Raw genomic sequence first — 112,655 nt, 5'->3', positions numbered from 1 at the left:
CTGCCGACCACCCGGAACACCCCGCCGGTCAGGAACAGCAGGGCCGCGAACATGGTGAGCGCCTCGGCCGCCGCGTCCGGGCGGCGGATCACCACCACTCCGGCCGCGATGTTCAGGGCCGCGACCACCACCCCGAGCCAGAAGAAGTTGGTGCCGCGGGCCTGGACGGCGTGCAGCAGTCCGACCGCGCCGCCGATGAGCAGCAGCCAGCCGAACAGGATCATCGAGGTCAGGGTCGCCACGCCGGTGTAGACGAGCCCGACGAGCCCCGCGATCACCAGGATCACGCCGAACGCGGCGGTCCAGCTGAAGCCGCGGGTCAGTTTCGTGGTCGCGTCGCTCGGCGCCCTGTCCTTGGTCCCGGCCATCAGCGCCTCCTCGCGCCCGGCCCCTTCTTGATCGTACGTTCGAGGGTTGCGGATAGCATCCGGCGTATGGAGCCGCAGCTGCTGCACAGCGTGGGCGACGGGGTCGCCACCGTCGTCATTCACCACCCGGCCAAGCGCAACGCCATGACGGCCGGCATGTGGAGGGCGCTGCCGCCCCTGCTCGACGGGCTCGCCGCCGACCCGGACGTCCGCGTCCTCGTGCTCACCGGCGAGGGCGGCACCTTCTGCGCGGGGGCCGACATCTCGACGCTTCGGGGCTCCTCGGACGAGGCACAGGGGCTCGCCGTGAACGCCGAGGAGGCGCTCGCCGCGTTCCCCAAACCGACGCTCGCGGCGATCCGCGGGTACTGCGTCGGCGGCGGCTCCCAGCTCGCGGCAGCCTGCGATCTGCGGTTCGCGGAGGAGGGCGCGCGATTCGGAGTGACGCCGGCCAAGCTGGGGATCGTCTACGCGGCCTCGGCCACCCGGCGGCTGGTGTCGCTGGTGGGTCCGGCGACCGCCAAGTACCTGCTGTTCTCGGGCGAGCTGATCGACACCGAACGGGCGCTGCGCACGGGTCTGGTGGACGAGGTGCTGCCCGAGGACGAACTCGACAAGCGGGTCGGGGAGTTCACCCGCGTCCTGGCCGCGCGGTCATTGCTGACGCAGGCGTCCGCGAAGGAATTCGCCCATGGGCGGACCGACCGGGACGCGTACTGGGCCGAGCAGGCGCGCGGGAGCGACGACACCGCGGAGGGCGTCGCCGCGTTCCTGGAGCGCCGGCCGCCGCGCTTCACCTGGACCACGCCGGCGTCCACCGCGACCGCTCCGCCGTCCAGCGCGACTACTCCATGATGAAGCGGCTCTTCGCCCGGAACTCCGCCACGAGATGTGCGGGAGCCTTCTGGGGCGACCCGGCGTCGTAGGGCGGCTGCGGGTCGTACTCCGTCAGCAGCTGTACGGCCTGTGCGTGTTCGTCGCCCGCGATCCGTCCGAGCAGGGCGAGCCCCATGTCGATGCCGGACGACACGCCGGCCGCGGTGACGTACTTCCCGTCGAACACCACCCGCTCTCCGGTCGGCTCGGCACCGAACCGTTTGAGGTGGTCGAGGGCCAGCCAGTGCGAGGTGGCTCGGCGGCCCTCGAGCAGCCCCGCGGCGGCCAGCAGCAGGGAGCCGGTGCACACGGAGGTCGTCCAGATGCTCGTGGCGTCGGCGGCACGCAGCCAGTCCAGCAGGACCCGGTTGTCCATCTGCGGGGTCTGGCCCGGTCCACCGGGGACCACGACGATGTCCGGGCACGGCACCTCGGCCAGGGTCCTGTCGGCGGTCAGAGCCAGGTTGCCGCTCTCGTTGCGAACGGGGCCGGTGTGCTCGGCGACGAAGACGGTCTCCGCGTCGGGCAGGCGGCCGAGGGTCTCGTAGGGTCCCACGGCGTCCAGGGCGGTGAAGCGGTCGAAGAGGACGATGGCGATCTGCATCGGGTTCCTTTCCACGGCTGGGTGGGGCAGCGACGTCAGGTACGGGCTGGTCGACGGGTGGGGCTCGTCACCGGGTGGGGGCGGGGCGGAAGCGGCGCCGGTACTCCGCCGGTGCCGTGCCGAGCGTCTTCACGAAGGCACGGCGCATCGCCTCGGGGGTGCCGTAGCCGCAGGCGCGGGAGATCCCCTCGACTCCGTCGGCGGTGTCCTCCAGGAGCCGCCGGGCGTGTTCGAGGCGGACGCGGTCGACGTACCGGCCCGGGGTCATGCCCGTCTCGGTCTGGAAGGCGCGGGCGAAGTGCCGGGGCGAGAGCCGGGCGCGGACGGCGAGCGACTCGACGGACAGGTCGTCGCCGGGGTGCTCGATGATCCACTGCTGGACCTCGCGGAGCGGTTCGCGCCGCGCCGTCTGTGCGGCCAGCTGGGCGCTGAACTGGGCCTGGTTGCCCGGGCGCCGCAGGAAGACGACGAGGTGGCGGGCGACCGTCAGGGCCGCCTCCCGGCCGAGGTCCTCCTCCACGAGCGCGAGGGCGAGGTCGATGCCGGAGGTGACGCCGGCCGAGGTGGACACCTGTCCGTCCCGCACGTAGATGGGGTCGGGGTCGACCTCGACGGCCGGGTGGTCACGGGCGAGCTTGTCGCAGTACGCCCAGTGGGTCGTCGCGCGGCGGCCGTCCAGGAGGCCCGCCTCGGCGAGCGGGATGGCGCCGGTGCAGACGGAGACCAGGCGCTCGGCGCGCGGCCCGTGCGCGCGCAGCCAGTCGGTCAGCCGGGGGTCGGGGCGCCGGGTGCCCCGGCCGCCCGGGACCAGCAGGGTGTGCGGGGCGGGCGCGTCGGCGAGGGTGTGGTCCGGGACGAGGGTGAGGCCGCTGGTCGTGCGTACGGGTGCGCCGTCCAGGGAGGCCGTGTGGATGCGGTACGAGCCGCCGCGGAAGGCCTCGGCGCCCGCGAAGACCTCCACGGGGCCCGTGACGTCGAGGCTCTGCACATCGTCGAAGAGGACGACCAGGACGGTTCGCATGGTCTCGATTCTTGGCGGGCGGGGTGATGGCCGCAATGACGAGTACCCCACCTTTCCTGCCATCACCCCTCCCGCCTTCCCCGCGTACCGACCAGTCGGTAACCTTCGGGCATGACCACACCTCTGCCGGAGCGCGCCGGGCGGCGCTGCCACAACGTCCTCAACCCGCTGCACTCGACGCACTACTTCTCGCCGGATCTGGGACGGGAGCTGGCCGACGTCGGGATCGAGGACAGCAACGGCGCGTACTTCGCCGTGCGGGCCGCGGCCATGGGGCCGGTGGGTCCCGGCACGGTGACGGCGACGTTCTACAACTTCCGCCACGAGCTGGTGGCCCGGCATGTGCCCGAGGTGTGGAAGAAGGCCTCCCCGGAGACCGTCCTCGCGGCACGCGCGCGTGCCGTCGACGCGACCTGGCGCCGGCTCCTCGGCGAGGACGTCCTCGCCTCCAAGGAGGTCGCCGAGGCGGCGGAGCTCGCCCTGCGGGCCGCGGAGGCCTGCACCAGGACCGCGCGTCCGCTGTACGCGGCGCACGCCGACCTGCCCGTGCCCGACGCGCCGCACCTCGCCCTCTGGCACGGCGCCACGCTGCTGCGCGAGCACCGGGGCGACGGTCACCTCGCGGCGCTGCTCGACGCGGAACTCGACCCGGTCGAGGCTCTGGTGAGCCACACCGCGACCGGCAAGGGCATGGCCCCGAAGTGGGCACTGGGCACGCGCGGCTGGTCGCGGGCGCACTGGGACACGGCGGTCGAACGGCTGCGCGAGCGCGGACTGCTCGACTCGGAGGGCGAGTTGACCGAGGCGGGGGTGGCCCTGCGCAAGGAGATCGAGGACCGCACGGACCGGCTGGACCGTGCCCCGTACGAGCATCTGGGCGCCGCGGGCGTGGAGCGCCTGACCGAGCTGGCGCGGGGCATCCTGATGCGGGCGCTGGCGGCCGGCGCGTTCCCCGAGGGCATGACCGGCAAGGGCTGACAGCGCCGATCGGCGCCCTGATCCCCCGTTGTCGGTGTCACCTGCCACAATTGCCGCGCAACCTCAGTGGAGAAGGCGGTACGGGATCGTGACGACACCCCTCGTAGGGTCCATCGAAGGCAGGATCGCCGAGGAGCTCGGCGTACGGGAGCGGCAGGTCAAGGCCGCCGTCGACTTGCTCGACGGCGGGTCGACGGTGCCCTTCATCGCCCGCTACCGCAAGGAAGCGACCGAGATGCTCGACGATGCGCAGCTGCGCACCCTCGAGGAGCGGCTGCGCTATCTGCGGGAGCTGGAGGAGCGGCGCACGGCGATCCTCGAATCGGTGCGCGAGCAGGGCAAGCTCACCGAGGAGGTCGAGGCGCAGATCCGGGGCGCCGAGACGAAGGCGCGGCTCGAGGACATCTATCTGCCGTTCAAGCCGAAGCGGCGCACGAAGGCGCAGATCGCGCGCGAGGCGGGCCTGGAGCCGCTGGCCGAGGGCCTGCTCGGCGACCCGTCGGTCGACCCGCTCGCCGCGGCGACGGCGTTCGTCGACGCGGACAAGGGCGTCGCCGACCCGCAGGCCGCGCTGGACGGCGCCCGGTCGATCCTCACGGAGCGGTTCTCGGAGGACGCCGACCTGATCGGCGAGCTGCGCGAGCGCATGTGGGTGCGCGGGCGTCTGGCCGCCAAGGTGCGGGACGGCAAGGAGGAGGCGGGCGCCAAGTTCGCCGACTACTTCGACTTCGCCGAGCCCTTCAAGGAGCTGCCCTCGCACCGCGTCCTCGCCATGCTGCGCGGTGAGAAGGAGGAGGTCCTCGATCTCGTCCTGGAGCCCGAGGAGCCCTCCGAGCAGCCCGGTCCCTCCTCGTACGAGGGAATCGTCGCCCACCGCTTCCAGATCGCCGACCGCGGCCGTCCCGGCGACAAGTGGCTCACGGACACCGTCCGCTGGGCCTGGCGCACCCGCATCCTCGTGCACCTCGGCATCGACCTGCGCCTTCGGCTGCGCACGGCCGCCGAGGACGAGGCGGTGAACGTCTTCGCGGCGAACCTGCGGGACCTGCTGCTCGCCGCCCCGGCGGGCACCCGCGCGACGCTGGGCCTCGACCCCGGTTTCCGTACGGGTGTCAAGGTCGCCGTGGTGGACGCGACCGGCAAGGTCGTGGCGACGGACGTCATCTACCCGCACGTCCCGGCCAACAAGTGGGACGAGGCCATCGCCAAGCTCGCCCGCCTCGCCAAGGAGCACGTGGTCGAGCTGATCGCGATCGGAAACGGCACAGCGTCCCGCGAGACCGACAAGCTCGCCGGTGAACTCATCACCAAGCACCCGGAGTTGAACCTCACCAAGGTGATGGTGTCCGAGGCGGGGGCGTCGGTGTACTCGGCGTCCGCGTTCGCCTCGCAGGAGCTGCCCGACATGGACGTGTCGCTGCGCGGCGCCGTCTCCATCGCGCGCCGCCTCCAGGACCCGCTGGCCGAGCTGGTGAAGATCGACCCGAAGTCCATCGGCGTCGGGCAGTACCAGCACGACCTGTCCGAGGTGAAGCTCTCCCGGTCCCTGGACGCGGTGGTCGAGGACTGTGTGAACGGCGTGGGCGTGGACGTGAACACGGCCTCCGCCCCGCTGCTCGCCCGCGTCTCCGGGATCACCTCCGGGCTCGCGGAGAACATCGTGGCGCACCGCGACGCCAACGGCCCCTTCACCTCCCGTACCACCCTCAAGAACGTGGCCCGGCTCGGCCCGAAGGCGTACGAGCAGTGCGCGGGCTTCCTGCGCATCCGGGGCGGGGACGACCCGCTGGACGCGTCCAGCGTGCACCCGGAGGCGTACCCCGTGGTGCGGCGGATGGTGAAGACGGCGGGCAGCGAGGTCGCCTCCCTGATCGGCAACACCGGTGTGCTGCGTTCGCTCAGGCCGACCGACTTCGTGGACGAGACGTTCGGTCTGCCGACCGTCACGGACATCCTGAAGGAGCTGGAGAAGCCCGGGCGCGACCCGCGGCCCGCCTTCAAGACGGCCACCTTCAAGGAGGGCGTCGAGAAGATCTCCGACCTGGCCTCCGGGATGGTGCTCGAAGGGGTCGTCACGAACGTGGCCGCGTTCGGGGCCTTCGTGGACATCGGCGTCCACCAGGACGGTCTGGTGCATGTCTCGGCGATGTCGAAGACGTTCGTGAAGGACCCGCGCGATGTGGTGAAGCCGGGTGACATCGTCAAGGTGAAGGTGCTCGAGATCGACATCCCGCGCAAGCGGATCTCTCTCACGCTGCGGCTCGACGACGAGGCGACTCCGTCGGATCAGCAGGGTGGGGGTGGGCGTCCGCAGCGGGGTGGGCGGCCTCCGCAGCAGCGCCAGCAGCAGCGTCAGCCGCGGGGCGGGGCGGGCGGAGGCGGCGGTTCGCGGCAGGCCGCTCCGCCGCCGGCCAACAGTGCGATGGCCGACGCGCTGCGACGCGCCGGGTTGGTGGACCCGAAGAAAGGCCGTCGTTGAACTGCGCGTAGGTCGTGGCTGGTCGCGCAGTTCCCCGCGCCCCCAAGGGGGCGCGGCACTGGGCCCACGCTCCTAGAGTGACCGCATGGCCAGCTCGCGCGTTCTCACCTGGGAAGTCACGGAGAGCAAGGGGTTCGAGACCTCTTGGATCATGTCCGGCGCCCGCTCTCTGCGGGCGCGCGGGCGTGCCGTCGGGACGGTTCCCGAGCCGTACTGGATCTCTTACGAGCTCGACACCGTCGACGGGTTCGTGACCCGGCGGCTGTGTGTGAGCGCCGAGACGGCCTCGGGCACCCGCTCGCTGGACCTGCGGCACGACGGTGAGGGGCACTGGACGGCGGACGGGGACTGGCTGCCCGACCTCGGTGGCGCCCTCGACTGCGACCTGGGCCTGTGCCCGCTCACCAACACGATGCCGGTGCTGCGCCACGGGCTGCATCTCGGGCCGGGTGAGCGGGAGTTCCTGATGGCTTGGGTATCGGTGCCGGACCTGGCCGTGCGGGCGTCGCAGCAGACGTACACGCATCTCGGGCGCATCGGGGACGGCGGGCGCGTGCGTTTCTCGTCCGGTGAGTACCGCAGCGATCTGGAGCTCGACGCGGAGGGGTACGTCGTGGACTACCCCACGATGGCGCGGCGGCTGGCCACGACGTAGGTCAGCGTTCCGTCACCTTGCCCGCCGCCACTTCCAGCCGGCGTGTGGTGTGGACCGCGTCGAGCATGCGGCGGTCGTGGGTCACGAGCAGCAGGGTGCCCTCGTACGTGTCGAGCGCCGCCTCCAGCTGTTCGATCGCGGGGAGGTCGAGGTGGTTGGTCGGCTCGTCGAGGACGAGGAGGTTGACGCCACGGCCCTGGAGGAGGGCGAGGGCCGAGCGGGTGCGCTCGCCGGGCGAGAGGGTGGCCGCCGGGCGCAGGACGTGTTCCGCCTTGAGGCCGAACTTGGCCAGCAGGGTGCGGACCTCGGCCGGTTCGGTATCGGGGACGGCGGCGCTGAACGCGTCGAGCAGGGACTCGGAGCCGTGGAAGAGTTTGCGGGCCTGGTCGACCTCGCCAACGACGACGCCGGAGCCGAGGGTCGCGTGACCGGCGTCCAGCGGGACCCGGCCGAGCAGGGCGCCGAGCAGGGTCGACTTGCCCGCGCCGTTGGCGCCCGTGACGGCGACCCGGTCCGCCCAGTCGATCTGGAGGGTCGCGGGGCCGAAGGAGAAGTCGCCGCGCCGCACCTCGGCGTCACGCAGGGTGGCGACGACGGCGCCGGAGCGCGGTGCGGCCGCGATCTCCATCCGCAGCTCCCACTCCTTGCGCGGCTCGTCGACGACGTCCAGGCGCTCGATCATGCGCTGGGTCTGCCGGGCCTTGGACGCCTGCTTCTCGCTGGCCTCGCTGCGGAACTTGCGGCCGATCTTGTCGTTGTCGTTGTTCGCCTTGCGCCGGGCGTTCTTCACGCCCTTGTCCATCCAGGAGCGCTGCATCTGGGCGCGGCCTTCGAGGGCGGAGCGCTTGTCGGCGTACTCCTCGTAGTCGTCGCGGGCGTGCCGGCGGGCGGTGTCGCGCTCCTCCAGGTAGGCCTGGTAGCCGCCGCCGTAGAGGGTGATCTGCTGCTGGGCGAGGTCGAGTTCGAGCACCTTGGTGACCGTGCGGGTAAGGAACTCGCGGTCGTGGCTGACGACGACGGTGCCCGCGCGCAGCCCGGAGACGAAGCGTTCGAGCCGCTCCAGGCCCTCCAGGTCCAGGTCGTTGGTGGGCTCGTCGAGCAGGAAGACGTCGTAGCGGGACAGGAGCAGGGAGGCGAGTCCGGCGCGGGCCGCCTGGCCGCCGGACAGGGACGTCATCGGCTGGTCGAGGTCGACGCCGAGCCCGAGGGTGTCGGCGACCTCCTCGGCGCGCTCGTCGAGGTCGGCGCCGCCCAGGTCGAGCCAGCGCTCCAGGCTCTCCGCGTACGCGTCGTCCGCGCCCGGCGCGCCGTCGACGAGTGCCTGCGTCGCCTCGTCCATCACGCGCTGGGCCTCGGCCACCCCGGTGCGCCGGGCCAGGAACTCCCGGACGCTCTCGCCCTCCCGCCGCTCCGGCTCCTGCGGCAGATGGCCGACGCTCGCCGACGGCGGGGACAGCCGCAGCTCGCCCTCCTCGGGCGTGAGCAGTCCGGCGAGCATCCGCAGCAGGGTGGACTTGCCCGCGCCGTTGGCACCGACGAGTCCGATCACATCGCCGGGCGCGACCACGAGGTCGAGCCCGGAGAAGAGCGAGCGGTCGCCGTGTCCGGCGGCGAGGTTCTTGGCGACGAGAGTGGCAGTCATCAGGAGGCCGATCCTAACGGCCCGGCCGCCCCGGCTGCGCCTCCGTTTCCGTGCGGGGCCACGTCCCGGTTTCCGTGCGGGGCCGCACCCCGTGTCCGTGCGGCCCGCTCAGTGGGCCATCGCCTCCACCAGCACACTCCCCGAGGTCCGCGCCACGAGGAAGGACTCCCCCTTCACGGCCTTGGCGTCCAGGGCGATCCGGTGTCCGCCCGCCTCCAGAATCCCGTCGAAGACCTCCTGCGTGTGCGTGCGGTACAGCCGGTCGAGGCGGTACGCGGTGATCTGGACCCGGCAGGTGGAGGTGACCTCGATGCCCGCCTCGCCGTCGGCGGCGACCAGGCGGGTGAGACGGCGCAGCTCGAGGGGACTGCGGTCCAGGGCGTGCTCGATCTGCGCGACGAGGAGCGGGACGACGGGGGCCAGGCCGTCGACGTAGGCGACCTCGACCTCGGCCCGCTCGAAGGACCCTCGTACGGCCGCGCGCTCCTGTTCGCCGATGGCGCGCCCGAAGGCCACCGCGCCGTACCCGCGGAGTTCCTCGGCCGGGACGTCGGTGGCGTCGCGGGTGATGTCGGCGCCGATGCCGATGGTGCGCAGGGCGGCGGCGAGCTTGGCGAGTACGGCGACCCGGGCGCCGATGAGCAGGACCCTGCGGCGCGCCCCGGGGTCGCCGAGGAGCAGCGAGTTCAGGGCGCTGCGGTACTCGGCGCCCTGGAAGCGGAACGGCCCTATCCCGTGGTAGCCGTTGAGCTCCAGATCGGCGTGTTCGCCGGTCTGCCAGGCGAAGTCGCGCCACACGTAGTCGTCGCGGGAGTCGTCCTTCTCGATGACGGCGGTCACGGCACCGCATTCGATGCCCTCGCACTCGGGACAGCCGTAGATCACGTAGCGGCCGTCGCCGAGCGGGGCCTCGGCCTCCAGGAGGAGGCTTCGGACCTGGGCGGTGAAGATGGCGGGTGGTACGTCGGAGGCGAGCGGGGACACCGCGTCGAGGTCGGAGAGCTGGTACAGCAGCGGGCGGCCGTCGACGATGAAGTCGACGAAGTCCCGGTGCACTTGGTAGTCACCGTTGGCGAGGACTCCACCGGCACGCATCGCCGGTGCCAGGCCGAAGGTCGCGTACTCGGCAGACATGCTGTGAGTATCCCCAGACTGGGCGTGATGTGAGCACGGCATGACATATTCCGCTAACGTCCCGGCATGGACAACGCGCCCAGCGGTGACGTGATCGTGGTCGGAAGCGGTGTCGTCGGGTTGACGACGGCGATCGTCCTGGCCGAGCGCGGCCGGCGGGTACGGGTGTGGGCGCGGGAGTCCGGCGAGCTGACCACCTCGGCCGTTGCCGGCGCGCTGTGGTGGCCGTATCGCATCCGGCCGAAGGCGCTCGCGGGTGAATGGGCCCTGCAATCACTCTCCGTGTACGAGGAGTTGGCGGCCCGGCCCCAGGAGACGGGCGTACGCGTGGTCGAGGGCGTACAGGGCGAGACGCGGCTGGACGAGCTGGAGCCGTGGGCCGCCCGGGTGCCGGGGCTGCGCGCGGCTACGGCCGAGGAGTACGCGGGTGCAGGGCTGTGGGCGCGGCTGCCGCTGATCGACATGCCGGTGCATCTGCGGTGGCTGCGCGAGCGGTTCCTGCGGGCGGGAGGGGCGATCGAGACACGGACGGTGACGGATCTCGCGGAGGTCGAGGCGCAGGTCGTCGTCAACTGCACGGGGCTTGGCGCCCACACGCTCGTACCGGATCCGGCCGTACGGCCCGTGCGCGGGCAGCTCGTGATCGTGGAGAACCCCGGGGTCCGTACCTGGCTCGTGTCGACGGACAGGGACGCCGGGACGACCACCTATGTCTTCCCGCACCCGGACCGGCTCGTGCTGGGTGGCACGACCGACGACGATGACTGGTCGCTCACGCCGGATCCGGGGGCGGCCGAAGCGATCGTCGAACGGTGTGTGGCGCTGCGGCCGGAGATCGCCGGGGCGCGTGTGCTGGGCCATCGGGTGGGGCTGCGGCCGGTGCGTGACACGGTCCGGCTGGAGCGTGAAGTACTGCCCGACGGGCGGGTGTTGGTGCACCACTACGGTCATGGCGGCGCGGGCGTCACGGTGGCCTGGGGTTGTGCGCGGGAGGCGGCCGGGCTCGCGCTGGGCGAGGAACCGGCCGCCGTGCGCCCTTGAGGGGGTCAGTGGATCAGCGGGTCTCCCCCGGGACCCGGAGGGCACTGCTCGGATCGCGTACGCCGTCGAGGCCGGCCGTGCTCGCGGCGGCGGTGGATCCCGCGGTCGCCCTGGTGAAGGCACCGGCGCCGCCGACGAACGGCACGCGGGCCGACGTACGGGACAGGTCCAGGGTGAGGGTCGGAGTGGTCGACGGCGGGTCGATGAGGTCCTTGTCCGTGCCCGCGACGATCAGGGCGAGCCGGTGGCCCGCCGGGACGACGTGGTCGGTGGCCGCCAGGTCGAGCGTGATCGTGTACGCCTTGCCCGGGGTGAGCGGGACGCCCTTGAGGTCGGAGGCGTAGTTGCCGAGGTCGGCCCAGCCGCGGCTGAAGACCGTGGCCCCGACGTCGGTCTTCTTCGCCTGGGTGACCTTGTAGCAGGAGCTGTCGCCGGTCGTGCTCGGACCCCAGCAGGTGCGGTCGGTGAGGGTGGTGATGCCCTCGCCGCCGTCGGCGTAGTCGCGGATGGTGTCCGGGCCCAGGTCGACCAGGACCGCGGAGAGGTGGGCGGTCGAGGTGGTCGGCGTGGCGGTGACGGTCACCTTGGAGGAGCCGGACAGACGCAGGTCCGTGGTCAGCGGCTTGGTGACGAACCCGGCCTTCTCGGGGGTGGACCGGTCGATGTGGGCGGCCCAGTCGGTCTCGCTCAGTTGCGGGTCGTCGGTGAAGGTCTGGCTTCCGGAGCCCGTACGCAGGCCGAGGGTGCCGACGCCCGCCTGGGTGCCGGTGCCTGGGCGGAGTGTCGTCGGCTGCGTCCCGCGGGGGGGCCAGACGCTGGAGGTGGCCCACTGGTCGGGGTGGCGCTCGATGTCGGCCATGGGCTCGTCGTCGATGCCGTTGTCGTAGCCGAGGAGTTCGTGGTCGAACCAGCGGTGCAGGGTGTCGACCCAGGCGGCGCGGCGGAAGTCGAAGGGGTCGACATGGCCGGTCTGGGAGAGCCAGATCTTGCGCTCGACGCCGTTCTTGGCGAGGGCGCTCCACCACTGGCCGAAGTTCTTGGTGCGGACGTTGAGGTCCTGCATGCCGTGCACCAGGAAGACGCTCGCCCTGACCTTGCTCGCGTCCTTCACGTAGTCGCGTTCGGTCCAGAACTTGGTCCAGTCGCCGGTGCGCGGGGCCCCGTCGACGAGCTTCTGCTGCACGGCGGCGCACTTGGCGGTGGCCTCGGGGCTGTCGACGTAGCCGGAGAGCCAGTCCGGGCCCGAGTCGTACAGCGGGGCGCCCTTGGCGAAGTAGTAGTCGTACCAGGAGGAGATGGCGCTGATCGGCACGATGGTCTTCAGGCCCTTGACGCCGGTCGCGGCGACACCGTTGGCGATGGTGCCGTCCCAGCTCTTGCCGATCATGCCGGTGCTGCCGTTGGTCCAGGTCGCCTTGGTCCGGTCGGCGCCGGTGCGCGTCGTGTAGCCCTTGGCCCGGCCGTTGAGCCAGTCGACCACGGCCTTCGCGGACTGGATGTCGGAGCGGCCGCCGACGTCCACACAGCCGTCGGAGCGATTGGTTCCGGCCAGGTCGACGCCGACGAAGGCGTAGCCGCGCGGCACGAAGTAGTTGTCGTAGAACAGCGGCATCTGGACGACGTCGCCGTTCGCGTCGTACGTCTTGAGCTGGCTCTCGTTGCCGCGCCCGCAGCAGGAGTAGTACGGGCTGGCGTCCATGATCACGGGAACCTTGCGGCCCTGCTGGGCGAGTTCACGGGGCCGGACGATGTCGACGGCGACGCGGTCGGTCTTCCCGTCGCCGTCGCCGTCGAGGCCGGTGTCCACCCAGACGGATTCGCGGATCGCGTTCTCGTACGAGTAGACCGGGGTGCTCTCCCGGGGCGCGCCGTGTGCGGCGGCGGGGGCGAGGAAGACGGCCATCAGGGCGGCGGTGGCCGCCGTCGCGAGCGATCTCCAGGTCGTGAAGCGCATACGGCGCGCTGGTTTCGGCATGCGCGGAAGGTACCCCGGCCAACTCCCGTACAAAAGAGGGTCTGTGGAGGCAGCCGGGCCTGAATCGGTCATGTCGGCCGAATGGCGATCGTGTGACAGGAGGGGCGATGGACAGGGTGACGGCACAGGGAGTCAATAGGCTCCGAACCGTCCTCGTTTCCCCACGACTTGGAGCTCTCCGTGCACCGCAGACTCATCGCCCCGGGCGCGCTCGCCGTCTCCCTGCTGCTGGCGATCCCGGCATCGGCGGCGGACTACACCCCCGGGGCGCCCGGTATCGGCGACCCCTACTACCCGGCCTACGGCAACGGCGGATACGACGTCTCGCACTACGACCTGCGGCTCCAGTACCAGCCGGCCACCGACGAGTTGCAGGGAACGGCGACCCTCCTGGCCACCACCACGCAGGACCTCTCACGCTTCGACCTCGACTTCCTGCTCGATGTGAGCGAGGTGCGGGTCAACGGGGCGAAGGCCTCGTTCATCACCTCGGGCCAGCACGAGCTGGAGATCACCCCGGCGACTCCGCTGCCGAAGGGCACGCCTGTCACGGTCGTCGTCCGGTACAGCGGGGTGCCCTCGACGAAGAGCGCGTACGGGTTCTCGACCTGGCACCGCACTCCGGACGGGGCCGTCGCGGCGGACGAGCCCGAGTCGGCCTGGTGGTGGTTCCCCAGCAACGACCATCCGAGCGACAAGGCCACGTACGACGTCTCGGTGGCCGTGCCGGACGGTACGCAGGCGATCTCCAACGGCACGCTTCAGTCGACGAGTTCACGGCTCGGCTGGACCCGCTACAGCTGGCGGTCCAACAAGCCGCAGGCGACCTATCTCGCCACGCTCGCCATCGGAAAGTTCGACATCACGACGGGCACGACGGCCGCCGGCGTCCCGGTCGTCAACGCGTACAGCAAGGACCTCGGCGACAACGACGGGGCCGCGCGGGCGAGCGTCGAGCGGACCGGGGAGATCGTCGACTGGCTGACCGGCTACTTCGGCCCGTACCCCTTCAGCTCGGTGGGCGGATACGTGCCGAACACCACCACCGGGTACGCGCTGGAGACCCAGACGCGCGTCTACTACAGCCCCCGGCAGTTCGCGAACGGCTCCAACACCTCCGTGGTCGTCCATGAGCTGGCGCACCAGTGGTACGGCGACGACGTGTCCCTGAAGGGCTGGAAGGACATCTGGATCAACGAGGGCTTCGCGCGGTACGCGCAGTGGCTGTGGTCCGAGCACGAGGGTGAGGGGACGGCGCAGGAGCTCGCGGACTACGTGTACGCCTCGCATCCGGCGGACGACGCCTTCTGGAAGGTCGCGCCGGGTGACCCCGGTCCGGACAACCAGTTCGACACCGCGGTCTACGACCGGGGGGCGGTGGCGGTGCAGGCGCTGCGCAACGAGGTCGGGGACGACACGTTCTTCGCCATCCTGAAGGGGTGGCCGCGGGAGCACGCGTACGGGAACGCGTCGGTCGGGGACTTCCAGAAGTACGCGGAGAAGGTGTCGGGCAAGTCGCTCGCCACGCTCTTCGACACCTGGCTGTTCGAGCCGTCGAAGCCGGCGGCGCCCGCGGCGCGGGGTGCGTCGATCGCGGTGGCCCCGGCCACGGCGGGGGCCCCGGCGCAGCCCAGGTCGTGGAAGAAGATCGCGGCGACCGATTCCGTCCACTCCGGCTGAACCGGCACCGCGGGCCCCTCAGCGGGGCCTTCGCCCACTCGCCCGCCCTTCCGTCTCTCAGGGCGGGCGAGTGGGGGCCGTTCGCGTACGGGCGTCAGTTGCCCTGCTCCACCGGGGCCGCGATCCGCTCGCCCACGATGCGGCTCGCCAGCTCCGAGGCCAACTCCGATACGGACATGCGGAGTTCGGCGTCGGCCGCCGCGCACTCGGACTCGATGCGGGCGCGACCGTCGGCCACCACGGCGTCACGTTCGCGCTGCCCGTCCGCGCGGGCCTCGGCGATCAGGGCGGAGCCCTGTTCGAGGGCCTGCTGGCGGATGCGGGCGGCTTCGTGGCGGGCCTCGGCCAACAGGGCCTCGGTCCTGAGACGCTCACTCTCGGCGCGGGCGCGCACGGCTTCGGCGCGCTCCTTGGCGCCGCTGATCGCGTCGTCCCGCAGTTCGAGCGCCCGGTTCATCCGCGGGAGCACGCGGGCGACGAGCACATAGATGAAGGCGAACAGCGCCAGGGCGTAGCCCAGGTCCTGAACCTTCGGGTTGAGTGGACCTATCGGGTAGGGGATGAGTTCCATGGCCGTGACTTACCCGCTCATGCGTGCGAACCAACGCGCATCTGCGCCAGAGTTGACCGAAAACAGCCCCTCCGGCCGACCCTGGTGGCCCGTCATCGGCGCGAGAAACCGCGCGCCCAGTCTTCGGGCCCCGCTCACTCCCCGTGGTCGTACACCGTCACCGCCACTCCCCGCTCCACCAGCCGTCGCATGATGAGCGGCTCCACCCGGGACCAGTCGCCGCCGGCCAGACCGCAGCCGATGCCCCGCTGGTCTATCAGGTTCGCCACCCACACGTACTTCTCGACCTGGACGAACTGGGTCGCGCCCAGCCTGAAGTCGTTGTGCGCCCCGTCCCGGTGCCGACATGACGCCACCGTAGGCGCCGCCGCTGACAGCGGCGTGCGACCTGCTACTTCGTCAGCTCGCTCAGTTCCTGGTCCGTGGTCTTCGAGACCCGGTGGCGGATCGCGAACCAGCCGCCGACCAGCAGGGCCGCGATCACCGGGATGAGGAGCAGGGTCTTGCGGCCGACCTCGGGGTCGTTCCCCATCAGGCCGAGCACGGCCAGCAGGAAGGCGATGGTGACGATCTCGGTCACGGGGCTACCGGGGAGCCGGAAGGACGGGCGGGTCACCAGGCCCTCCTTGGCGCGGCGGACGAACACCAGGTGACAGACCATGATGATCACCCAGGTGCTGATGATGCCCAGGGACGCCACGTTCAGGACGATCTCGAAGGCCTGGCTGGGCATGAGGTAGTTCAGGCCGACGCCGAGCACGCACACCGCGCAGGTGAGCAGGATGCCGCCGTACGGGACCTGGTTGCGGTTCATCTTCGCGGTGAACCGGGGCGCGGAGCCCGCCATCGCCATGGAGCGCAGGATGCGGCCGGTGGAGTACAGGCCGGAGTTCAGGGACGACATGGCCGCGGTGAGGACGACCAGGTTCATGACGTCACCGGCGCCTTGGACGCCGATCTTCGACAGGACGGTGACGAAGGGGCTCTCGTCGGCCGAGTAGACCGAACCGGGCAGCAGCAGCGCGAGCAGCACGACCGAGCCGACGTAGAACAGGCCCACACGCCACATGATCGAGTTCACCGCGCGCGGGACGACCTTCTCCGGTTCGGCGGTCTCGCCCGCGGCGACACCGACCAGCTCCAGGGCCGCGTACGCGAAGATCACGCCCTGCATCACCAGGACGACCGGCATGATCCCGTGCGGGAGCAGGCCGCCGTGGTCCGTGATGACGCTCAGGCCGGGCTTCTGGCCGCCCACGTCGTGGTGCGTGGCCAGCAGGAAGATGCCGACCAGCATGAAGGAGACGAGGGTGGCGACCTTGACGATCGCGAACCAGAACTCCATCTCGCCGAAGATCTTCACCGAGATCAGGTTGACGGCCAGGACCACCGCGAGGGCGATCAGCGCCAGCACCCACTGGGGGATGTCGGTGAAGAAGCTCCAGTAGTGCGTGTAGAGCGCGATCGCGGTGATGTCGGCGATGCCGGTCGTCGACCAGTTGAGGAAGTACATCCACCCGGCGACGTACGCGCCCTTCTCGCCGAGGAACTCGCGCGCGTACGACACGAAGGACCCGGAGGAGGGCCGGTAGAGGACCAGCTCGCCGAGCGCGCGCACGACGAAGAAGGCGAAGACTCCGCAGACGAGGTAGGCGATCGCCAGCGCGGGTCCCGCGTTGTGGAGGCGGCCGCCGGCGCCGAGGAAGAGCCCGGTGCCGATCGCGCCGCCGATGGCGATCATGTTGACGTGGCGGGCCTTGAGGTCCTTGCTGTAACCGGCGTCGCCCGCGTCCGCGGGCGTGCGGGCCGCGTCGGTGCGGGGTGCGGCCTTGGCCGTGTCTACGGCGTCCTTGCTCACGCGTGGATCTACTCTCTGGTGCGCCCACGCACCGAGTACGCGGGTTTCCGGATGTACCTCGGCCCGCACCACCCCTGACGCGGCGCAGACCAAGGAACCACCTTCCCCGAGGGGTCCCCACGGATGCGATGGCACACCTCACACCGCGGAACATCTCACATGGTGATCAAAGGGTGCAGAACTCGTCGACAGCGCTTTCACAGGACCGGTGAGACAGCAATACTGTTGCACCTGATCGCTGCACCATCGAAGAGGCGAGGACCTGCCATGACGACGGACACCGAGGAGCCGACGCTCACGGTCGACGAGCTGGCGGCACGCGCGGGCGTCACGGTCCGTACGGTCCGCTTCTACAGCTCCAAGGGGCTGCTCCCGCCGCCCGTGATCGGACCCCGCCGGGTGGGGCACTACAGCCAGGAGCATCTGGCCCGGCTCGCGCTCATCGAGGAGCTGCAGCGCCAGGGCATGACGCTGGCCGCGATCGAGCGCCATCTTCAGCAGCTGCCGGCCGACCTGAGCGCCCAGGATCTCGCCCTTCACCGTGCCGTGGTCGCCTCCTGGGCGCCGGACGCGGCGGAGGACGTGACACGCGAGGAACTGGAACGGCGGGCCGGCCGCCCCCTGGGCGAGGAGGACCTGGAGCGGCTGGTCGCGATGAGCATCATCGAGCGGGCCGAGGGCACCTCCGGCACCGCACACTCCTCGGGCTCCCTGGCCTCCCCCGACTCCTTCCGCGTGGACCCGGCGCTGCTGGCGCTCGGCGTCCAGCTCCTCGACGTACCGCTCGCGCACGAGTCGATCCTCGCCGCGCGCGGCGTCCTGCTGGAGCACTCCCGCGCGGCGGCACGCGAGCTGTCCGCGTTGCTGCGCGAGGCGGTGGGCGAGCACGAGTCGGTGGCGGCGGTGAAGTCCCTGTCGGCCCACATGCAGCCGCTGGTGGTGCAGGCGCTGCTGACCACGTTCCAGCGCTCCCTGAAGGCGGAGCTGCGGGTGTGGCTCAAGGAGTCCTGAGCCGCTGAGGACTCCTTGAGCCACACCCGCGCGCCTCTTGCTGGGCGATACGTCAGCTGTCGCTGAACCTCTCGCCGTTCTCCGCCTTCTCGACGAGCAGCGCGGGCGGCGTGAACCGCTCCCCGTAGCGCTCGGCGAGTTCACGCGCGCGTGCCACGAATCCGGACGGACCTCCGTCGTAGCCGTTGATGTACTGGAGCACGCCGCCGGTCCAACCCGGGAAGCCGATCCCGAAGATGGACCCGATGTTGGCGTCCGCGACGGACGTCAGCACGCCCTCCTCCAGGAGCCGGACGGTGTCCAGCGCCTCGGAGAAGAGCATGCGCTCCTGCATGTCCTTGAACGGGATCTCGTGGCCGGGCTTGGTGTAGTGCTCCCGCAGGCCGGGCCAGAGCTTGCCGCGCTTGCCGTCCGCGCCGTACTCGTAGAAGCCCGCGCCGCCGCTGCGCCCGGTGCGGCCGAACTCGTCGACCATGCGGTCGATGACCGCCTCCGCCGGGTGCGTCTGCCAGGTGCCGCCCGCCTCCTCGACGGCCTGCCTGGACTCCTTGCGGATCTTGCGCGGCAGGGTGAGCGTCAGCTCGTCCATCAGGGAGAGGACCTTGGCCGGGTAGCCCGCCTGGGCCGCCGCCTGCTCGACGGAGGCGGGCTCGATGCCCTCGCCGACCATCGCGACGCCCTCGTTGATGAAGTGGCCGATGACGCGGGAGGTGAAGAAGCCGCGCGAGTCGTTGACGACGATCGGGGTCTTCTTGATCTGCCGTACGAGGTCGAAGGCGCGCGCCAGTGCCTCGTCGCCGGTCCGCTCGCCCTTGATGATCTCGACGAGCGGCATCTTGTCGACGGGCGAGAAGAAGTGCAGCCCGATGAAGTCGTCCTGCCGCTCCACGCCCTCGGCGAGCACGGTGATCGGCAGGGTCGAGGTGTTGGAGCACAGCAGCGCGTCGGGCTCGACGACGTTCTGGATCTCCTGGAACACCTTGTGCTTGAGAGCCGTGTCCTCGAAGACGGCCTCGATCACGACGTCGCAGCCGGCCAGGTCGTTCGGGTCGGCGGTGGGCGTGATGCGGGCGAGCAGCTCGTCGGCCTTCTCCTGCGTCGTACGGCCCCGGGAGACGGCCTTCGCGCAGAGCTTCTCGGAGTAGGCCTTGCCCTTGGCCGCCGCGTCCGCCGACACGTCCTTCAGGACGACGTCGATGCCCGCGCGGGCGCACGAGTAGGCGATGCCGGCGCCCATCATCCCGGCGCCGAGGACGGCGACCCTGCGGACCTGGCGCGGCTCGATGCCCTGGGGGCGGTTGGCGCCGGAGTTGACCGCCTGGAGGTCGAAGAAGAACGCCTGGATCATGTTCTTCGAGGTCTGCCCGGTGACCAGCTCGGTGAAGTAGCGGGCCTCGATGACCAGCGCGGTCTCGAAGTCGACCTGGGAGCCCTCGACGGCGGCCGCCATGATGTTGCGCGGGGCCGGGTAGGGGGCGCCGTTGAGCTGCTTCCTCAGGTTGGCCGGGAAGGCGGGCAGGTTGGCCGCGAACTTCGGGTTCGACGGCGTGCCGCCCGGGATCTTGTAGCCGGGCTTGTCCCAGGGCTGCCGCGACTCGGGGTTGGCGTCGATGAAGGCGCGCGCCTTGGCGAGCATCTCCTCGGAGGTGGCCGCCACTTCGTGGACGAGCCCGTTCTCCAGGGCCCGCTGCGGGGAGTACTGGGTGCCCTGGAGGAGCACCTTCAGCAGCGCGTCGGTGATGCCCATGAGGCGGACGGTGCGGGTGACGCCGCCGCCTGCAGGCAGCAGGCCGAGGGTGACCTCCGGCAGGCCGATCTTGGAGCCGGGGGCGTCGAGGGCGACGCGGTGGTGGGAGGCGAGGGCGATCTCGTAGCCGCCGCCGAGGGCAGCGCCGTTGATGGCGGCGACGACCGGCTTGCCCAGGGTCTCGATGCGGCGCAGGGAGGACTTGATGGCCGTGCCGGTGTCGAAGGCCTCCTGGGCGTTCTCCGGGCCTGCCTTGATCATGTCCTTGAGGTCGCCGCCCGCGAAGAAGGTCTTCTTGGCGGAGGTGTAGATGATGCCCCGGATGGAGTCCTTCTCGGCCTCGGCGCGTTCGGCGATCGCCGCGATCGAGTCCTTGAAGGCCTGGTTCATGGTGTTGGCGGACTGGTTGGGGTCGTCGAGGACGAGGGTGACGACACCGGTCTCGTCCTGTTCCCAGCGGATGGTGGTGCTCTCGGTCATGAGGAGGGTCTCCGTAGAAGCCGTTTAAGCCGTGGAAGTCTGGGGGTCCCGCCGGGGGTTACAGGCGCTCGACGATGGTCGCGATGCCCATGCCGCCGCCCACGCACAGCGTGGCCAGGCCGTAGCGCTTGTCCTGGCGCTCCAGTTCGTCGACGAGGCTGCCGAGGATCATCGCGCCGGTGGCGCCGAGCGGGTGGCCGAGCGCGATCGCGCCGCCGTTGACGTTGACCTTGTCGAGGGACAGGCCCATGTCCTTGACGAAGCGCAGGACGACCGCGGCGAAGGCCTCGTTGATCTCCACGAGGTCGATGTCGTCGATGGTCAGGCCGGCCTTGGCGAGCGCCTTGCGGGTCGCGGGCGCGGGGCCGGTGAGCATGATGGTGGGCTCGGAGCCGGAGACGGCGGCGGCGACGATCCGCGCGCGGGGGGTGAGGCCGTAGCGCTCGCCGACCTCCTTGGAGCCGATGGCGACCAGGGAGGCGCCGTCGACGATGCCGGAGGAGTTGCCCGCGTGGTGGACGTGGTCGATCTCCTCGACCCAGTGGTACTTCTGCAGCGCCACGGCGTCGAAGCCGCCCAGCTCGCCGATGTCCGCGAACGAGGCCTTCAGCTTGCCGAGCGAGTCGGCGGTGGTGCCGGGGCGCATGTGCTCGTCATGGTCGAGGACGACAAGCCCGCTGCGGTCCTTCACGGGGACGACGGACCGGTCGAAGCGGCCGTCCTTCCAGGCGGCGGCCGCGCGCTCCTGGGAGAGGGCCGCGTACTCGTCGACGTCCCGCCGTGAGAAGCCCTCGATGGTGGCGATGAGGTCGGCGCCGATGCCCTGCGGCACGAAGTTGGTGGCGATGTTGGTCATCGGGTCGGCGAACCAGGCGCCGCCGTCCGAGGCCATGGGCACACGGGACATCGACTCGACGCCGCCCGCGAGCACCAGGTCCTCCCAGCCGGAGCGGACCTTCATCGCGGCCAGGTTGACGGCTTCCAGGCCCGAGGCACAGAAGCGGTTCTCCTGGACGCCGGCGACCGTGTCGGGCAGTCCGGCGGCGATCGCGGCGATCCGCGCGATGTCGGAGCCCTGGTCGCCGACCGGGCCCACGACACCGAGCACGATGTCGTCGATCGCGGCCGGGTCCAGGCCCGGCAAGCGGCGCTGGATCTCGTGGATGAGGCCGACGACCAGGTCGATGGGCTTGGTGCCGTGCAGGGCGCCGTTCGCCTTGCCGCGCCCGCGCGGGGTGCGGATCGCGTCGTACACGTACGCTTCGGTGCTCACTGATAAGCCTTTCGGGGAGGGTGCGGAGGATCAGCCGAGCAGGGAGCGGCCGATGATCTCCTTCATGATCTCTGTGGTCCCGCCGTAGATGGTCTGGATGCGGCCGTCGGTGAAGGCCCTGGCGACGCGGTACTCCGTCATGTAGCCGTAGCCGCCGTGCAGCTGGAGGCAGCGGTCCGCGACGCGTTTTTGCAGTTCGGTGGCCCACCACTTGGCCATCGAGGCGTGCACGGCGTCGAGTTCCCCGTTCGTGTGGTCGACGACGCAGCGGTCGAGGAACTTACGGGTGACGGCGCACTCGGTCGCCATCTCGGCTATCTCGAAGCGGATGTGCTGGAGCTTGGACAGCGGCCGTCCGAAGGCCTCGCGCTCCTTGACGTACTGGGTGGTGATCTCCAGCAGGTACTCGGCCGCCGCGATCCCGGCGACGGCGATGCCCATACGTTCCTGCGCGAGGTTCGTCATGAGGTGCATGAAGGCGCCGTTGAGCTCCCCGAGCAGGTTCTCCTTGGGGACGCGTACGTCGTGGAAGAACAGCTCGGCCGTGTCCTGCGCCTTCTGCCCGATCTTGTCGAGATTGCGGCCACGCTCGAAGCCTGCCATGCCGCGCTCGACGACGAGAAGAGACAGACCGTGGGCGCCGCCCTCCGGGGTCGTCTTCGCGACGACGATCACCAGGTCGGCGAGGATCCCGTTCGAGATGAAGGTCTTGGAGCCGTTGAGCAGCCAGTGGTCGCCCCGGTCCTCGGCGTGCGTCCTGATGCCCTGGAGGTCGGATCCGGCGCCGGGCTCGGTCATCGCGATCGCCGTGATGAGCGAACCGTCGCAGAACCCGGGCAGCCAGCGCCGCTTCTGCTCCTCGGTGGCCAGGTCCGTCAGATACGGCCCGATGATGTCGTTGTGCAGCCCGAGGGCGAGACCGGCGGCCCCCGCGCGCGTGAACTCCTCGGCGAGTACGGCGCTGTAGCGGAAGTCGGCGTTGCCGCCACCTCCGTACTCCTCCGGTACGGCGAGGCCGAGCAGCCCCTGCCTCCCGGCCGCGCGCCAGGCCTCGCGCGAGACGATGCCGTCCTTCTCCCACTGTTCGTAGTACGGCGTCACCTCCTTGGCGAGGAAGGTGCGCACCGTCTCGCGGAACGCGTCGTGCTCGGGGCCGAAAATCTGCCGCTTCATGCGCGAATGCCCTCCTAGAGCCAGCTCTTGACGGTCTCGACCAGGCGGGCCGGCTCCGGCCCCACGGGAGTGATGTTGAGCATGTCGACCCCGGCCTCCCGGAAGGCCTCGACACGCTCGCGCACATAGCTCTCCGGCCCGCACAGCGAGATCAGCTCGCAGAACTCGGCCGGTACGGCGGCCTCGGCCTCCTTCTTGCGACCGGAGAGGTACAGCTCCTGGATGAGCCAGGCCTCCTTCTCGTAGCCGTAGGCCACCGCGAGGTCGTTGTAGAAGTTCTTGCCGGGGGCGCCCATGCCGCCTACGTAGAGGGCGATTTTGGGGCGCGCGAGCTCCCGTACGGCCGCCGCGTCCTCGCCGATGGCGAGCAGGCCGCCCGCGACGGTCCGCAGCGGGCCGAGCGCCGGGTCCCGCAGTGCGGCGCCCTCCGCGAGGGGGCCGCCCCACACCTGGTGGGCCTTCTCCGGGATGAAGAGGGTGGGCAGCCAGCCGTCGGCGAGTTCGGCGGTCATCCGGACGTTGGCGGGGCCCAGGGAGGCCACGTACAGCGGGATGTCGGGGCGCACCGGCTTGGTGAGGAGCTTCAGGGGCTTGCCCAGGCCGCCGGGGCGGGGCATGTCGGTGATGCCGTGGTGGTCGATGACCTCGCGGCGCAGGATGCGGCGGGTCAGTTCGATGGCCTCGCGGGTGCGGCCCAGTGGCTTGTCGTAGGCCTTCCCGTGCCACCCCTCGACGACCTGCGGGCCCGAGGCACCGAGCCCCAGCATGGCGCGGCCGCCCGAGATCGCGTCGAGTCCGGCGGCGGTCTGCGCGAGGAGCGCCGGGGTGCGCGAGTAGACGTTGAGGATCCCGGAGCCGATCTTCATGCGCTCGGTGCGGGCGGCCAGATAGCCCATGATCGTGGGCGCGTCGAAGCCGTAGGCCTCCGCGACCCAGACGGCGTCCAGACCCGCGGACTCCAGGGCGGCGACCTCGTCGGCGGCCTGCCGGGGGTCGCCCGCGTAGTCGAGCGGGAGGGAGAGCTCCATCAGTCGCCGTCCTTCATCGGGTCGTCCTTCATGAGGTCGTGCCGCGTCAGCCGTGGTACGTCCCAGTCGCGGGCCACGTCCGCGGTGTCGGCGCCGGGCAGGGCGGGGCCGGTGCGGACGGAGGTGCGGGTCAGGGAGAAGCGGGGTGCGGGGGCGGGCTGGGTGATGCCGCCGTGGTCGGTGAAGGTGCCGCGGGCGGCGAGGTGGGGGTGGGCCGGGGCCTCCCGCAGTGACAGGACGGGGGCCACGCAGGCGTCGGAGCCCTCGAAGACCGCGGTCCACTCGTCCCTGGTGCGGGTCTTGAAGCGGGCGGCGACCGCCTCGCGCAGCTCGCCCCAGCGGGCCAGGTCCTTGCGGGCGTCGGCGTACTCCTCGATGCCGAGCAGTTCCACGAACTCGGCGTAGAACTGCTGCTCCAGGGCGCCCACCGCCATGTACTTCCCGTCGGCCGTCTCGTACGTGCCGTAGTACGGGCAGCCGCCGTCCAGGAGGTTGGCGCCGCGCCGGTCCTGCCAGCCGCCCGCGGCGAGCATGCCGTGGATCATCGAGGCGAGGTGCGCGGCGCCGTCGACGATCGCCGTGTCCACGACCTGCCCGGCGCCGGTGGCGCGCGCGTGGTGGAGCGCGGCGAGGACGCCGACGACGAGGTAGAGCGAGCCGCCCGCGTAGTCGCCGACGAGGTTCGCGGGGACCGTGGGCGGCTCGTCCGGCCTGCCGATCATGCCGAGGGTGCCGGTGAGGGCGATGTACGCGATGTCGTGCCCGGCACGCGGGGCGAGCGGGCCCTGCTGGCCCCAGCCGGTCATCCGGCCGTAGACGAGCCGGGGGTTGCGGGCGTGGCAGGTCTCGGGGCCGACGCCGAGGCGCTCGGCGACGCCGGGGCGGTAGCCCTCGACGAGGATGTCCGCGCGTTCGACCAGATCGAGGACGCGGGCGGGGCCGTCCTCGGCCTTCAGGTCGATCACGACCGACCGCTTGTTGCGGTTGGTGATGTCGTACTCCGGGTCGACGGCGAGCCCCGTGCCGCCGGGCCGGTCCACGCGGACGACGTCCGCGCCGAGGTCGGCCAGGAGCATGGCGGCGAACGGGCCGGGGCCGATGCCCGCCAGCTCCACCACGCGCACTCCGGCCAGCGGGCCGTACGCCGGCGTCCCTGCCACTGCCATCGAGCCCCCAGCACTGTGACACCACTGATGTGACATCAGAGATGTTAAGAACGTGTTCCGCGCCGGGCAAGCCCCCAGCGAGCAAGCGCTTAGTTAAATCCCGGGTGGCGGATCATGTCGAAAGGTCATGAAAGAGGGCACGTCAGCGACGTATGCCGCCGCACGGCCGGCGCGCGTTCCCCTGCACGACCACGACCACCTCCGACCTCTATGCCGACCTCAGCGTTCGGCCGCTCGTACCTCACGCTAGCCTCAGCCACCGACAACGGCGCTTCGCGCACGACAGATGGGGTGTCATGAGCAGGCTGAACGGGACGGCTCGCACGTACGACATCGTGCTCTTCGGAGCCACCGGGTTCGTCGGGGCCCTCACCGCGGAGTACCTCGCCGCCCACGCGCCCGAGGGGCTGCGCTGGGCGATCGCGGGCCGCGACGAGGAAAAGCTGGCGCGGCTGCGGGAGCGGCTGCCCGGCGCCCCCGACGTGCTGGTGGCGGATGTCGCCGATCCGGCGTCGCTGCGCGAACTCGCCCGCGGCGCGCGCGTGGTGGCGACGACCGTCGGGCCGTACATACTGCACGGCGAGGAGCTGGTCGCCGCCTGCGCCGACGCGGGCACCGACTATCTGGACCTCACCGGCGAGCCCGAGTTCGTGGACCTGATGTATGTCCGGCACGACGCACGCGCGCGGGAGACGGGGGCCCGCCTGGTGCACGCCTGCGGTTTCGACTCGATTCCGCACGACCTGGGCGCCTATTTCACGGTGCGGCAGCTGCCCGAGGACGTGCCGCTGCGGGTCGACGGTTTCGTCCGCGCACAGGCGATGTTCTCGGGCGGCACGTTCGCCTCCGCGCTCACCCAGTTCGCGCGCGGGCGGCACATCCTGGCGGCGGCGCGGGATCGCGGGCGGCACGAACCACGGTTGGTCGGGCGGCGGGCATACGCCCCGCTGAGCGCGCCGCGGTTCGCCAAGGAGGTCGGGGCGTGGGCGCTGCCGCTGCCCACGATCGACGCCCAGATAGTGCAGCGTTCGGCGCGGGTGCTGGAGCGCTACGGGCCCGACTTCCGCTACCGCCACTACGCGGCCGTCGAACGGCTGCCGGTCGCGGTGGGCGGGGTCACGGCCGTCGGCGCGGTGTTCGCGGCGGCCCAGGTGCCGCCCGCGCGGCGCTGGCTGTCGGACCGGATCAAGCCGGGCGAGGGCCCCAGTGCCTCGCGGCGGGCCAAGAGCTGGTTCTCGGTGCGGTTCGTGGGCGAGGGCGGCGGGCGCCGCGTGTTCACGGAGGTCGCGGGCGGCGACCCCGGCTACGGCGAGACCGCCAAGATGTTCGCGGAGTCCGCGCTGTCGCTCGCCTTCGACGACCTGCCGGAAACGGCCGGACAGGTCACGACGGCGGTGGCGATGGGCGACGCGCTCATCGAGCGGCTGCGCGGGGCGGGGATCACCTTCAGGGTCGCCGCGTCCCGGTAGGACCGTCCGCAAGGTCCTCTCTAGAGCGGCCAGCCCAGCACCGTGTAGATCATCCCGCCGATCCAGCCGACCCCGGCGAGGACGGAGAGGACCAGCGCGGCCATCACGGTGCGCTCGACGGGCTGGGTGGCGCCGGTGGCGGGCTTCGGGGAACGGTGCGTCGTCATGCGCCACAGCCTGCCGATCATGACGGCGCCCCCGCATCCGTACGGATACTCAGAACGCGTACTCAGGTCACGTACTCAGTCAACGGGTGAGGCCCCTGAGGGAGTTGTCTCCTTCAGGGCCCGTCGGCACAGGGAGTCCGCTCTTCGGGTGCTCTCCGGGAGGCGGTACTTCGGGGTGAGCGCGAGGGTGTGCGCGCAGGCGTTGTCGAGGCTCACCCGGTGGCCGACCGAGACGAAGACCGGCTTGACGCCGTCCTGGGTGCGCAGTGCGCGACCGACCTCCTCCGGACCCGTCGGTTCGCCCGCGAGCAGCGGGGAGACGCTGCCGCGCCGGGCGCCGGGCTCCTCGTAGGAGAAGGTGAACGGGTTCTTGGCCACCCCGATCGTGGGGAGCCCGGTGAGTACGCCGAGGTGGCTGGCGAGGCCGAAACGGCGGGGGTGGGCGAGACCGTAGCCGTCGCAGACCACGAGACCCGGCGGGCACGACAGCGCGTCGAGCACGGCCAGCACGGTCGGGATCTCGCGGAAGGCGAGCAGCCCGGGGACGTAGGGGAAGGAGACCTGTCCGACGGCGGTGGCCTCGGCGACGACGGTGAGAGTCGCCGCGTCGAGCACGACGGCCGCGGCCACGACGACGTCCCGCTCGTCGTCGTACGCCACGTCGACGCCCGTCACGCTGCCGGTGCCGGGCGGCGGCCCGGGCTCGTCGAGCACCACGCGCCCCCGCAGTTCGTCCTGCACGGCGCGGGCCTGCTCCTCGGTCGCGGGCCAACCCGCGGGAATCGGTACGGTGTTCAACGAGGTGTTCATGGTGCCGACGAGCCTAAGCCCACAGCACCGGAAGCGGCCTTGGGGCGGTCACTTGTCGCCCAGCGCGCGCCTCAGCTCCTCCTTGTTCATGTCCGACCGGCCGTGGATGTCGCGGCGCTTGGCCTCCTCGTACAGCTGGTCGTACGTGGGTCCCTGGGCGCCCTGGTGGGAGCGCAGGCCGCCGCGCCTGCCGGAGGAGATGTCCTGGGTGGACGTGCGGCTCGCGGTCTTCGACTCGCCGGCCCGGGCGCGCTCCTTGTTGACGGTGCGCGCGGCGATCTCCTCGGCGCGCTCCCTGCTCTCTCCCCGGTCGAGAGCGCTCTCCTTGATGTGCTCGTACTGGCGTTCCCGCTTGGGACTGGAGCCACGGGGCATGGCGGCTCACTTCCTTCCGTGTCGCCGATCGCTTGCTTGCGCGTCGGCGACACGGGTACCCCGCTCGCCACGAGGCACGCGGCGGTCAGCGCTCCAGACGTGCCACCCGGCCCTTCTCCCCGGACGCCCAGCAGCCCAGGTCGGGGGTGCAGTCCACGGTGTCGTACGAGCCGGTGTCCAGGATGCGCCAGGTGCGGCCGCCGTCGGTCGTGAGGTCGGTGCCGGTCGGGCCGACCGCGAGCGCGGAGGTGCGGCTGTGCGGGAGCCAGGCGACACCGGAGCGGTAGGCGGGCGGCGGCTGGGCGGCGGGGGTCCAGGTGCGGCCGCCGTCGGGGGTGAGGGCGGCCGCCTGGGGCGATGCCTGGTCGGCGCGGTAGTCGCCGCCGACCGCGAGGCCGTGGGCGCGGTCCCGGAAGGCGAGGGCGAAGACGCCACGCGCCGGGTCGCCCGCCGGGATCGGCGTCTCGGCCGCCTTCCAGGTCAGTCCCCGGTCGGTGGAATGCAGCACACGCGCGTGTGCGCCCCCGCCGGTGGCCAGCCAGGCATCGTGCGATCCCGCGCTCACGAGGCACTGTCCACTGGCGGCGAAGCCCGCCTCGCCGTCCTGCGCGGCGGGCATGCCGTCGCTGGGCAGCACCTTCCAGGACCGTCCGCCGTCGCTGGTGGACAGGATGCGGAACCTGCCGTCCACGGGGTCGCTCATCGCGAGGCCGTGGCGCCGGTCGAAGAAGGTCAGGCAGTCGTAGAAGGCCTTCGCGTCGGTGTTGCGGAAGGACTCGGTCCAGGTCACGCCGCCGTCGTCGGTCCTGAAGACCCGGGAGGCCTCGCCCTCACCGATGGCGAGGACCACCGCGCGCCGCGCGTCGAACGCCTCGATGTCGCGGAACTCCAGGTCGGCGGCGCGGGGCGGCGAGACGTTCCGCCAGCTCGCGCCGCCGTCCGTGGTGCGCAGAACGGTGCCCTTGGCTCCGGCCACCCAGGCGGTGTCCCGGCTGACGGCCGACAGTCCGCGGAAACGAACGTCGCTGCCGCTGTCCTTGAGCGCCCAGTGGGCCGCCTTCCCCGCCTCGTGTGCCTGCGCGGGCGCCGCCGTCAGCGCGGCGGCGAACGCCGCCGCGCACAGTCCCACGGTGACCGCCCGACTCGTACGTCTCGACTTCCCCAAGCCCCTCATGGCGGGCGAAGCTAGCCCACTCCCCGGGCGCCGTCCAGATGCCCTCGGTGGGAACCCGGGGGCCCCGGTTGGTGTCCTCTCCGGTATCGCGGGCATGTCGGAACGAGAAATGGATCACTACGTGTCACCGAGGTGAATGAACTCGGTGACAGAGGTCACTTGCGTTTCAGGTGCACTGAATGGCTCATTCCGTCGTCTCATACATTGCCCGGCCTCATCCGCCCGGAGTTCGTCCAGCCATCACAAGGGAGCAAGGCGTTGTCCACCGTCATCGAGCAGCCCGTAGAGGCCCGCCTCGTCGCCGCCGCCCCGCGGATGCCGAGCATTCCCGCAACGCTCCACTACGACCGGAGCGACCCCTTCGCCGTCCGTATGACCTTCCCCGCCCCGGCCACGCTGGAGGGCGTGGAGGTCTGCTGGACCTTCGCGCGCGAGCTGCTCACGTCCGGCATGGAGGACTCCGTGGGGTACGGCGACGTACGGGTGCGGCCGTACGGCTACGACCGCACCGTGCTGGAGTTCCACGCCCCCGAGGGCACCGCCGTGGTGCATGTGCGCTCGGGCGAGGTGCGGAAGTTCCTCCAGCTCACGACCGAACTGGTGCCCGTCGGACTCGAGCATCTCCAGGTCGACCTGGACCACGACCTGGAGGAGCTGATGCGGGGCACCTGCTGAGCGGCGCCCCCGCCCTCAGCGAGCGTCGCCCAGCAGGATGTTGAGCTCGGCGTAGTCGAGTCCACCGGTCAGCGAGTCGTAGGTCCCCGCGCTCAGCAGCTCCCGCGCGGCACGGCGGACCACGGCGTGCGCGGCCTGCGCGATGCTCGAACCCGTGCTGATCCGGGCGACCCCGAGCGCGGCCAGCTCGGCGACGGACGGTGCGCCGGGACCGACCAGCACATTGAGCGGGCCCTCGACACCCGCCACGAGCGACTTCACCGTCCCCGGGTCGACGGCCCCGGGAACGAAGATCCCGTCGGCTCCGGCGGCGAGGAAGGCGGCGGCTCGCTCCAGGGTCTCCTCGACCCCTCCCGCGCCCCTCAGAACGGTGTCGATGCGCGCGTTGATGAACAGCGGGACACCCGCCGCATCGGCTGCGGCACGGGCCGCGGCGATACGCTCCGCCTGCTCGGCGACCGGACGCAGCGGGCCACGGCCGCCGTCGCCGACACCCTCGCCGTCGTCACCTTCGCCGTCGTACAGCGCGTCCTCGATGTTCACGCCCACGGCGCCGGCCGCGAGCACCGCGCGGATCGTGTCCCCGACGCCCGCGGCGTCCTTCGCGTAGCCGCTCTCGATGTCCGCGCTCACCGGGACCCGGACCACGGCGGCGACGCGTGCGACCGCGCCGAGGGCCCGGTCCCTGTCCAGCCGGTCCCCGTCGGCCGTTCCCAGGTCCCAGGCGAGCCCCGCGCTGGTCGTCGCCACGGCGGCGGCGCCCGCCTCCTCGACCAGGCGCGCGCTCGCCGTGTCCCAGGCGTTCGGGAGGACGAGTGGGCGGCCGGGGATGTGCAGGGCGCGGAAGGCGAGGGCGGTTTCGTGGGTGGGGTTCTGGTTCGTCATGGGGACGATCCCATCACCGGGGGCGGGATGGGGGCTGGCAGGAATGCGACATGTGCGTGGGGGCCGGGAAGCATGGCCGGTGCGGGTCGCCGGGGGTTGCTCACGCGGTCCCCCGCACCCCTTCCCGCGTGCCTCAGCCTCCCGTTGCCGCGCCCGAGGCCGATGCCGCCGTGACCGCCACGACGATCGCGGTGCGCACCTCCTGGATGACCTTCTTCAGTGCCGGGGCCGCCGCTCCGCTGCGGTCGGTCAGCTCCTCGATGCGCTGCTTGTACAGCTTGCGGTCCTTGCCGGACGCCAGCGTGCGCAGTTCGGCCGCGGCGGCGAGGGCGACGAGGGCCGCGTCGCGGTCGGAGACGTCCTCGACGGGCACGGGCCCCTGCAACACGGTCCGTGCCTCCTCCCGCAGCGCCTCCACCGCGGACACCCGCTCCAACTCGTACTCCACGGACGGGAAGAGCCCGAGCACCCGTTTCTTCTCGGCCCGCAGGTATCCCTCGGCGGCGAGCTGCGCGCGGACCGCGTCCAGGGTGACGCGCGCCCGCAGGGTCACCCACGCCTTCCACTTCCGGGGCCGGGACTCCTCCACCAGTTCCAGGAGCCCGTCGAGGACCAGGTCCCCCGTATGGGCGTCGGCGTCGACCGGAGTGGCGATGCCGTCCACGTCGGCGAGCAGTCCGCGCTGGGCGAGCTCCGTGAGGGCGCCGGCGCGCACCAGGTGGTGGAGGTGGGTCGCCCCCGTGACCTTGAGCCTCGTGGTGTCCCAGGCCAGCAGATAGAGCCGGGCGGGCAGCGACAGCGAGCCGTTGGGCACGACGTCTCCTTCGGGATCGAGGTCGGGGCCACGTTAATGCGTTGACAGCGTTCAGGGCCGTTCCTACGGTGTACAGCGGTCCTGTTGTCGTCGATCGGAGAAGGACGTTGCTCGTCTGAGGTCTGGGACACCGCGTCACACAGTGGGCTTTCGTCGCCCCCGTGTGCGCAGCGTGCGACCTCGGCGTATGAGCCGTCCTCCGGTTCTACGGGGCCTTCTTTCCGCCCTCCTGACTGGATCGTCGTCACCTCGCGGTGTCTCGAACGCGTGCCCCTGACCGCACCCAGTAATCGCGAGGCCCTCATGTCTTCTTTCCCCACCTCCCTCAGCTGCACCTCCCTCTCCTTCGCCTGGCCGGACGGAACCACCGTCTTCGACGACCTTCAGATCGCCTTCGGCCCCGGCAGGACCGGGCTCGTCGGCGTCAACGGATCAGGGAAGTCCACCCTGTTGAAGCTGATCGCGGGCGAACTGACCCCGGCCGACGGCACGATCCGCGTCACCGGCGAGGTCGGTTATCTGCCGCAGAACGTCACGCTCGACACCGCCCTGCGGGTCGACGAGGCGCTGGGCATCGCCGCCACGCGGGCCGCGCTGCACGCCATCGAGGCGGGCGACGTTGCCGAGGAGCACTTCGACGTCGTCGGCGACGACTGGGACGTCGAGGAGCGGGCGCTCGCCATGCTCGGCGAACTCGGACTCGGGCACGTCGAGCTGGACCGCGCCATCGGCGAGGTCTCGGGCGGCGAGTCGGTACTGCTGCGCCTGGCCGCGCTGCTGCTGCGCCGGCCGGACATCCTGCTGCTGGACGAGCCCACCAACAACCTCGATCTGTACGCGCGCAGGCGGCTGTACGCGGCCGTCGAGGCCTGGTCCGGGGTCATGGTCGTGGTCAGTCACGACCGCGAACTGCTGGACCTGGTCGACCAGATCGCCGATCTGCGCTCGGGCGAGGTCACCTGGTACGGGGGCAATTACTCCGCGTACGAGGAGGTCCTCGCCGGCGAGCAGGAGGCGGCGGAGCGCATGGTGCGCGTCGCCGAGGCCGATCTGAAGAAACAGAAGCGCGAGCTGGTCGACGCGCAGGTCAAGCTCGCCCGTCGCAAGCGCTACGGACAGAAGATGTTCGAGCAGAAGCGCGAGCCGAAGATCGTCATGGGTGCGCGCAAACGGGCCGCACAGGAGTCCGCGGGCAAGCACCGCATCATGCACGAGGAGAAGCTCGCCGAGGCGAAGGACCGGCTCGACGACGCGGTGGAGGCCGTACGGGACGACGACGAGATCCGTGTCGACCTGCCGTACACGGCCGTACCGCCGGGCCGCACCGTGCTCACGCTGGAGAACCTGGAGCTGAGGTACGGCGCGCGCGTGGACGGTGTGTTCGATCTGCGCGGACCCGAGCGGGTCGCGCTGATCGGGCGCAACGGCGCGGGCAAGACGACGCTGCTGCGGACGATCGCCGGGGAGCTGGAGGCGGTGTCCGGCCAGGCGCTGGCCCATGTGCCGCTGCGGTTCCTGCCTCAGCGGCTCGATGTGCTCGACGGGGAGCTGACCGTGGCCGAGAACGTGGCCCGCTTCGCGCCCGCCGCCACCAACAACCGGGTCCGGGCGCGGCTCGCCCGCTTCCTGTTCAAGGGGGCGAAGGCCGACCAGCGGGCGGCGTCGCTCTCCGGCGGCGAACGCTTCCGGGCGGCGCTCGCAGCACTGATGCTCGCCGAGCCCGCGCCGCAGCTCCTGATGCTCGACGAGCCGACCAACAACCTCGACCTGGCGAGCGTCCGCCAGCTCACCACGGCGCTCGAGTCCTACGAGGGCGCGCTGATCGTCGCCAGCCATGACCTGCCGTTCCTGGAGTCGATCGGAATCACACGCCGGCTGCTGCTGGAAGGAGGAGAACTGAAAGAAACCACGGCGGAAGCTGTCGGGTATCCGACATAGCGCAGGGCCCGGAGGCTGACTAACGTCGCTTTCGGGCACCACCCCGCGTCCCGTTCGGACGCGGGTCCGCCCGCCGTCCGGTCCGGGGGTGCCGAGTCGGGGGCTGTTGTGCGCGCGAACGGCGCTGCATGATGTGCGCCGATGCACCCTGCCGATTCGGAGACCGCTCGTGCCCAGCCAGAAAGCCCTCATCCGCAGGCCCAGTCCCCGTCTCGCCGAGGGACTGGTGACGCACATCGAGCGCGAGAAGGTGGACGTCGACCTGGCCGTCGAGCAGTGGGAGGCGTACGCCGAGGCGCTGCGCGCGCACGGCTGGGAGACCGTCGAGGTCGATCCGGCCGACGACTGCCCCGACTCGGTGTTCGTCGAGGACGCCGTGGTCGTCTTCCGCAATGTCGCGCTGATCTCCCGCTCCGGCGCCGAGTCCCGGCGCGCCGAGACCGCCGGGGTCGAGGAGGCCGTGGCCCGGCTGGGCTGCTCGGTGAACTGGATCTGGGAGCCGGGCACCCTGGACGGCGGCGATGTCCTGAAGGTCGGCGACACGGTGTACGTGGGCCGCGGCGGGCGCACCAACGCGGCCGGGGTCCAGCAACTGCGGGCGGCCCTCGAACCGCTCGGGGCGCGGGTCGTGGCCGTACCCGTGAACAAGGTGCTGCATCTGAAGTCGGCGGTCACCGCGCTGCCCGACGGGACGGTGATCGGCCATGAGCCCCTGGTGGACACGCCCTCGCTGTTCCCACGCTTCCTGCCGGTGCCGGAGGAGTCCGGGGCGCATGTCGTGCTGCTCGGCGGCGGGAAGCTGCTGATGGCGGCGAGCGCCCCGAAGACGGCGGAGCTGCTCGCGGGCCTCGGTCACGAACCGGTTCTCGTGGACATCAGCGAGTTCGAGAAGCTCGAGGGGTGTGTGACATGCCTCTCGGTACGGCTTCGGGAGCTGTACGTCTGAGCACGCCCGCTCCCCGCTGGGACCCCCACTGATCAGGCACTCTTTACAGCGAACTTAACCTACGGTTTCGTAACCTACGGATACGTAGCCTACGATGCCGTAGGTTTCGTCTCCGCTCGGTAACCCGCCGAGCAACTCGCTCGGCTGCACGCCCGGCAACACGCTCAGTAACTCGCTCAGTAATTTCACGTCCCCCTGGAGCACCCGTGACGATCACTTCTCCCCACCTTGGCAGCCCGTCCACCGACTGGACCGACGCTCGGCTGCTCTACGCGTTGGAAGAAGTGGTCGAGACCGAGCTCAACCGCCACCTCAAGGTGGCCAAGGACTGGATGCCGCACGAGTACGTGCCGTTCAGCGACGCCCGGAACTTCCCCGGCTTCTTCGAGGACGGCGAGGCCTGGGACAAGAAGCAGTCCAAGGTCACGGAGATCGGCCGGATCGCGCTGGTCGTCAACCTGCTCACCGAGGACAACCTGCCGAGCTACCACCACGAGATCGCCGCGCTCTTCGGCCGTGACGGCGCCTGGGGCACCTGGGTGCACCGCTGGACCGCCGAGGAGGGCCGACACGGCATCGTGATGCGCGACTACCTGCTCGCCTCACGCGCCGTCGACCCCGACAAGCTCGAGGCGTCCCGTATGGCGCACATGAACGAGGGCTTCGAGTCGGACAACCGCCACTCGATGCTGCACACGGTCGCGTACGTCGCCTTCCAGGAGCTCGCGACCCGCGTCTCGCACCGCAACACCGGTCACCAGTCGGGCGACCCGGTCTGCGACCGCATGCTGGCGCGCATCGCGACCGACGAGAACCTGCACATGGTCTTCTACCGCAACCTGCTCAAGGCCGCGTTCGAGCTGGCCCCCGACCTGACCATGCAGTCCGTCCGCGACGTCATCGTCAACTTCCGGATGCCCGGACACGGCATGCCCGGTTTCGAGCGCGCCGCCGCGCAGATGGCCATCGGCGAGGTCTACAACATGCGCATCCACCACGACGACGTTCTGCAGCCGGTGCTGCGCCACCTGAAGGTCCTGGAGATGGACGGCCTCGGCCCCGAGGGCCTGCAGGCCCAGGAGGAGCTCGGCTTCTTCATGGGCGGCCTGGACGCGGAGGCCTCGAAGTTCGACGAGAAGCTCGCGGCCCGCAAGGCGCGGATGGCCGCGCGCGCCGCCGGCTGACCCTCTTCGGTCGAATCCGCCTCACTCGTACGCCGTCACCTGGTCCAGCGCCGCGTCCCGCACGTCGGCCACCGGGTGGCGGCGCAGTGCTCTCAGCCGCTCCCGCCAGGGCGCGGCCCAGCCCGTGCGGGCGCCGATCGCCCCGGTGACGGCCGCCGCGAGCAGGCCCTCGCCGTGCCCGCCGTGCGCGCCCAGCCGCCGCACCACCTCCAGCAGGACGTCGGGATCCCCCTCGTGCGCCTGCCGCCGCAGTCGCTCCCCGAGCTCCCGGGCCGTCCGTGCGGCCAGCGCCGGGCGTCCCTCGGTGAGGGCGGCCAGGCGCTCCAGGTCCCCCGGTTCCCCGTCCAGGTCCAGGTGGAACGCCGTGATCGCGGCCGCCTGCGGTACGAAGGCGTCGTAGCCGGCGAGCAGTTCGCCGGCGGCGAGGGCCGCGGGCCGGATGGGTCCCGGGGCCGTCCTGGCCTGCTGGGCGAGGCGCACGACAAGGTGGTCGACGCGCCGCCTGGCCGGTCGGTCGCGCCGCTCGTCGGCATCGGCGCGACCGATCTCCTCCGTCGCCGCGGCCGTCTCCGCCTCCGCCAACGCCCGCAGCGCCTGTCGAAGGCCCCGGCCGCCACGTGGTGAGCCCGCCGCCGCGGTCACCAGACCATTGGCCGCCGCGCGCCAGCTGACGCGCCCCGTCAGATCGGTGACGGCGTCGGCGAGGACCGTCGGCGACTCGGGGGACCAGGGCGCCCAGCGGGCCAGGGCGTCGAAGGCCAGGGTGGCGGTCTCGGGGTCGTCGGTGGACGACACCTCGCGGACCAGTCCGGCGTACCGCTCTCGGTGGGGCTCGGGCAGATCCAGCGGGGTGACCCGCAGGATCGCGGTACGGAGCACCGGCTCGGCGCCCGCGGCATCCCGCAGCAGTCCCCAGACCGGTTCCTCGGCGAGCAGGCCGCCCGCGAAGGCCACGATGGCGGCGCGGACGTCGACATGGGTGCCCGGCGCCGCGTACGCCTCGGTCAGCAGCGCAGCCGCACGTGGCATCGGGAGCCGTACGGCGGCGAGCCGGGCGGCCTCCTTGCGGCTGGTCACCTTGGCGCGCGGCGCGAAGAGCACCGCGCGCAGCTGCGCGGCCAGGAGGGAAGGCGCCGCGTACCGGGACGCCTGGGTGGCCGCGTAGACGGCGACCCGCGCCCGTTCGCCGCCCGCGTGCGCCAGCAGCTCGGGCAGCGCGTCGGCGGGCCGGTCCGTACGGGCGAGTGCGGCGAGCGCCGCCTCGGCGAGCAGCACGTCCGGGGACCCGGTCCAGTGGCGTACGAGATCGGTGCCGCTGCCCGGGACAAGGGCGCCCTGCGCGACGGCGGCGGCCCGCTCGAAGAGCGGCAGCGCGGCGTCCTCGGCCTGGTCCGCCAACTGTCGTGCCACCGCGCGCTGTTGGCGTGGCACCCAGCGCCGTATGTCGCGGTCCACCAGTACGGTCCAGGGGGTGCCCTTGGTCAGAAAGCGGCCGTACGGAGGGGTCTCGGCGAGCAGCGGGTCGAGCAGGTCGGTGCGGCGCCGGGTGACGATCCCCAGGACCGGCCACAGCGCGGCCGCGGACGGTTCGAACGCGAGGACGCGGGCCACCCGCTCGTCGCGGGTCGCGGGCGGCTCGAGCCACAGCTCGACCGCGTGGCGCAGGGTCGCGTCATTGCCGTACCGGATGGCCTGCCAGAGGAGTTCCTGCAGTTCGGGCATGCCGGCGGCGCGCCGCCCGACCGCGCGGGCGAGCGTGAAGGCGAGGCTGTAGTCGGCCTTTTCGGCGCCCGCCTCGATCCAGGGGCGCAGGGCCTCGTACACCTGGTGCTCCTGGCCGCGCCGCAGGGTCGTGTCGAGGCGGCCGAGGTCGGCGTCACCGGTGTTGCCGGATATCCGGACCAGGGTGCGCAGGGCCCAGTTCACCAACTCCCGCCGCCCGCCGGCCGCGTGCTCGCGCAGGACGGAGAGGGCGAGGCGACTGAGGTTCTGCCGGGTGGCGGGCGAGGAGTCGCGGGCCTCGACGGCGTCCGCGGTGACGCGGTCGAGGTGCGGCTCGGCGTCCTCGGTGAACAGCGCGGGCCGCACCCCGGACAGTGCGCCGAGCGCGGTCGAGCGCACCGGGTCCTGTTCGTTGCGCAGCCGGCCCATCTCCTCCAGGACGGAGGTGACGGCCGCGTGGTCGCCGGAGCGGGCGGCGTTGCGGATGAGCAACGGCCAGGCTTCGGCGCGGTCTTCGGCGGCCGGGCGGCGGGTGGCCTCGACGAGCCGTTCGCGTGCTTCCTCGACGGGGAGGAAGGACTCGGCGAGCAGCAGGGAGCTCCAGAGGGCGCCGTGCTCGCGTGCGACGGCCGCCATGCGTCGGGCCTCTTCGGCGACACAGCTGCGTGGCAGCACCGCGAGGATGATCGCGTCGATGGTGACGTGTCCGGCTCCTCGGCCTTCCTGCGCGGCCTGGTAGAAGGCGTGGCGGCGCGCCGGCGGCAGCGCCTTCACGAGCGGCGCGAGATCACCCCAGTCGGCCAAGACCTTGCTGAATGCCAGGAGTTCGGGTGCGTCGGAACGGGCCAGCCTGCGCAGCACGGCGGGGCTCAGGGCGCGGTAGCGGCGCGCGGCGAATCCGGTGGGGGTGAGCAGCAGCCGCAGCAGCCGGCTCGGGTCGGCCGCCGCGAACCGCGGGAAGTGGTCGTGCAGCGGGAGGGGCAGGGTGGCGGGCCCGAAGCGTTCGAGAAGGTCGAGCACGCGCAGGGGCTGCGTCGCGACCGTGGCGGCCACGCCCGGGGCGTACCGGCCCCACCAGGTGTCCCGCAGGGCCTCGGGGAGCGCCGCCAGCTCGCCTTCGGCGACGTCGAGAAGGGTGCCGGGATGCCGCTTGGCGAGGGTCTTCCAGCCGGTGACGGCGTGGAAGAGTTCGGGCAGCAGCCGGGCGACCGTCTCCGGCGCGCAGCCCGGCAGCAGCCGGGCCGCCTCGGCGTCGCCCCAGTCCCGCCACAGCCCCGGCAGCAGCCGGTCGGCCAGTGCCGTGCGCCGTCCCGCGACGATCGCGCGCAACAGCTCCCTGCGGACCGCCTCCGGGGCGTCGTCGAGCGCCGACTCGTAGGCGGAGTCGGGCACTTGGAGGCTGTCCGCGACCCGGAGGGCGTGTCCGCGCACGAAGGCGTCCGGGTCGGCGATGCGGTCCGCGATCCACTCGGCGTCGCGGCCGACGGCGGCCGCGACGACGGCGATCCCCCGTTCGTACGGTCCGCGGGATTCGAGTTCTTCCAGCACGGGCCGCAGCGGGGCCTGCTCCTTCACCCGCAGGGCGAGTTCGCGCATGCGCTGGGGGAAGGGCAGCGGGTCGAGGGCGTTGAGCAGACTTTCGGCGTGCCGCTGCGGGGTGCGATCCATGCGGGGATTGTGCCTGCTGAAGCGCGCGCGGCGTACTGGTTTCCCGGTGCGCTCCGGCGGGCCGGGGCCATCGTCGGAAACGCTGAGGGGAAGGGGGCGGGGCGGCTGGATTCGAACCAGCGTGTTCCGGTTTTGGAGACCAGGTGCGCCTGCCTCTGCGCTACGGCCCCGCCCTTGAGTCCGAGCGTAGCGGCGCCGTGCGGTGGACGCTGCGTACGGCGGCGACGTCGGCCGGGACCGACGGCATCGGGAGGTGCGCGCTGAGCGCGTCCAGGCGCCGCTTCACACTGGTCGCGATGGACTGCCCCAGCACGAACCGGGTCGCGGTCGCGGCGCGCGGGGCGGTGTCGAGGAGACGGTGGGCCTCGCGGCTGCGCATGCCGGTGTGCGCGAGGACGAGGTGGGTGAGGCGGTGTTCGGCGCTCGCGAGGGTGTGCGCGATGTCGGTGGCCGCCGCGAGGTCGACGCGGTTGTCGGCGGCGCCGAGCACCGCGGCCGCCCGCACCCGCCCGAGGTCGAGCAGGGTGACCCCCGCCGCGGTCGCCGCCGCCACCAGCCGGGCGGCGGCGCTCGGCCCGATGCCGTTGCTGGCGACCGAGAGCCGGGTGAGCCGTCCGTGCGGTGCCCGCGCCAGCGCGTCGGCGAGACGCAGCGCGCCCGCGTCGCCCAACCGTGCCGCGGATACGTAGAGTTCGTCGACCGCGCCCTCGGCGATGAGCGCGGACAGCGGCACCGCGCCCGCCGCGCCGAGCGGATTGCCGCCCACGAACAGCCGCTCGACGCGGCGGCCGTTCTCCGTCGCGGCGAGGAGGGCGTCGACGAGGACGACGACGCCCGTCGCGTCGAGCCCGGTCTGCACGAGGTCCAGCGTGCGCAACGACCGTGCGGCCTCGACGAGTTCGGCCGCGGCCCGCCCTCCCCCGCTGCCCAGGGGGTTGCGTTTGAGCCAGACGCCCGTGACGACCCGCGGCGAGGCGCGCAGGTTGTCGGCGATGCGGCAGGCGCCGCCCGCGGTGATCCCGTTGCAGCCGAGGTACAGCGTCTCGACCCCGGCACGCGCGGCGACCGCGGCGGCTCCCTCGTCGCCGAGCCCGTCGGTGCCGAGCAGCAAATGCCGTACGGGAGAGGGCCTGTCCGAGACGCCGGATGTCTCGGAGAGGGCCTCGGCGACCAGCGCCGCGCCCCGCGCTCCGAGTCCCTGCTTGCACAGGTCGAGGCGCCCGTCGGGCAGCGCCGTACCGGCCGTGAAGTCCAGCCGCTCGCCGGCCGGACGGCCGTCGCGCAACCAGTCGAGCAGCGGGGCGAGTTCGGTCAAAGGGCGCGGTACGACCGCCGGTATGCCCGCGAACCGCGGGTCCGGCTTGCGCTGCGGCTCCCTCACCATTCCGCCTCCCGGTAATCCTTGAGGAACACCCCGGACACGGGTGCGCCCGCTTCGCCCCGCACGATCGGGTCGTACACCCGGGCCGCTCCGTCCACGATGTCGAGGGGGGTGCGGAACCCCGCGCCCGCCATCCGCTCCTTCTTGGGAGCGGGGTTCTCGTCGGTGATCCAGCCGGTGTCGACGGCGCACATGTGAACGCCCTGCTCGGCGAGTTCGGCGGCGCTGGTGCGCGTGAGCATGTTGAGGGCGGCCTTGGCCATGTTGGTGTGCGGATGGCCGGCCATCTTGTTGCGTACGGCGAAGCGGCCCTCGACGGCGGTCACGTTGACGACATATCGCCGCGGGTGGGGCGAGGCGAGCAGCAGGGGCAGCAGCCGGTCGCAGAGCAGCGCCGGGGCGAGCGCGTTGACCAACTGGGTCTCCAGGACCTCGGCCGGGTCGAGTGCGCCCAGCCGGGCCGACCAGGAGTTCTCCGGGGAGGGGTCGGGCAGCAGCCCTGCCTCGTCGGCCTCCCGCAGCGCCGCGGGAAGCGCCGAAGGACCACCACCGGCCAGCGCGCGCATCGGTGTGAACCCCGGTGCCTCCCGGGCCCCTTCGGGCAGTCCGGCACGCTCCCCGGCGGCCAGCAGCGCGTATGAGTCGGCGGGCCGCCGTACCGTCTGCGCGGCGTTGTTGACCAGGATGTCGAGGGGCTCGCCCTCCTGCCTCAACTGCTCGCAGATCCCGAGCACCTGGCGCGGATCACGGAGATCCACCGCCAGCACCGTCAGCCGGTCCAGCCACTTCGCGCTGCCCGGTTCGGCGCGGAAGCGACGCATGGTGTCGTGCGGAAAGCGGCTGGTGACCAGGAGTTCGGCGCCGTCGCGCAGCATCATCAGGGCCAACTGGAAGCCGATCTTGACCCGGCCTCCGGTGAGCAGCGCGCGACGGCCACTCAGGTGGGTGGTGAGCGCACGCCGGGCGGTGTTGTCGGCGGCGCAGTCCGGGCACAGCCGGTGGTAGAAGGCGTCGACCTGTCGATAGGGCGTCTTGCAGACATAGCAGGAGCGGGGCTTCACGAAGACGCCGCCGCCCCCGGGGCGGGCGAGCGGTGCGTCCTCCCGCCGGTCGAGCGCTCCCGTCGCGGTCGCGGCCATCACGGCCGCGTCGGCGGCGGAGAGTTCGGCGCCGCGCACCTTGCGCCTGCGCACCCGCCCGTCTCTCGCGAAGGACGCGGCGACCTGTTCGGCGCGCAGCCTCACCGGGTCGTCGACGGGCAGCGCCCGCAGCTTGCCGACCGTACGGTGGAACGCCGCCAGTTCGTCCTGTGTGATCGCGCCGCCGTCACCCATGTGTCCCCGCCCCGCGTGTGCGCCGCCGTGGTCCTGACCGGATTCGAACCGGCGTATCCGCCTTGGACGGGCGGTGAGTCTGCCTCTGCTCCACAGGACCCCGCTATCCCGGTCCACCCGGCCGGACGCAGCCCGGACGACCGGATTCGAACCGGCGTATCCGCCTTGCCAAGGCGGCGAGTCTGCCTCTGCTCTACGCCCGGGTGCGCCACGGCGATGCTAGCCACCGCCACCGGATCGCCCCACCGAATTACGGGTGGGCTCCCGGACCGGGCAGGGCGCTGGTCCGGGGCAGGGCGCCGGTCCAGGGCAAGGCGCGGCCCGGGGCAAGGCGCGGCCCGGACGCGGCTGTTCACGGCGTCCGGCGCGGGGCCCGGCGTCGTAGGGGCCGGTTTCGGCGTCGTTGGGGTCAGTTCTGGTCCGCGCGCCGGAGGCTGAGCCGTTCCTTCTCGGACAGGCCGCCCCAGACGCCGAAGCGTTCGTCGTTGTTCAGCGCGTACTCGAGGCAGGCGGAGCGCATCTCGCACATCCCGCAGATGCGCTTTGCCTCACGCACCGAGCTGCCCGGCTCGGGAAAGAAGAAATCGGCCCCGGTCTGCGCGCACAACGCCTGCTCCTGCCAGGCGGAGTCGGCCGGGGTCATGGTGTCGGTGTGCATGACGAGGATCGTGCCGCGCGGCGAAAAACGTTCGATCAACGTGGGATCAACGCCATGTTCCGAGGCACCAGGCGGCTCGCCGTAAAGTATGAAAACAAAACAAACATAATCGATCACCCAGGGTAATCGCAATGGTCTCTCCCGCCCGCGGCGGGAGTCCCGGCAGCGATTGTCAGTGGGCGGTGCCAGACTCGGCGGTACAGGCAACGGGACCCCTCAAAGGAGGGCACAACATGCTCACCACCCGCTTTGTCACGGGCGCTCCGAACTGGCTCGATGTCGGCACCCCCGACATCGAAGGCGCCTCATCCTTCTATGGCGGCCTCTTCGGCTGGCAGTTCCAGTCGGCAGGGCCCGACGCCGGCGGCTACGGTTTCTTCCAGCTCGCCGGAAAGACCGCCGCGGGCGGTATGCAGACCACCGAGGAGCAGGGCCCACCCTCCTGGACGGTGTACTTCCAGAGTCCCGACGCGCAGGCCACGGCCAAGGCGGCCGAGCAGGCCGGCGGCAGTGTGATCGTCCAGCCCATGGATGTCATGGGCCAGGGCCACATGGCGATTCTCGGGGACGAGGCGGGTGTGCCCTTCGGCATCTGGCAGCCGGCCCTGACCAAGGGCATCGACGTGGCGGGTGACCCGGGTTCGCTGTGCTGGGTCGAGCTCTACACCCCGGACGAGCCGGCGGCCGCCGCGTTCTACAACTCCGTGTTCGGCTGGGAGACCTCGGCCACTCCGTTCCCCGGCGGCACGTACACGTGTATCAACCCCGCCGGGGCGGAGGAGACGGACATGTTCGGCGGCGTCGTCCCGCTGGCCGACGACCCGACCGAGGCCCAGTCGGGCGCGTACTGGCTGCCGTACTTCGAGGTCACCGACACGGACGCCACCGTCAGCAAGGCCCAGGAGCTGGGCGGCACGGTCCGCATGCCCGCCACGGACCTGGAGGGCGTCGGCCGCATGGCGAAGCTCGCCGACCCGTACGGGGCGCGCTTCGCGGTCATCAAGAGCGCGACGCGGGAGAGCTGAGCGTACGAGCGAGGCCGGTGGGGCTCCTGACACGTGGGCCCCACCGGCCCCCTCTTCAGTCCTGCCCTGCCCGGAAATTCAGTCCTGCCCTGCCCTGCCCGGAAAACGGGGATTACTCCCCATTTCTCGATTCGACGATACCATCGGTTCCGGGGAGTACTCCCCGGAACTTCCGAGAGGCGACATGATGAAGGTCGACGTGAACGGGCCCGATCCGGTGCGGCGGCGCGACGCACGGCGCAACCGCGAACTGCTGGTCGAGGCGGCTCGCGAGGTGTTCGCCGCGCAGGGCCTGGACGCGCCGCTCGATGTGATCGCACGCCGGGCCGGCGTCGGAAACGCCACGCTCTACCGGCACTTCCCCAGCCGCGCCGCGCTGGTCGACGCGGTCTTCCGCGACTCGCTCACGCAGACCATGGACGCCGGAGACCGGGCCCGGGTCGCCGAGGACGCCTGGGCGGGTCTGCTGGGATACGTCGAAGAGGTCTTCGAGGGCCTCGCCGCCGACCGCGGTGCCAACGATCTGATGACCACCCACCTGGAGGGCGTCCACTCCCTCGACTCCGTGCACGCCCACAACCGGGAGACGGTGGAGGTGCTCCTGCGCCGCGGCCGCGAACAGGGCACGGTCCGCGACGATCTCACCACCGAGGACCTCCTCGTCGCGCTGGCCGTACTCGGCCGCGCCGTCCCGGCCCTCACGAGCACCGCCCCGGACGCCTGGCGCCGCCCCCTCGCCCTCCTCCTCGACGGACTGCGCGCCTCCCCCACCGCCGCCCCGCTGCCCGAGCCGTCGCTCACCCCGCCCCAACTCGGCACGTTCCTCGGCAACTTGGGGCCGCACCGGGACTGAAGGAAGCGAACGGAGACGAACCGGAGCGGGCGGGCGCACCACGGGGACGTTCCTACGCGGAAACCCGCCGCACCAACGTCGTCGGCAGCACCACGCCGGCCGGGCCACCGTCCGCCCCCTGCTTGCCCGCCCGGCGATCGAGGTCCCGCAGCAGCAGTCGCGCCATCAACCGGCCCATTTCCTCTATGTCCTGACGGACCGTCGTGAGCGGTGGATCCGTCTGTTCGGCGACCGGCAGCATGTCGTCGAACCCGATCACGGCGACGTCGTCCGGCACCCGCCGCCCCCGCTCGCGCAGCACCCGCAGGGCTCCCGAGGCCGTCAGGTCGTTCGCCGCGAACACCGCGTCGACGTCCGGGCAGCGCTCCAGCAGCTCCCGCATCGCACGCTCGCCGCCCGCGGGCGTGAAGTCCCCCTCGACGACGAGACGCGGATCGGCGTCGCCCATGACATCCCGGAAGCCGTCGAGCCGGTCGACGGCGGAGGTCTGGTCGAGGGCGCCGGTGATGTGCGCGACGCGGGTGCGGCCGAGTCCGACGAGATGGCGTACGGCCTCGCGGGCGCCGCCCCGGTTGTCGCTGTCGACGTAGACGGCCCGCCGCGCGCCGTCGCCCCAGCCGGGTCGCCCGCCGAACACGGTCGGCACGCCCGCGCCGTGGATCAGCTGCGGCAGCGGGTCGTCGAGGTGCAGCGAGAAGACGAGCGCGCCGTCGACATGACCGCCGGCGAGATACCGGCCGACGCGCGCGTGGTCGTCGCGGCCCTCGGTGAGCAGCAGGACGAGCTGCGAGTCGTGCGCGGTCAGCTCCTTGCTGATGCCGCGGAGCTGGAGGGCGAAGAAGGGGTCGGCGAAGACCCTGGTCTCCGGTTCGGCGATGACGACGGCGACGGCGTCGTGGCGCCGGGTGACCAGGCTTCGGGCGGCCTGGTTGGGGACGTAACCGAGCTCCTCGACGGCCCGTCTGACCCGCTCGACGAGCGGTTCGCGCACTCCGTCTCCGCCGTTGACGACGCGCGAGGCGGTGGCCCGTGAGACCCCCGCTCGCGCGGCCACGGCCTCCAGCGTGGGACGCGACGCTGTCTCGGTCACCTCAGGGCTCCTCCTCGGCGGTTGCCAAGAAGGATAGCCCCGGGCAGCACGCGTTGAGAGCGCTCCCCGACCGACGTCCACCGCGGCACCGCGGGAGTGCTGACCGACGTCCACCGCGCCGTTGCGGGACTGCCGACTTGATCCGCCGGACAGGCCCTAGCCGTCCTCGCGCTTGGCTCGGCTCGGTTGTACCCGTTTGGGCTCGCCCGGCATCTTCGGGTACTCGGGGGGATACGGCAGGTCCCCGAGACCGTGGTCGTGTTCGTCGCGGCTGGCCAGCTCCAGGAGCGCTTCGAGGGAGAAGGCGTGGTCGTCCATGTCGGCGTGCACATCGCCGAGTTCGGCGAAGCGCTTGGGCATGGTCGCCAGGTCGAAGTCCCGGGGACGCGCTTCGGCCACCTCGTCCCAGCGCAGGGGCGCGGAGACGGGGGCGTGCGGGCGGGGCCGTACCGAATAGGCGGAGGCGATCGTGCGGTCCCGCGCGGTCTGGTTGTAGTCGACGAAGATCTTCTCGCCGCGTTCCTCCTTCCACCAGGCGGTGGTCACCTGGTCGGGCATCCGGCGTTCGAGTTCGCGCCCGGCGGCGATCGCGGCCCGGCGGACCTGGGTGAAGGTCCAGCGCGGCGCGATCGGAACGAAGACGTGCAGCCCTCGGCCGCCGGACGTCTTGGGCCAGCCGCGCAGATCGCCGTACTCGTGCAGGACCTCGCGCAGCTCATGGGCGGCGCGCACGGCGTCGTCGTAGTCCGTGCCGGGCTGTGGGTCGAGGTCGATGCGGAGCTCGTCGGGGTGGTCGACGTCGTCGCGGCGCACCGGCCACGGGTGGAAGGTGAGGGTGCCGTACTGCGCGGCCCACACCACGGCCGCGACCTCGGTGGGGCACATCTCGTCGGCGGTGCGCCCGCTGGGGAAGGTGATGTGCGCGGTCGGGATCCACTCGGGCATGTTCTTGGGCGCCCGCTTCTGGAAGAAGCTCTCGCCCGTGACGCCCTCCGGGTACCTCTCCAGGGTGGTGGGGCGGTCGCGCAGGGCGCGCAGGATGCCCTCGCCGACGGACAGGTAGTACTGGGCGAGGTCCAGCTTCGTGAAGCCGCGCTCCGGAAAGAAGATCCTGCCCGGGCTGGACAGACGTACGGTCCTCCCGGCTGCGTCGAGTTCCACCGCATCGGCCATGCGAGCCACGGTAGGCCCAGCCCGCACGGCTCGCACACCGGGCGAAAGGCATCGTGTCGCCGCAGAATCGAAGCATGGATCTGCCGGTGATGCCGCCCCTGAAGCCGATGCTCGCCAAGTCCGTGGCGAAGATCCCGCCGGACATGCAGTACGAGGCGAAGTGGGACGGGTTCCGCGCGATCGTGTTCCGCGACGGCGACGAGGTCGAGCTCGGCAGTCGTACCGGCAAGACGCTGACCAGGTACTTCCCCGAGCTGGTGGCGGCGTTGCGGGAGCGGCTGCCGGAGCGCTGTGTGATGGACGGCGAGATCGTGATCGCCAGGGAGGGCCGGCTCGACTTCGACGCGCTCACCGAGCGCATCCATCCCGCGGACTCCCGGGTGCGGATGCTGGCGGAGAAGACTCCCGCCTCCTTCGTGGCCTTCGATCTGCTGGCACTGGCCGACGAGTCGCTGCTCGACGTGGCCCTCGGCGACCGGCGGGCCCTGCTGACGATGGCGCTGTCCGGGGTGACGGCCCCGGTTCACGTGGCGCCGGCGACCACGGACCGCGAGGTGGCGCAGCGGTGGTTCGAGCAGTACGAGGGCGCGGGCCTCGACGGGGTCATCGCCAAGCCGCTCAACCTGCGCTACCGGCAGGACGAGCGGGCCATGTTCAAGATCAAGCACGAGCGCACCGCGGACGTCGTCGTCGCGGGGTACCGCCTCCACAAGAGCGGGCCCGTCGTCGGTTCCCTGCTGCTCGGTCTGTACGACGACGGGGGCACCCTCCAGCACGTGGGGGTGAGCGCCGCCTTCCCGATGAAACAGCGGGCACAACTGGTGGAGGAGCTGGAGCCGCTGCGCATGGAGGACGTCGAGCGGCATCCCTGGGCGGCCTGGTCGCAGGAGTCGGCGCACGAGTCCGCGCGGCTGCCGGGCGCGCCCAGCCGGTGGTCGACGAAGAAGGACTTCTCCTGGGTGCCGCTGCGGCCCGAGCGGGTGGTGGAGGTGGCGTACGACCACATGGAGAACGGCGTGCGGTTCCGTCACACGGCCCGCTTCCGCCGCTGGCGCCCGGACCGGACCGCAGAGAGCTGCACGTACAGCCAGTTGGACGAGCCCGTCGGGTACGACCTCGCGGAGATCCTCGGCCCGCAGAACTGACGCGGTCACCCGCACAACCGACCTGCGGCCCGATCGGTCCAACAAGTGGGCTGATCGGCCCAACTCGACACACGCGAACAGAAGTGAGCGGGTATGGCCACCGATGAACCTATGAGCGCACAATCGATGGCACGGGACAGGGTGGCACGTTGAGCATGCGACAGATGGCGCGGACGCGGTGCGGCGCGATGACGGCGGCGCTGCTGACCGTCGCCGCGGCGGGCTCTCTGGTGACGGGCTGTTCCTCGGGCAGCAGCGTCACCGACGACGGACGCGCCCCGGCACCGAGCCACAGCCAAGGGCAGGAGACGGGGCCGACCCAGAGCCCCTCCAGTACCGCCGGTCCCGTACTCGCCGTGAAGATCGACAATGTGAGCGCGGCGCGCCCTCAGACGGGTCTCGACGCGGCGGACGTCGTCTACGCGGAGCAGGTCGAGGGCGGTCTGAGCCGGCTGATGGCCATCTACGCGAGCAAGCTGCCCGAGGCCGTCGGGCCGGTGCGCAGTGCGCGCGAGTCGGACCTGGAGCTGCTGCGCCAGTTCGACCGGCCGACGCTCGCCTTCTCGGGTGCCCAGCACAAGTTGCTGCCGGTCATCGCCAAGGCACCCGTGCATGCGGTGTCGGCCGATCAGGGCTCCAGCGCGTATTACCGCAGCGCCTCCAAGGTCGCCCCTCACAACCTCTTTCTGCACCCGAAGCAGCTCATGCGTTCCGCGCCGGGGGCCGCCGCCCTCACCACCGGGTTCCACTTCGGTGCCGCCCCGGCGGGCGGCAGCCCGGAGACCTCGCGCACGGTGCGCTTCCCCGCGGCCCGCTTCACCTTCGCCTGGTCGGCGAGCAAGCACCGCTGGCTGGTCTCGATGGACGGGACACCGACGGTGACGACGGACGGGAAGCGGGTGGCGCCCGCGACCGTGGTCGTGCAGTACGTGAAGGTGCGCAACTCCAAGTACCACGACGTCCTCGGCAACAACACGCCGTACACGGAGACGGTGGGTTCGGGGACGGCGAAGGTGCTGCGCGACGGCAAGGTCTTCGACGTCGACTGGAAGCGCCCGACCGCCGGCGACGGCACCGACTTCACGACCACCGACGGCGCGCCGATGAACTTCGCGAAGGGGCAGGTGTGGGTGGTCTTCGCCAAGGCATGACGACGAAGCCATGACGACGAAGCCGTGAACGCGGCGGGCGACGGGACTCGTCGGGCTCGTCGGGCGGCGGGGGCTACCCGATGACCACCACCCGCGCCCACGCGGGCGGTGCGTCCGGTGCGTAGTCGGGATCGTCCTCGTTCCCCGACCCGGCTGCCGGCTCCCGGGGGAACAGACCCACCACCGTCCGGCACGGTGGCCGGTCCGGCCACGGCGTCTGCCCGTCCGTCAGGACCACGACGACGTCCGGTCGGGGCTGCGCCCTGAGCGCCTTGGCGAAGCCCGTGCGCAGGTCCGTACCCCCGCCGCCCAGCAGCGGTATTCCCTCGGCACGGCACAGCGGGTGCGCGATCGGGGCCGCCGCGTCGCAGGGCACCACGGTGACCAGGTCGCGGCGGCCGCCCACGGCGCGGGAGATGGCGGTGACCTCGAGGAGCGCGCTGCCCAGTTCGGCGTCACTCACCGACCCGGAGGTGTCGATGACCACGCAGACCCGCGGCGGCCTGCGTCGCAGGCTCGGCAGCACGGCGCCGGGCACCCCGGCCGAGCGCCGCGACGGTCGGCCGTACGTGTAGTCCTCGCCCACGCCGGAGCTGGAGGCCGCCGAGCGGACCGCCGCGCCCAGCAACTCGCGCCAGGGCTGCGGCGGATGGAACGCTTCGTCCGCCCACCGCCGCCACCCGTTCGGGGTGTCTCCCGGACGGGCGGTGATGCCCTGCGCCACCCGGAACCGCACCGCGTCCCGTTCCTGCGGGCTGAGGCCGTGCGCGCCGTCCGGGCCGAGGTCCCACTCCCGTTCGAGTCCGTCGGCGCCGCTTCCGCAGTCCAGCCAGGCCAGGCTCTGGGTGAGCGCCCCGAGGCGGAACTGGCTCAGGTAGTCCTCCATGAGCTGTCCCTCGGGCAGCTTCAAGAACCGTGGCGTGACGGCGCCTTCGGGCCGGAGCAGTCCGTCGCCGAACGCGTCGTCGTTGATCTCGCAGTCCGCGGCGATGTTCATCCGCAGCCGTTCCCCCGGGCCGGTCAGTCCACGCTCCCGCGCGACCCTGTCCCCGCGCCCGTGGTGGTCGCGCAGGAGGTGCGACACCTCGTGCACCCACACCCCGGCCAGTTCCTCCACCGGGGTCCGGTCCACGAACGCCGGCGAGGCGTAGCAGCGCCAGTGCCGGTCGACGGCCATCGTCGGCACGCGCCGCGACTCCACGGTGTGCAGGGCGAACAGCGCCGTGGCCAGGTAGGGCCGGACCCGGGCGGCGTGCAGCCGGGCGGCGAAGAGCTTGTCGAGGTCCAGTGTCCCCGGTGCGGGCGCGGTCATCGTCCGGCCTTCGCGGCGGCGGCGGTCCGGACCGCCGCCCGGTCCGCCCGTCGGGACAGGGACACCGCGCCGGCAAGCCGCTCGATCGCTGCCGGAACGTCCCAGTCATCCTGGCGCAGCGAGGCGAGTGTGGTCGCCGGGACGACCACGAGGTCCGGGGCTCCGGTCTCCAGCGCCCGCACCAGGAGCGCCCATGCCGCGTCCCAACGGGACTTCTCCGGACGCCCGCGGACCGCGGCCACCACACCGTCGAGCACGGCTTGGCGGAGGTCCCCCCGCTCGGGCAGGTCGGCACCCGCCGGGTCGGCGAGCAGCGTCTCGGGGTCCGGGAGGTCCATCCGGTCCAGGCTTGCCAGCAGTTCCAGCCCAGGACCGTCCCCCACCGTGCCCCTGACCAGCAGGGAAAGCACCTCCCGGGAGGAGCCGGCCGCGGTGGCGAAGGCGACGAGGCCCAGGGTCATCTCCCAGCTTCGGGGCGACGGCCAGGGACCGCCCCGGCGCGTTTCGTTGCTGGGCAGCCGGTGCACGAGCCCGGGGCGGGCGGAGAGGAGCCCGCACACCGCGCGGCGGGCGAAGTCCACGGCCTCCGGCAACCGCTCCGGGTCGAGCCGGGGCAGTGTTGCCCGCGGCCATGTCCCCCCGAGGCCGCGCACCACGACCTCGTGGTCGTGGGTCCACTGAAGATGCACGAACCGGTTGGCCAGCGGCGGGCTCAGCTCCCAGCCGTCGGCAGCCGAGGACCGAGGATTGGCGGCAGCCACGATCCGGACCTCGGGCGGCAGTTGAAGGGCGCCGATCCGCCGCTCCAGGACGAGGCGGAGCAGGGCGGCCTGGACGGCCGGTGGCGCGGTGGACAGCTCGTCCAGGAACAGCAGCCCGCGGCCCGCCCGTACCAGTCGCACCGCCCAGTCCGGCGGGGCCATCGGGACACCCTGCTGCGCGGGGTCGTCGCCGACGATGGGCAGTCCCGAGAAGTCGGACGGCTCGTGCACGCTGGCGATCACGGTGGTCAACGGAAGGTCCAGGGCCGCGGCGAGCTGGGTCAGGGCCGCGGTCTTGCCGATCCCCGGCTCACCCCACAGGAGCACGGGCAGGTCGGCGGCCACGGCCAGCGTCAGTGCCTCCAACTGGACGTCGGGGCGCGGTTCGGTGCCGGCGTCACGCAGCAGCGCCAGCAACGCGCCGGCAACGTCGATCTGGGAGGCGGGGGCCTGGTCGGCGGGAGTGTCGGTCGCGACGAACGGTGTACATGTGGGCATATTTCATCACCTTTGGGTCGTGGTGGAACGAGTGGGTGGGTGTTTGGTGGGTGCTCGATGGGCGCTTGGGCGGGGTGCTCGGTGGGGGTGCTCGGTGGGGGTGCTTGGTGGGGGTGCTTGGTGGCCAGGTGGGCGCAGGGGGGCGGAAGCCCCCCGGGTCAGCGAGCGGCCGTGTGGCGCGGGTGCGCTCGGTGCCAACGGGGGCGGTCGAGGCCTGGGAGCAGGCGGCCGGATCCGGGGCCGGGGCCGGTCATGCCCGCTCTGAACAGGCCGTACGTGATCCGCCGCAGCGCGGCCGCCTCGAGCTCGTCCCGTAGCGGGCCGCTGCGCAGCACCGCGTCCGGACCCAGCAGGCCCTCGACGACGTCCATCGCACCGGCGGTGTCGCCATGGATCAGGCGTTCGCGGACCCCGGTGAGGCAGTCCGGACGACGGTGCGCCTCGTCGATGGCCCGCAGGCAGGGAAGCGGGGTACCGGTCAGCGCGACCAGCAGTTCCTCCCGGCGGATCTCGGCCGGGTCATGGTCCAGCGGCGCCAGCACCCCGTCGACCAGGCCGATACGGTGCTGGGCTCCCCGGCAGTCCACGAGGCGTGGCTGCCCGGCCCGGCCCGGGGTCCGGGAGGGACCGGCCGGGCCATGCTCCAGCGTCCGGGAGGAAGCGGTCGGCGAGTGATCCGGTACCAGTGCCGAGGCGACCAGCGGATGCAGCCGATCGACCTCGATCGAACCGGTGCGGATCAGTTCCAGGTCGGGCAGCAGCCAGGTGGCCGCGTCGGGCAGGACGGGCAGCGCGGAGACGCTGCCGTCCGTGGGCGCCGTCGCGATCCGCATACCCGGCGGCCCGACGCCGTCCCTGTCCGCGACCACGTCCAGGACCAGCCGGTCCCGGGCCCCGAGCCGCACGGCGACGGTACCGGTCGTCCGCCCCTGGGCCTGGAGCAGAATCCCCGCCTCGGCCGCCCAGCGATCCACGGCACACCCGCGCCCCCGCGGCACGAATCCCGGCGGATCCAGGTTCTCGGGGTGGCCGTCGGCGGGCACCAGGTCGGCCCCTGACCGCACGCGCAGCTCATCGGTCCTGCGCGCGTCCCACAGATGGCGGTGCAGGTCGAGGCGGAAGCGGCGGCTGGGACGGGGGTGCGGATGTCGACGGACACCGGCCTCGAAGTGGGATCGGTCGTGAGATCCGTCGCGAGGTCCGACGTGCGGTGCGGCCCACAGGGCGAGGCTGATCCGCTGACCGCCGTCCGCCCAGGCCGGTGGAGTCCGCACGACGAGGTGCACCGGGCCTACGCCGTCTCGCCCTTGGGTGTCGTACCGGGCCAGGGCGATGGTCAGACCCGGGCGCAGCAGCCCGTGCGGAGCGATCCTCGGCATGTGCCAGCGCAGCAGGTCGGGAGCCAGATGGCGGAGGTCGGCCCGGACCCGAGCGGCGAGGTCGTGGCCGTAAGTACGCGCCACGGAACGCAGGTTGAGATCGACGTCGATGCCTGCGGCGGCGCACGCCCCCGCCCAGTCCCCGGCGCGGCGGCGGGCGGTCGCAGTCTCGATCATGGCGGGCGGCACGGCGAACTCTCGCACGGGCAGCCAGAAGGAAAGGCGGGAATCCCCATTCGCGGTCTGAGTGAGCATCAGCACTCACCTTGCGCGGACGGGACCCCCATTCTGCCGACAGAGTGAGTCATCATCGCGGGGAGCCTAGCGCTCCTGACCGTGATCTGTCAGATGTTTTCGCCTGGGGTCGCCCGGTGAAGGACCGCCTGGCGTTGCGCGGTGAGGGGTTCCGTCGGGTTGCGCAGCCCCTCCGCGGCGTCCGAGACACGCTGGATGAGGTCGAAGAAGACGGTCTGCTCCTCGGCGGAGAGCGGGGCCAGGAAGACCTGGTTCATACGCGCCGTGCGCACGGTCAGCTTGCGGTGCGTACGCGTCCCCTCGTCGGTGAGGCGCAGCAGGAAGCGGCGGCCGTCCTGCGGATCGCGCACCTTGTCGAGCAGGCCCCGGCGACTGAGCCGGCTGATGACCTCGGCGATGGTCGACCGGTCCAGGCCCACTCGCTCCCCCACCGTGCGCTGATCCAGTCCCGGCTCCGCGACCAGCGCGTTCAGGACCGCGAACTGCGGTGAGGTGATCTCCTCGGAGACCATCGTGTTCCACAGCAGATAGTGGGCCTGCTGGAGTCGCCGGGCGAGGTGCCCGGGGTGGGTGGTGAGGTCCACCGCGGCCATGTGCGCTCCCCCTGGGTGAGTCCGTCATTTCGTTGGTGCACTGAACGATACCGCGCATCACCGGGATGCGTACCAGCGCGTTAAGGACCGTACACTCACCGATTTCATGGAAGTCTTGACGACACGGGCCACTGGTGGCAGCGTGAGTGAAACCTCGCAGAAATAATCAGTGCCCTGAGTAATTGAGGGCCTGGACGCTTGGAAGAGATGGGGCTTCACGGATGGACAAGGTGGTCGCCACAGCCCTGGAGGCGGTGGCCGATGTGCCGGACGGCGCGACCCTGGCGGTCGGCGGTTTCGGGCTGAGCGGTGTGCCGAACGTGCTGATCGAGGCGCTGTACGAGCGCGGAGTCGGCGGTCTGGGCGTGGTGTCCAACAACTGCGGGGCGATGGAGTCCGGGCTCGCGGTGCTGCTGTCCGCCGGGCGGATCGCGCGGGTGACCGGCTCCTACATCGGGGCGAACAAGGAGTTCGCGCGGCAGTATCTGGCGGGCGAGCTGGAGGTGGAGATGATCCCGCAGGGCACGCTCGCGGAGCGGTTGCGTGCGGGTGGTGCGGGGATCCCCGCCTTCTACACCCCGGCCGGGGTCGGCACCCAGGTCGCGGACGGCGGCCTGCCCTGGCGCTACGACGGCTCCGGCGGGGTGGCCCTCGCGTCGCCGCCGAAGGAGGTGCGCGAGTTCGACGGCACCGAGTACGTGCTGGAGCGCGGCATCCGCACCGACTTCGCGCTGGTCCGGGCCGCGAAGGGCGACCGGCACGGCAACCTCGTCTTCAGCAGGTCCACCCGGAACTTCAACCCCCTCGCGGCGATGGCGGGCAGGGTGACGATCGCCGAGGTGGAGGAGCTGGTCGAGCCCGGCGGGATCGACCCGGACGCGGTGCATCTGCCGGGGATCTTCGTGCAGCGGGTGGTGGCCCTCACCCCCGAACAGGCCGCCGCGAAGATGATCGAGAAGCGGACGGTGAGCGGCTGATGGCGTGGACACGCGAGGAGATGGCGGCCCGTGCGGCACGCGAACTCCAGGACGGGCAGTACGTCAATCTCGGCATCGGGCTGCCGACGCTGATCCCCAACTACCTCCCGGCCGGCGTCGAGGTGATCCTGGAGTCGGAGAACGGGATCCTCGGCACCGGCCCCTACCCCACCGAGGACCAGGTCGACCCGGACCTCATCAACGCCGGCAAGGAGACCGTGACGGTCCTGCCGGGCGCCTCCTTCTTCGACTCGGCGCTGTCGTTCTCGATGATCCGGGGCGGGCACATCGACGTGGCCGTGCTCGGCGCGATGCAGGTGTCCGCGGGTGGTGACCTGGCGAACTGGGCCATCCCGGGGAAGATGATCACCGGGATCGGTGGCGCGATGGACCTGGTCCACGGTGCCCGCGCCGTCATCGTCGTCATGACCCACACCGCCAAGGACGGCAGCGCGAAGATCCTTCGGGAGTGCGCGCTGCCGCTCACCGGCAAGGCGTGCGTCAACCGGATCATCACCGACCTCGGCGTCCTCGACGTCACCGACGAGGGGCTGGTGCTCATCGAGACCGCGCCCGGCGTCACGGTCGGAGAGATCGTGGCCAAGACCGCCGCGAAGGTCCGTGTCGCAGCCGAACTCACCGAGGAGACCCAGCCGTGAAGGACGTCTACATCGTCGATGCGGTCCGCACCCCCATCGGCAAGTACAACGGAGGCCTCGCGTCCGTCCGCCCGGACGACCTCGCCGCCCACGCCATCCGGGAACTCCTGGCCCGCACCCCGGATCTGGACCCCGCCCGGATCGAGGACGTCTACCTCGGCAACGCCAACGGCGCCGGTGAGGAGAACCGCAACGTCGCCCGCATGGCCGCCCTGCTCGCCGGCCTGCCCACCTCGGTGCCCGGGGTGAGCGTCAACCGGCTGTGCGCCTCCGGACTCGAAGCCGTCATCCAGGCCGCCCGCGCGATCGCCGTCGGCGACGCCCACATCGCCCTGGCCGGCGGCGTGGAGTCCATGACCCGTGCCCCCTACGTCCTGCCCAAGAACGACCGGCCCTTCCCCGCCGGACACACCGAGCTGTACTCCACCACCCTCGGCTGGCGCATGGTCAACCCGAAGATGGACCCCCAGTGGACCATCCCGCTCGGCGAGTCCGCCGAACTCATCGCCGACAAGCACAAGATCAGCCGCGAGCAGCAGGACGAATACGCCATCGGCAGCCACCGCAAGGCGGCGAAGGCCCAGCAGGAGGGCCTGTTCGACCGCGAGATCGCCCCCGTGCCGATCCCGCAGCGCAAGGGCGACCCGGTCGTCCTCGCCGCCGACGAATCCGTCCGCCCCGACGCCTCCCCCACCGCCATGGCCAGGCTCAAGCCGTCCTTCCGCACCACCGACGGCACGGTCACCGCGGGCAACGCCTCGCCCCTCAACGACGGCGCCGCCGCCCTCCTCCTGACCGACGAGGAAGGGCTGAAGGCCACCGGCCGTGAACCTCTCGCCCGCATCCGAGCCACCGGCGTCTCCGCGACCGACCCCCAGTACTTCGGACTCGCCCCCGTCGAAGCCGTCACCCGCGCCCTGGCCAAAGCCGGCAAGACCTTCGCGGAACTGTCCGTCCTCGAACTGAACGAGGCCTTCGCCGCCCAGGTCCTCGGCTGCCTCGCCGAATGGCCCGAGTTCGACCCCGCGATCCTCAACCCCCAGGGCGGCGCGATCGCCCTCGGCCACCCCCTCGGCGCCTCCGGCGCCCGCCTCGCCGGCACCGTCGCCCACCAACTCGCCCGTCAGGGCTCCGGCACCGGCATCGCCACCCTCTGCATCGGCGTCGGCCAGGGCCTCGCCCTCGTCCTCGAACGATAGGAAGTCGACCATGGCCCTCACCCAGTCGGACATCGACGTCGAGATCAACGATCTCCAGGGCGCGTACGACAAGGCGGTCGCCGGCGGAGCGCCGGTTCGCAACCACCCGTCGCGCGACTACCCCCCGTACCGCAGCTCCCTGCTGCGCCACCCCAAGCAGCCGCTGGTCGCCGTCGACGGCGGTGACCCGGAGACGGTCGAGCTGTCGGGTCCGGTGTTCGGCGTCACCGACATCACCGAGCACGACAGCGACCTGACCATCCAGCACCGGGGCGAGCCGCTCGGCGAACGCATGACCGTCTCGGGCCGGCTGCTCGACCGCGACGGGCGTCCCGTGCGCGGTCAGCTCATCGAGATCTGGCAGGCCAACGCAGCCGGTCGTTACGCCCATCTGCGCGAGCAGCACCCGGCGCCGCTGGACCCCAACTTCACCGGTGTCGGGCGGACCCTGACGGATGATCAGGGCCGGTACAGGTTCACCACGATCAAGCCGGGCCCCTACCCGTGGGGCAACCACACGAACGCGTGGCGGCCCGCGCACATCCACTTCTCGGTCTTCGGTACGGCGTTCACCCAGCGGCTGATCACCCAGATGTACTTCCCGAGCGACCCGCTGTTCCGCTACGACCCGATCCTGCAGTCCGTGACGGACCAGGCGGCGCGCGACCGTCTGATCGCCACCTACCAGCACGATCTCTCCCGGCCCGAGTTCTCCATGGGCTACGAGTGGGACATCGTCCTCGACGGTCCCTCCGCCACCTGGATCGAGGAAGGCCGTTGAGCATGACCGAGCGGTTGCTCCCCACCCCGTCCCACACCATCGGCCCCTTCTACGGGCACGCGCTGCCCTTTCCTGACGGCGGTCAGGTCGCGCCGCAGGGCCACCCCGAGGCGATCACCCTGCACGGGTACGTGCTCGACGGCGCGGGCGAGGTGATCCCGGACGCCCTCCTGGACTTCTGGCAGGCGGCGCCCGACGGCTCCCTCAAGGGTGCCCCCGGTTCCCTGCGCCGCGACCCGTCGACGGGCGGCTTCCTCGGCCGCAACGGCGTCGACTTCACGGGCTTCGGCCGGGTCGCCACGGACGCCGACGGTCGGTACGCGCTGCACACCCTGCCGCCGGGCAACGCCGGGCTTCCGTACATCAGCGTGTGTGTGTTCGCGCGCGGTCTGGTGCACCACCTCTTCACCCGCGCGTACCTCGCCGACGGCACCGACCCGCTGCTCGACTCGCTCCCTGCCGACCGGCGCGCCACGCTGATCGCGGCCGAGGGCGCGAACCGGACGTACCGTTTCGACATCCGCCTTCAGGGCGAAGGCGAAACGGTCTTCCTGGAGTTCCAGTGACAGCTGCCGGCCCGGTCCGGTCCGAGTCCGATGCCGATGCCGGGCTGCTCGCCCCCGGGTGGGCGGGCTCCCCGGCGGCGTCCGCGACCTCGGACGGCGCTTTTCTGGGGGCGCTCCTCGACGCCGAGGCGGCCCTGACCCGCGCTCAGGCGGGACTCGGGCTCGCGCCGGACGCGGCGGCGTCGGCGGTGTCCGCCGTGGCCGCGGCGGACCTCGACGTCAGGTCGATCGCGCTGCGCGCCCGAGGTGGCGGCAATCCGGTGATTCCGCTGGTCGCGGATCTGACGGCGGCGGTCGGCAAGGAGTACGGGCCCTACGTCCACCGGGGCGCGACCAGCCAGGACATCCTGGACACGGCGCTGATGCTGATCGCCCGTCGCACGCTGGACCTGGTCCTGGCGGATCTGGAACGGACGGCGCGGGCCCTGGCCCGACTCGCCGCGGCGCACCGGGACACGGTGATGCCGGGGCGGACCCTCACACAGCACGCCGTACCGACGACCTTCGGGCTGAAGGCCGCGGGGTGGCGGTCGCTCGTGCTGGACGCGCGGGACCGGCTCGCGGGTCTCCGGCTCCCGGCCCAACTGGGCGGCGCCGCCGGGACGTTGGCCGCCTTCGCGGCCTTCGGCGCCGAGGATCCGGGCGCGCTCGTGGCGGCGTACGCCGGTGAACTCGACCTCGCGGAACCGGCGTTGCCCTGGCACACCCTGCGGACACCGATCGCCGACCTGGCCGGCGGCCTGGCCTTCACGGCCGGGGCCCTCGGCAAGATGGCGGCCGATGTGCTCACCCTCTCCCGCACGGAGATCGCCGAGGTCGCGGAGGGGAGCGGTGGCGGGTCGTCCGCGATGCCGCACAAGGCAAACCCGGTGGCGGCCACCGTGATCGCCGCCTCCGCGCGGCGCGCGCCGGGGCTCGCCGCCACGCTCTACGGGTCGATGGTCGCCGAGGACGAGCGGCCGGCCGGTGCCTGGCACGCCGAGTGGGAGCCGTTGCGCGAGCTGCTGAGGCTGGTCGCAGGCACCGCCCGGAACGCCGCCGAACTGGTCGAGGGGCTCCGGGTGAACGCGGACGCCATGCGCGATCACCTCGCCCTCACCCATGGGTTGATCGTCTCCGAGCGCCTGGCCGTCGAACTCGCTCCGGTGCTCGGGCGGGCCCGCGCCAAGGAGCTGCTGACCCGGGCCGCCGAGCGGGCCGTCGCCCAGAGACGGCCCCTCGTGGACGTACTCGGCGAGGAGCCGGAGCTCAAGGGGCTCGACCTCGTGGAACTCACCGACCCCACCCGCTACACGGGCTCCGCGGGAGCCCTCACCGACCGTGCTCTGGAGCGAACGTGACCCGCACCCTGCTCAACCACCGCGCCGAGGGCCCCGAGACCGCATCGCCCCTGCTCCTCGGGCCCTCGCTCGGCACCTCCCACGCCCTGTGGGACAAGGTCGCGCCCGAGCTGTCCGCCACCCACCGGGTGGTTCGCTGGGATCTGCCGGGACACGGAGGGTCGGCGCCGGACCTGATCGGGCCGGGAGCCACCGTCGATGACCTCGCCGCCCTGGTCCTCGGCCTCGCCGACTCGCTCGGCATCGAACGCTTCGCCTACGCGGGCGTCTCGCTCGGCGGCGCGGTCGGTCTACACCTCGCCGTCCACCACCCGGAGCGTGTGTCGTCCCTCGCCGTCATCTGCTCCTCGGCGCACTTCAACGGCTCCAAGCCGTGGGAGGAGCGTGCGGAGCTGGTACGCCGGGAGGGGCTGGCCGCGCTCGCCGAGAACGCGAACTCCCGTTGGTTCACGCCCGGTTTCACCGTGCCGCGGTTGATCGAGGACCACCGGAAGGCGGACCCGGAGGCGTACGCCGCCTGCTGTGACGCGCTGGCCGCCTTCGACCTGCGCGACCGGCTCCCCGAGATCTCCTTGCCCACCCTGCTGATCGCGGGCCGCCAGGACCCGGCGACGCCGCCCGCCCATCTGCGGGAGATCGCCGACGCGGTGGCGAGCGCCACGCTCGTCGAGCTCCCGGGAGCCTCGCACTTGGCGCCCGCGCAGTGTCCGGCGGCGGTCCTGACGGCGTTGCGGGCCCACTTCGACGGGGGCGCCCAGCGGGGCATGGAGGTGCGGCGTGAGGTGCTGGGTGACGCCCATGTGAACCGGGCACAGGCCCGGCAGACCCCCTTCACCGCCCGCTTCCAGGACTTCATCTCGCGCTACGCCTGGGGCGAGATCTGGACCGACCCGACGCTCTCGCGCCGCGAACGCAGCATGATCACCCTGACCGCGCTGGTCGCCCACGGTCACTACGACGAGCTGGCCATGCACGTCCGGGCGGCGCGCCGCAACGGGCTGACCCCGGAGGAGATCGGCGCCGTACTGCTGCAGACGGCCGTGTACTGCGGTGTCCCGGCGGCGAACTCGGCGTTCGCGACGGCTCAGCGGGTGCTCGCCGAGGAAGAGGGCGACGACGGCGCCACAGGGTGACCCTGCCGTCCGCTCCGGACACCTCGTCCTCGCGCACGGCCTGGCGGCTACCTCAGCCCTCTCCCTGTGGCCAGGACCTCCTCCGCCCTCGCCACCAGCCCGTCCGCCCCGCACGAGCGCGCCAGCGTCAGGCCCTTGCCGAGCTCCGAGACCGAGCGCGCCGCGATGCCGTACTCGACGCGGGCCGCCGCGTGTTCGTACTGGCAGGGCGAGGCCTCCAGGTAGGTGACGGCCTGGGCGGCCAGGCGTACCGCACGCTGGCCCGATTCGAGGGCCGCCGCGCAGCGCAGTGCCTCACCGATCGCGGTGTCCGTGCCGAAGCGCTCGGCCTGGCGGCGGGCGTCGCTGGCCAGTGCGGCGGCGCGGGCCGGGTCGTCCGAGGCGAGCGCGCGGGCGAGGTCGAGCGCCCAGGGCGCCATCACCGTGTTGTGGTGGCCGCGCGCCGCGGCGGCCTTCTCGGCGGCCTCGAGTTCGTTGATGCCGTCCTTGACGCGGCCGACGGCGAGCAACAGCCGTCCGCGTACGGAACGGGTGTCGGGCAGCACGATGGTGGACGGGTACGGCGGTGCGAAGCCGTACTGCTCGGCGATCGCCCAGGCCTCCTGGACGTCGCCGCGGGCGAGCAGTGTGTCGACGAGGCCGCAGGTGGCGGACCAGTACAGGGGCAGCCCGCGTCCGACCCGCTCGGCGATGCGCAGCGACTCGCGCAGGGTGGTCTCGGCGTCCCTGAGCCGGCCCCGCCTGCGGTGGGCGAGACCGAGGAAGGCGTGTGCCAGGGCGAGGTGGCCGCCGCTCCATCCGGCGCTCGTGTAGGAGCGCAGCGCCTCGGAGAAGAGGCTCTCGGCCCGGTCGAGCCGGTCCGCGTAGGCGTACGAACTGCCCAGCATCATGAGGAGTTCGATGCCCCACTCGGTGTCGGTCCAGCCGAGTCCGGGCGCGAGGCGGCCGTTGACGAGAGCGTGGTCGCAGAGTTCCACGACCTCCTCCGCGCTCTCGCCGCGGGTCATCGCGTCGAAGCCGCGCAGTATCAGCAGGGCGCGCTCGGAGTTGTCGCGTCCGGTGCAGGTCTTGACGAGTTCGGCGAGGCTTCGGGAGCGTCCCGGAAGGTGGTCCTCGCCCGCGTGGATGCCCTCCCACATGTAGTGGACGGCCTGAAGCCGCATCCGGGCGGGGCCCGCGTCGAGCCGGGCGGCCTCCGCGTCGACCGTGCGGACGGCCTCGTCCAGCTGGTCGTTGTGGACCAGGGCCTGGGAGAGGCGGAAGACGGCGTCCACCCGCAGATCGCCGTCGAGGCCGGACTGGTCGAGCGCGGTGCGCAGATGGCTGATCGTGGTGGCGGGAGCGGTCAGGAGGGTGGCGCAGCCCAGTTCGTAGAGCACGCGCGCCTGGACCTCCGGAAGCGGGGGTTCCGCCAGGGCGCGCTCCAGGCAGCGCCTGGCCGCGTCGGGCGCGCCGACGGCGAGGTGTTCGCGGGCGGCCTCGCGCATCTGCTCGACGAGTTCGGGGTCGTCGTCCGGGTGCACTTCGAGGAGGTGGCGGGAGGCGGCAGCGGCTCCGCGGCCCGATTCGGTGACCGCCCAGGCGGCCTGGCCGTGCATCGCGGTGCGCAGCGCGTCGGGGATCGAGCGGTAGACGGCGCTGGCGATGAGGGGGTGTACGAACTCCAGGTCACCGTCGGTCAGTTCGCGGCTCGCGGGTTCGGTCGGGGTGAGGATGCGGGCCGCGCCGAGCAGTTCGGCGCAGCGCGCGGCCTCGTCGCGCTGCATCCCGGCGAGCTGGGCGGCGAGGTCGAGGGAGATCCCGGTGCCGAGGATCGCGGCCGCCCAGGCGAAGCGGGTGGCGTCGATGCCGAGTCCTTCGAGGCGGGCGACGAGTCCGCGACCGCGTGCCGAGCGGTTCAGGGCGCGCAGTTCGGCGGCCGAGGCCTCGACCGGTTCCAGCTCGCTGTCCTGCACCTTGGCGAGCAGTTCGACGGTCTCGTACGGGTTGCCGCCGGTGACCGCCCACACCTCGCGGCAGAACGGGGCGTCCGCGTGCTCCCCGAGCGTGGCGCGGGTCAGTCCGGCGGTGGCGTCGGGAGTCAGCGCGCTGAGCGTGAGGACCGGTCGGGCCGCGGCGGCGACGGCCTCCAGCTGGCGGGCCCGCTCACCGCTGACGTCACCCGGCCTGCGGGCGACCACGACGAGGACGGGCAGGTCGTCGAGGCGCTCGGCGAACGCGACCAGCCACTGCAGGGTCTCCTGGTCGGCCCAGTGCGCGTCGTCGAGGATCAGGACGAGGGGCCACTCGCGCTTGGCCAGCCGCCGCGCCGCCGCGACCAGTCCGTCGCACACGCCCTGCGGGTCGGCCTGGCGGTCGCCCGGTTCGGCGATGCCGAGCGCGGGTCCGGCGATGTCGTACCAGTCGCCCAGGTATTCGCGGGCCTCTTCGGGCATCAGCGAGACGATGGCGGGCTGGAGGAGTTGCCGTATGACGTTGAAGGGAACGGAGGTGACGGTCTCGCCGCCGCGGGCCGACCACACCGTGCAGCCGTGGGCCTCCGCGATCCGGCGCGCCTCGGCGAGCAGCGCGGTCTTGCCGATGCCCGCCTCGCCACTGAACACCAGCAGACTGCCGGAGGACGAGGCGTCCGCACGCAGGGCCTTGACGGCCTCCGCCACGTCGGCGATCTCCGCCTCGCGCTCCCACAGGGAGGACGAGGCGGCCGGTCCCGGCCGTGCCTCCGTCATGCCGCTACCTCCCCAGGTCGCCCGTACGACGTACAGACATCGAGCCTAGCCGTCCGGAAGCCGATGTGGATGCGGGTCGGCGCACCTGTTGCCGAGACGGGTGACGGGAGGTGTCCGCAGGCGACGCGATGGCGCGCCGACCAGCCGTGGTGAAGGTTGTCGACAGTCAAAAGACCTGAAAATGGCGCTAATTTTCCAAGGAACAGCGAGGAGGAGGGACCCATGAGCGGTGCCCGCGTGCACGACTCCGTCCCGCGCACCGCCCGTCCCCCGCGGCGCGGGGCCCTGCTGGCGGGCTCGGTCGGCAACTTCGTCGAGTGGTACGAGTTCGGGGTCTACGGCTACTTCGCGACCGTCATCGCGGCCCGGTTCTTCACCCCGGAGGGCGGCAGCGAGACCGAGGGGCTGGTGAGGACGTACGCGTCCTTCGCGCTGGCGTTCTTCTTCCGGCCGGTGGGCGCGGCGCTGTTCGGACGGCTCGGCGACCGGATCGGGCGCCGCCCGGTACTGATCCTGGTGATCGCGCTGATGACGGGCGCCACGACGCTCATCGGCGTGCTGCCGACCTACGCCACGGTCGGTGCCCTCGCGCCGTGGCTGCTGACCTTCCTCCGGGCGGTCCAAGGGCTGTCCGCGGGCGGGGAGTTCGGGGGCGCGGTCTCGGTCATGACGGAGTTCGCGCCGCCGGGCAGGCGGGGGCTGTACGGGTCGTGGCAGTCGTTCACGGTGGCTCTGGGGCTGCTCGGTGGTGCGGGTGTGGCGGCACTGCTGGCGACGGTGCTGACCGAGGGGCAGTTGAGCGACTGGGGCTGGCGGGTGCCGTTCCTGCTGACGCTGCCGCTGGGGCTGGCCGCGCTGGGGCTGCGGCTACGGCTGGAGGAGACGCCCGCCTTCCGGCACGAGGGAAGACGGGAGCGCCCGCCCGGGCGCGAGGTCGCGCGGACCGTCGTCCTCGGAGCGGGACGTGTGATGGGCTGGTCGGCGGCCGGATACACCTTCCTGGTCGTACTCCCCTCGTACCTCCAGAACACCCTCCACACCGGCTTCCGGCAGGCGCTGCTCGCCACGGTCCTCGCCAACCTGGGCTTCGCGGCCACGATCGTCCCGGCGGGTCTGCTCAGCGACCGGATCGGGCGGCGCCCCGTGCTGCTCACCGGCGCCGGCCTGGTCGTGGTCCTGTCCGTCCCGCTGCTCAACCTCCTTCAAAACACGGGGACTTCGAACGCCGTGAAGGGTCTCGCCTTGTGCGGGGCGGGTGCCGTCGTCGGGTTAATGGCCGGACCGGGGCCCGCCATGCTCTCCGAGATGTTCCCCACGAGCGTCCGCCACACCGGCCTGGGACTCGCCTACGCCCTGTCCAATGCCGTGTTCTCGGGCTGCGCGGGCCTCATCATCACCGAGACGATGAAGCGGACCGGAAGCGTGGACATTCCCGCGTACTACGCGGCGGCGACGTGCGCCGTCAGTGCGCTCGCCCTGGCCACGCTCCCCGACAACCGAGGGAGTTGAGCACGTGCGCGTGATCGGCCTGATGTCCGGGACGTCGTACGACGCGATCGACGCGGCGGCGGCCGAACTGACCCTCGAAGGTGAGGACCTCACTCTGCGGCCGCTCGGGATGGTCGGTGAGGCGTACGACGACGCACTGCTCGAGGCGCTCGCGGCGGCGCTGCCCCCGGCGGCCACCACGCTGGCCGAGGTGTGCCGCCTGGACACCCTGATCGGGCAGGCGTTCGCCGCGGCGGCGGTCCGGGCCGACCGTGAACTGTGCGGCGGCGGAGCCGAGTTGGTCGCCTCGCACGGGCAGACCGTCTACCACTGGGTCGAGGACGGGCGGGCGCACGGGACGCTCCAGCTCGGTCAGCCGGCCTGGATCGCCGAGGCGACCGGACTGCCGGTGGTCGCCGACTTCCGCCCCAGGGACATCGCCGCCGGCGGCCAGGGCGCGCCCCTGGTGAGCCTGGTCGACCTGCTGTGGCTGCGCGGCAGGGCGGGGACTCCGGTGGCGCTGAACCTCGGCGGCATCGCCAACCTCACCGCGCCGGACGGCACCGCCTTCGACTCCGGGCCCGGGTGCGCCCTCGTCGACGTGGCCGTGCGGGGGTTGACCGGGGGACGGCTGCACTACGACGTGGACGGCGCCCTCGCCGCCCGCGGCACCGTGCACGAACCGTTGCTGGACCGGCTGCTCGCGGAGCCGTACTACGCGCTGCCCGCGCCCAAGACCACCGGCAAGGAGCTCTTCCACCTCGGCCATCTGCGCGACGCGCTGACCGGGTTCGGCACGCTCACCGCCGAGGACGTCATCGCGACCCTCACCCGGCTCACCGCCCGTACGGTCGCCGACGCGGTCCGCTCGGTGGGTGCCACGGAGGTGATCGCGTCCGGCGGCGGCACCCGCAATCCGGCGCTGATGGCGATGCTGGGCGCGGAGTTGCCGGGAGTGCCCGTACGCACGTCCGACGCTCTGGGCCTGCCCGCGGCCGCCAAGGAGGCGTACGCCTTCGCCGTGCTGGGTTTCCTGACCCTGCACGGGCTCACGGGCACCGATCCGGTGAGCACGGGGGCCCGGCATCCGAGTGTGCTCGGCTCGATCACGCCGGGGCGGAGCGGGCTGCGGCTGCCGCCGAGGGCGGGAGCGGCGCCGGTGCGACTGGTCCTGGCATGACATCCGCTGGTCGTGGCGTGACACCCGCTGGTCCTGGCATGACGCCCGCTGGTCGTGACGAGGCACCCGGCGGCGCTTCCGAGGCGCTCTCGAAACGAATCTTCCGGATCCCTCTCATCCGCCTTTCACCCACGGCTCATACGGTGGGTCCATGACGCAGGTGACTCCTCCCGGTTGGTATCCCGACCCGGGGCAGACAAGTGACAGTCCCGCCACCGAACGCTGGTGGGACGGCAAGACATGGACGGACCAGACCCGCCCCGTCGGGTCCGCCGCCGCATGGGGTCCCCCGACGCACCCGCCGGCCGGCGGACCGTATCCGGCGCTCGCGCCGGGCGCCCCGCGGCGCGGACTGCGTACCGGCATAGCCGTCGCCGCCGCGATCGCGGTCCTCGTGGGCATCGGGGGCGGGGTGTACGCCCTGACCAAGAGCGACGGCAACGGCGGGAACAGCGCCACTTCCCAGAGCCCCGGCGGACAGAACGGCGGCCAGGGCGGATTCGGCGGCCAGGGCGGCGGCAACGGGGGCCTCGAGGGCGGACCGGGCGGCGGCTCCGGGGGATCGGGCGGTTCCGGGGGCCAGACTCCGGCACCGGGCGAGTCCGGGCAGCCGCAGCTCGAGGACGGCTACGCCACCGATCTGATCAGTGGCATCAGCGTGCCGGTGCCCGACAACTGGACCGGCGGGAGCACCACGAAGGGTGCCGTGCTGTCGACCAAGGACACCTACAAGTGCCCCGGCGACACCTCGCAGGAGTGCCAGCGGGGCGGCGCCTACTCGGCAACCGCCGCGGCGCAGGGCTTGAAGTCCACCACGGCGGAGGCGGCGGCCAAGGAGGACATCTCCAAGAACGCCACCGAGTCGTACGGCAAGGGCTACGGCACGATCACCTCGCACACGGAGCTCGCCTCCAAGGCGGTCACCGTGGCCGGCGAGAAGGGCTACCTCGTCCGTTGGAAGGTCGTCACCAGCAAGGGTGACGACGGTTACGTCGAGTCGCTCGTCTTCCCGTCCCCCGCCGACTCCAAGTCACTGATCGTCGTCCGCTTCGGCATCGACGTCAGCTCTCAGGCGCCCAAGGAGTCCGTGATCGACACGATCACCAAGGGCATCAAGGTGGCGTCGGGAGTGAGCGGGAACGGGCAGAACGTCTAGTCCGTACATCCGTCCCCGGACATGGATCGGCCGGGTGGGGTGCCCCTCCGCTCAAGAGGAACCCCACCCGGCCGGGGGTGCGCGCCGCCCCCGTCCCCACGGTGCGGCGCGTGCAGGCCGACGTCCGGTCATCCCGCGGACGGCGACCTGAGTCTCAGGTCAGGCCGAGGGCCGGAATCACGACGGCCTCGACGAATTGTGTGAGATACGCCGCATCGGCGTTCCGCCCTTCCAGCACGGGACGAACCCGCACCACACCGAAGAGCTGCGCCGGGATGAACTCCAGCGCCGGGTGGTCCGCGGCGACCTCGCCCCGGGCGACCCCGCGGGCGAGGATCTCCTTGACCGCGCCGATCTCGGGCTCGACGAGAGCGTCGCGCAACGCCTCCTGCAGTTCCTTGTCCTGGAACACGGCGTGGCCCAGCGCCTGGTGCAGCTGGCTGTCGCGGCCCGACCAGTTCCCCGCGGCCTGCGCCATCGCGCGCAGGTCCCCGGCGAGCGTGCCGGTGTCGATGCCCGAGAAGCGCGGACAGCTGTTGGCGCGCAGGGCGGCGGCCACGAACTGCGGCTTCGTCTTCCACTGGCGATAGAGCGTGGACTTGCTGCACCGGGTGCTCGCGGCCACGCCCTCCATGGTGAGCGAGTCATAGCCGCACTCGCGGATCTGCTCGAGCACGGCGTCGTAGAACTCCTGCTCACGCTCGGGCGTGATCTTGGAGCGGCGCGAGGCGACGACCGTCTCCGGTCCGTCCGCGGCCTGCGACGTCATGGCTCATCTCCTCGCTCGTGTGGGTGGCTCGCCTGGTGTTCCGCTTCACACAGTGTATATCGATACGCCACTGTACCGGTACGCGTCCGTATCGGTACAGTGGCGTATCGGTACACCTTCGTATCGGTACACTTCCGTATCGATGAGCCTTGGACAGGACCCACTCCGCTGTCGAGTGAATCTCGAGTGATCGAGTGGATTCTGTCCTGGGCTCACCGCGCACCACCCCAAGCAACACCGTCAGCAAAGGGGCCGGGGGATGGAATCCCGAACCGAGCCTGCGGAAGCAGAACCAGAGCCGGCCGCGGCGATACGGCGGTCGTCGCCGCAGAGCACCGCGGCACGGCCGCCTCTCGTACGTGAGCTCCTGCTCGTCGTAGGGCTCTTCGTCGTCTACAAGGTCGGCAGGCAGCTGGCCGACGGCCACACCGCCGAGGCCTTCCGCAACGCGAACCGCGTGTGGGACTGGGAGCGGACGCTCCACCTGCCGGGCGAAGGTTCCATACAGGGCGCGCTGCTGCACAGCGACACCCTGGTGCACCTCGCGAACACCTACTACGCGACCGTGCACTTCCCGGCCACCGTGGCCTTCCTGGTCTGGATGTACCTGCGGCGCCCGGTCCACTACGTGTGGGCCCGCCGGGTCCTGGCCGCGGTCACCGCCGCCGCCCTGGCGCTGCACCTCACCTTCCCGCTCGCCCCGCCCCGGCTGCTGGCCGCCGCGGGCCTGGTGGACACCGGACAGGTGTACGGGCCCACCGTCTACGGGGCGCACCCGGCGACCGACGAGATGGCGAACCAGTTCGCGGCGATGCCCTCGCTGCACTTCGGCTGGGCCCTGATGGTGGCGATCGGCCTGATCGCCGCGACCCGCTCCCGCCTGCGCTGGCTGTGGCTGCTGCATCCGCTGCTCACCCTGCTGGTGATCGTCGGTACGGCGAACCACTACTGGCTCGACGCGATCGTGGCGACCGCGCTGCTCGGCATCGCGCTGGCCGTGATCCGTCAGCCGCGCGGGACCGGGGCGACCGAGGCGCACGGCCTTGTCGCCGCCGACGAGGCATATGACGAAGCCGACGGAGCAGCCGGGAATTCCGGCGGGGCCGGCGGTGCTGGCGAAAAGGAATCCGTACCGGAGCTCGTGGGGGCAAGACGATGAACGCCACACTCGCCGCCGTGGTCCTCTCGCTCTTCTCGGCCGTGGCGTACGCCGCCGCGGCCGTGGCCCAGGAGCGGCTGGCCTCCCGGACGACCGACTCGGGCATGCTGCGGCTGCTGGGCAGCGGGGCCTGGTGGTGGACCGTCGTACTGAACGCCTCCGCCGCGCTACTGCACGTCGCCGCGCTGAAGTACGGCACGCTCACGCTCGTACAGCCGCTCGGCGCGCTCACGCTGGTGGCCGCGGTGCCGCTCGGCGCACGGGTCGCCGGACGGCGGGTCAGCTTGGTCGAGTGGCGCGGTACCGCGCTCACCCTGATCGGACTGTCCGCGCTGCTGGTCACGGCGTCCGGGCCCGCGCCCGACGACGTTCTGAGCGTGCCGCAGGCGCTGGGCGTGGCCGCCGCGACGGCAGCACTGATCGGCATGCTGTCGCGGCCCGGCACCCGGCCGGGGCTGCGGCACGCGACCGCCTCCGGGTTCGCCTCGGGTGTCGCCTCCGCTCTCACGCAGACGGTGACCGTGGCCGTGACGGACCGCTCCGGCCCGCTGCTCAGCGCCCAGGTGATCGTGGTGGCCCTGCTCGTCGCCGCCTTCGCCGCGGGCGGACTGCTCCTGTCGCAGACCGCCTACCGGGGTGGTCTCGGCGCCCCGCTCGCCGTCGTGACGCTCGCCAACCCGGTCGCCGCCGCGGCGATAGGCCTCTTCCTGCTCGGGGAGCAGTTGCAGGGCGGCCCGGCCGGTCTGCTGCTGGCGGCCATGGGCGCGGGCGTGGCGGCGTGGGGTGTGGTGACGCTGTCCCGCTCGGTGCCGGAGCCGGCGCTGCCCGAACCTCTGGTGGGCGCCGGGGACGAGCACCCCGTCGCCGCGGTGCTGGCGCTGGAGCCCGGATCGGCGGCGTACGAACCCTCGTTGCTGCCGAAGCAGCCCGGCTCGGGTCAGCTGACGCCCCTCTAGGGCTCCCGCAGGGCTCTTGGAGGAGCACGCACAATAAAAGAGCACACGCACGACAAGAAGGGTGGCCGCGGAGAGTTCCGCGGCCACCCTTCTTGTCGTGCGCCGGTTCAGCCCAGCCCGCGGGCGTCCTGCTTGAGCGCCGTGTCGACGGTGAGCGCCGTCGCGACGACGAGGCTCAGCAGGGGCTCGGGAAGCTGGTAGTGAATCTGGAGGACGTAGTTGTCCGCCGTGGTGAACATCGTCTTGGCGAGGCCTTCCCAGGTCTTGGTGATCCGGGCGACCTCGTTGTCCGTGTGGTCGACGATGGCGAAGTTCCAGGCGCGCCAGTTCTCCGCCTTGATCGCGCCGACCTGCTGGCCGTTGACGTTGATCGCGAAGTTGATCTTCCCGATCATGTTCTGCTGCACGATCTCGCCGACGGGCTGCCCGTCCGGACGCTCCACGACCACCCGCGACTTGATGAACTTCGCGGGACGCGTGAGCCTCAGCACCGGCTGCCCATAGGCGTCACGGATCTCCAGCTTGTGCGTCATGTACTGGTCGAGGCTGGAGACGAAGCGGAGCGCCTTCTTCAGACCGCTCTGACCGACCTCGACGACCGCACCGAGCTGGTTGCCCTGCTGGTCCATGACCTTGTACTCGTTGGTCAGCTCGATCAGCTTGGCCTTCTGGTTCACCACCAGGACCGGCTCGGTGAACAGGGTGCCACCGCCGGCACCACCGCCCGCGACACCCGCCTGCTGCTGCACCTGCTTCTGCACCTGCTGCTGCACGCGAGGGTCGGGACCGGCCGCCGGCTGTCCGTACGGCTGCTGGGCCTGCTGCGGAACCGTCTGCCCCGCCGGGGCCGCCTGGTCCGCGTTGGTGTGCTCGGTCCACTGCGAGCCGTCCCAGTAACGCAACGTCTGGGGCGCCCCGTGCGGATCCGGGTACCAACCTGCAGGAGTGTTCGAATGCGTGGTCACCGGGGCACACTACCGTGAGTTGGCCGGAAATTGACCAGAGCCGAGATATCCATCAGAAGGTGACGATCGCCGGGTCGCTCACACCCGCGTGACCGTTCTCGACATGTCCGGCGAACCGCCTCAGGAACCCCGCGTCCGCCGTGGACACGACGGTCAGGTCGTACCAGCGCCGGCTCGCCCGCAGGTCCACCGTGTGCCGTACGGTCGCGCCCGCCCGCACCTTGAACGAACTCGGCCGCCCTCCGTAGCCGTCGGTGAGCTTGAGCTCGACCGTGCCGGAGCCCTTGTTGGTGAAGGTCAGCTCCACGTTCGCGCCGACGTGGCGCGCGGTGACCTCGGGTCCCGCGGTCTTGCCGGGGCCCTTGAAGACGCGCAGGAAACCGTTGGGACCGTGCACCGTCAGGTCGTACGAGCCGCCGGAGTACGCCGAGTTCCAGGTGTCCGAGACGGTCTTGCCGGCCTCGGTGGTGTACGTCCAGGGGCCGTCCGTGCGGTTGCCCGAGGTGATGAAGAAGGCGGCTCCGGCCTTGGCACCCGAACCGAAGGTGAGCGTGAACTTCCCGGCCGCCGCGTCCGCCGAACCGTCCACGAGGGGCGCGTACTTGAGCGGGCGGGCCGGGCGCGAGCCGCGCTCCTGCCGGGGCAGCACGGGGTTCGCGGGCGGGGTCGGCACATAGTCCGGGTGCCGGTCGTGGTCCGGCGGCTGGTAGCCGTCGGTGTCCGGCAGCGCGACCGGCTTGGTGTCCTTGCGCGAGAAGTCGAAGGCGGCGGTGAGGTCACCGCTGATCGCACGCCGCCAGGGCGAGATGTTGGGCTCGTGCACGCCGAAGCGGCGCTCCATGAACCGGATGATCGAGGTGTGGTCGAGGGTCTCGGAGCAGACGAAACCGCCCTTGCTCCAGGGCGAGACGACGAGCATCGGCACCCGCTGGCCGAGTCCGTAGGGTCCGGCGGCACGGCCGGCGTCGCCCTTGTAGAGGTCCGGGCCGACGTCGACCGTGGACTTGCCCTGCGCGTCCGACTGGGGCGGGAACGGCGGCACGAGGTGGTCGAAGAAGCCGTCGTTCTCGTCGTAGGTGATGAACAGGGCCGTCTTCGCCCACACCTCGGGGTTGGAGGTCAGCGCGTCCAGGACCTGGGCGATGTACCAAGCACCGTAGTTCGCGGGCCAGTTGGGGTGCTCGGTGAAGGCCTCGGGCGCGACGATCCACGAGATCTTGGGCAGCTTCTTGCCCTTGACGTCGGCCTTCAGCTGGTCGAAGAAGCCCTCGCCCTTGCGGGCGTCGGTGCCGGTGCGGGCCTTGTCGTAGAGCGGGTCGCCGGGCTTGGCGTTGCGATACTGATTGAAGTACAGCAGCGAGTTGTCGCCGTAGTTGCCCCGGTAGGCGTCCGGGATCCAGCCCCAGGAGCCGTTCGCGTCGAGGCCGTCACCGACGTCCTGGTAGATCTTCCAGGAGACCCCGGCGGCCTCCAGCCGCTCCGGGTACGTCGTCCAGTCGTAGCCCACCTCGTCGTTTCCGAGGACCGGGCCGCCGCCCTTGCCGTCGTTGCCCGTGTAACCCGTCCACATGTAGTAGCGGTTCGGGTCGGTGGAGCCGATGAACGAGCAGTGGTACGCGTCGCAGATGGTGAACGCGTCGGCGAGCGCGTAGTGGAACGGTATGTCCTCGCGCGTCAGGTACGCCATCGTCGTCGACGACTTGGCGGGCACCCACTTGTCGTACTTGCCCGCGTTGAACGCGGTGTGGCCGTCGCTCCAGCCGTGCGGGAGGTCCTGGATGAACTGCAGGCCCAGGTTGTCGGCGGCGGGCCGGAAGGGCAGCACCTCCTTGGTGCCGTCCGACTGGTGCCAGACCGACTTGCCGCTGGGCAGCGTGGACGGACGGGGGTCACCGAAACCGCGGACGCCTCTGAGCGAGCCGAAGTAGTGGTCGAAGGACCGGTTCTCCTGCATCAGCACGACGATGTGCTCGACGTCGTCGATCGTGCCGGACCCGTGGTGCGCGGGCAGGGCGGCGGCGCGCTCGATGCTGTTCGACAGCGCGGTGAACGCCGCGGTGCCACCGGCGAGCTGGAGGAAGCGGCGTCGGTTCACTTGAGGCATGACTGGGTGACCTCTTGTCCTGACGTGGTGCTGTGGATGGGACCTGCGCGGGGGGAGTGTTCCAAGAGGAACGAACGTCGGGGAAGACCCCGTGGCGCTGGTGTGACGCACAGGGGTCTGCGACGCGAACACCAGCGCGCGTGCTGTCCGCGCCGATGCGCGGTCTCAGGCGCCCTTGCGGAGCAGGGCGGCCCGGGTCACGGATTCAGGCGCCCTTGCGGTCCAAGACGGCACCGAGTCACGGATTCACGCACCCTTGCGGAGCAGGGCGGTGATCTCCAGGCCGGTTTCCCGGTCCAGCCTGCCCGGGCAGTCCACGCCCAGCGCGAGGGCCAGGTCGCGGCCGTGGAGGTCCACCGCGGACTCGACCAGCTCGGCGAAGGCGTCCATCGCCGCCCGGCCCCGGCGCGCTCCGAGCATCGCCAGGCCCAGCGCGATCACGGCGGACGGCCACCACCAGACGGCCACCAGCAGGTACGGCAGGCTCCACGCGGTGAGGCGGACGGCGGCGTCGTAGGCCTCCCGCGCGGTGCTCAGTTCGGTGCGGGTGTCGGCGGACAGGACGAGCCAGAGCCGGGACCAGGCCGAGTCGAGGTCGAGCCGGTAGGCCTGGTGGACGCGCAGGTCGAGGGCGCGGACGCGATCGCCGGTCCAGCAGGGGTGGGCGGGCTCCACCAGGGAGATCCGGTTGCGTACCGCGGCGAGTCGCGCGAGTTCGCGGACCGTGCCGGGGTCGAGGGGCGGCCCCTGCTCGACGGCTCGCGCGTCCACCCGCGCGTAGGCGTCCTCGGCCGCCCGCCACCTCCCTCGCCGACGCTCGGTCAGCCGCCCGCCGAGCGGCCGTACCGGTGGGGGCCAGTCCCCCGTCCAGAGCCGCTCCACCGCCCCACCGAGCGCCTGGGCGAGGAGGCCGAGTCCGGCCGAGGCGATCACCGTCGCGGAGGCCGCCAGCACCACACCGCCGGTCGACCGGCTCGCCGGATGCCCGGCCAGCTCGTCGAGCACGCGGGTGACCCGGCCGACGTCGTACCAGTGCGCCTGGCCCAGCAGCCGCCCCGCCCCGGCGACCGCGAGGAACAGCAGCCCCGAGGGGACGAGGTGGGTGAGCCAGCGCGCGGCCAGGTTCTTGCCCAACTCCGCGAGCACGGCGTTCATGACAGCCTGCGGCGGCGCATCGGCTCGCCGTACAGACGGCAGGTCTCCGGCACCGGCTGGTTCCGGGCCGGGGCCCGGCGGTCGCAGCGGTCCCCCGGACAGACGTACGCCTCCACCACCGGGTGCCCCTCCACGGCCGCCGGGAGCCCACCGATGCCCGCGCCCCGGGTGAACGCGCGCAACCCGGCCGCCACCCCGCAGCGGCGCAGGAGTCGGTGGAGCGCGGCCTGTGGGCCGGCCGGGTCGCCGCTCCCCCGCAGCGCCCCGAGGATCTCCTCCAACTCCTGCCGGCGCTCGGCCGGCACAAAGCCCCTGATCTCGTCCAGCCGGGCGCAGATGTCCGACCGCACCGCCCTCGACTCGCCGTCCCCGTCGCCGTCGCCGTCGCCGGTGCGGATTTCCGCCATCGTTGCAACCTCCTTACATGGCCACCGAGTTGAGAGGATACTGGGCGATCACCGACGGTCACGGGGGGTGATGCCGATGTTCTGGCGTCGACGCACACGGGCACGGAGAGCGGAGCAGGACGGATCGGACGGACCGCGGTTCACGTTCCGGGCGATGCCGTCGGAGGCCGAGCTGCGCCGGGCGGCCGAGACGGGCTCCCCGCAGGCGCTGAACCAGTACGGCGTCAAGCTGCGACTCGACGGGCGCCTCGAGGAGGCCGTCGAAGTACTCACCGAGGCGGCGGAACAGGGCAGCCAGGACGCCACCGCCAATCTCGCCCTGACCCTCCTCTCGTTGGGGCGCGACGACGAGGCCGCCGCATGGTTCGACCGGAACGGGCCGATGGGCGCGCTGATGGCCCAACGCATCCGCGAGAAGCGCGACGAGCGTGACGTTCCGGGATCTCCTGGGCAGCACGGTTCCTGATGTCCGCCCCGTACGACCTGTTCGGCACGCCCGGGTACGAGCAGTTGCTCGCGGTGCTCGGCGCCGCCGAGGAGTCGCACACCCGGTACGAGCGCACCGGCCGGCTCCCTGACCTGGAACGGGCTCTGGTCCTCTTCGACGCCGTGCTCGACAGGACGCAGAACATCGACCTCCGCGGCGCCGCCATGAACGGGGTCGGCACGGTCCTGTGGTCCCGCTACGAACGGTTCGGCGAACCGGCCGACCTGGACGGGGCCATCACCCTGTTCCGCGAGGCCCTGGCCCCGTACGGGGCGGAGGTCAGCGTCGTCACGCCCTCCTATTGGACGAACCTCTCCGGCGCGCTGCGGCTGCGCTGGCTGCGTACGCACGACGCCCGGGATCTGACCGCCTCCGTCGACGCGATCCGCACGGCCCTCGACTCGACGCCACCCGGGGGCGCGCGACGCTCCAACCGTCTGGACAGCCTGGGCGACGCGCTGCTGAGTCTCTATCACCTGCACGGCGACTCCGCCGCGCTCGCGGAGGCCGTCGGAACCTTCCGGGCGGCCGTGGCCTGCGCCGAGCCGGGCACGGAGGAGCAGACCTGGGCCCGCTCCAACCTCGCCGAGGCACTGCGTCTGCATCACCACCAGTCCCCCGACGGCGCCCCGGAGGCGCTCGACGAGGCGGCTCTGCTGGCGCGGGCGGTCCTCGCCGCAGTCCCGCGGCGCCATCGGCTGTATCCGCGGTTCCTGTCGAACCTCGCCTCGATCCTGGCCGAGCGCCATCAGGCCCGGGCGGACCCCGCCGACCTGCGCGAGGCCGCCCGGGCCGCCCGCCGGGCGCTCGCCGCGACCCCGCCGGGGCATCCCAACCTGGTGCAGCGCAACGCGGTCCTGGCGACCGTACGGCGTCTGGAACTGATCGACGCGGCAGATGTCGCCGCGCCCGCGCCCGGGGTTCTCGACGGTGGCGGCGGACGCCGTTCGACGCGCCGCGAACGGCGGGCCCTGCGCGCATGGGTCCGGGCGACCGCCGAGGCGTACGCCACCACCCCCGAAGGGCACGCACTGCGCGGGCTCGCCCTGCTGAACCACGGTTCCGCCCTGGGCACGCAGGCGGTGACCGCGGGCGACCCGCACGCCCTCGCGGCGGCGATCGACCTGTACCGGAAGGCCGCGTCCGACCCGACCATGGACGTCAGCGTCCGGGTGGGCTGCGCGCACCTGTGGGCGCTGAGCGTCATCGGCGGCGGCGAGAGCCGCTCGCCCGACGACCACGCCGCGGCCATGGAGCCGTTCCGGCTCGCGGTCGAACTGCTGCCGCGCACGGCGTCGTACCGCATCGGACGCATGGACCGCGCACGCCAGTTGGGCAGGTTCGCGGGTCTCGCGCAGGACGCGGCGGCCTGCGCGCTGGAGCTGGCCGACCCCGAACTCGCGCTGCGGCTCCTGGAGCAGGGCCGTGGCGTGCTGCTCGCCCAAGCCCTCGACGCCCGCTCGGACACCACGGACCTGCTGAGCCGCCTGCCGGACGAACTCGCCGCCGAGTACGCCCGGTTGATCCCCCAGCTGGACCGCCCCGAAGCCACCGCCTTCATCTCGTCCGGGCCGGCCGGGACCGGCGCCGGACACCCGGCCCCCGGCACCCCGCTCGCGGGCGAGGACCGGCACGCCCTGGCCGAACGGTGGGACCGGCTCGTGGCGGCGATCCGACGCGAGCCGGGCTTAGGGGACTTCCTCCGGCTCCCCCGCACCGCCGAGATGCTCACCGGACTCGGTGACGAGGGCCCGGTGGTGATGGTCAACATCAGCCCACTGCGCTGCGACGCGCTCGTCCTGCGCGAGGGACGGGTGCGGTGCGTACCGCTGACGGGGCTCAGCCACGCGGAGGTGGTCCGCCGGGCCGACGCCTTCCTCGTCGCCGTCCGTACGGCGGGCGACGCCGGCCGGCCGTTGTCCCGCCAGCGCGACGCCCAGTCCGACATCCGGGAGACGCTCGCCTGGCTGTGGACGGCGGTGGCCGAACCGGTCCTGGACGCGCTCGGGCTCCGCGCCGACGACGGGCCCGGCGGGGAGTCCCCGGGACGGATGTGGTGGATCCCCACCGGCCCCCTGACCGCCCTGCCCCTGCATGCGGCCGGGCGCCACGACAACGACCGGGACAACCTGCTCGACCGTGCCGTCAGCTCGTACGCCCCGACCGTCAACAGCCTCGTCCACGCCCGGCGCCGCCAGACCGCACGACAGGACCGGCGGCCGACCGCCCCCACGGCCCCGCTGGTGGTCGCCGTGCCGGCGCCGCCGGGTGCGGGACTCGTGCCGCTGGAGGGCGCGCGGGCGGAGGCCGCCCTGCTGGCCGCGCGACCGGGCGCCCGTCTGCTCCTGGACGAGCAGGCGGTACGCCGGACCGTGCTCGACGCGCTCCCCCACCACCCCTGGGTGCACTTCGCCTGCCACGCCGTCGCCGCCGACGACGGGGCCGCGACCGGCCAGGTCCTGCTGCACGACCACGACACGGCCCCCCTCACCCTCACCGACATCGCCCGGCTCCGGCTCCCGGCCGCGGAGCTGGCGTACCTCTCGGCGTGCGAGACCACCCGTGGCCGCGGCGAGTACGCCGACGAGGCGCTGCACATCACCGGCGCCTTCCACATGGCCGGCTTCACCCACGTCATCGGCACCCTCTGGGCCGTCGACGACGACACCTCCCAAGAACTGGCCGACCACTTCTACTCGGCCTTCGCGCCCCGACACCCCTTCCCCGGCCGGACGGCGTACGCCCTGCACACCGCGGTACGCGCCCTCCGCGACGCCGACGAGGGCTACCGCCTGAACCCGAGCCTGTGGGCGCCGTACATCCATGTGGGGCCGTAGGCGTATCGGTTTGAAGCACGCGTGAAGATTCTCCGCGGCCGAAGGTGCAGCCGGGTTCCCAGAGCGATGTCGCACTCACAGGCCCGCCCGGTACCGGAGGTCGGGCACGCGCCGCTCCTCCTGGTACGTGCCGGGGCGCCCGGCGGCCGTCCATGCGGCGTACTCCTGGCGGACGTAGGGGCGGCGGCTGGAGTCGAGCGTGATCGCATCGGGGTGGTGCGGGCCGGCCACCAGGCCGGGATGGCGGCGGTCGTAGAGCACGAGCTGTTCGGCGGTTTGTGCGGCGGCGCCGTCCGGGCCGGGGCCGGGGCCGTCCAGGGCCATCCGGTCCATGAGAGCGGCCCTACGCAGCAGCCAGGCGCGTTCGGCGGCCGTCGCGTCGACCGGCGGGCCGGTGACGGTCCGGACTTGGCGGCCGTCGCGTTCGGCTCCGAGGGCGAGCACCTGATGCATCTCGCGGCGCAGGTCGGGGGCGTTCGCATACGCCTCGTGCGGAGGCGGCGCGTCGATGGCCTCGGCCTTATTCGGGGTGACCCTCATGCTCACACCTCCGCCGGTACACCGAGACCGCAGCGTTTGCAGAGCACCGTGCCATGGTCGGGGTCGCCGCGGTCGACGACCGACAGGTTCGCCGGGGAGGGCACGAGCACCTGCGCCGGGCCCGGACAGCGGTCGATGGGGCACGGCTTGTGGGTCGCGAAGGCCCCACCGGTAGAGGCATCGGGTGATCGGGGATCGGTCATGCCGAGCACCTCAGGCAGGCGCGGACTTCGCGGCCGTCGCCCGTCTGGTGGACCTCGGTGGACTGTGCGAGGTGCTGGACGATGCCGGTGCCGCGGCCGTGTTCGTCGGGGGCGATGTCGGGGCGAAGGTGCTCCACAGCCGTTCCGGAGTCACTGACCACTATGTGCAGAGTGCCGTGGTCGAGGACGAGCAGCAGCGTCATGCGCTCGCGTCCGTACTGGGCGGCGTTGGCGGCGAGTTCGTCGACGATGAGAACGGCGGAGTCCCGTTCGCTCGCGGGAACACTCCAGGTCTCCAGCAGATCGGCCGCGAAGTGACGAACGGCGGAGACGTGTGCCTCCTGCGCGGGCAGGGTGAGCAGCGCCTGGTGACTGCAGTGCCGGGTGAGCAGCGAGCTCGGGCGGGGGGAATCGGTGACAAACATGGTCATCTGGCTCTTCCGTGGATGTGCGGAGACCGGAAAATGGAGGACCGCCAACGACTTCGAGGGGCGGTCGGTAGGCCGGATCCTGCAGGGGAGCGCTCATTCAGTTCCACGGGCGGCACATGCCGAACGGTTCGGGTTGTTCACGCCTTTTGCTCGATTTCTTGCGGGTCAGGTCAATGCCGATGGCCGGTCCGAGCTCACTCGCCTCCGCAGTGGCTCGATGCCGAATCCGACGAGCGGGGCACCGGCAGCACCTCGGCCGTCGGGCACGTCCCGAGTGGGACCGGGGCGCCGCCTTTGACCTCCTCCCGGCGGAGATTGAGGCGAACGCCGCAGGCCCCCGCACAGCCGTGCCCACCCGCACACGCAGCCGGCGCGCCTTTCCTCCAGGCGCACCGTGATGAGTCGGCCGGATACGCGGGGAGCCCGCCCGACGCATCGTCGGGCGGGCTCCTCGCGCTTCACGCCTCACGCCTCACGCCTCACGCCTGCATCGTGACCAGCTTCTGACCGTTGCCTGCGACGATCTCGAAGTGCTCGATGGCTCCCGGAGAGATGGCAACCGCCCCTGGGATCGTGGTGCCGGGAGGGTACTCGCCTGCCCGCCAGCTAGCGCCGTCCGCCCTGGCCCCGCCGGGCCCGACCGCCTGCAGCCGGCAGGTGATTCCGGCAGGCGCCCCCTTGGCGGAGACCTGCAGGACACTGCCCCAGGCAGAGGGTGAGACCTTGACCGAGGCGGTGACGCCGGTGGCGGGATCGCTTCCGGAGAAGGTGCGCCAGGCAGTCGGCGCGCTCGGCCCGGGCTGCGTCGCCAGGCTGCCCACCGATCCGGTAGCCGCCAGCCATGTGCCGCCGGCCGCTGCCGCGATGAACGTCAGGGAGGCGGCGGCGCCGGCCAGTTGCAGACGCCAGGTCCTGCGGCGCCTGGCCGCGGCCTGCTGGAGCAGCCTCTCCAGCACACCCGCCTGCGGCACCGCGGGCACGGTGGGCCGTACAGGCGAGGAGTCCTGAGCGCTCTCGGCCGCCCGCGCCACCAGCCGGTCGGCCAGGTCTTCGCCGGCCACCGGCGCCGTCCGGCCCTCAGCTTCGGCTGCGGTCACCGTCGCCAGCAGCGCGGGCAGTCCCGCCAGCTGGGCGTGTTCCGCCTGGCACTCAGCGCATTCCGCGAGGTGGGCGCGCGCTTGTTCCATTTCCGCCGGGGGTAGCGTGCCCAGGACGTATCCCCCCAGCGCCAGCCGGAGGGCGTCGTGCTCCGCGCTCATGCTCATGGTCGCCACCTCCTGCATGCCACGGTCATGGCTCGATGCCCCGTTCCAGCAGCGCCAGCCGCAGGGCGTGCAGGGCGTAGTACGTCCGCGACTTCACGGTGCCCAGCGGGATGCCCAGCACCCGGGCGGCCTCCGCCATGGTCCGGCCCCGGTAGTAGGTCTCCAGCAGGATCGCGCGATGGTCCGGCGACAGCGTTCGGATGGCATCGGCCACCGCCCAGCTCTGCAGGGCCTGCTCGATCTCGTCCTCGCCCGGTGCCTGCTCGGCGGCTCGCTCCAGCGCCTCGCCGCCGACCTCGGCCGGTCTGGCCTGCCGGGCCCGGTGGGCGTCGATGACCAGGTGCCGGGCCACCGTACACAGCCATGCCCGGGCCGGGCCGCGTGCCGGGTCGAACGCGGCGGGATGCTGCCACGCTCGCAGCAGCGTCTCCTGCACGACATCCTCCGCCCATTGCCAGTCTCCTGAGGTCAGTCGCAGCACGTAGTGGAACAGGGGCGCTGCGTGCTCCGCGTACAGAGTGCGCAGCAGTTCCTCGTCTGCGGTCGAAAGGGTCCCTTTACCAGAGACACGGTGCGCGGAGTCATCCGGATCGGTCTTTTGATCACGTTTTCGGGAACTCCAGGGCATAAGTCGATCATCGCGCATATGCACCGCTTTGTCGTGTAACGCACGGCGCGGAACAGGTGACACTCCGCGAGCGGAGCACCCGGGGGCTGACCGTTCTACGGCGATCACCAAGAAACGTCATAAAAAGTGCATATCTACCGAACCGAGCGCCCCTGCCGCCCGTGGAGCCATACAAGAGCCGACTTACGCGGCACTCCTCCTCCATTCCCCGCACGACAAGGACGGATCAGAGGTGACCGAGAGACACGACGCGGCGCACTCGCTCAGGGCGCCGGCCGCACTCAGCCCGCCCACACCACGACAACGGTCCTACGGAGCGCTCGACGCGTACGATGCGCCGCTCGCGGCCCCGGATGCGGAACTGCCCCATGCCACCCGCGACTTCGCGACACGCAAGGGCGGATGCACAGCGCGGGGCATGCCGAGGCGACCGGCCGCCACAAGGGCAGCACCAGCGCTCACAGGTTCCGTCAGGGGCACGCGGCCGTGCCACGGCATCCACCACACATCACCGCGGCTGCGTGCGCCCAGCCGGCACATACCGCATCCCTGCCTTGATCAGTGAGGAACGAACACCATGTACCTGAACTTTCGTGCACCAGGCCGGCGATCACGCGCCGCGGCCGGGGCGGCCGTCGCCACCGCCGTCGCGTTGGGGCTCCTCAGCTCATGCGGCCAGTCGTCGCATTCCTCGTCCACCGCAACCGGCGCCATCACACCCGGAGCAGGTCAGCACCAGACGGCTGGGATGCCTGGTGCCGCAGGACCGGGGAACACGGCGGGCTCCGCTCCCGGCACCTCGCCAATGCCCAGCATGAGCATGCCCATGAGCCCCCCGAGCACGGGCGCGGCCGCCGCGCCGGTGGCCGGGGACGCCGTGGCGATCAAGAACTTCGCATTCGCCCCGGCCACACTCAAGGTCAAAGTGGGCACGACGGTGACCTGGACCAATCAGGACACCGACGCCCACACCGTCACCAGCACGGGATCGGGCGGCCCGTTGCATTCGGCAGCCCTGAACACCCACGCGACCTACAGCTACACGTTCACCAAGCCCGGCACCTACTCCTACCTCTGCACCATCCATCCGTTCATGACCGCCACCGTGGAGGTGACCCGATGACCGGCCACTACGACAGTCACGACAGTGCACCGGCCGGCGACGACGAGCAGCCCGCCACGGAGCACGGCATGTCCCGGCGCCAACTCATCCGCCACGCGGGGTGGTTCGGCGGCGCCGTGGTGCTGACCGTGGCCAGTGGAGAGGTGATCAGCCACATCGCCGACTCCCGGGAGGCCAACTCCATGGCCGCCGCCGGCGCCACCGCGGCGGCGAACGGCTCGCTGCGGTTCGTGCAGGTCTCCGACAGCCATATCGGGTTCCAGGGCCCGGCGAACACGGACGTGGTCGGCTCGTTCACCGAAGCGATCAACCAGGTCAACTCGCTCGGGTTCAGACCCGACTTCGTCATGCACAGCGGCGACCTGACCCACCTGTCCACGGCCGGCCAGTTCGACCAGGTCAAGCAGATGCTGACCGGTATGCAGACAGACCGTGTCTTCACCGTACCGGGCGAGCACGACTCCATCGGCGACGCGGGCCGCGCCTACCGGAAGACCTTCGGCATGGGCACGCTCGGCGATGGCTGGTACAGCTTCGACACCCACGGCGTGCACTTCATCGCCCTGGTCAACACCCTCAGCCTGGAGAAGCTCGGCCATCTCGGCAACGACCAGATCGACTTCGTCCGCAAGGACATCGCCGGACTGTCGTCGGACACCCCCATCGTGGTCTTCAGCCACATCCCGCTGTTCGCCATGTACCCGAAGTGGGGTTGGAGCACCGATGACGCCCTCAAGGTCATCGCCCTCCTGCGCCGCTTCTCCTCCGTCACCTGTCTCAACGGGCACGTCCACCAGCTGTTCACCAAGACAGACGGCAACATCACCTTCCACTCCGCCACCACCACCGCCTACCCCCTGCCCAAGCCGGGCCATGGCCCCGCCCCCACTCCGCAGGTCGTCCCCGCCCGGCAGCTCAAGGACGCACTCGGCATCCGCACCGTCGGCTACCGCCAGGGCGACCGCGAACTGGCCGTCAAGGATCAGAGGCTGGCATGAACACCCAAAGACTCCTCGCCCCCACCCTGCGATGGGCGAGCGCCGCCAGCCTCGCCGCCGGCGGATACATACACGCCCAGCTCTACGTCGACGAGTACCGCTTCATCCACATCATCGGCCCCCTGTTCCTGCTCCAGGCGAGCGCCTCCTTCGCCCTCGCCGCCCTGCTGTTGATGGGAACACCACCCCTGCTTCTGAGGGCCGCCGCAGCCGGCGTCGCGCTCGGCGCCCTCGCCGGCTTCACCGCCTCACGCACCGTGGGCGTCTTCGGATTCACCGAACACGGCCTGCAGCCTGCCCCGCAGGCCCTCCTCAGCCTCCTCACCGAAACCGGCACGCTGCTGCTCCTCTCGATCTGGCAGATGACCGTGGCAAGACAACACCGCGCTGCTCGAACACCCGTCAAGACACCCATCCGGGAGCGGGCCACCCACTGAACCACCACGGCCAAGCCGCTCGGGATGGCCCAGAACCAAGGAGTATCCCCATGCACCCGGAACCGCGCCCAGGAACCGCCGGGCCGAGCCCGCACCTCCGCGAACTGAGGGATGCCGTGCGCGCCCTGCTCGGCCTGGACAACGACACCGCCGTCATAGTCCGCCAACTCACCTGCAGCGAACCCGGCTGCCCACTGCTGGAAACCGTCGTCGCCGTGGTGCCGATGGACGGCGAGGTCCACCGCTGGACACTCCACCGCCCCGCCGACCGGATCACCGAGAACGACCTGAGGGCCACCCTGCTCCCCCACCGACCGAGCTGACCGGAACAGCCGATGTGCGGAAGCCCTTCCGCCTGACAGAAGTCGCCTCGCCGAGCCACCGCGCACATCACGACCCTGTTCCCGACCACGGCACGCGGGGCGACGGCGCCCCGCCGACAGGGACGGGAACGCCATGCCTCACATGACCGCCTTCGCTCAACTGGCCCCTGGGGGAACCGAGTTCGTCAGTGGCCACGAGGGCGGCGAGCGCGCCGACGTGGGCGCCTGACGCCGGCACCAAACTCACCGATGAGACTGTCGATCCTGCGGCCGCTCAGGACGCGGTCGATCAGGTCGGGCCCAGGAAGTGGCGTACCGGGGCGGGGCCGCCACGCGGGCCTCGGTCGCAGCTGACGCTCACCCTCCTGCCAGCTGTGATCAGTGCGAGGTACGGGTGCTGGTGCGCGGGCCGCCGTACTCGGCGTCGGTGACGTGCTCCAGCCAGTCGACCTCGTCGCCCTCCCACAGCGCGATGTGCTCCATGAACTGGTCCGGGGTCGCGCCGTGCCAGTGCTCCTCGCCGGGCGGGCAACCGATGGTGTCGCCCGGGTGGGCCTCGATGATCACGCCGTCCCGGGTGCCGATCAGGGCGACTCCGGACACGACGTGCAGGGTCTGGCCCAGGCCGTGGCTGTGCCAGGCGGTGCGGGCACCGGGGGCGAAGCGGACCATGTTGGCCCGCGCCCGGGAGGGCTCCTCGCCCCGGTGGATCACGTCCGCCCAGGCGTCGCCGGTGAACCACTGGGCGGGCAGCTTCATGGTCGCGGGCTTCTTGAGGATCTCCATGGTGGTACGTACTCCTTGCGTCGGCCGCCGCAGGGCGGCCGTGAGTGGGTGATGAGAACGCGGTCCGGTGGGGTCAGGCCGCGCGGAACATTTCCCGGGCCACGGTCAGGGCGGACATCGCCTTGGGCCAGCCGGCGTAGAACGCCATGTGGGTGATCGTCTCGATGAGTTCCGCCTCGGTGACGCCGTTCTGCCGGGCCAGGGGGAGGTGGAAGGTGAGCTGCTCGCTGCTTCCGCTGGTGATGAGGCTGGCCACGGTCACCAGGCTGCGGTCCCTCGGCGACAGCTCCAGGCTCTTCCAGGCCTGCCCGAACAGCACGTCCTCGCTGTAGCCGGCCAGCGCGGGAGCGACGTCCCCGAACAGCTCCCGCGGACCCGGCCGGGTCGTCTTCTCCGTCATCGTTCGTGTCCTTTCCACGTGTCCACGTGTCCACATGTCCACGCGTCTCGGTGGCGTTCATCGGCTCGCCGCCGGCGGGGCGACGCCGACGCAGCCTGCGCCACAACCGATGGAACCGCAGGTCACACGCGCGTGGAAGAACTCGTTGATACGTGTACTGGCAGTACACCCCACCGCCGGAGACACCATCGAGGAAGCCGACGTAGCCTCGAAACCATGGACAACCGGAGCGAGGTACGCGAGTTCCTGACCAGCCGCCGTGCCAAGATCACGCCACAGCAGGCGGGGCTGCCCGTCCACACCGGCAACCGGCGCGTCAAAGGGCTGCGCAGGGAAGAAGTCGCGATGCTCGCCGGCGTCAGCGCCGAGTACTACGCCCGCCTGGAACGCGGCAACCTCTCCGGCGTCTCGGAAACCGTCCTCGACTCGCTCGCCCGCGCCCTCCAGCTCGACGAGGCCGAGCGCGCCCACCTCGACGACCTGGCCCGCACCGCCAACACCACCCGCCGCGCACCCCGCCGCCGGCCCTCGCAGCCCATCCGCCCCAGCCTTCAGCACCTGCTCGACGCGATGACCGAGGCACCGGCCTTCATCCGCAACGGCCGCCTCGACATCCTCGCCACCAACCGGCTCGGCCGCGCCCTGTACGACCCGGTGTTCGCCGACCCGGCCCGGCCCGTGAACCTCGCCCGGTACGAGTTCCTCAACGCCGGTGCGGCCGACTTCCTGCCCCAGCTGGAGGCCCAGGCGGCCGGAGCGGTGGCGCTGCTGCGCACCGAGGCGGGACGGGACCCGTACAACCGGGACCTCACCGACCTCATCGGCGAACTCTCCACCCGCAGCGAGAAGTTCCGCACCCTGTGGGCCGCCCACGATGTGCGCCTGCACCAGACCGGCGTCAAGCACTTCCACCACCCCGCGGTCGGCGAACTCTCCCTCCCCTTCGAGGCCATGCCCATCCCGACCGACCCCGGCCTCACCCTCACCGCCCTCAGCGCCGAACCCGGCACCCCGTCCCACGACAGCCTCAGACTGCTCGCCAGCTGGGCCGCCACCCTCGACCAGGACGGCCAACCGGACACCGCGGCCGCCGGCGGCGAACAGAGCGCATAGCGGGAGCCTTCCCACGCCGCCACGCGGTTGCACAGCCCGAACGCGGGTGCCGAGTTCGACATACAGCCTCTTCACGGAAGCCCTTCCGCCTGACAGAAGCCGCCTTGCCGAGCCACCGCGCACATCACGACCCTGTTCCCAACCACGGCACGCGGGGCGACGGCGCCCCGCCGACAGGGACGGGACCCACATGCCTCACATGACCGCCTTCGCCAGAAACCAGTGGTACGTCGCCGCCTACTCGCACGAGGTCGGGCGGGAGTTGCTCGGGCGGACGATCCTCGGTGAACCGCTCGTCTTCTACCGGACGGAGGACGACGGGACGGCCGTCGCGCTGGCGGACCGGTGTGTGCACCGCCGCTTCCCGCTCTCGGAGAGCCGGCTCGACGGCGACCGGATCGTGTGCGGCTACCACGGGTTCACGTACGACACGACCGGCAGCTGTGTGTACGTGCCGGGGCAGAAACGCATACCGCGCACGGCCCGGGTCGCCTCGTATCCCGTCGTCGAGCAGGACTCGTTCGTCTGGGTCTGGATCGGCGACCCGGCGCTCGCCGACCCGGGGAACGTCCCCCGCGCCCGGCACATGGACTCGCCGGACTGGACCACCGTCTGCGGCATGGAGCCCATCGACGCCGACTACGGGCTGCTGGTCGACAATCTGCTCGACCTCTCGCACGAGACGTATCTGCACGGCGGTTACATCGGCACCCCCGAGGTCGCCGAGACACCGATCACCACCGAGGTCGACGAGGGCGCGGGCATCGTACGGGTCAGCCGGCACATGGACGACGCCGAGTGTCCGCCGTTCTACGCCCGTTCGACCGGCATCGAGGGCCGGATCACCCGCTGGCAGGACATCGAGTACCACGCGCCGTGCCTGTATCTGCTGCACAGCCGGATCGCCCCGGTCGGGGTGCTGCCCGAGGCGGACGGCAGCGACCCGAACGGCTTCCACACCGAGATCACCTACGCGATCACTCCGTCGAGCGACGGCCATGTCTACGACTTCTGGGCGGTCTCCCGGGACTTCGCGAGGGACGACGAGGAAGTCACCACGTTCCTGCGGGACTTCAACCACACCGTGGTGATGCAGGACGTCGACGCGCTCAACCTGCTGCAGAAGACCCTCGGCACCGAGCGGACGGGCTACCAGGAGCTGAGCATCAACATCGACACCGGCGGTCTCGCGGCCCGCCGCATCCTCGCCCGCCTGGTCGAGGAGGGCGACAAGCCGATGGAGAAGGTGCTGTGACCACGCCTCCCCGCTTCGCGACCCGCGAGATCTACCGCGTCGACTGGATCCCGGGCACCGATGTGCTGCACGGCACCTGCCACTGCGGTGCCGAGCACAGCGCCCAGGACCCGATCGAGATGTGGGAGTGGATGCTCGGCCACCCCGAAGGACATCGGCCGCAGGAGTCACGGGGGCTTGGATCATGAGCTCCTACGAGATCGAACTCATCGTGGAGGAAAGGGAGTTCGTCGCCGATGGCGTGCTGTCCCTCACCCTGCGCCACCCGCTCGGCGAGGAACTCCCCGCATGGGAGCCCGGCGCCCACGTCGACGTCGTGCTCGGGGTCGGCCTCGAGCGGCAGTACTCGCTGTGCGGGGATCCCGCGGACCGTCGGGCGTGGCGGATCGCGGTGCTGCGGGAGCCGGACGGGCGCGGCGGATCCTCGTACGTGCACGAGCAGTTGGGCGCGGGCGACAAGGTCCGGGTCCGCGGCCCGCGCAACCACTTCGCGCTCGCGCCCGCCGCCCGCTACCGCTTCGTCGCGGGCGGCATCGGCATCACCCCGATCCTGCCGATGCTCGCCGCGGCGCAGGCGGCGGGCGCCGAGTGGACGCTGCTGTACGGCGGGCGGACGCGCGACTCCATGGCGTTCACCGGGGAGTTGGAGCGGTACGGGGACCGGGTGACGGTCGCTCCGCAGGATGAGTGCGGACTGCTGGACCTCGACTCCGTCCTGACCGGGGTCCCCGAGGGCACGCTCGTCTACTGCTGCGGTCCCGGCCCGCTGCTGGACGCGGTGGAGGCGCGCTGCCCCGCCGGGCTGCTGCGCGTCGAGCGTTTCCGGCCGAAGGTTCAGGAGATGGGCGGGGACGGCGAGTTCGAGGTGGAGCTCGCGCGCAGCGGGCGTACGCTGACCGTCCCCGCGGATGTCTCCGTGCTCGACACCGTGCGCGGCGCGGGCGTCGAGGTGCTCTTCTCCTGCACCGAGGGCACCTGCGGGACCTGCGAGACGGATGTCCTCGAAGGGACCCCGGACCACCGGGACTCGGTGCTCACGGACGAGGAGCGGGAGGCGGGCGAGACCATGCTGATCTGCGTCTCCCGGTGCCGCGGGAAGCGGCTCGTGCTGGACTTGTGAGCCGCGGGGCCCTGGAGGCCCGTCTCGGCGCGGGCTCGACCCACCGACTGTCAACAATATTGTTGGCCAAAGCCATTGACCCCGCCGTACGAGGGCTCTACCTTCCCGCTGAGCACGCATTGCGGTGCCCGCACAGCCTGTCGGAACAATGTCGTCTGCACAGGAGGAGCCATGCGTCGTCTGCTCGCCGGTCTCGCGGTCGGATCCTTTCTGGTCGCCGCGTCGGCCTGCGGTTCGTCCGGCGGCGGTGGCGCCTCGGACAAGAACGCCTCGTCCGGCGGTACCACCACGGTCAAGGTCGGGGTCATCCCCATCGTCGATGTCGCGCCTCTCTACCTGGGCCAGCAGAAGGGCTTCTACAGCAAGCGCGGTCTGAAGCTGTCCATGACGACCGCGCAGGGCGGCGCGGCGATCGTGCCGGGAGTGGTCAGCGGCCAGTTCCAGTTCGGGTTCAGCAACATGACCTCGTTGATGATCGCCCAGAGCCAGAACGTGCCCGTGAAGGCCGTCGTCAACGGGGTGGCCTCGACGGGCGTGGCGGGCAAGGACTTCGGCGCCATCACCGTGAAGAAGGGCAGCCCGATCAAGTCCGCGAAGGAACTGGAGGGGAAGAAGATCGCGGTCAACACGCTGAAGAACATCAACGAGACGGCGGTGCGCGAGTCGGTGCGCAAGGCGGGCGGTGACCCGTCCAAGGTGAAGTTCGTCGAGCTGGCCTTCGACCAGATGCCCGCCGCCCTCGACAGCGGCCAGATCGACGCCGCGATGGTGGTCGAGCCGGCGCTCGCCACCGTCAAGAGCCAGGGCGCCACGGAGATCGCCTCGTCCCTGGTCGACGTCGCCAAGGGCCTCACCGTGGCGATGTACTTCACCTCGACGCAGTACGAGCAGAAGAACCCCGACGTGGTGAAGAAGTTCCAGGAGGCGACCGCGGAGTCCCTCGCCTACGCCGACGCCCACCCGGACGAGGTACGCCAGGCCGTCACCACGTACACGAAGATCCCGGCGGCGACACTGGCCCAGGTCACCCTTCCGAAGTGGCCGGCCGAGCCCAACCGCGCGTCGATCGAGACGCTGGAGAAACTGGGCGAGCGGGACGGGCTGTTCAAGTCGACGCCCGACCTCGACAAGCTGCTGCCGTGAGGGGTGCGAACGCCGCTCTGGGCGCCGCCGGGCTCGCGGCCTTCCTCGCGCTGGGCGAGGCGGTGCCGCGGCTCGGTCTCGTCAAGGAGGCGTACTTCCCGCCGACCAGCCGCATCGCCGACGCGCTCGGCCAGGAGGTCACCGACCGCGCCTTCTGGACGGCGCTCGGCGACACCCTGACCGGCTGGGCGCTGGGCCTGGCGATCGCGATCGGCGCGGGGGTCGTCGTGGGGCTGCTCGTCTCGGTCGTGCCGTATCTGCGTGAGGCCACCGCCTCGACGATCGAGTTCCTGCGCCCGATCCCCTCCGTCGCCCTGATCCCCCTCGCCGTCCTGCTCTACGGCACCGAACTCCGTTCCGTCCTCCTCCTCGTCGTGTACGCCTCGTTCTGGCAGGTCCTCGTCCAGGTCCTGTACGGCGTCCAGGACGTCGACCCGGTAGCCGAGGAGACGGCCCGCTCGTACGGCCTCGGCCCGTGGGCACGCGTCCGGCACGTCCTGTGGCCCACGGCCCTCCCGTACGTCATGACCGGCGTCCGGCTCGCCGCCGCGGTGGCCCTCATCCTCGCCGTGACCGCCGAACTCGTCATCGGGGCACCGGGGTTGGGCGCGCGGATCGCGGTCGCCGAGTCCTCGCAGGCGGTCCCCGACATGTACGCGCTGGTGGTGGTCACCGGTCTGCTCGGGCTGCTCATCAACGTGGGCGCCCGTACGGTGGAGCGCCGGGCGCTGGCCTGGCACCAGTCGGTGCGCGGGGAGGTGACGGTGTGAGGCCCTTCCTGCTGCGGCTGCTCTTCGTCGTCGCGTTGCCCGCGCTGCTCGTCGCGGTCTGGTGGCTGGCGTCCGACGGCAGTACGAACGTGTACTGGCCACCGCTGCGCACGATCCTCAGGACCTTCCCGGACGTCTGGACGAGCGAGCGGCTGCGCTCCGACCTCGTGCCCAGCGTGCTGCGGCTGCTCGCCGGTTACGCGGCGGCGGCCGTCGTGGGCGTGGCGCTGGGCACGGTCATCGGCTCGTACCGGCGGGTGCGGGCCGTGTGCGAGCCGGTCCTGGAGTTTCTGCGCGCGGTACCGCCTCCCGTCCTGGTCCCCGTCATCATGCTGTTCGCCGGCATCGGTGACACGATGAAGATCGCCGTGATCGCGAGCGGCTGTGTCTGGCCGATCCTGCTCAACACGGTCGAGGGCGTGCGGGCGGTCGACTCGGTGATGGCGGAGACGGCGCGTTCGTACGGCATCACGGGCGTGGCCCGGCTGCGCAGTGTGGTCCTGCGCGCGGCGAGCCCGCAGATCTTCGCGGGCCTGCGCCAGGCCCTGTCCATCGGGATCATCCTGATGGTCATCAGCGAGATGTTCGCGGCCAGCAACGGCCTCGGCTTCACCATCGTCCAGTTCCAGCGGAGCTTCGCGATCCCCGACATGTGGACCGGAATCCTCGTCCTGGGCCTGCTCGGTTTCCTTCTCTCGGTCGTCTTCCACCTGGTCGAGCGCCGGGTGCTCGGCTGGTACCACGGTCTGCGCGCGGTGTCCCGGCGGTCTCCGTGAAGCTCGCGAAAGGGCGGTCCATGCACGCGTCTCTTGTCGTTTCCGGCCTGAACAAGGTCTACGAGGGTTCCGGCCGCCGGGTGGAGGCGGTACGGGACCTCACCTTCACCGTCGAGGCGGGCGAACTCGTCTGTCTGGTCGGCCCGTCGGGATGCGGCAAGACCACGCTCCTGAAGTGCATGGGCGGGCTGCTGACGCCGACGGCGGGCGAGGTACGGCTGAACGACCGCCCGGTGAGCGGGCCGCCGCCGGGGATGGCGTTCGTGTTCCAGGAGTACGGACGCAGCCTGTTCCCCTGGATGCGGGTGCGGGAGAACGTCGAACTACCGCTGAAACAGAAGCCGTTGAGCAAGGTGCGGCGCCGGGAGCTGGTCACGGACGCGTTGGAGTCGGTCGGTCTCACGGATGCCGCCGGGGCCTACCCGTGGCAGCTGTCCGGCGGGATGCAGCAGCGCGTCGCGATCGCCCGCGCGCTCGCGTACGAGCCCGACGTCCTGCTGATGGACGAGCCGTTCGCGGCGGTCGACGCGCAGACCCGGGCCGATCTGGAGGACCTGGTGCGGGGCCTGTGGCGGGAACGCGGCATCACCATCCTGTTCGTCACCCACGACATCGACGAGGCCGTGTACCTCGGCGAACGGGTCCTGATCCTCTCCGCCTCACCCACCGTCGTACAGGAGCAGCTGAAGGTCGATCTCCCGGACGAGCGGGACCAGTTGCACACCCGGGTCGCCCCGCGCTTCGCCGAGCTGCGGACCCATGTGTACGAGCAGATCCAGGCGGCGAAGCGCGGGGCGGCCTTCGGCCTCAAGACAGATACGCCTCCACCTCGCTGAACTGGGCCGCGGACCAGCCGGTGTTGGCGGTGACATTGAGCCGGAGGTAGCGCAGGTTCGTGCCGCTGGGGAGGGTGACCGTCACCGTGTTCCCGGTGGCCGGGTCGAAGCGGTAGTCCTTGGAGGCGACGACCGTCGAGTACGCCGAGCCGTCCGTGCTGCCCAGGACCGACAGGGTCTGCGTGCGCGCCTGCCAGACCGAGGCGGGCGGCAGCTTCAGCACGAGGCGGCGGGCGGGCTGGTTCGAGCCGAGGTCCACCGTCCAGGCCTGCGGGAAGGCGTTGTTGGTGGACTCCCAGTAGCTGTTCGCGTCGCCGTCGACCGCCTTGCCGGGGGTGTAGACGTCCTGCGATCCGGTGGCGGAGGCCGGGCGGCCCTTGGCGAGGTTGCGGGCCGGGTCGGGGTCCGGGTTCCCGGCGCCGGGCTGGGGCCAGGTGGAGCAGTCCGCCCAGGTGGTGTCCCAGCCGGAGTTGCCGCCGCCGTTGGTGAGCGTGAAGGCGCCGGAACCGTTCGGGTAGGGGCAGTTGTAGATGCCCGCCGCGCCGACCCCCGTGGCCTGCACATTGCTGAACTTGGCCGCGCCCTGCGACTCGGCCTGGACGACGACCGTGCCGGTGTTCCTGACCGTCGCGCCGTCCACCGTGATGTTCTTGGTCGCGTAGCCGTGGCCGCCGCCCGACACGAACTCGAAAGCGCTGTAGGGACTGTCGGTGACCGTCGTACCGGTGATGTTGACGGTCGCCTCGATGGCGCTGTCGTAGGAGTCGACGCGCAGCGCGCCCATCGGGTGGTTCCAGTTGGGGTTGATCGCGCCCGCACGCACGAGGGTGTTCCCGGAGACCGTGATCGTGCCGGCGAGCGGGGAGAAGGGGTCGAGGAACTTCTGGTTGGAGATCGCGATGCCGCTGCCGAGGGCGTTGGTGTCGGCGACCAGGTTGTTCGTCACCGCGAGGTCGGTGCCGCCGTAGATCGCGATGCCGTTGGCGAGGTTCGGCTGCGAGATGGTGTTGTTCTCGAAGCTGCTGTTGGTGTCGGGCGAGTACAGCGACCACATGGCGAGGGCGTCGTCACCGTTGTCGCGCAGGAAGTTGTTACGAACCCGGACCCCGCGCGCGTTGCCGTTGAGGTTGAGGCCGTCGGCGGTGGTGTCGAGGATGCGGTTGTTCTCGACGACGAGGTTGTCGTTGTTGCCGGTCAGCCAGAGGCCGACCTTGAGGTGCTGGAGCCACATTCCGGAGACGCTGGAGTTCGGGCCCAGTGAGCCGTTGACGAAGTTGTCCGGGTTGGAGTCGACGCGCTCGGTGACCTCGCCGATGACGGCGAAGTCCTTGAGGTGGACGCCTCCGGACGAGCCGGTCTGGTCGATGAAGCGTGAGGTGTGGACGACGGAGTACCAGCTGCCGGCGCCCTGGAGGGTGACGTTCTGGACGCCGTTCAGCGAGGAGGTGACGCGGTAGTCGCCCGGCGGGATCCACACCACTCCCCCTCGCGCGGCCGAGATCGCGTCCCGGAACGCCTGGGTCGAGTCGCCCTGGCCGCTGGGGTCCGCGCCCTTGTCGGTGACGGACACCGACCCGGCGGGGCGCGTCGCGGCGGCGGCCACCTGCTCGAAGTCTGCCACATCCACGGTGACCTGGGTGGACGTCGCCTGGAAGGCCACCTTGTCACCCGGCTGCACGTTCCGCCCGAGCAGCAGGCGGGCGTTGTCGAAGAAGTGGTGGGTCTTGGCGCCGGCGATCCAACTCGTGTCGACGTAGGAGTACTTGGAAGTGACGGCGAGCGTCTTGGCGAGCTTCTGGCCGTTGACGTAGACGTCGAGGGTGCCGGACTGGCCGTCGGGGACGTTGTAGGACACGTTCACCGCGTTGGCCGCGCGCGGCACGGTGAACTCGACGCGTTGGCCCGCGGCCAGCCGTACCGCCTGCCGTCCGGACGCCTCCGAGGCGAGGGTGCCCTGGGTGTAGTCGGGCCCGATCTTCGCGCCGGTGGTCGTGGCGGACTCGGCCTCGACCGAGGTGAAGGGCAGGTCGGCGCCGACGGCCGCGTGTGCGGCGGGTGCGGTCATCACCAGCGTGCCGGCCGCCAGGGCGACGGTGGTGGCGGTGACGGTGGCAAGAGTTGGCATGCGCCTGACAGGTCTGGAGCTGTTGTGCATGTGCTGATCCCTTCATGGTGGGGGTGCGGGGACAGCGGTATGCGTTCGGCGCCGCCGACGCGGTCTCAGTCGCGCAGCCAGACCGCCGTGTCCTTCGGCAGGCGCCCCTGTGGGTCCAGGGGACCGCTGCCGAGGAGGAGTCGGGAGTGGGCGGGGAGGTCGGCGGGGGCGTCGGCGAGGTTCACGACGCACAGCAGCCGTCCCTCCTGCCCGGGCCGGGCGAAGGCGAGTACCCCCTCGGCCGCGGGCAGCCAGGTGAGCGGGCCGTCGCCGAACTCCGGCCTGATCGTCAGGGCCGCGCGGTAGAGGGAGAGCATCGAGCCGGGGTCGGCGGCCTGGAGGTCGGCGGCGTACGCGGACCAGCCGCTCGGCTGCGGCAGCCAGGGCTCGCCGCCGAAGCCTGCGTACGGCGCGTCGGCCGTCCACGGGAGCGGGACCCGGCAGCCGTCCCGGCCCGGGTCGGTGCCGCCGGAGCGGAAGTGCATCGGGTCCTGGATACGGTCACGGGGTATCTCGGCCTCGGGCAGGCCCAGCTCCTCTCCCTGGTAGAGGTAGACGGCGCCGGGGAGCGCGAGCGAGAGCAGGGCGGCGGCGCGGGCGCGGCGGGTGCCGAGGGCGAGGTCGGTCGGGGTGCCGAAGGCCTTGGTGGCGAAGTCGAAGCCGGTGTCGGCGCGGCCGTAGCGGGTGACCGTGCGGGTCACGTCGTGGTTGCACAGCACCCAGGTGGCAGGCGCGCCGACCGGGGCGTGTTCGGCGAGGGTCTCGTCGATGGACGTCCGCAGGCGTCGGGCGTCCCAGGGGCAGGACAGGAAGGAGAAGTTGAAGGCGGTGTGCAGCTCGTCGGGGCGCAGATAGCGGGCGAAGCGCTCGGTGTCGGGGAGCCAGACCTCGCCGACGAAGATGCCGTCGTAGGCGTCGGCGACCGTGCGCCAGGAGCGGTAGATGTCGTGGAGCTCGTCGCGGTCGACGTACGGATGCGGGTCGCGGCCCTCGACGAAGTCGGGGAGGTCCGGGTCCTTGGCGAGCAGGGCGGCCGAGTCGATGCGGACGCCCGCCACGCCGCGCTCGAACCAGAACCGCAGGATCTCCTCGTGTTCCTGGCGGACGGCGGGGTGCGCCCAGTTGAGGTCCGGCTGCTCGGGGGTGAACAGGTGGAGGTACCAGGTGCCGTCGGGCAGCCGGGTCCAGACGGGCTCGGCGGAGCCTGCGAACTGGGACGGCCAGTCGTTGGGCGGGAGTTCACCGTGCTCGCCGCGTCCGGGACGGAAGTGGAAGAGCTCGCGCTCGGATCCTCCGGCCAGGGCGGCCCGGAACCAGGGGTGTTGGTCGGAGACGTGGTTGGGCACGATGTCGACGAGCGTGCGGATGCCCAGCTCCTTCGCCTCGGCGATGAGTTTCTCCGCCTCGGCGAGCGTCCCGAAGGCCGGGTCGATGACACGGTAGTCGGCGACGTCGTAGCCGCCGTCCTTCATCGGGGACAGGTACCAGGGGTTGAACCACAGGGCGTCCACGCCGAGTTCGGCGAGATACGGGAGTTTGGCGCGGACGCCCGCGAGGTCGCCGGTGCCGTCGCCGTCGCCGTCCGCGAAGCTGCGGACGTACACCTGGTAGATGACGGCGGAGCGCCACCAGTTCTGGGCATGGGTGGGCTGTCCCACGGTGCCTGCCTTTCTGTTGCGGGGTCGGTGTCAGCCCTTCGTGCTGCCCGCGCTGATCCCGGCGATGATGTGTCGCTGGAACACCAGGAACATCAGGACCATGGGGATACTGGCGATCACCATCGCGGCGATGAGCACGGTCAGCTGGATGTTCTGCGACAGCTGGACGAGCGCCACGCTGATCGGCTGCTTGTCGGTGTCGGAGAAGACCATCAACGGCCAGAGGAAGTCCTGCCAGACGGCGACCAGGGCGAAGATCGACACGACGCCGAGGACGGGGCGGGACATGGGCAGCACGATGGACCAGAGGGTGCGCAGCCGTCCGGCACCGTCGATCTCGGCGGCCTCCAGGACATCACGCGGGATCTGGTCGAAGAAGCGCTTGAGGAGATAGAGGTTGAAGGCGTTGGCCACGGCGGGCAGCCAGATGCCGAGCGGGTCGTTGAGCAGGCTGGTGTGGATCAGCGGGAGGTCGGCGACGGTCAGGTACTTCGGTACGACCAGCGCCTGCGCCGGGACCATCAGGGTGGCGAGGATGCCGCCGAGGATCACCTTGCCGAAGGCCGGCTTCAGCTTGGAGAGGGCGTACGCGGCGGCCGTGCAGAACACGAGCTGGAGCAGCCAGGCGCCGGCGGCCTGCACCACCGTGTTCCACAGGTGGGTGGGCAGGTCCATCAGGTCCCAGGCGTCGGTGTAGCCGCTGAGATGCCATGTCTGGGGCACGAGGGTCGGCGGGGTCCGCGTCACCTCGTCCGGGGACTTCATCGCGCCGGTGACCATCCAGTAGACCGGGAAGAGGAAGGCGAGCGCGAAGAGCAGGACGACGGCCGTGAAGACGGTCCAGTAGAGGGCCTTGCCGCGGGGGCGGGCGAGGGTGAGCGGGGAGACCAGGGTGCGGGTGCCGCTGCTCATGAGTACTCCTCCCCCGACGAGCGGGTCAGCCGCAGATAGACCGCGGAGAAGAGGCCGAGCAGCACGAGGAGCATGACGCTCAGCGCGCACGCGCCGCCGAAGTCGTTGTAGAGGAACGCGTACTTGTAGATGAGGTAGAGGACGGTGACCGTGGCGTTCTCGGGGCCGCCGCCGGTGATGACGAACGGCTCGGTGAAGACCTGCATCGTGGCGATGATCTGAAGCAGCATCAGCATGAGGACGATGAACCGGGTCTGTGGGATCGTCACGTGCCGGATGCGCTGGAGGATGTTCGCGCCGTCCAGTTCCGCCGCCTCGTACAGCTCCCCCGGGATGCCCTGGAGCGCGGCCAGGTAGATCAGGACCGTGCCGCCCATGTTGGCCCAGGTCGCCACGATGACCAGGGAGACGAGCGCGGTGTCGGCGCCGTTGGACCAGTTCGAGGTGGGCAGGTGCAGAAAGCGCAGCGCCTCGTTGGCGAGGCCCGCTCCGGGATCGTAGAACCACTTCCACAGCAGGGCGCTGACCACCGGCGGGATCATCACCGGCAGGTACACCACGACCCTGAAGAAGGCCTTCGCGTGCCGGAGTTCGTTGAGGACCAGGGCCATCACGAACGGGACGGCGAAGCCGATGAGCAGGGCGAGGAGCGTGAAGGTGAACGTGTTGCGCCAGGCCGCGGTGAACTCCGGGTCGTGGAAGACACGGGTGAAGTTGGCGGTGCCGACCCACTGGGGCGGTGAGCCCGGCGTGTACTTCTGGAAGGCGATCACGACCGCGCGGATCGCGGGGTACCAGGAGAACAGCGCGAAGCAGAGCAGGCCGCCGACAAGGAAGGCGTACGCGCGGGACTGGTCGGCCAGGCGCCGGCGCCACGGGCCTCCCGCCCGGCGCCCGGCCGACCGCGGCGCCTCCGGCGCGCCGACGGCGGCCGGAGGGAGTACCACGGGCTTCGATGCGGTCTTCATACGCCTGGTCAGCCCCGGGCCAGGATGGAGTCGATCTTCCCGGAGGCGTCCTTCAGGAGCTGGTCGATGTTCGCGTCCTTCTTGGTGAGGACCGCGGAGACGGCGCCGTCGAGGACCGAGTAGATCTGCTGGGCCTGGGGCGGCTCGATCTTCATCTGCAGGCTCTGGTTGCCGTCCAGGAAGGCCTGGTAGTTCTCCACGGGCACATTGGCGTTGGCCTTCTTGACCTGCTGGTCCTTCGCGTCGGCGGCGCCGGTGAAGAGCCGGGGCTCGGGGAGGCCGACGGGGGCGTTGTTCTGCTTGGCGCGGGCGTAGTCGCCGAGGAAGCCCTTTCCGGGGGTGAGGAACATGTGGTCGAGCCACTTCAGGCCGGCCTTGATCTGCTCGGGGCTGTCCTTCTTGTTGAACATGTAGCCGTCGCCGCCGATGAGCGTGCCCTTGCCGCCGGGCATGGGCGCGAGGGCGAGGTCGTCGTAGTTGCCGCCCTTCTCCTTGACGAGGATCGGGATGTTGTCGGGCGCGGAGAGGTACATGCCGAGCTTGCCGGAGCCCATCAGCTGCTGGACGTCGTTGATGACGAGGAGCTGCTTGCTGCCCATGGAGTTGTCGCTCCAGCGCATGTCGTGCAGGTTCTGCAGGACGGCCTTGCCCTCCGGGGTGTCGACGCTGGCCTTCTTGCCGTCCGGCGTGACGACGTCGCCGCCCTGCGAGTACATCTCGGCGGTGAAGTGCCAGCCGCCCTGGTTCTGGGCGCTGTAGTCGGCGTAGCCGACGGTGCCGCCGCCGAGCGCGGCTATCTTCTTGGCGTCCGCGCGCACTTCTTCCCAGGTCGCCGGGGCCTTGTCGGGGTCGAGTCCGGCCTTCTGGAAGAGCTTGCGGTTGTAGATGAGTCCCATCGAGTAGCCGGTGCGCGGCACTCCGTAGATCTTGCCGTCGACGGTGTAGATGTCGCGCAGTTGCTGCTGGATGGTGCCGTAGCTCTTGAGGTCCTTGACGTACGACGTGATGTCGGCGGCCTGGTTGATGTCGACGACGTGCTTGGAATCGGTGAAGTACGTGTAGAAGACGTCCTCCATCTGGCCGCCGGCGAGCTTGGCGTCGAACGTCTTGGGGTCCTGGCAGGGGAACGCGTCGTGCGCGACGACGTCGATGTCCGGGTTCTGCTTCTCGAACGCCTTGATGTCGGCCTCGAAGAACGAGCGGTCGACCTTGGCGCTCTTCGGAGGCATGCAGTTGACCGTGATGCGGGTCTTGCCACCCGCGGAGCCGTCGTCGCTGCCACCGCAGGCGGCGGCGGTGAGCGCGAGGGTGGACGCCGTGAGCACGACGAAGGTACGGCGGAACCCGGTACTTCTCATCGGTGGACCCCTTTGGGCAGGAGCGAGGAAGGCCCACGGGGGCGCGCCGTCTTGATCTGGCGCACCGCCGTGTGCTGGCGCCGCACACTCAAGCACCGCCGACAAGGGTCCGCAAGATGTCGCGCAGAATCTGGAATTATTTGACAGCAGAGTGGATCTCAGAGGCGGGGCGCTTGCGCGGTGGACCCACGGACCACCAACTCCGGTTCGAACAAAAGCTCTTCGGCGGTGACGCTGCTCCCACCGATCTGGGCGTTGAGCAGCTCGACGGCCGCCCGGCCCATCGACTCGATGGGCTGGCGGACGGTGGTCAGGGGCGGCTCGGTGCAGTTCATCAGCGCGGAGTCGTCGTAGCCGACGACGGACACCTGTGAGGGCACGCCGAGTCCCTTGCGACGGGCGGCGCGTACGACACCGAGGGCGAGCGGGTCGCTGGCGCAGATGAAACCGGTGACCCCGCGGTCGATGAGCCGGACGGCCGCCGCGTGGCCGCCCTCGATCGAGAACATGGCCCGCGCGATGTGGGCGTCGGGCAGCTCGGGCGCGAGCGCACGGGCCGCCGCCAGCTTCCGCGCCGAGGGCATGTGGTCGGCGGGCCCGAGCACCAGACCGATGCGCTCGTGGCCGAGCGAGACGAGGTGACGCCAGGCCTGCTCGACCGCCACGGCGTCGTCGCAGGAGACGCCCGGGAAGCCGAGGTGCTCGATAGCCGCGTTGACCAGCACCACCGGAATGTTGCGGTCCGCGAGCTGCCGGTAGTGCTCGTGCGGGGCGTCGGCCTGCGCGTACAGTCCGCCCGCGAACACCACGCCGGAGACCTGCTGTTGGAGCAGCAGCTCCACATAGTCCGCCTCGGATACGCCGCCCTTGGTCTGGGTGCAGAGCACCGGTGTCAGCCCGAGCTGTGCGAGCGCCCCGCCGATCACTTCGGCGAACGCCGGGAAGATCGGGTTCTGCAGCTCGGGCAGGACGAGCCCCACGAGCCGCGCGCGTTCACCCCGCAGTTGGGTGGGCCGCTCGTAGCCGAGCACGTCCAGCGCCGAGAGCACCGCCTGTCGGGTGGAGTCGGAGACGCCGGGCTTCCCGTTGAGCACCCGGCTGACCGTGGCCTCGCTGACCCCGACCTTCTTCGCCACCTGAGCAAGTCGTCGCGTCATGCGCGCAAGAATAGCGCAAGAAATGCAAGCTGCTTGCGTAACTCTCACTTGGTCCGGTTGAACTCAGTGGGCCGCCCACAGGCCACGGACGTGGCCCAGGTGCCGGGTCATGACCCTCCGTACGGCCTCGGGGTCGCGGTCCACCAGGGCGTCGAGGAGTTCGAGGTGCTCCTCGGCGGAGTCCTGGAGGCGGCCCGCCTCGACCAGGGCGTCGAGGCCGTACAGGCGCGAGCGCTTGCGGAGGTCGCCGACGACCTCGACCAGGTGGGCGTTGCCCGCGAGGGCGAGCAGACCGAGGTGGAAGCGGATGTCCGCCTCGACGTAGGCGATGAGGTCACCGGCCGCCGCCGCGGTCACGATCTCCCGGGCGGCCGGGCGCAGCGCCTCCAGGGAGACCCGGTCCGCGGTGGTGGCCAGCTGCACGGTGGTGGGGATCTCGATCAGCGAGCGGATGTGGGTGTACTCGTCGAGCTGCTTCTCGGAGACCGCGGTGACCCGGAAGCCCTTGTTGGGCACCGTGTCGACGAGGCCCTCCTTGGCGAGGTCGAGCATGGCCTCGCGCACCGGTGTCGCCGAGACGCCGAAGCGGGCGGCGAGCGTCGGCGCGGAGTACACCTCGCCGGCCCGCAGTTCGCCCGCGATCAGCGCGGCCCGCAGGGCGTCGGCGACGCGCTCGCGGTAGCTGCTCTTCTTGCCGCCGAGGACGGGCAGGGCTGCGGGAGCGGCGGAGGGTGCGCTGCTGGGCGTGGCGGGCATGGGTCGACTCCTCGTACGGCATGGCGGGTTTGTGCAATGTCACGTGACATCAGTATCGCTAGAGCACGAAACCCGCCGGGAAGGGGTCGGTCGGGTCCAGGAGGTACTGGGCGGTGCCGGTGATCCAGGCGCGGCCGGTGAAGCTGGGCAGCACCGCCGGGATTCCGGCGACCTCGGTCGTGCCGAGCAGTCGTCCCGTGAACTGCGTCCCGATGAAGGACTCGTTCACGAACTCCGTGTGCAGGGGGAGTTCACCGCGGGCGTGCAGTTGCGCCATGCGCGCGCTGGTGCCCGTACCGCAGGGCGAGCGGTCGAACCAGCCGGGGTGGATCGCCATGGCGTGGCGCGAGTGACGGGCGGTGGCGCCGGGCGCGTACAGATGGACGTGGTGGCAGCCGCGGATGGACGGGTCCTCGGGGTGGACCGGCTCGTCCTCGGCGTTGACGGCCGCCATCAGCGACAGTCCGGCGGCGAGGATCTCCTCCTTTCGCGACCGGTCGAAGGGCAGGCCGAACCGCTCCAGCGGCAGAATGGCGTAGAAGTTGCCGCCGTACGCGAGGTCGTACGTCACCGTCCGGCCGTCGGGCAGGGTGGCCTTGCGGTCGAGGCCCGCCGAGAAGGACGGCACGTTCTTGAGCGTGACCGCGCGGGCGGCGCCGTCCTCGACCGCGACCTCGGCGACGACGAGGCCCGCCGGGGTGTCGAGCCGGATCGTGGTGACGGGCTCGACGACCTCGACCATGCCCGTCTCCACCAGGACGGTCGCCACGCCGATGGTGCCGTGCCCGCACATCGGGAGGTAGCCCGACACCTCGATGTAGAGGACGCCGTAGTCGCAGTCCGGGCGGGTGGGCGGCTGGAGGATGGCGCCGCTCATCGCGGAGTGGCCGCGCGGCTCGTTCATCAGAAGCTGCTTGATGTCGTCGCGGTGCTCGCGGAAGTACAGCCGCCGCTCGTTCATGGTCGCGCCGGGGATGGTCCCGATGCCGCCGGTGATCACCCGGGTGGGCATGCCCTCGGTGTGCGAGTCGACGGCGTGCAGGACGAGTTTGCTGCGCATGGGATCTCCGTAACTCCTGCTGCTGGCGCGGAACTTGGCTCGCTCAAGGAGCGGCGCTCAGGCGAGACCGGCGGCGAGAGCCTTCTCGGTGGCGGCGCGGACCGTGGCCTCCTGCTCGGGCAGCAGCGGGACGCGCGGTGGACGCACCCGCCCGCCGTGTCGGCCCACGATGTCCATGGACAGCTTGATGGCCTGGACGAACTCGACCTGGGAGTCCCAGCGCAGCAGCGGGTGCAGCCGGCGGTAGAGCAGCCGTGCCGTGTCGAGGTCGCCCTCGACGGCCGCGTGGTACAGCTCGACGCTCGCGGCAGGCAGCGCGTTCGGGTAGCCGGCCACCCAGCCCTTGGCGCCCGCGACGGCGAGCTCCAGCAGGACGTCGTCGGCGCCGATCAACAGGTCGAGTTCGGGGGCGAGTTCGGCGATCCGGTAGGCGCGGCGGACATCGCCGGAGAACTCCTTGACGCCGTGGATGTACCCCTCCGCGTGCAGCTTCGCGAGCAGTTCGGGCACCAGGTCGACCTTGGTGTCGATGGGGTTGTTGTACGCGACGACCGGGACGCCCGCCTCGGCGACCGCCTCGTAGTGGGCGAGGACGGAACGCTCGTCGGCACGGTAGGCGTTCGGCGGCAGCAGCATCACGGACCGGCAGCCGGCGTCGCGGGCCTGCTCGGCCCAGCGGCGGGCCTCGGCGGAGCCGTAGGCGGCGACGCCGGGCATCACGCGGGAGCCGCCGATCGCCGACACCGCCGTCTCGACGACCTTCGCGCGCTCCTCGGGCGTGAGCACCTGGTACTCGCCGAGCGAGCCGTTCGGTACGACCCCGTCGCAGCCGTTCTCGACGAGCCAGGCGCAGTGCTGCGCGTAGCGGTCGTAGTCGACGGAGAGGTCGTCGTTCAGCGGGAGCGCGGTGGCGACGAGGACGCCGCGCCAGGGGCGGTTCTCGGTGGCGGTCATGAGCGGTTACCTCTCCATGGTGTGTGACATTTCACTGAGGTTCGGTCGCGGTGGGGCGGGGCGGTACGAAGGTGGTCAGTCGTCCTCGGGATCCCCGGCTCTCGCCAGCACCCCGAGCGGTACCGGGCGTGCCAACAACCGCCGAGCGGGTGTCTGTTCGCATCCGGCGAGTCCGACGACGGCGGGCTCGCACATCCGGCCCTGGCACCAGCCCATCCCCGCGCGGGTGAGCAGCTTCACGGTCCGTAGGTCGCCCGCGCCGAGCTCGTCGACGGCGTTCCTGACCGCACCGGCGGTGACCTCCTCGCAGCGGCAGACGACGGTGTCGTCGGTGACCTGCTCCGTCCAGTGCGCGGGCGGCGCGTAGACGGTGTCGAGCGCGGCGAAGAACTCCCGCGCTCTGCTGCGGGACCTGGCGGCGCGCGCCCAGGTGTGCGGGTCGGGCCGCGTCCCCGTCAGCCGGGCCGCGGCCGAGCGTCCCGCGATGTGCCCCTCGGCGAGCGACAGTGCCGCGCCACCGATGCCGGTGGTCTCGCCCGCGGCCCATACGCCGGGCACGTCGGTGCGCTGCTCCTCGTCCACGGCGACGGTCAGGCCGTCGATACGGCAGCCGAGCGACTCGGCGAGGTCGATGTGCGCCAGCATGCCGTGACCGACGGCGAGCGTGTCGCACGCGATGCGCCGCTCGGTGCCGGGCCCGACCCGTCCGTGGGTGTCGAGCGCGGCCACGGTCACGGCGTCGAGCCGCTGCTCGCCGTGTGCCGCGACGACGGTGTGCCGTGGGAGCAACTTGACGTGGTGTCGTAGGAGTTGGGCGCCGTACCGCACTCCCTCGGCGACCTTCCCAGGCTGTGCGGCCAGTGCCACGGCCCGCCGCAGGAACGCCTTCGGGTCGGCGGACTCGACGAGGGCGGCGACCTCGACCCCCGCCGCGGCGAGCCCGGTCGCCACGGGCAGCAGCAGGGGCCCGGTCCCCGCCACGACCGCCCGTTGCCCGGGGACCACGAGCCCGCCCTTCAGCATGGCCTGCGCACCACCGGCGGTGACGACCCCGGGAAGGGTCCAGCCCGGGAACGGCAACACCTTCTCGTACCCACCGGTGGCGAGCAGCACGGCGTCGGCGCGGACGGAGACGGGCTCCTCCTGGAGGGGGCCGAGCAGCGCGTGCACGACAAAGCCGGCTGAGCCGGGCCGGGCAGGGGGCGGCGCGGTGTCCGGCGGTGCTTCGGGGACGGCGGGTTCGACGAGTTCCCCGGGTTCCACGGCTTCGACGCACCACACGTGATGGTCCGCCAGATGCCTGATCGTGCCCGCCTCGACCCGCGCGGCCAGTGCGTCCCCGAGGCGCCGCCAGGTCCGCCACCGGTGGTGCAGCGCCTCCGGGCGCCGGGCCCCGAGTCCCGCCGGGGGCCGGCGGTAGAACTGGCCGCCCGCTCCGGCCGCCGAGTCGATCAGCGTGACCCGGACACCGCGCGCCGCGGCGGCCAGGGACGCGGCCAGCCCGGCCGGCCCCGCGCCGATCACCGCGAGGTGCGGTCGCTCAGTCGCCATGGCCCGTCCCCTCCTGCGTACGGATCGTGTCGCCCGCTCGGACCGGCACCAGGCAGGCCCGCTGGTTGGGGCGGTCGTTGACGGTCACCAGGCAGTCGAAGCAGACGCCGATGCCGCAGAAGACGCCGCGCGGGCGGCGCGCGCCGCGGGTGGCGCGCCAGGAGGTGACGCCCGCCGCCCACAGTGCGGCGGCGACGGTCTGCCCGGGCAGGGCCGTGATCTCGCGACCGTCCAGGGTGACGGTGAACGCGGGGCCCGGCTCGGCCCCGACCAGCTCCAGGGGATTCACCCGGCCTCCTTCGCGAAGCGGTCGGGCCGGAACGGCGTGAGGTCCAGGTCGGGCGTCCCGCCCGCGACGGCCTGCGCGATCAGCCGCCCGGTGCCGGTGGCGAGGCCGATTCCCGCGCCCTCGTGCCCGCAGGCGTGGAAGAGCCCCGGCACCCGTGGATCGGGGCCGATCGCGGGCAGGTGGTCGGGCATGTACGGCCGGAAACCCAGGTACGTCCGCAGGGCCCGTACGTCGGCGAGGAACGGGAACAGCCGAGTCGCCCCGGCCGCCAGCGCCCGTACGGCCGGCAGCGAGAACGACCGGTCGAAGCCGACCCGTTCACGACTCGCGCCGATCAGGATCGGCCCCGCCGCGGTGCCCTCCACGACGGGTGAGGTCTGCAGCGCGGCCGAGTCGCTGGCCACGTCGGCGACGTAGTCCGCGGCGTACACCTTGTGCCGCACCCGGCGCGGCAGTGGTTCGGTCACCAGCACGAAGCCGCGTCGGGGCAGAACGGGCAGGAAGACACCCGCGAGCGCGGCCACTTCGGCACCCCAGGTGCCGGCCGCGTTGACGACCACCGGGGCGTGGAGGTCACCGCGGTCGGTCCGCACGCCGCGTACCGCCCCGTCCGCCGCGCGCAGCACCTCGGTCACGGTCCGCCCCGTCAGCAGCCGTGCCCCCGAGGCCCGTACGAGGTGCGCCGCGGCGAGTGCCGGCATCACCTGGGTGTCCTGGGGGTAGTGCACGGCACCCGTGAGGCCGGGTGCCAAGTGGGGTTCCAGGGTGTGGAGTTGGTCGGCGCCGACCGGCACCGCCTCGACCCCGGCGGCTCGTTGTCCCGCCGCGAAGGTCTCCAGCGCGGTGAGCCCCTCGGGCGTGGCGGCCACGACGACGCCCCCTTTGGCCTCGTACTCGAAGGCCTCGCCCAACTCCTCCGCGAGGTCGGCCCACAGACGCCCCGACAGCAGGGCGAGGTCGAGTTCGGGCCCGGGTTCCTTGTCGGAGACGAGCAGATTGCCCTCACCCGCGCCGGTGGTCCCGCCGGCCACCGGGCCGCGGTCCACCAGAGCGACGTCGAGGCCCGCCCGGGCCGCGTACAGCGCGCAGGCCGCGCCGACCATTCCGGCTCCGACGACCACGACATCACAGGTCAGCCGCTCGCTCACGCCAGTACTATGTCACATGCTTCTCTCGCCAGGAAGCACCTGGAGGGTGCCCCATGCCGACACCGCATCCTGCTTCCGTTCACACCCGGCTCCCGGACGCCGTGTCGGCGGACAGTCGCTGGGCCGCGTAGATCGGGAGCACGGAGAGCAGGACGAGCACCGCCGCCACGACGTTCACGACCGGTGCCTGCTGGGGCCGCGTCATGTTGTTGAAGATCCAGATCGGCAGGGTCTCGATGCCGGGCCCGGCCGTGAACGTCGTCACCACGATCTCGTCGAAGGAGAGCGCGAAGGCGAGCAGTCCACCCGCCAGCAGGGCCGAGCGCACCAGCGGGAAGGTGACGTCGATGAAGGACCGGAAGGTGTCCGCGCCCAGATCCATCGCCGCTTCCTCGTACGAGCCCGAGGTACGCCGAAGCCTCGCGACGACGTTGTTGAAGACGACCACGATGCAGAAGGTGGCGTGACCGACGATCACGGTGAACAGGCCGAGACCGACGCCGAGTGGCTCAAGTACCGTACTGAACGCCGAGTTGAGCGCGATGCCCGTGACGATGCCGGGCAGCGCGATCGGCAGGACGACCACGAACGAGATGGCGTCGCGGCCGAAGAACCGGTGCCGGGCCACGGCGAAGGCGATCAGCGTGCCCAGCACCAGGGCGATGGCCGTGGCGCCGAGGCCCGCCTTCACCGAGACCCAGAGCGCCGCGCGGGCACCCTCGTTCTCCCAGGCGACCGACCACCAGCGGAAGGTGAGTCCGGACGGCGGCCAGCTCGCGCTGCGGTCCGGGTTGAAGGAGTTGACCAGGACCAGCGCGAGCGGGACGTAGATGAACGCGAAGCCGACCCCCGCGGCGACGCGGAGCGCGATGCGCGCGGAACGGGAGAGTTGCACGGCGGGCTCCTCAGAGACTGCTCAAGGCGCCCGTGCGGCGCATCGCGAGCAGGTAGAGCACGATGACGACGACGGGGACCGTACCGAGCGCGGCGGCCATGGGCAGGTTCAGTTCGATGTTGGAGTAGACGAGGTTGCCGATCAGCTGGGTCTTGCCGCCGACGATCTGCACGGTGATGTAGTCCCCGAGGCTGAGCGAGAAGGTGAAGACCGTGCCGGCCGCCACGGACGGCAGCACCATCGGGACCACGACCGAGCGGAAGGTGCGTCCGGCGCGGGCGCCCAAGTCCGCCGACGCGTCGAGCAGGTTGGCGGGCAGTTGCTCCAGTGCCGTGTGGATCGGAAGGATCATGTACGGCAGCCAGAGGTAGGTCAGCGCGATGATCGCCGCGAACAGTCCGAACCCGGGTCCGCTGAGCCCGAAGGGCTTCAACATCCAGTCGGCGAGCCCTCCTTGAGAGAGGATCAGCCGCCAGGCGTACACCTTGACGAGGTAACTCGCCCACAGCGGCGTGAGAATGGCGACCACGAGCAACGGCCGCCACTTGGGCTTGGCGATGCGGGCCGTGTAGAAGGCGACCGGGAAGGCGATCACCGCGGACAGAGCGGTGACGGCGAGCGCCACACCGATGCTGCGCAGGATCACCTGCCGGAAGACAGGCGTCGTGAACAGGGCGTGGAAGTTGTCGGTCGACCAGACCTTCACGACCTCGGAGGTGAAGGAGTTGGTCGTCCAGAACGCCGAGACGAACAGCACGGCCAGCGAGCCGAGGTAGAGCACGGCCAGCCACAGCAGCGGCGCGGTGAGCAGCAGGGACAGCCTGAGCCGCGGCCGGCGGTGCAGGGTCCCGGCGAGCCGCCGGACGGGGGACCGTCCGGCGGCCTGCGCGGTGGAGGTCATCGGTTGTCTCTCAGCCCTTGATCTCGGTCCAGGCCTGGACCCACTTCGCGTACGGCACGCACTTCACGTCGGTGCGGCCGTCCAGGCACTGCTCGATGGGCGTGTTCCAGAAGGCGATGTTCTTCCAGTAGCTCTCGTCGGCCGCGTGGAAGGTGTCGCAGAAGGACTTGTCGCTGGTCTCGGTGCACGCCTTGGAGTTGGCCGGGGCCTCACCGAAGTACTCGGCGACCTGGGCGTTCACCTTCGGCGAGATGATCCAGTCCATCCATTTGTAAGCGCAGTTGGGGTGCTTGGCCTTGGCGGAGATCATCCAGGTGTCCGACCAGCCCGTGGAGCCTTCCTTGGGCACGAAGGCCTTCACCTTGGCGCCCTCGTCCTGCGCGAGGTTGGCGATGACCTGCCAGGTGGTGCCGACCACGGAGTCACCACTCTTGAAGGCGGAGATCTCCTTGAGGTAGTCGCTCCAGTACTCCCCCACGTTCCCGCTCTGCTTCTTCAGCAGCGCGACGGCCGCGTCGAACTGCTTCTGGTCCAGCGCGTAGGGGTCCTTGATCTTCAACTCCGGCTTGGTCGCCTTCAGATACAGCGCCGCGTCGGCGATGTAGATCGGCGAGTCGTACGCCGTCACGTGCCCCTTGTGCTGAGAGGCGTCGTCGAAGACCGCGGACCAGGAGGTGGGGGCGGGCGTGACCTTCTGCGTGTTGTACATCAGCAGGTTGGCGCCGCGGCCGTGCGGGATGCCGTACATCTTGCCGTCGACGGAGTTCCAGGCCCCGTTCTTCAGGCCGCTGAAGACGTCCTTGTAGTTCGGCACGAGGTTGGTATTGACGGGGGCCGCGTCGCCGGAGGCTATGAGGCGCAGGGACGCGTCGCCGGACGCGGAGACGGCGTCGTACTGGCCGGTCTTCATCAGCTTGACCATCTCGTCGGAGCTGGCGGCGACCTTGGAGTTGACCTGACAGCCGGTCTGCTTCTCGAAGTCGCTCACCCAGTCGACCTTGGGGTCGTTGGAGCCGTCCTCGACATACCCGGCCCAGGCGACCAGGTTGACCTGACCCTCGGTCTTGCCCAGCTTCGACTGCGCCTTGAGGTCGGGGGGGTTGAGGCCGGTGGCCGAGGAGGCGCCCGAGTCGGACGACCCGCAGGCGGTTGCGGTGAGGAGCACCGCGACGGCGGTGAACGAGAAAAGGGAGGTTCGGAGGGTTCGGTTGGGGCGCACGACGTACTCCATACGTGATGGGGGACTGAGCGTGGGGGTCGTCAGCGGGGGGCGGGGACCTTGAAGGTGTGACGGTGGTGCCACTGGAGCCGGACCCGGGTGCCGCGATAGGCGGCGACGTCCTCGGAGGAGGTCTCCAGGTTCTGCTGGAGCGCGGTCAGCCGTCCGCCCGCGTCGAGGTCCACCAGGAAACGGGTGGCGTCGCCCAGATAGACCACCTCGACGACAGTTCCCGTGGCGGTGGAGTGCTCCGGCTCGTCGGCCTCGGCGGACTCCTCGAGGACCCGGATCTTCTCGGGCCTGATGCTGTAGGTGCCCGAGGCGCCCACCACCTGCTGCGCACAGTCGCCTTCGAGCAGGTTGGAGGTGCCGACGAAGCCCGCGACGAAGGGGGTGGCGGGTCGTTCGTAGATCTCGGCCGGGGTGCCGACCTGTTCGATGCGGCCCTGGTTGAAGACGGCGATGCGGTCGCTCATCGTCAGGGCCTCCTCCTGGTCGTGGGTGACGAAGACGAAGGTGATGCCGACCTCGCGCTGGATCGCCTTGAGTTCGACCTGCATCTGCTCGCGCAGCTTGAGGTCGAGGGCGCCGAGCGGCTCGTCGAGCAGCAGCACCCGGGGGCGCCCGACGAGGGCGCGGGCGAGTGCGACGCGCTGACGCTGACCGCCGGAGAGCTGGGAGGGGCGGCGGGCCCCGAAGCCTTCGAGGCGTACGTCCGCGAGCGCTTCGCGGGCCTGTTGGAGCCGCTCGGCCTTGGGCACCTTGCGGACCTTGAGGCCGTACGCGACGTTCTGCTCGACGGTCATGTGCGGGAACAGCGCGTAGTCCTGGAAGACGGTGTGCACGTCCCGCTCGAAGGGGGCCAACCCGGTGACCTCCTGGCCCGCCAGCTCGATCCGGCCCGCGGTCGGGCTCTCGAAGCCGGCGATCATCCGCAGGACGGTCGTCTTGCCCGAGCCGGACGGGCCGAGCATCGAGAAGAACTCACCGTCGGCGATGTCCAGGTCCACTCCGGCCACGGCGGTCGTCTCACCGAACGCCTTCCGCAGGCCCTGGAGCCGGATCGCTGTTGCCTCCATGGGCGGGAACCTTTCTGGTGCACTGGCGCGTTGACCGGAAAGATATGAAGTCATAGTTCAAAGCTCAAGACCCCCTTAGAGTAAAGGTTGAGTCAACGCACAAGGTGGTGGCCGTGAAGCAGTACGTGAACAACAGCGCCGAGGGTGCCCGCAGAGCCGTTTTCGCCCCCGTGGACAACCGCGCCCGGGTGGACGCGGTCATCCGCAGGCTCAGCGACGCCATCGAGCTCGGCCTGCTCGCCGACGGGGAGCAGCTGCCCGGCGAGATGGAGCTGGCCGGTCAGCTCGGCGTGTCCACGGTCACCCTGCGCGAGGCGCTGATGGCGCTGCGCCAGCAAGGGCTGGTCACCACCCGCAGGGGGCGCGGCGGCGGCAGCTTCGTCTCCCTCCCCGAGGTCCCCGGCGAGGAGCGGCTCAGGGTGCGGCTGGCCGGCTGGAGCACGGAGGAGCTGCGCGATCTGGGCGACCACTGGGCCGCCCTGTCGGGCGCGGCCGCCCAGCTGGCCGCGGAGCGCACGGAGCCGGGCGACCTACAGCAATTGCGGCGCACACTGGATGAGTTGGCGTCCGCCGAGGACGCCGCGGCGCGCAGCCGGGTCTACGGCCGGTTTCATGTCGAGCTCGCCGCGGCGGCCCAGTCCGCCCGGCTGACCCGCGAGCAGGTCGCGCTCCAGACGGAGGTGGGGGCACTGTTGTGTCTCGTGCTCGGGGACGACGCATATCGTGAAGAAGTCGCAGACCGTCACCGCTCCGTAATCTCGGCCGTGCAAGATGGAGCCCACGCATCGGCCAGAGCGCTGGCCGAGCGGTGCGTCCAGGCCTCGACGGCACGGCTCATCGCCCTCCGCCTCGCGATGCCGCGCGCCGCGTCCGGTCCCCGTCCGCTGGAGGGCACCCATGAGCAGGAGCCCCGGTCCGGCCGGCGCCACGGCGACGCTTGACGCGACACCGGAGGCGGCCGTCGCCGCCCAGGTCCGCTCCACCCTTGAGGCCGTGTTCGAGGCGGTTGCCGAGACCCGCGCCGACACCACGGCCCGGCTCACCGGGGTCGCCGCGCAGGGCCGTCGCCCCGCGACCGTCGACCTGGCCGCGCTGCGACCGGGGCTTCATGCCCGGCTCGCCCGGCAGGAGTTGGTGTCGGGCGTCGGGTTCGTCGCCGCGCCGGGACTGCTGAGCGACGTACCGGCGTGGCTGGAGTGGTGGCAGACCGGCTCCGACGGAGACGTACGGCCGCTGCTGCTCGACCTCGACCCCGCGCACTCCGCGTACTCCGACTACACGCACTGGGACTGGTTCGCCCTCCCCCGTGACACCGGGCAGCGGGCGGTCGCCGGCCCCTATGTGGACTACCTCTGCTCCGACGAGTACAGCCTGACGCTGTCCGCACCCGTGCAGGTGGAGGGCCGGTTCGTGGGGGTCGCCGCGGCCGACGTGTATCTGCGGCACTTCGAGGCGGCGGTCGTGCCGCTGCTCCAACAGCTGCCCGGGGCCGCCCACTTGGTGAACGGGCGCGGTCGGGTGGCCGCGTCCGCCGATCCGGCGCATCTGGCCGGATCGCTCACCAAGGGCCCGGACTTCGGGGCCGTACTGGCAGGGGCGCGGACCGCGCGCCACGACGGGATGCGGCTGATCCCGTGCGACGGAGTGCCCCTTGTGCTCGTTGTGCTGGACCCCTGAGCGGGCCCACACCCTGGACCGCCGAGCGGGCTCACACCACGCGCAGCTCCGCCGCGCCGTTGCGTGTCCTGCGCGGTCCGGCCGTCATGGGCCGCGCCTCGCGCAGGACCAGGGTCATCCGCGTATACCCCATGTCCTGAAGGGCCTTGGGGGTCTCGCCGACGATCCGGCAGTCCGTGCGGCCCCAGCGGGGATCGGGGTGCACCAGCGGCCGTACGGCGCCGTCGTGCTCGACGGCGTCCGGGCCGACGGCGCGGATCCAGTGCGGCAGGCCCTGCCGGTAGGCGGCCTCCATGATCGGGTCCTGGGCGATGTCCCGGCGGATCGACTGGAGTCCGCGGTCCTGACCGTGGCGCTCCACCGCCGCGGCGAAGTGGGCCAGCATCGGCAGGCACCAGCTCGACTCGTGCTCGCCGAGGACCGTGGCCGCGTCCGGGTGAAACAGGACGAACCGGAGGAAGTTGTCACCCGGCATGGCGGTCGGATGGGGGCCCACGTCGCCGAAAAGTGTCTCGAACGCGGCGTTGGACAACACGACGTCCCAGCGGTGGTCGAAGACGACGGACGGGAACGCCACGGCCTCCAGGAGAGCGGCGTAGTCCTGGAGATACGCCTGAGCCTCGAGACTCTCGGGGACAGGTCGCGGTCGGGACCGCTGCCATCCTGCCTGGTACGCCATCGGGAGGTCACCCCTCTTGCCTCTGCGGCCTTCACGCGGCGCCCCGATCCTGCTGCCCGGAGCTCAGCCATGTCAACTATCGTGGCATTTAGCGCTTGTTGACGACTGATTCGCGCCACAGTTGTGGCGACAGCTGGATGTGAGTTCGAGCGAACGGCTAGTCTCCCGTTGGTCCCTGACCCTTGTGAGAGACACCTGTGTGAGAGACACCTGAGAGACCTGAGCGAGACTGAGAGAGACGTAGGAGATCAGTCGGTGACGGATGGCTTCGAAGTTCCGGGCGCCACGGCGACGGTTCTGCTGCCGGCCGTCGTGGCCCGGGTCACCGCACTCGCCGACCGGCTCGATGTGCAGCACTCCGAGGTTTTCGACGTCCAGCGCCTGTCGGCCGCGTCCGGCGTGCCCCAACCCGTGGTACGGGCCTTGCTGGGCGGTCGCCCCGCCGGGGAACCCGATCTCCAGGCCCGCTTCCTCCAGCGCCTGGACCTGTTGCGCCGCACCCGGCTCAAGCCCAATGGGCGCAAATACACCCAACAGGAGATCGCCGACGGCGCCGGAATGTCGCGTCAACAGGCGGGCGCCCTCATCAACGGCGACCGGCGCCCCACCATGGAGCACTGCGACGCCATCCAGCGCTTCTTCCGGGTGCACGCGGGGTTCCTGACGGCCGAGGACTCCGAGGCGCTCGTGGGCGCCCTGCAGCGCTCGGAGCAGGAGCTGCTGCAACAGCTCGCCGACCGCGAGCGCGAGGCGGACGCGGGCGGCGGCGGCCCCCCGGGGGGGGCGGCTCCCGGCCCCCGCGTCCCGCGGCCCCCCCCTCGGGGCGGGCGGGGGGGCCCCCGCCCCCCCC

The 112,655-nt window shown here is 71.4% G+C and carries 104 protein-coding genes, 3 tRNA genes and 1 pseudogene (1 of these 108 running past the window's edge); 45 read left to right on the top strand and 63 right to left on the bottom strand.

All coding sequences use genetic code 11. The annotated features are described in order from the left end of the window. Positions 1-368, bottom strand: the 5' portion of a protein-coding gene (locus KVT44_RS37565) for an HdeD family acid-resistance protein (protein ID WP_099919507.1). Its footprint begins 217 nt before the window's first position; the window shows 368 of its 585 coding nt (coding positions 1-368); its start codon is at positions 366-368; the stop codon falls past the left edge of the window. A gap of 66 nt (positions 369-434) precedes the next feature. Here KVT44_RS37565 and KVT44_RS37560 point away from each other — a divergent pair, with 66 nt between their 5' ends. Further along, a complete protein-coding gene (locus KVT44_RS37560; RefSeq protein ID WP_217571998.1) occupies positions 435-1,223 on the top strand; it encodes an enoyl-CoA hydratase/isomerase family protein in 789 nt (262 codons plus the stop codon). Here the strand turns inward: KVT44_RS37560 and KVT44_RS37555 are convergent. Beyond that, positions 1,213-1,848, bottom strand: coding sequence for a DJ-1/PfpI family protein (locus tag KVT44_RS37555; protein ID WP_217571996.1), 636 nt, complete (start codon positions 1,846-1,848; stop codon positions 1,213-1,215). The two genes, KVT44_RS37560 and KVT44_RS37555, sit on opposite strands and share 11 nt — an antisense overlap. Before the next feature lie 67 nt (positions 1,849-1,915). Beyond that, positions 1,916-2,869 carry a GlxA family transcriptional regulator gene (locus KVT44_RS37550; RefSeq protein WP_217571994.1) on the bottom strand — a complete coding sequence of 318 codons (954 nt, stop codon included), beginning with the start codon at positions 2,867-2,869 and terminating at the stop codon, positions 1,916-1,918. Between the two features lie 111 nt (positions 2,870-2,980). Here KVT44_RS37550 and KVT44_RS37545 point away from each other — a divergent pair, with 111 nt between their 5' ends. From KVT44_RS37545 to KVT44_RS37535, 3 genes are all read left to right on the top strand, one after another. Beyond that, the gene (locus tag KVT44_RS37545) at positions 2,981-3,847 is read left to right on the top strand and encodes a hypothetical protein (protein WP_217571992.1); all 867 of its coding nucleotides are present in this window, start codon (positions 2,981-2,983) and stop codon (positions 3,845-3,847) included. A gap of 88 nt (positions 3,848-3,935) precedes the next feature. After that, positions 3,936-6,326 carry a Tex family protein gene (locus KVT44_RS37540; RefSeq protein WP_217571990.1) on the top strand — a complete coding sequence of 797 codons (2,391 nt, stop codon included), beginning with the start codon at positions 3,936-3,938 and terminating at the stop codon, positions 6,324-6,326. An 85-nt stretch (positions 6,327-6,411) separates the two neighbouring features. After that, on the top strand, positions 6,412-6,981 hold the full coding sequence (locus KVT44_RS37535) for a putative glycolipid-binding domain-containing protein (RefSeq protein WP_217571988.1): 570 nt from the start codon (positions 6,412-6,414) through the stop codon (positions 6,979-6,981). A 1-nt stretch (position 6,982) separates the two neighbouring features. Here KVT44_RS37535 and KVT44_RS37530 read toward each other — a convergent pair whose 3' ends face one another. Further along, complete coding sequence (locus KVT44_RS37530) at positions 6,983-8,623, bottom strand: ABC-F family ATP-binding cassette domain-containing protein (RefSeq protein WP_217571986.1); 1,641 nt, start codon at positions 8,621-8,623, stop codon at positions 6,983-6,985. A 108-nt stretch (positions 8,624-8,731) separates the two neighbouring features. Next, positions 8,732-9,757, bottom strand: coding sequence for an oxidoreductase (locus KVT44_RS37525; protein ID WP_217571984.1), 1,026 nt, complete (start codon positions 9,755-9,757; stop codon positions 8,732-8,734). 66 nt (positions 9,758-9,823) lie between these two features. On the opposite strand from KVT44_RS37525, the gene KVT44_RS37520 reads away from it, so the two are divergent. Continuing rightward, positions 9,824-10,798: an FAD-dependent oxidoreductase gene (locus KVT44_RS37520; RefSeq protein ID WP_217571982.1), complete on the top strand. Its 975-nt coding sequence runs from the start codon at positions 9,824-9,826 to the stop codon at positions 10,796-10,798. Between the two features lie 13 nt (positions 10,799-10,811). Here KVT44_RS37520 and KVT44_RS37515 read toward each other — a convergent pair whose 3' ends face one another. Further along, positions 10,812-12,773 carry a Xaa-Pro dipeptidyl-peptidase gene (locus KVT44_RS37515; protein WP_217571980.1) on the bottom strand — a complete coding sequence of 654 codons (1,962 nt, stop codon included), beginning with the start codon at positions 12,771-12,773 and terminating at the stop codon, positions 10,812-10,814. A gap of 180 nt (positions 12,774-12,953) precedes the next feature. Here KVT44_RS37515 and KVT44_RS37510 point away from each other — a divergent pair, with 180 nt between their 5' ends. Next, entirely contained in the window at positions 12,954-14,453 is a 1,500-nt protein-coding gene (locus tag KVT44_RS37510; protein ID WP_217571978.1) for a M1 family metallopeptidase, read from the top strand. 94 nt (positions 14,454-14,547) lie between these two features. On the opposite strand, the gene KVT44_RS37505 is transcribed toward KVT44_RS37510, so the two are convergent. The 3 genes and pseudogenes from KVT44_RS37505 to KVT44_RS37495 all read right to left on the bottom strand — a co-directional run bounded on the left by KVT44_RS37505 (position 14,548) and on the right by KVT44_RS37495 (position 16,882). Further along, positions 14,548-15,024: a hypothetical protein gene (locus tag KVT44_RS37505; RefSeq protein WP_217571976.1), complete on the bottom strand. Its 477-nt coding sequence runs from the start codon at positions 15,022-15,024 to the stop codon at positions 14,548-14,550. 134 nt (positions 15,025-15,158) lie between these two features. Beyond that, a pseudogene (locus KVT44_RS37500) lies at positions 15,159-15,365 on the bottom strand (Appr-1-p processing protein); the annotation flags it as partial. 50 nt (positions 15,366-15,415) lie between these two features. Then, the gene (locus tag KVT44_RS37495; protein WP_217571975.1) at positions 15,416-16,882 is read right to left on the bottom strand and encodes an amino acid permease; all 1,467 of its coding nucleotides are present in this window, start codon (positions 16,880-16,882) and stop codon (positions 15,416-15,418) included. 267 nt (positions 16,883-17,149) lie between these two features. Between KVT44_RS37495 and KVT44_RS37490 the strand changes: the two genes are divergently transcribed. Next, the gene (locus tag KVT44_RS37490; RefSeq protein ID WP_190168291.1) at positions 17,150-17,893 is read left to right on the top strand and encodes a MerR family transcriptional regulator; all 744 of its coding nucleotides are present in this window, start codon (positions 17,150-17,152) and stop codon (positions 17,891-17,893) included. Between the two features lie 52 nt (positions 17,894-17,945). Here KVT44_RS37490 and KVT44_RS37485 read toward each other — a convergent pair whose 3' ends face one another. Genes KVT44_RS37485 through KVT44_RS37465 form a run of 5 tightly spaced genes read right to left on the bottom strand, consistent with a single transcriptional unit; the run spans position 17,946 to position 24,760 of the window. After that, positions 17,946-20,120 carry a 3-hydroxyacyl-CoA dehydrogenase NAD-binding domain-containing protein gene (locus KVT44_RS37485; protein WP_217571973.1) on the bottom strand — a complete coding sequence of 725 codons (2,175 nt, stop codon included), beginning with the start codon at positions 20,118-20,120 and terminating at the stop codon, positions 17,946-17,948. Positions 20,121-20,178: 58 nt separating this feature from the next. Continuing rightward, on the bottom strand, positions 20,179-21,393 hold the full coding sequence (locus tag KVT44_RS37480; protein ID WP_099919522.1) for an acetyl-CoA C-acetyltransferase: 1,215 nt from the start codon (positions 21,391-21,393) through the stop codon (positions 20,179-20,181). Positions 21,394-21,423: 30 nt separating this feature from the next. Beyond that, entirely contained in the window at positions 21,424-22,566 is a 1,143-nt protein-coding gene (locus KVT44_RS37475) for an acyl-CoA dehydrogenase family protein (RefSeq protein WP_217571971.1), read from the bottom strand. A gap of 14 nt (positions 22,567-22,580) precedes the next feature. Then, positions 22,581-23,594 carry an LLM class F420-dependent oxidoreductase gene (locus KVT44_RS37470; RefSeq protein WP_217571969.1) on the bottom strand — a complete coding sequence of 338 codons (1,014 nt, stop codon included), beginning with the start codon at positions 23,592-23,594 and terminating at the stop codon, positions 22,581-22,583. After that, the gene (locus tag KVT44_RS37465) at positions 23,594-24,760 is read right to left on the bottom strand and encodes a CaiB/BaiF CoA-transferase family protein (RefSeq protein WP_229888720.1); all 1,167 of its coding nucleotides are present in this window, start codon (positions 24,758-24,760) and stop codon (positions 23,594-23,596) included. Before KVT44_RS37465 ends, KVT44_RS37470 begins: the two co-directional genes overlap by 1 nt. 296 nt (positions 24,761-25,056) lie before the next feature. Between KVT44_RS37465 and KVT44_RS37460 the strand changes: the two genes are divergently transcribed. After that, entirely contained in the window at positions 25,057-26,229 is a 1,173-nt protein-coding gene (locus tag KVT44_RS37460) for a trans-acting enoyl reductase family protein (protein WP_217571967.1), read from the top strand. 20 nt (positions 26,230-26,249) lie between these two features. Here KVT44_RS37460 and mmpA read toward each other — a convergent pair whose 3' ends face one another. The 4 genes from mmpA to KVT44_RS37440 all read right to left on the bottom strand — a co-directional run bounded on the left by mmpA (position 26,250) and on the right by KVT44_RS37440 (position 28,755). Beyond that, positions 26,250-26,396, bottom strand: a complete 147-nt coding sequence (gene mmpA / locus KVT44_RS37455) for a morphogenic membrane protein MmpA (RefSeq protein ID WP_162489330.1) — start codon at positions 26,394-26,396, stop codon at positions 26,250-26,252. A 75-nt stretch (positions 26,397-26,471) separates the two neighbouring features. After that, complete coding sequence (locus KVT44_RS37450; RefSeq protein WP_217572038.1) at positions 26,472-27,194, bottom strand: endonuclease V; 723 nt, start codon at positions 27,192-27,194, stop codon at positions 26,472-26,474. Between the two features lie 60 nt (positions 27,195-27,254). Further along, a complete protein-coding gene (locus tag KVT44_RS37445) occupies positions 27,255-27,581 on the bottom strand; it encodes a plasmid stabilization protein (protein WP_075030387.1) in 327 nt (108 codons plus the stop codon). Between the two features lie 85 nt (positions 27,582-27,666). Beyond that, positions 27,667-28,755, bottom strand: a complete 1,089-nt coding sequence (locus KVT44_RS37440; RefSeq protein WP_217571965.1) for an oxidoreductase — start codon at positions 28,753-28,755, stop codon at positions 27,667-27,669. Between the two features lie 258 nt (positions 28,756-29,013). Between KVT44_RS37440 and KVT44_RS37435 the strand changes: the two genes are divergently transcribed. Further along, entirely contained in the window at positions 29,014-29,430 is a 417-nt protein-coding gene (locus tag KVT44_RS37435; protein ID WP_054232767.1) for an SsgA family sporulation/cell division regulator, read from the top strand. Positions 29,431-29,445: 15 nt separating this feature from the next. Here KVT44_RS37435 and KVT44_RS37430 read toward each other — a convergent pair whose 3' ends face one another. Together KVT44_RS37430 and KVT44_RS37425 are read right to left on the bottom strand one after the other, a co-directional pair. Beyond that, a complete protein-coding gene (locus KVT44_RS37430; protein ID WP_217571963.1) occupies positions 29,446-30,315 on the bottom strand; it encodes an isocitrate lyase/phosphoenolpyruvate mutase family protein in 870 nt (289 codons plus the stop codon). 133 nt (positions 30,316-30,448) lie between these two features. Next, positions 30,449-31,129: a GPP34 family phosphoprotein gene (locus KVT44_RS37425; protein WP_217571961.1), complete on the bottom strand. Its 681-nt coding sequence runs from the start codon at positions 31,127-31,129 to the stop codon at positions 30,449-30,451. 303 nt (positions 31,130-31,432) lie between these two features. Here KVT44_RS37425 and KVT44_RS37420 point away from each other — a divergent pair, with 303 nt between their 5' ends. The 3 genes from KVT44_RS37420 to KVT44_RS37410 all read left to right on the top strand — a co-directional run bounded on the left by KVT44_RS37420 (position 31,433) and on the right by KVT44_RS37410 (position 35,197). Continuing rightward, positions 31,433-33,067, top strand: coding sequence for an ABC-F family ATP-binding cassette domain-containing protein (locus tag KVT44_RS37420; RefSeq protein WP_217571959.1), 1,635 nt, complete (start codon positions 31,433-31,435; stop codon positions 33,065-33,067). 169 nt (positions 33,068-33,236) lie between these two features. Next, on the top strand, positions 33,237-34,013 hold the full coding sequence (gene ddaH, locus KVT44_RS37415; RefSeq protein ID WP_217571957.1) for a dimethylargininase: 777 nt from the start codon (positions 33,237-33,239) through the stop codon (positions 34,011-34,013). A gap of 206 nt (positions 34,014-34,219) precedes the next feature. Then, on the top strand, positions 34,220-35,197 hold the full coding sequence (locus KVT44_RS37410) for an acyl-ACP desaturase (RefSeq protein ID WP_190168283.1): 978 nt from the start codon (positions 34,220-34,222) through the stop codon (positions 35,195-35,197). Positions 35,198-35,218: 21 nt separating this feature from the next. On the opposite strand, the gene KVT44_RS37405 is transcribed toward KVT44_RS37410, so the two are convergent. The 7 genes from KVT44_RS37405 to KVT44_RS37375 form a co-directional block, all read right to left on the bottom strand. After that, positions 35,219-38,587, bottom strand: coding sequence for a hypothetical protein (locus tag KVT44_RS37405; RefSeq protein WP_254650437.1), 3,369 nt, complete (start codon positions 38,585-38,587; stop codon positions 35,219-35,221). A gap of 95 nt (positions 38,588-38,682) precedes the next feature. Then, positions 38,683-38,759: transfer RNA gene (locus KVT44_RS37400), tRNA-Trp, on the bottom strand. Continuing rightward, entirely contained in the window at positions 38,748-39,971 is a 1,224-nt protein-coding gene (locus KVT44_RS37395; RefSeq protein WP_217571955.1) for a ribonuclease inhibitor, read from the bottom strand. The genes KVT44_RS37400 and KVT44_RS37395 overlap by 12 nt, the downstream gene beginning before the upstream one ends. Further along, positions 39,965-41,302 carry an SDR family NAD(P)-dependent oxidoreductase gene (locus KVT44_RS37390; RefSeq protein WP_217571953.1) on the bottom strand — a complete coding sequence of 446 codons (1,338 nt, stop codon included), beginning with the start codon at positions 41,300-41,302 and terminating at the stop codon, positions 39,965-39,967. Before KVT44_RS37390 ends, KVT44_RS37395 begins: the two co-directional genes overlap by 7 nt. A 28-nt stretch (positions 41,303-41,330) precedes the next feature. Beyond that, positions 41,331-41,402: transfer RNA gene (locus KVT44_RS37385), tRNA-Gly, on the bottom strand. Between the two features lie 31 nt (positions 41,403-41,433). Next, positions 41,434-41,505 (bottom strand) — tRNA-Ala (locus tag KVT44_RS37380). A 206-nt stretch (positions 41,506-41,711) separates the two neighbouring features. Further along, on the bottom strand, positions 41,712-41,960 hold the full coding sequence (locus KVT44_RS37375) for a WhiB family transcriptional regulator (protein ID WP_177324188.1): 249 nt from the start codon (positions 41,958-41,960) through the stop codon (positions 41,712-41,714). Between the two features lie 233 nt (positions 41,961-42,193). Between KVT44_RS37375 and KVT44_RS37370 the strand changes: the two genes are divergently transcribed. Then, entirely contained in the window at positions 42,194-42,985 is a 792-nt protein-coding gene (locus KVT44_RS37370; protein WP_099919538.1) for a VOC family protein, read from the top strand. Between the two features lie 187 nt (positions 42,986-43,172). Next, positions 43,173-43,838: a TetR/AcrR family transcriptional regulator gene (locus KVT44_RS37365; protein WP_217572034.1), complete on the top strand. Its 666-nt coding sequence runs from the start codon at positions 43,173-43,175 to the stop codon at positions 43,836-43,838. A gap of 52 nt (positions 43,839-43,890) precedes the next feature. On the opposite strand, the gene KVT44_RS37360 is transcribed toward KVT44_RS37365, so the two are convergent. Together KVT44_RS37360 and ligD are read right to left on the bottom strand one after the other, a co-directional pair. After that, positions 43,891-44,928, bottom strand: a complete 1,038-nt coding sequence (locus KVT44_RS37360; RefSeq protein ID WP_217571951.1) for a LacI family DNA-binding transcriptional regulator — start codon at positions 44,926-44,928, stop codon at positions 43,891-43,893. A gap of 156 nt (positions 44,929-45,084) precedes the next feature. Beyond that, a complete protein-coding gene (ligD, locus tag KVT44_RS37355; RefSeq protein WP_099919540.1) occupies positions 45,085-46,101 on the bottom strand; it encodes a non-homologous end-joining DNA ligase in 1,017 nt (338 codons plus the stop codon). Positions 46,102-46,175: 74 nt separating this feature from the next. Between ligD and KVT44_RS37350 the strand changes: the two genes are divergently transcribed. Together KVT44_RS37350 and KVT44_RS37345 are read left to right on the top strand one after the other, a co-directional pair. Continuing rightward, complete coding sequence (locus tag KVT44_RS37350; protein ID WP_217571949.1) at positions 46,176-47,246, top strand: ATP-dependent DNA ligase; 1,071 nt, start codon at positions 46,176-46,178, stop codon at positions 47,244-47,246. A 155-nt stretch (positions 47,247-47,401) separates the two neighbouring features. Next, positions 47,402-48,397 carry a DUF3048 domain-containing protein gene (locus KVT44_RS37345; RefSeq protein WP_254650448.1) on the top strand — a complete coding sequence of 332 codons (996 nt, stop codon included), beginning with the start codon at positions 47,402-47,404 and terminating at the stop codon, positions 48,395-48,397. A gap of 73 nt (positions 48,398-48,470) precedes the next feature. Here the strand turns inward: KVT44_RS37345 and KVT44_RS37340 are convergent, their stop codons facing one another. From KVT44_RS37340 to KVT44_RS37325, 4 genes are all read right to left on the bottom strand, one after another. After that, entirely contained in the window at positions 48,471-49,709 is a 1,239-nt protein-coding gene (locus KVT44_RS37340; protein ID WP_217571947.1) for a VWA-like domain-containing protein, read from the bottom strand. After that, positions 49,706-50,968 carry an AAA family ATPase gene (locus KVT44_RS37335; protein ID WP_217571945.1) on the bottom strand — a complete coding sequence of 421 codons (1,263 nt, stop codon included), beginning with the start codon at positions 50,966-50,968 and terminating at the stop codon, positions 49,706-49,708. The genes KVT44_RS37340 and KVT44_RS37335 overlap by 4 nt, the downstream gene beginning before the upstream one ends. A gap of 158 nt (positions 50,969-51,126) precedes the next feature. After that, the gene (locus tag KVT44_RS37330) at positions 51,127-52,602 is read right to left on the bottom strand and encodes a hypothetical protein (protein WP_217571943.1); all 1,476 of its coding nucleotides are present in this window, start codon (positions 52,600-52,602) and stop codon (positions 51,127-51,129) included. Between the two features lie 89 nt (positions 52,603-52,691). Then, positions 52,692-53,195: a MarR family winged helix-turn-helix transcriptional regulator gene (locus tag KVT44_RS37325; RefSeq protein ID WP_217571941.1), complete on the bottom strand. Its 504-nt coding sequence runs from the start codon at positions 53,193-53,195 to the stop codon at positions 52,692-52,694. Positions 53,196-53,416: 221 nt separating this feature from the next. Between KVT44_RS37325 and KVT44_RS37320 the strand changes: the two genes are divergently transcribed. From KVT44_RS37320 to pcaD, 7 genes are read left to right on the top strand one after another with little or no spacing between them, the layout of a single operon-like run. Beyond that, positions 53,417-54,172 carry a CoA transferase subunit A gene (locus KVT44_RS37320; protein WP_097287254.1) on the top strand — a complete coding sequence of 252 codons (756 nt, stop codon included), beginning with the start codon at positions 53,417-53,419 and terminating at the stop codon, positions 54,170-54,172. Beyond that, positions 54,172-54,831 carry a CoA transferase subunit B gene (locus KVT44_RS37315; RefSeq protein ID WP_217571939.1) on the top strand — a complete coding sequence of 220 codons (660 nt, stop codon included), beginning with the start codon at positions 54,172-54,174 and terminating at the stop codon, positions 54,829-54,831. Before KVT44_RS37320 ends, KVT44_RS37315 begins: the two co-directional genes overlap by 1 nt. Beyond that, positions 54,828-56,030: a thiolase family protein gene (locus KVT44_RS37310; RefSeq protein WP_217571937.1), complete on the top strand. Its 1,203-nt coding sequence runs from the start codon at positions 54,828-54,830 to the stop codon at positions 56,028-56,030. The genes KVT44_RS37315 and KVT44_RS37310 overlap by 4 nt, the downstream gene beginning before the upstream one ends. Before the next feature lie 10 nt (positions 56,031-56,040). Continuing rightward, positions 56,041-56,811: a protocatechuate 3,4-dioxygenase subunit beta gene (gene pcaH, locus KVT44_RS37305; RefSeq protein WP_099919549.1), complete on the top strand. Its 771-nt coding sequence runs from the start codon at positions 56,041-56,043 to the stop codon at positions 56,809-56,811. A gap of 2 nt (positions 56,812-56,813) precedes the next feature. Beyond that, complete coding sequence (gene pcaG, locus KVT44_RS37300) at positions 56,814-57,377, top strand: protocatechuate 3,4-dioxygenase subunit alpha (RefSeq protein ID WP_217571935.1); 564 nt, start codon at positions 56,814-56,816, stop codon at positions 57,375-57,377. Next, on the top strand, positions 57,374-58,717 hold the full coding sequence (gene pcaB / locus KVT44_RS37295) for a 3-carboxy-cis,cis-muconate cycloisomerase (protein WP_217571933.1): 1,344 nt from the start codon (positions 57,374-57,376) through the stop codon (positions 58,715-58,717). Before pcaG ends, pcaB begins: the two co-directional genes overlap by 4 nt. Beyond that, positions 58,714-59,850: a 3-oxoadipate enol-lactonase gene (pcaD, locus tag KVT44_RS37290; RefSeq protein WP_217571931.1), complete on the top strand. Its 1,137-nt coding sequence runs from the start codon at positions 58,714-58,716 to the stop codon at positions 59,848-59,850. The genes pcaB and pcaD overlap by 4 nt, the downstream gene beginning before the upstream one ends. A 47-nt stretch (positions 59,851-59,897) precedes the next feature. Here the strand turns inward: pcaD and KVT44_RS37285 are convergent, their stop codons facing one another. Beyond that, positions 59,898-62,579 carry an AAA family ATPase gene (locus KVT44_RS37285; protein WP_217571929.1) on the bottom strand — a complete coding sequence of 894 codons (2,682 nt, stop codon included), beginning with the start codon at positions 62,577-62,579 and terminating at the stop codon, positions 59,898-59,900. Positions 62,580-62,801: 222 nt separating this feature from the next. On the opposite strand from KVT44_RS37285, the gene KVT44_RS37280 reads away from it, so the two are divergent. The 3 genes from KVT44_RS37280 to KVT44_RS37270 all read left to right on the top strand — a co-directional run bounded on the left by KVT44_RS37280 (position 62,802) and on the right by KVT44_RS37270 (position 66,403). Beyond that, a complete protein-coding gene (locus KVT44_RS37280; protein ID WP_217571927.1) occupies positions 62,802-64,088 on the top strand; it encodes an MFS transporter in 1,287 nt (428 codons plus the stop codon). 4 nt (positions 64,089-64,092) lie between these two features. Continuing rightward, entirely contained in the window at positions 64,093-65,247 is a 1,155-nt protein-coding gene (locus KVT44_RS37275; protein ID WP_217571925.1) for an anhydro-N-acetylmuramic acid kinase, read from the top strand. 151 nt (positions 65,248-65,398) lie between these two features. Next, positions 65,399-66,403: a DUF2510 domain-containing protein gene (locus KVT44_RS37270; RefSeq protein WP_217571922.1), complete on the top strand. Its 1,005-nt coding sequence runs from the start codon at positions 65,399-65,401 to the stop codon at positions 66,401-66,403. 154 nt (positions 66,404-66,557) lie between these two features. On the opposite strand, the gene KVT44_RS37265 is transcribed toward KVT44_RS37270, so the two are convergent. Beyond that, a complete protein-coding gene (locus tag KVT44_RS37265) occupies positions 66,558-67,172 on the bottom strand; it encodes a TetR/AcrR family transcriptional regulator (RefSeq protein ID WP_054236092.1) in 615 nt (204 codons plus the stop codon). 259 nt (positions 67,173-67,431) lie between these two features. Between KVT44_RS37265 and KVT44_RS37260 the strand changes: the two genes are divergently transcribed. Next, positions 67,432-68,331: a phosphatase PAP2 family protein gene (locus KVT44_RS37260; RefSeq protein WP_217571920.1), complete on the top strand. Its 900-nt coding sequence runs from the start codon at positions 67,432-67,434 to the stop codon at positions 68,329-68,331. Then, a complete protein-coding gene (locus KVT44_RS37255; protein WP_217571918.1) occupies positions 68,328-69,287 on the top strand; it encodes a DMT family transporter in 960 nt (319 codons plus the stop codon). The genes KVT44_RS37260 and KVT44_RS37255 overlap by 4 nt, the downstream gene beginning before the upstream one ends. A 107-nt stretch (positions 69,288-69,394) precedes the next feature. Here the strand turns inward: KVT44_RS37255 and KVT44_RS37250 are convergent, their stop codons facing one another. The 4 genes from KVT44_RS37250 to KVT44_RS37235 all read right to left on the bottom strand — a co-directional run bounded on the left by KVT44_RS37250 (position 69,395) and on the right by KVT44_RS37235 (position 73,918). Then, the gene (locus KVT44_RS37250; protein WP_217571916.1) at positions 69,395-70,252 is read right to left on the bottom strand and encodes a phospholipid scramblase-related protein; all 858 of its coding nucleotides are present in this window, start codon (positions 70,250-70,252) and stop codon (positions 69,395-69,397) included. A gap of 52 nt (positions 70,253-70,304) precedes the next feature. Beyond that, on the bottom strand, positions 70,305-72,356 hold the full coding sequence (locus KVT44_RS37245) for a phosphocholine-specific phospholipase C (RefSeq protein WP_217571914.1): 2,052 nt from the start codon (positions 72,354-72,356) through the stop codon (positions 70,305-70,307). Positions 72,357-72,602: 246 nt separating this feature from the next. After that, positions 72,603-73,511 (bottom strand): hypothetical protein, encoded by a 909-nt coding sequence (locus KVT44_RS37240; protein ID WP_217571912.1) that lies wholly within the window; start codon positions 73,509-73,511, stop codon positions 72,603-72,605. Continuing rightward, positions 73,508-73,918: a hypothetical protein gene (locus tag KVT44_RS37235; protein WP_217571910.1), complete on the bottom strand. Its 411-nt coding sequence runs from the start codon at positions 73,916-73,918 to the stop codon at positions 73,508-73,510. The genes KVT44_RS37240 and KVT44_RS37235 overlap by 4 nt, the downstream gene beginning before the upstream one ends. A 154-nt stretch (positions 73,919-74,072) precedes the next feature. Between KVT44_RS37235 and KVT44_RS37230 the strand changes: the two genes are divergently transcribed. Both KVT44_RS37230 and KVT44_RS37225 read left to right on the top strand, forming a co-directional pair. Next, positions 74,073-74,384: a hypothetical protein gene (locus KVT44_RS37230; protein WP_217571908.1), complete on the top strand. Its 312-nt coding sequence runs from the start codon at positions 74,073-74,075 to the stop codon at positions 74,382-74,384. Then, on the top strand, positions 74,384-77,242 hold the full coding sequence (locus KVT44_RS37225; RefSeq protein ID WP_217571906.1) for a CHAT domain-containing protein: 2,859 nt from the start codon (positions 74,384-74,386) through the stop codon (positions 77,240-77,242). Before KVT44_RS37230 ends, KVT44_RS37225 begins: the two co-directional genes overlap by 1 nt. A 75-nt stretch (positions 77,243-77,317) precedes the next feature. Here KVT44_RS37225 and KVT44_RS37220 read toward each other — a convergent pair whose 3' ends face one another. From KVT44_RS37220 to KVT44_RS37200, 5 genes are all read right to left on the bottom strand, one after another. Beyond that, the gene (locus KVT44_RS37220) at positions 77,318-77,782 is read right to left on the bottom strand and encodes a hypothetical protein (RefSeq protein ID WP_217572030.1); all 465 of its coding nucleotides are present in this window, start codon (positions 77,780-77,782) and stop codon (positions 77,318-77,320) included. 2 nt (positions 77,783-77,784) lie between these two features. Further along, a complete protein-coding gene (locus KVT44_RS37215) occupies positions 77,785-77,985 on the bottom strand; it encodes a hypothetical protein (protein WP_217572046.1) in 201 nt (66 codons plus the stop codon). Further along, positions 77,982-78,416, bottom strand: coding sequence for an ATP-binding protein (locus KVT44_RS37210; protein ID WP_254650436.1), 435 nt, complete (start codon positions 78,414-78,416; stop codon positions 77,982-77,984). The genes KVT44_RS37215 and KVT44_RS37210 overlap by 4 nt, the downstream gene beginning before the upstream one ends. 479 nt (positions 78,417-78,895) lie before the next feature. Continuing rightward, positions 78,896-79,681, bottom strand: a complete 786-nt coding sequence (locus KVT44_RS37205) for a zf-HC2 domain-containing protein (RefSeq protein ID WP_254650435.1) — start codon at positions 79,679-79,681, stop codon at positions 78,896-78,898. A gap of 25 nt (positions 79,682-79,706) precedes the next feature. After that, a complete protein-coding gene (locus KVT44_RS37200; protein WP_075030430.1) occupies positions 79,707-80,309 on the bottom strand; it encodes a sigma-70 family RNA polymerase sigma factor in 603 nt (200 codons plus the stop codon). A gap of 826 nt (positions 80,310-81,135) precedes the next feature. Between KVT44_RS37200 and KVT44_RS37195 the strand changes: the two genes are divergently transcribed. Genes KVT44_RS37195 through KVT44_RS37180 form a run of 4 tightly spaced genes read left to right on the top strand, consistent with a single transcriptional unit; the run spans position 81,136 to position 83,190 of the window. Continuing rightward, positions 81,136-81,432, top strand: a complete 297-nt coding sequence (locus KVT44_RS37195) for a plastocyanin/azurin family copper-binding protein (RefSeq protein WP_075030484.1) — start codon at positions 81,136-81,138, stop codon at positions 81,430-81,432. After that, positions 81,429-82,430, top strand: a complete 1,002-nt coding sequence (locus KVT44_RS37190; RefSeq protein ID WP_217571904.1) for a metallophosphoesterase — start codon at positions 81,429-81,431, stop codon at positions 82,428-82,430. Before KVT44_RS37195 ends, KVT44_RS37190 begins: the two co-directional genes overlap by 4 nt. Further along, positions 82,427-82,867 carry a hypothetical protein gene (locus tag KVT44_RS37185; protein WP_217571902.1) on the top strand — a complete coding sequence of 147 codons (441 nt, stop codon included), beginning with the start codon at positions 82,427-82,429 and terminating at the stop codon, positions 82,865-82,867. Before KVT44_RS37190 ends, KVT44_RS37185 begins: the two co-directional genes overlap by 4 nt. Before the next feature lie 50 nt (positions 82,868-82,917). Next, positions 82,918-83,190: a hypothetical protein gene (locus KVT44_RS37180; protein ID WP_217571900.1), complete on the top strand. Its 273-nt coding sequence runs from the start codon at positions 82,918-82,920 to the stop codon at positions 83,188-83,190. Positions 83,191-83,568: 378 nt separating this feature from the next. Here KVT44_RS37180 and KVT44_RS37175 read toward each other — a convergent pair whose 3' ends face one another. Beyond that, on the bottom strand, positions 83,569-83,976 hold the full coding sequence (locus KVT44_RS37175; RefSeq protein ID WP_217571898.1) for a cupin domain-containing protein: 408 nt from the start codon (positions 83,974-83,976) through the stop codon (positions 83,569-83,571). 73 nt (positions 83,977-84,049) lie between these two features. Further along, positions 84,050-84,376, bottom strand: a complete 327-nt coding sequence (locus KVT44_RS37170; RefSeq protein ID WP_217571896.1) for a carboxymuconolactone decarboxylase family protein — start codon at positions 84,374-84,376, stop codon at positions 84,050-84,052. A gap of 216 nt (positions 84,377-84,592) precedes the next feature. Between KVT44_RS37170 and KVT44_RS37165 the strand changes: the two genes are divergently transcribed. The 8 genes from KVT44_RS37165 (at position 84,593) to KVT44_RS37130 (ending at position 91,389) form a co-directional block, all read left to right on the top strand. Then, a complete protein-coding gene (locus KVT44_RS37165) occupies positions 84,593-85,489 on the top strand; it encodes a helix-turn-helix transcriptional regulator (protein ID WP_217571894.1) in 897 nt (298 codons plus the stop codon). 190 nt (positions 85,490-85,679) lie between these two features. Beyond that, entirely contained in the window at positions 85,680-86,744 is a 1,065-nt protein-coding gene (locus KVT44_RS37160) for an aromatic ring-hydroxylating dioxygenase subunit alpha (protein WP_190168250.1), read from the top strand. Next, on the top strand, positions 86,741-86,932 hold the full coding sequence (locus KVT44_RS37155) for a hypothetical protein (RefSeq protein ID WP_099919574.1): 192 nt from the start codon (positions 86,741-86,743) through the stop codon (positions 86,930-86,932). Before KVT44_RS37160 ends, KVT44_RS37155 begins: the two co-directional genes overlap by 4 nt. Then, entirely contained in the window at positions 86,929-87,864 is a 936-nt protein-coding gene (locus KVT44_RS37150) for a PDR/VanB family oxidoreductase (RefSeq protein ID WP_217571892.1), read from the top strand. The genes KVT44_RS37155 and KVT44_RS37150 overlap by 4 nt, the downstream gene beginning before the upstream one ends. 171 nt (positions 87,865-88,035) lie before the next feature. Further along, complete coding sequence (locus KVT44_RS37145; protein WP_217571890.1) at positions 88,036-89,007, top strand: ABC transporter substrate-binding protein; 972 nt, start codon at positions 88,036-88,038, stop codon at positions 89,005-89,007. Beyond that, positions 89,004-89,777 carry an ABC transporter permease gene (locus tag KVT44_RS37140; protein WP_099919577.1) on the top strand — a complete coding sequence of 258 codons (774 nt, stop codon included), beginning with the start codon at positions 89,004-89,006 and terminating at the stop codon, positions 89,775-89,777. The genes KVT44_RS37145 and KVT44_RS37140 overlap by 4 nt, the downstream gene beginning before the upstream one ends. Then, entirely contained in the window at positions 89,774-90,553 is a 780-nt protein-coding gene (locus tag KVT44_RS37135) for an ABC transporter permease (RefSeq protein ID WP_217571888.1), read from the top strand. Before KVT44_RS37140 ends, KVT44_RS37135 begins: the two co-directional genes overlap by 4 nt. Before the next feature lie 20 nt (positions 90,554-90,573). Continuing rightward, positions 90,574-91,389 carry an ABC transporter ATP-binding protein gene (locus tag KVT44_RS37130; protein ID WP_217571886.1) on the top strand — a complete coding sequence of 272 codons (816 nt, stop codon included), beginning with the start codon at positions 90,574-90,576 and terminating at the stop codon, positions 91,387-91,389. On the opposite strand, the gene KVT44_RS37125 is transcribed toward KVT44_RS37130, so the two are convergent. From KVT44_RS37125 to KVT44_RS37050, 16 genes are all read right to left on the bottom strand, one after another. Then, positions 91,361-93,544, bottom strand: a complete 2,184-nt coding sequence (locus KVT44_RS37125) for a discoidin domain-containing protein (protein ID WP_217571884.1) — start codon at positions 93,542-93,544, stop codon at positions 91,361-91,363. The genes KVT44_RS37130 and KVT44_RS37125 overlap by 29 nt on opposite strands. 65 nt (positions 93,545-93,609) lie before the next feature. Continuing rightward, a complete protein-coding gene (locus tag KVT44_RS37120; protein WP_217571882.1) occupies positions 93,610-95,202 on the bottom strand; it encodes a glycoside hydrolase family 13 protein in 1,593 nt (530 codons plus the stop codon). Between the two features lie 30 nt (positions 95,203-95,232). Then, a complete protein-coding gene (locus KVT44_RS37115; RefSeq protein ID WP_099919582.1) occupies positions 95,233-96,114 on the bottom strand; it encodes a carbohydrate ABC transporter permease in 882 nt (293 codons plus the stop codon). Further along, the gene (locus KVT44_RS37110; RefSeq protein WP_060897448.1) at positions 96,111-97,082 is read right to left on the bottom strand and encodes a carbohydrate ABC transporter permease; all 972 of its coding nucleotides are present in this window, start codon (positions 97,080-97,082) and stop codon (positions 96,111-96,113) included. The genes KVT44_RS37115 and KVT44_RS37110 overlap by 4 nt, the downstream gene beginning before the upstream one ends. Before the next feature lie 8 nt (positions 97,083-97,090). Beyond that, positions 97,091-98,440, bottom strand: coding sequence for a sugar ABC transporter substrate-binding protein (locus KVT44_RS37105; protein ID WP_190168243.1), 1,350 nt, complete (start codon positions 98,438-98,440; stop codon positions 97,091-97,093). Positions 98,441-98,598: 158 nt separating this feature from the next. Then, on the bottom strand, positions 98,599-99,597 hold the full coding sequence (locus KVT44_RS37100) for a LacI family DNA-binding transcriptional regulator (RefSeq protein ID WP_217571880.1): 999 nt from the start codon (positions 99,595-99,597) through the stop codon (positions 98,599-98,601). A gap of 63 nt (positions 99,598-99,660) precedes the next feature. Continuing rightward, positions 99,661-100,353 (bottom strand): GntR family transcriptional regulator, encoded by a 693-nt coding sequence (locus KVT44_RS37095; RefSeq protein WP_099919585.1) that lies wholly within the window; start codon positions 100,351-100,353, stop codon positions 99,661-99,663. Between the two features lie 58 nt (positions 100,354-100,411). Next, positions 100,412-101,413, bottom strand: a complete 1,002-nt coding sequence (locus tag KVT44_RS37090) for a proline racemase family protein (RefSeq protein ID WP_097287219.1) — start codon at positions 101,411-101,413, stop codon at positions 100,412-100,414. Positions 101,414-101,470: 57 nt separating this feature from the next. Next, positions 101,471-102,367 carry a dihydrodipicolinate synthase family protein gene (locus KVT44_RS37085; RefSeq protein WP_099919586.1) on the bottom strand — a complete coding sequence of 299 codons (897 nt, stop codon included), beginning with the start codon at positions 102,365-102,367 and terminating at the stop codon, positions 101,471-101,473. Between the two features lie 75 nt (positions 102,368-102,442). Then, positions 102,443-103,918, bottom strand: a complete 1,476-nt coding sequence (locus tag KVT44_RS37080; RefSeq protein WP_217571879.1) for an NAD(P)/FAD-dependent oxidoreductase — start codon at positions 103,916-103,918, stop codon at positions 102,443-102,445. Continuing rightward, positions 103,908-104,207, bottom strand: a complete 300-nt coding sequence (locus KVT44_RS37075; protein WP_099919588.1) for a (2Fe-2S)-binding protein — start codon at positions 104,205-104,207, stop codon at positions 103,908-103,910. Before KVT44_RS37075 ends, KVT44_RS37080 begins: the two co-directional genes overlap by 11 nt. Then, complete coding sequence (locus KVT44_RS37070) at positions 104,204-105,355, bottom strand: FAD-binding oxidoreductase (protein WP_217571878.1); 1,152 nt, start codon at positions 105,353-105,355, stop codon at positions 104,204-104,206. The genes KVT44_RS37075 and KVT44_RS37070 overlap by 4 nt, the downstream gene beginning before the upstream one ends. Before the next feature lie 79 nt (positions 105,356-105,434). Continuing rightward, complete coding sequence (locus tag KVT44_RS37065; RefSeq protein ID WP_217571877.1) at positions 105,435-106,250, bottom strand: ABC transporter permease; 816 nt, start codon at positions 106,248-106,250, stop codon at positions 105,435-105,437. 10 nt (positions 106,251-106,260) lie between these two features. Beyond that, positions 106,261-107,151: an ABC transporter permease gene (locus KVT44_RS37060; protein ID WP_217571871.1), complete on the bottom strand. Its 891-nt coding sequence runs from the start codon at positions 107,149-107,151 to the stop codon at positions 106,261-106,263. 10 nt (positions 107,152-107,161) lie between these two features. After that, positions 107,162-108,382, bottom strand: coding sequence for an ABC transporter substrate-binding protein (locus tag KVT44_RS37055; RefSeq protein ID WP_217571869.1), 1,221 nt, complete (start codon positions 108,380-108,382; stop codon positions 107,162-107,164). Positions 108,383-108,411: 29 nt separating this feature from the next. Beyond that, positions 108,412-109,449, bottom strand: coding sequence for an ABC transporter ATP-binding protein (locus KVT44_RS37050; protein WP_217571867.1), 1,038 nt, complete (start codon positions 109,447-109,449; stop codon positions 108,412-108,414). A gap of 113 nt (positions 109,450-109,562) precedes the next feature. On the opposite strand from KVT44_RS37050, the gene KVT44_RS37045 reads away from it, so the two are divergent. Both KVT44_RS37045 and KVT44_RS37040 read left to right on the top strand, forming a co-directional pair. After that, a complete protein-coding gene (locus KVT44_RS37045) occupies positions 109,563-110,390 on the top strand; it encodes a FadR/GntR family transcriptional regulator (RefSeq protein WP_099919592.1) in 828 nt (275 codons plus the stop codon). Next, the gene (locus KVT44_RS37040; protein ID WP_190168236.1) at positions 110,347-111,126 is read left to right on the top strand and encodes a cache domain-containing protein; all 780 of its coding nucleotides are present in this window, start codon (positions 110,347-110,349) and stop codon (positions 111,124-111,126) included. The genes KVT44_RS37045 and KVT44_RS37040 overlap by 44 nt, the downstream gene beginning before the upstream one ends. A gap of 31 nt (positions 111,127-111,157) precedes the next feature. On the opposite strand, the gene KVT44_RS37035 is transcribed toward KVT44_RS37040, so the two are convergent. Beyond that, complete coding sequence (locus KVT44_RS37035; RefSeq protein ID WP_217571865.1) at positions 111,158-111,805, bottom strand: hypothetical protein; 648 nt, start codon at positions 111,803-111,805, stop codon at positions 111,158-111,160. Between the two features lie 255 nt (positions 111,806-112,060). On the opposite strand from KVT44_RS37035, the gene KVT44_RS37030 reads away from it, so the two are divergent. Next, on the top strand, positions 112,061-112,655 hold a 595-nt coding region (locus KVT44_RS37030; RefSeq protein ID WP_217571863.1), incomplete at its 3' end, for a helix-turn-helix transcriptional regulator.

It is taken from the genome of Streptomyces sp. GbtcB7, assembly GCF_019091445.1.
Classification (GTDB): domain Bacteria; phylum Actinomycetota; class Actinomycetes; order Streptomycetales; family Streptomycetaceae; genus Streptomyces; species Streptomyces mirabilis.
Note: the sequence above shows the minus strand (reverse complement) of the source record. Positions and strands in the feature narration are given on the sequence as shown.

Bases quoted from the DNA above. Each gene is read 5' to 3' on its own strand.
- KVT44_RS37560 (WP_217571998.1), top strand. From the start codon at position 435: ATGGAGCCGCAGCTGCTGCACAGCGTGGGCGACGGGGTCGCCACCGTC.
- KVT44_RS37555 (WP_217571996.1), bottom strand. From the start codon at position 1,848: ATGCAGATCGCCATCGTCCTCTTCGACCGCTTCACCGCCCTGGACGCC.
- KVT44_RS37550 (WP_217571994.1), bottom strand. From the start codon at position 2,869: ATGCGAACCGTCCTGGTCGTCCTCTTCGACGATGTGCAGAGCCTCGAC.
- KVT44_RS37545 (WP_217571992.1), top strand. From the start codon at position 2,981: ATGACCACACCTCTGCCGGAGCGCGCCGGGCGGCGCTGCCACAACGTC.
- KVT44_RS37535 (WP_217571988.1), top strand. From the start codon at position 6,412: ATGGCCAGCTCGCGCGTTCTCACCTGGGAAGTCACGGAGAGCAAGGGG.
- KVT44_RS37530 (WP_217571986.1), bottom strand. From the start codon at position 8,623: ATGACTGCCACTCTCGTCGCCAAGAACCTCGCCGCCGGACACGGCGAC.
- KVT44_RS37525 (WP_217571984.1), bottom strand. From the start codon at position 9,757: ATGTCTGCCGAGTACGCGACCTTCGGCCTGGCACCGGCGATGCGTGCC.
- KVT44_RS37520 (WP_217571982.1), top strand. From the start codon at position 9,824: ATGGACAACGCGCCCAGCGGTGACGTGATCGTGGTCGGAAGCGGTGTC.
- KVT44_RS37515 (WP_217571980.1), bottom strand. From the start codon at position 12,773: ATGCCGAAACCAGCGCGCCGTATGCGCTTCACGACCTGGAGATCGCTC.
- KVT44_RS37505 (WP_217571976.1), bottom strand. From the start codon at position 15,024: ATGGAACTCATCCCCTACCCGATAGGTCCACTCAACCCGAAGGTTCAG.
- KVT44_RS37490 (WP_190168291.1), top strand. From the start codon at position 17,150: ATGACGACGGACACCGAGGAGCCGACGCTCACGGTCGACGAGCTGGCG.
- KVT44_RS37485 (WP_217571973.1), bottom strand. From the start codon at position 20,120: ATGACCGAGAGCACCACCATCCGCTGGGAACAGGACGAGACCGGTGTC.
- KVT44_RS37475 (WP_217571971.1), bottom strand. From the start codon at position 22,566: ATGAAGCGGCAGATTTTCGGCCCCGAGCACGACGCGTTCCGCGAGACG.
- KVT44_RS37470 (WP_217571969.1), bottom strand. From the start codon at position 23,594: ATGGAGCTCTCCCTCCCGCTCGACTACGCGGGCGACCCCCGGCAGGCC.
- KVT44_RS37465 (WP_229888720.1), bottom strand. From the start codon at position 24,760: ATGGCAGTGGCAGGGACGCCGGCGTACGGCCCGCTGGCCGGAGTGCGC.
- KVT44_RS37460 (WP_217571967.1), top strand. From the start codon at position 25,057: ATGAGCAGGCTGAACGGGACGGCTCGCACGTACGACATCGTGCTCTTC.
- mmpA (WP_162489330.1), bottom strand. From the start codon at position 26,396: ATGACGACGCACCGTTCCCCGAAGCCCGCCACCGGCGCCACCCAGCCC.
- KVT44_RS37445 (WP_075030387.1), bottom strand. From the start codon at position 27,581: ATGCCCCGTGGCTCCAGTCCCAAGCGGGAACGCCAGTACGAGCACATC.
- KVT44_RS37440 (WP_217571965.1), bottom strand. From the start codon at position 28,755: ATGAGGGGCTTGGGGAAGTCGAGACGTACGAGTCGGGCGGTCACCGTG.
- KVT44_RS37430 (WP_217571963.1), bottom strand. From the start codon at position 30,315: ATGACGAACCAGAACCCCACCCACGAAACCGCCCTCGCCTTCCGCGCC.
- KVT44_RS37420 (WP_217571959.1), top strand. From the start codon at position 31,433: ATGTCTTCTTTCCCCACCTCCCTCAGCTGCACCTCCCTCTCCTTCGCC.
- KVT44_RS37405 (WP_254650437.1), bottom strand. From the start codon at position 38,587: ATGGATCGCACCCCGCAGCGGCACGCCGAAAGTCTGCTCAACGCCCTC.
- KVT44_RS37395 (WP_217571955.1), bottom strand. From the start codon at position 39,971: ATGGTGAGGGAGCCGCAGCGCAAGCCGGACCCGCGGTTCGCGGGCATA.
- KVT44_RS37390 (WP_217571953.1), bottom strand. From the start codon at position 41,302: ATGGGTGACGGCGGCGCGATCACACAGGACGAACTGGCGGCGTTCCAC.
- KVT44_RS37375 (WP_177324188.1), bottom strand. From the start codon at position 41,960: ATGCACACCGACACCATGACCCCGGCCGACTCCGCCTGGCAGGAGCAG.
- KVT44_RS37370 (WP_099919538.1), top strand. From the start codon at position 42,194: ATGCTCACCACCCGCTTTGTCACGGGCGCTCCGAACTGGCTCGATGTC.
- KVT44_RS37365 (WP_217572034.1), top strand. From the start codon at position 43,173: ATGAAGGTCGACGTGAACGGGCCCGATCCGGTGCGGCGGCGCGACGCA.
- ligD (WP_099919540.1), bottom strand. From the start codon at position 46,101: ATGGCCGATGCGGTGGAACTCGACGCAGCCGGGAGGACCGTACGTCTG.
- KVT44_RS37350 (WP_217571949.1), top strand. From the start codon at position 46,176: ATGGATCTGCCGGTGATGCCGCCCCTGAAGCCGATGCTCGCCAAGTCC.
- KVT44_RS37345 (WP_254650448.1), top strand. From the start codon at position 47,402: ATGCGACAGATGGCGCGGACGCGGTGCGGCGCGATGACGGCGGCGCTG.
- KVT44_RS37340 (WP_217571947.1), bottom strand. From the start codon at position 49,709: ATGACCGCGCCCGCACCGGGGACACTGGACCTCGACAAGCTCTTCGCC.
- KVT44_RS37335 (WP_217571945.1), bottom strand. From the start codon at position 50,968: ATGCCCACATGTACACCGTTCGTCGCGACCGACACTCCCGCCGACCAG.
- KVT44_RS37330 (WP_217571943.1), bottom strand. From the start codon at position 52,602: ATGCTCACTCAGACCGCGAATGGGGATTCCCGCCTTTCCTTCTGGCTG.
- KVT44_RS37325 (WP_217571941.1), bottom strand. From the start codon at position 53,195: ATGGCCGCGGTGGACCTCACCACCCACCCCGGGCACCTCGCCCGGCGA.
- KVT44_RS37320 (WP_097287254.1), top strand. From the start codon at position 53,417: ATGGACAAGGTGGTCGCCACAGCCCTGGAGGCGGTGGCCGATGTGCCG.
- KVT44_RS37315 (WP_217571939.1), top strand. From the start codon at position 54,172: ATGGCGTGGACACGCGAGGAGATGGCGGCCCGTGCGGCACGCGAACTC.
- pcaH (WP_099919549.1), top strand. From the start codon at position 56,041: ATGGCCCTCACCCAGTCGGACATCGACGTCGAGATCAACGATCTCCAG.
- pcaG (WP_217571935.1), top strand. From the start codon at position 56,814: ATGACCGAGCGGTTGCTCCCCACCCCGTCCCACACCATCGGCCCCTTC.
- KVT44_RS37285 (WP_217571929.1), bottom strand. From the start codon at position 62,579: ATGACGGAGGCACGGCCGGGACCGGCCGCCTCGTCCTCCCTGTGGGAG.
- KVT44_RS37280 (WP_217571927.1), top strand. From the start codon at position 62,802: ATGAGCGGTGCCCGCGTGCACGACTCCGTCCCGCGCACCGCCCGTCCC.
- KVT44_RS37270 (WP_217571922.1), top strand. From the start codon at position 65,399: ATGACGCAGGTGACTCCTCCCGGTTGGTATCCCGACCCGGGGCAGACA.
- KVT44_RS37265 (WP_054236092.1), bottom strand. From the start codon at position 67,172: ATGACGTCGCAGGCCGCGGACGGACCGGAGACGGTCGTCGCCTCGCGC.
- KVT44_RS37260 (WP_217571920.1), top strand. From the start codon at position 67,432: ATGGAATCCCGAACCGAGCCTGCGGAAGCAGAACCAGAGCCGGCCGCG.
- KVT44_RS37255 (WP_217571918.1), top strand. From the start codon at position 68,328: ATGAACGCCACACTCGCCGCCGTGGTCCTCTCGCTCTTCTCGGCCGTG.
- KVT44_RS37245 (WP_217571914.1), bottom strand. From the start codon at position 72,356: ATGCCTCAAGTGAACCGACGCCGCTTCCTCCAGCTCGCCGGTGGCACC.
- KVT44_RS37240 (WP_217571912.1), bottom strand. From the start codon at position 73,511: ATGAACGCCGTGCTCGCGGAGTTGGGCAAGAACCTGGCCGCGCGCTGG.
- KVT44_RS37235 (WP_217571910.1), bottom strand. From the start codon at position 73,918: ATGGCGGAAATCCGCACCGGCGACGGCGACGGCGACGGGGACGGCGAG.
- KVT44_RS37230 (WP_217571908.1), top strand. From the start codon at position 74,073: ATGCCGTCGGAGGCCGAGCTGCGCCGGGCGGCCGAGACGGGCTCCCCG.
- KVT44_RS37225 (WP_217571906.1), top strand. From the start codon at position 74,384: ATGTCCGCCCCGTACGACCTGTTCGGCACGCCCGGGTACGAGCAGTTG.
- KVT44_RS37220 (WP_217572030.1), bottom strand. From the start codon at position 77,782: ATGAGGGTCACCCCGAATAAGGCCGAGGCCATCGACGCGCCGCCTCCG.
- KVT44_RS37215 (WP_217572046.1), bottom strand. From the start codon at position 77,985: ATGACCGATCCCCGATCACCCGATGCCTCTACCGGTGGGGCCTTCGCG.
- KVT44_RS37210 (WP_254650436.1), bottom strand. From the start codon at position 78,416: ATGACCATGTTTGTCACCGATTCCCCCCGCCCGAGCTCGCTGCTCACC.
- KVT44_RS37205 (WP_254650435.1), bottom strand. From the start codon at position 79,681: ATGAGCATGAGCGCGGAGCACGACGCCCTCCGGCTGGCGCTGGGGGGA.
- KVT44_RS37200 (WP_075030430.1), bottom strand. From the start codon at position 80,309: ATGCCCTGGAGTTCCCGAAAACGTGATCAAAAGACCGATCCGGATGAC.
- KVT44_RS37195 (WP_075030484.1), top strand. From the start codon at position 81,136: ATGAGCCCCCCGAGCACGGGCGCGGCCGCCGCGCCGGTGGCCGGGGAC.
- KVT44_RS37190 (WP_217571904.1), top strand. From the start codon at position 81,429: ATGACCGGCCACTACGACAGTCACGACAGTGCACCGGCCGGCGACGAC.
- KVT44_RS37185 (WP_217571902.1), top strand. From the start codon at position 82,427: ATGAACACCCAAAGACTCCTCGCCCCCACCCTGCGATGGGCGAGCGCC.
- KVT44_RS37180 (WP_217571900.1), top strand. From the start codon at position 82,918: ATGCACCCGGAACCGCGCCCAGGAACCGCCGGGCCGAGCCCGCACCTC.
- KVT44_RS37175 (WP_217571898.1), bottom strand. From the start codon at position 83,976: ATGGAGATCCTCAAGAAGCCCGCGACCATGAAGCTGCCCGCCCAGTGG.
- KVT44_RS37170 (WP_217571896.1), bottom strand. From the start codon at position 84,376: ATGACGGAGAAGACGACCCGGCCGGGTCCGCGGGAGCTGTTCGGGGAC.
- KVT44_RS37165 (WP_217571894.1), top strand. From the start codon at position 84,593: ATGGACAACCGGAGCGAGGTACGCGAGTTCCTGACCAGCCGCCGTGCC.
- KVT44_RS37160 (WP_190168250.1), top strand. From the start codon at position 85,680: ATGCCTCACATGACCGCCTTCGCCAGAAACCAGTGGTACGTCGCCGCC.
- KVT44_RS37150 (WP_217571892.1), top strand. From the start codon at position 86,929: ATGAGCTCCTACGAGATCGAACTCATCGTGGAGGAAAGGGAGTTCGTC.
- KVT44_RS37145 (WP_217571890.1), top strand. From the start codon at position 88,036: ATGCGTCGTCTGCTCGCCGGTCTCGCGGTCGGATCCTTTCTGGTCGCC.
- KVT44_RS37130 (WP_217571886.1), top strand. From the start codon at position 90,574: ATGCACGCGTCTCTTGTCGTTTCCGGCCTGAACAAGGTCTACGAGGGT.
- KVT44_RS37125 (WP_217571884.1), bottom strand. From the start codon at position 93,544: ATGCACAACAGCTCCAGACCTGTCAGGCGCATGCCAACTCTTGCCACC.
- KVT44_RS37115 (WP_099919582.1), bottom strand. From the start codon at position 96,114: ATGAGCAGCGGCACCCGCACCCTGGTCTCCCCGCTCACCCTCGCCCGC.
- KVT44_RS37110 (WP_060897448.1), bottom strand. From the start codon at position 97,082: ATGAAGACCGCATCGAAGCCCGTGGTACTCCCTCCGGCCGCCGTCGGC.
- KVT44_RS37105 (WP_190168243.1), bottom strand. From the start codon at position 98,440: ATGAGAAGTACCGGGTTCCGCCGTACCTTCGTCGTGCTCACGGCGTCC.
- KVT44_RS37100 (WP_217571880.1), bottom strand. From the start codon at position 99,597: ATGACGCGACGACTTGCTCAGGTGGCGAAGAAGGTCGGGGTCAGCGAG.
- KVT44_RS37095 (WP_099919585.1), bottom strand. From the start codon at position 100,353: ATGCCCGCCACGCCCAGCAGCGCACCCTCCGCCGCTCCCGCAGCCCTG.
- KVT44_RS37090 (WP_097287219.1), bottom strand. From the start codon at position 101,413: ATGCGCAGCAAACTCGTCCTGCACGCCGTCGACTCGCACACCGAGGGC.
- KVT44_RS37085 (WP_099919586.1), bottom strand. From the start codon at position 102,367: ATGACCGCCACCGAGAACCGCCCCTGGCGCGGCGTCCTCGTCGCCACC.
- KVT44_RS37080 (WP_217571879.1), bottom strand. From the start codon at position 103,918: ATGGCGACTGAGCGACCGCACCTCGCGGTGATCGGCGCGGGGCCGGCC.
- KVT44_RS37060 (WP_217571871.1), bottom strand. From the start codon at position 107,151: ATGACCTCCACCGCGCAGGCCGCCGGACGGTCCCCCGTCCGGCGGCTC.
- KVT44_RS37055 (WP_217571869.1), bottom strand. From the start codon at position 108,382: ATGGAGTACGTCGTGCGCCCCAACCGAACCCTCCGAACCTCCCTTTTC.
- KVT44_RS37050 (WP_217571867.1), bottom strand. From the start codon at position 109,449: ATGGAGGCAACAGCGATCCGGCTCCAGGGCCTGCGGAAGGCGTTCGGT.
- KVT44_RS37040 (WP_190168236.1), top strand. From the start codon at position 110,347: ATGAGCAGGAGCCCCGGTCCGGCCGGCGCCACGGCGACGCTTGACGCG.
- KVT44_RS37035 (WP_217571865.1), bottom strand. From the start codon at position 111,805: ATGGCGTACCAGGCAGGATGGCAGCGGTCCCGACCGCGACCTGTCCCC.